Here is a 115,343-nt window from a genome sequence, read left to right as displayed (position 1 = left end):
AAAATAACATTGGGAATATAAAGTAATTTGAATATTGGTAACGATATGGCTTCTATTATCTTTATATTAGAGTATAGGAAACCTCCTAACGCGATCAGAATTAAACCGACACCATTACTTTTTAGAAATTCACTTTTATAAACCGTCCAAAACGTTTTAAATACATCAATATCCTGCTTCATTACCCACTTTCGGACAACGGCGAACATCGCTGCTGTTGCAGGAAAAAAACCTAGAACAATTAGACCAAGAAACGTGAAGACAATCCAAAGCACGTTTACATACATTAATCTCATACCCCACTCGGAAACACGATGAATGCCCTTCATAAAACCTTCCATTAAGGATAACTCCTTCCTTTATCGCTGCAATGACTCAATCATATTAAGGAAAATAGCCCTAAGATAGGGCTACTCTTAGACAAATATCTCATCCTTTTACAGAACCTAATGCAATTCCTTTTACAAGGTATTTTTGGAAAAATGGATACGCAATTAAAATCGGTAATACCCCTACAACAGCAATCGCCATCCGTACACCTGTTGAAGGAATTTCCGAAGCTGCCTGACTGGCGTTTGAACCCAAATCACTGGTCGCTAAAAACTGAATATCCGCAAGCATCCTGTTTAAAATGTTTTGGATACTGAATAGTTGTGGGTCGGTAATATAAATGAGACCGTTAAACCAGTCATTCCAATAATGAATGGTTTGAAGTAATCCAATCGTTGCCAAAATAGGCAGTGATAAAGGCAGGACTATGGAGAAAAAGGTCCTGAATTCACCTGCACCATCCATCCGTGCTGATTCAATCACAGGCTCTGGAATGGAAGTTATAAAAAATGTTCTCATTAATAATACGTTAAAACCATTCATAAGCAGACCAGGTACAATTAATGCCCAAATCGTATTTTTCAAATCAAAGATTTGTGTATAAACCAGATAGGTTGGTACAAGTCCACCGTTGAATAATAAGGTAAAGAATACAAAGAAAGCAAAAACATTTCTGTAAGGTAAATCTCGGCGTGAAAGTGCATATGCCAAAAACGCAGTTATACCCAAACTAACAACCGTTCCAAATACAGTTACGAAAATTGTAATACCGTAGGCCCTTAAAATACTTGAAGAATTATTTAACAAATACTCATAAGCTGCAAAGCTAAATTCCCTAGGGAAAAAGGAATAACCATCCTTCAAAATGACCTTTTCACCTGTTAGAGAAGAAGATAAAAGAATGATAAAGGGAATAATGCTGCCTGCTGCAAGTACGATTAAAAAGATATGGGAAACCCATTGTGTTATTCGATCAGATTTATACATTCTTCCTTACCTCCTGCTTAAAATAATGCATTGTCTTTACTTTTTCTGCGGACGAGATAATTGGATATCAGGACCAGTACAAATCCAACGATGGATTGATATAGGCCGGCTGCAGCGGACATCCCGATATCCCCAAGCTGCATTAAACCTCGGTAAACATAAGTGTCAATAACATTCGTGGTATCGTAGATTGCCCCTGAGTTCATTGGTACTTGATAAAACAAACCAAAATCAGAGTAGAAAATTCGTCCTATTGACAGTAATGTCATCATGATAATGACTGGCATAATCGATGGAATGGTAATATGAATAATTTGATGCCATTTATTCGCCCCATCTAAAGTGGCTGCTTCATAGTACTCCTGGTCGATCCCGATTATAGCCGCCAAATAAATGACACATAGGAATCCGACACCCTTCCATAAATTGATGAAGGTTAATATATAGGGCCAATATTTTGCTTCGTTATACCATGAAACTCCATCCAGCCCAAGTAAAGGCAGAATCGTTTTATTCAGATAACCCACATCTTCACTTAAAAAGGCAAATCCCAGATAACTGACAATAACCATCGAGATCAAGAATGGCAATAGAATAACACTTTGATAAAAGCTTTTCGCGAGCTTATTTTTAATTTCATTGAGCATTATGGCTATTCCAATCGCCAGTATCGTATTTAAGATAATAAATCCTCCATTATAGAGAATGGTATTTCGGGTAATAACAAAGGCATCTCTTGAACTAAATAGGTACTCAAAGTTTTTAAAGCCTATCCAATCACTTGCGAAGATTCCTTTCGCATAGTTAACATCCTTAAAAGCAATGACCAATCCGAACATCGGTAAATAATTGTTTATCAGCAAATAAATTAACCCAGGTACCATCATGATAAAAAGAGGTAAAAATCTTTTAAACTTGATCATCCTGTTATTTACCTTTTTAGCTGGTATCGCCTGGATGCTTGCTTTCATTTTCTTTACTGTCACTTCTGACATCCTTTTTCCCCCTTGCTGATTAAAGTGTTTCCGCTTACAAACAACTTTCATTTCTTGCTATAATATTATTTTATTAAACTAGGTCTATTGAAACTATCCATAATACGACTTCTTATTTTCGTTTATCCGACTATTTGGAACGTGAAATCCATCTCAAGACAGACAAACCAGTGAAAAAAAGAGAGCTAGCACCACTAGCTCTCTTTTCTCATCTTACTTCTCTTTCCACTTGTCAAATTGTTTTTGTTTTTCCGCAATAATTTTCCCCAGACCTGATGCTTTAAGCTTACTATTAAATTCCGGCAAACTTTTCTCCGGATTTAGAGTACCTGATTCAAGCCCTAGCTTGTACTGATTTAATACGTTTGTCGATGCAGCAATTTCAGTTTTTACTGGATCTGGATTGAACGTAAAGCCAAATGCTGGAGAAAAAATAGCTGAATCGTTATGTTCTTTCATTAAATCCCAGTAATTTGCAGGGTTTCCTTCCCAAGGAAGGGTCAAGAAGTTATTTCCAATTTCCCACTGGTTAAATGCATATTTTGATTCCTTAACGCCGTCAGGCAATTTAATGGTTCCATCCGAATTTTTCACATAATGTTTACCTTCCACGCCAAGATCTAGTAAATTCATAATGTCTTTATCAGTATATAGTAAATTGATAAATTCCATCGCTTTTTCAGGATTTTGACTGTTTCTCGCAATAGACATGTTGAAGCCCGTGGCTGCATCTGTGTACGAATAAACATCCGTTAATTTTACCGAAACCATTTCATAGCCAGTTATTCCCTTCTCCTGGACATCAAAACCTGGCTTCATTTTAGCGAAATAGCCAAATCCTTTATTTGCTTTTACAAGATTGGCGGCAGATTCTTTTGATGTGGCTGAATCCTTAATGATGTAACCCGCTTGGAACCACTTTCGTGCTAATTTAACAGCTTCTACATATTGCGGGTCTTTAAACATATTTACAATTTTCTTATTTTTAAATGACACCACTCCAAGGTTGTCCCCTAGCACATCAAATTTTCCAGCAGTAACTGCGGTGGCAACCGATGTTCCCATTGAAGTGTTGACTACTGGTGTTAATGTTGGTTCTTTTTCTTTGACCATTTTAAAGACATCTTCCAAGTCCGTAAATGTTTTGATTTGAGAAAGATCAATCTTATATTTGTCGACTAAATCCTTTCTCATAGCAAAGCCATAATAAGAACCCCAGTCTCTTATACTTGGAATACCGTATATTTCCCCGTTAACTTTATTACCTTCTATAAGATGTTTAGGAACCACTTTAAAAATTCCTTGACCATGTGATTGGAGCAAATCATCTAATGGAAGGTATTGACCTTTTGCTGCTTGTGTATTGTAGCCATAGAATGATGAAGACATGATTAAATCCAACTTTTCGTTGCTTGTTAACATTAAATTTTGTTGCTGTTGCCATGCAGCTCCACTTATTGGGACTAATTTTACCGTAGCATTAATCTTCTTTTTAGTAATTTTATTAATTTCTTCTTGAACCAATGGAAGTTCATCTATTTTGGTATTTAATGTTAAATAAGCCATTGTAATTTCATATGGCTTATTTTTGGAGCTAGTTCCGTCCTTTTTACTTGTACTACTTTCCTTGGAACTGCACCCAGCCAAAACCAAAAGCACAGACATAATAATCATTAAAAACTTTGTAAATGATTTAATACTCTTCAACTTTCTTTCCCCCTTATTCTTTTTGATCTGTTGAAAACTCTTATTGAAAGCGTTATCAACTATCTAGTTTTAGTATAGAGGATGGGTAGAAATACACTTACTAAAAAAACGACATTTTATTTTTGTTATTACGACTTATCTATGGAGAGTTCCATTTTTCGATATTCCATTGGATTTAATTCAGTTGCCTTTTTGAAAATAGTAGAGAAATAGGAAAAATTCGAATATCCAGCAGATAAAGCCACTTCACTTACAGGTAAATTTGTTCCAGCCAATAGTTTTTTTGCATATTCAATACGCTGCAGTTGCAAGAATTCGGATATAGATACTCCTGTTTGTTTTTTAAAAAGTCTTGTTAAGTAGTCAGGATTGAGATAAACATAATTTGCAATTTCTTCTCGTGTTAACCTCTGTTCACCAAGATGGTTTTGAATATATTGTTTAACAATGTTAACTACAGAACCTTTTTCTTGAGGAACATGAAGCTGATTCATGGCTACATCCGCAATATAAATAACCCAATCTTGTAGAAAATCTAACGATTTCAACACTTTAACAGGCTTTTCAGTCAGCAAGTTTTGTGAAAAAACCTGATTTGCCTGAATCCCTTTTACTTGGAGCACATAAAAAACCAATTGCAAAAAATCCTGATAAAATAAATGAAGTGATTGTGCGGTTATATCATCATCTGATTTTTTCCAATCCTTAAAATATTGATTAATTGCATCCAACAATTTTTCCTTTGGACCACTTTTCATTAAACTCGACCAATAAACAGGTAGCAACGGAATCGAGCATGAATCCTTTTTTTTATTATTATACACAATGGTCTGGTTACTCTTGGTTACATTGTTACGATCAAGATCCTGCAACAAGTGAACCATGCTTACTACCTCCTCGATAGGAACCTGATTGCCAATATAACAGCAAAGTTCGCATGAGAAATATAGAGCAAATCGAGAAATAAAATCATTAAAATTACATGTTTGCTCCTCGATGTTTGTTGCTTTTACTAGGGGCAAAATGACCAAAATATAACCAGTTCCCAAATTTACCACATGGGCATCCATATTGGATTTGGCAATTTCTTCATTTACTGCATTCTGAAGGCCATTCTCCCTTAATTTTTCTTCATGGACCGACAGTTCCTTTTTCCAACGTTGAACATGAAATAAAATGGGCAAAAAAGTTGTGTACTCCGTATACGATAAATGATGGTACTTCTTATGCTCATTAATCTTGTCAATGGTAGAAGGGACAACTTGGTGAATGAGATCTAACCAGAATCGTTCCTTCATGACAGATTGGTGCGATTTCTTCAATTGATGGTAAGACTCCTCCACCAGTTTTGTATCCTGATCCTTTTTAATTTTTTCCAAGGCATTGTGAATAACACCTTCCAGCTCTTGATAATCGACTGGTTTGAGTAAATAGTTGAGACTTTTCAACTGCAATGCTTGCTTTGCATATCCGAAATCTGAATGACAGGTTAAAAAAATCGCTTCCGTACTTGGGTAATGTTCCCTGACCCATTTTAAAAGGTCAATTCCCGATCCTTTAGGCATTTCAATATCACAAAGCAAAAGATCCACCCTATTATTTAAAAACACCTCTTGTGCCTGCCTCATGTTATTGGCTGTATAAACAGTTGAGATATGGTGCTTTTTCCAATCAACACCCGCCTGAACGCCTCTAATTGAATGAATTTCATCGTCAACGATAAGTACATGAAATTGATTCATCATCATACCCCTTTCCTTTATTGGAATTTTTATATCGGTACCTTCATGCGGACTGTTGCACCTTTTCCTTGTTCGTTTGAAAAGTGTATATGAGCATACCCTTCATATAACAAATTCAACCGTCGCTTAACATTCCAAAGTCCAATTCGTTCCCCATTCTGGTTTGTAAGTGATTCGTCATTTTCTAAACTCCATAAAACCTCTTCAGGGAATCCTTCACCAGTATCCTGGATTTTAATTTCCATAAAACCGGGGTCTTCATTGTCTTTTTTAACAGTTATTTTAATTTCAATCGGTTCATCCATATTAAAAGCATGTTTAATAGAATTTTCAACAATCGTTTGAATGACCAAAGGCGGTATATTGCATTTCATCAATTCTGAAGATGCTTCCACATCATAATTGATAGCTTCTGGAAATCTAAGTTGTTGAATCTTTATATAATTCTCCGTATGATTTAATTCTTCTTCTAAGCTAACGAAATACGAATTACTACGAAACATAAACCGAAAGTAATTGGCTAGGCATTTGGACATTTCTTGAATGATGGCAAAATCTTTAACTGTTGCAAGATTATAAATAATATTTAATGAGTTAAGGAAAAAGTGCGGGTTAATTTGTAATTGTAAATGCTTTAGTTCCGCCCTTTGTAAATTTAACTTTTCTTCGTAAACATTGATTTTTAAGTCTTTTATCTCCGATATCATATGGTTGAAGGACCCATTCATCACTTCAAACTCCGTAGAATTATGGTTCAGAGGAAGCCGTACTTCCATATCACCCTCGCGAAGCTTTTTCATGGCTGAAACAATACGATTTATTGGTTGAAGAAAAACCTTTCTCATGATAAAGATAAATAGAAATAAGAACAAAACAGCTCCAAAAGAAATAACCGATGAAATTCTTTGTAAAAAAGGAAGTTTCTCTAAAATTTCACTTTCTGGTATCAATGCTAAAAGATAAAAATCACCACTTGATGATTTTTCCTTCATGACCATAAAGCGGTCATTTTCCCCAGACACTGCAAACTTATTTCCCTTCAATGTTAAGTCTATTTTTTCATCTTCTATAAATTTTTTATTGGTGATCGGCTGCAATTCGGAAGTTGCAAGCAGGGCTCTACCTGTTTCTCCAAAATCAATATACTTAAAAGGCTTAATCAAATTGTTCACATTTACCCAAGCCCCTACGTAGACTCCATCTATATTTAAATAGTATAGTAAATAATAATTTTTCTTTCCCTTCCATAAGTTCCATTTGCCTTCAAGAAGATTTTCGGGTTTTTTCTCAAGCAATTCATGAATTTCATCCGTCGCATTCATGTGGTCTGTAAAATCTTCATCATTTTTCTGAGTATATAGGAAATCTTTATAGGATGATGAATAAAGAAAAATAGAGTCAATTGCTGTATAAAAATAAGATTGATTATTGATAGAATTAAACAATCTTATTTTTGCCTCTTCGTAGTCGTTAAGATCAAAGTTTTCATGATATTGAAGGAAATATAAATCGGTATTCGCGGAAAGTTGAAATATATAATTTCCAACACCTTCCAAACTCTTATCGATTTGATCCATATAAATATTCAGCATATTTTTGTTAGATTGAGCCACTTGGCTTCGAATTACTTCATTAGCATAATAATTATTAATAATATGAAAGATAATTAATGGACCGATTATGAGGAAAATAGTCAAAAAGAGCTTAAACATTAATGAATTAAAAATTGGTTTAAGCGGTTTCATATGTGTTCCTCCTGATTTACAACTTTATTAATATAATTTTCTATTATACATTATCGTTGTAAAAAGATTGCGAAAATATAAAAATAATGAATCAACAATAATTGGAAGGTATTTTTTAAAAAAGAGATTCATGAAAGTATTAGTGAAGATTAAAAATAATAACCCTTCCTATCTTAGTAAGGGAATTAATCAGAAGGGTTAAAAATATAAATTTCTCGTTCTAACTTTTTCTTTACTTTTTCCTCCCTTTTAAAGTTATCTAAACACCTGTTTAATTACTATAAAATAACTGAAAGCCCTTTCCTACTGTAAAAACGACTTCTTTTATCAAATTTCCGACTTTTTTAGCTGAATAGGGTAATCCCTTCCATGTTCTCGAATACCTTTTCTCAAACAAAAAACCTCCAAATTTATAATTTGAAGGCTCTTAACGCACACAATATCATATTTTCTGTTTCACACAGATTCGTTCAAAATGAGCAAAAGACTGTGGTGATGAGAATTAATTGTTGGCGGGACTGCGTGGGAATCGAACCCACCAGACCTGGCACGCAGGTCTCAAGCAGTTTTGAAGACTGTGGAGGACACCAGTACCCCATTCAGCCCCATGGATGGAAAATATCAAGATGTTTGGACTACAGTAACACAGTCATTTGGCGAAAGAAACAAATTACTTCGCTTCCCTATCTATTGTTATTATATTACTATGGAATATGGTGATAATCAATAGAATCAGCGTACTTGTCATTTTTTCGACAAGCTTTTCATCAGGAAACTACAGAACCATTACCTGTTTCGCGCATTCACTATGATTAGATTCTTGATTAAAATCTTAAGTATAATTTCATTCAATTTTGTCCAATACTTGTCTTAATTCATAAAAACAGACTATAATAATAAGAAAAATAGTTATCTTGTAGGTGAATAGATATGCTTCATGGTTGGTTTCTATGGTTTATCCTGTTCTGGGTATTTTTCCTAGTTGGATCATTTGCCATTGGTGGATTTTTTATGTTCCGAAAGTTTTTGAAGAAGATGCCGAAAGAAGATGGCAAATCAGTTATGGATTGGGAAGAACATTATGTAAATGAATCGCGGCACTTGTGGGGGCCCGAGGAGAAAGAACTCCTAGAGGATTTAGTAAGCCCTGTTCCCGAATTATTCCGTGATGTTGCCAGACATAAGATTGCCGGAAAAATTGGCGAAATCGCCCTTCGAGAAAAGGCATCAAAAATTACTCAAGACCTCGTCATTCGTGGCTATATTCAAGCCACACCAAAAAGGGATCATAAATTTTTACGAAAAAAGCTTTTTGAAAATAGAATTGATGTTGCTCCTTTTGAGCATCTATTTTAACCGTCTAGCTAATAGATGGTTTTTTATTTTGTCATCAACGGATTCCATTGGATACATTTTTCATAGTTTTTTCCTAACTTTTGTCGTCAACAGCCCTTATTGGCGACTCTTTCCACATCTTTTTTCTGATTTCTGTCGCCAATAACTTTTATTGGAGACACATCTCATTGTTTTTCCTTAAATTTTGTCGCCAATAGGCCTTATTGGCGACACTTTTCACTGTTTTTTCCTGCCTTTTGTCGTCAATAGCCCTTATTGAAGACACTTTTCATTAATTTCCCCTGAATTCTATAGCCAATACCCCGGTCCCTATCAAACTATTCCCTCCACAATTCAATAACATTATCCAACAAATCCTAAAAAGAAAAACTGATCCCAATAAAGGACCAGTCTCTCACTTAATTATAATTGCTTATCACCATGAAGTCGTCTAAACAACTTTTTGTAGTCCATATACATCGCAATCCGCCATGGGACAATCATACAATAGGCAAGGAAGAAGAACATGCCGCTTAATTCTCCAAAATCAATGGTTGCACTTAGAACGGACTTCATAACAAGGCGAACAACTAATAGACCAATCAAAATAAAGAAAAATGCCTTAGATCGCTTTAGATAAATATCGTTATCGCGGATTTCAAACTTAGAAGTTTTAATGAGTAAGATAGAGAATAGCATCCCCACAATCGCTGCCTCGATCATTTCTGCTCCAGTTAGTCTAAATTGCGGATCCATATACATTAAAGCCCCACTCGACATGAAAAATGGAGGTAGAATTATTTTACGAGCATTCGTGGGTTTCTTTGCGGCTTTCATCCGGACTACCAAGGCCAGGGTGCCCATAAATACCGCTCCAATTGAAGAAGCAAGAACTATGTTCATTAGATTCATTCCTTATCTAATTTATTTACTAACCCATTATATCGCAAATAAATTCATTTGAAAAAAATTAACTCATGATAAAATGTTCCCAATTCTAACACACAGGTGATCGATACAAAAAAAGGAAAAAACCTCCTAAGGAAGTTCCCTTTCAAAAAATATAATATTTTTATATATTTATCATTTCCGTGTTTACATTAGAACCCCGTAAAGCCACCAAACATTCCTGAAAAAATAGTAATGATTTTAGTCATCCAGTCAAAGAATAGGACAACCCCCATTACAATCATTATGTAACCGCCAATTTTTACAATTTTACCGCTGTTCTTCTTAATCCAAGTCATGCGCCCAAGGAAGAACGAAAGAATAAAGAATGGTATGGCAAAGCCTAGACAATAGGCAATCATATACATCATACCTGAACCTGGATTTGTGGCTGCTAGGGAAATAACAAACGAAAGAATCGGACCTGTACAAGGCGTCCAACCCGCGGCAAATGCCATCCCAATTAAAACAGAACCAAAATAACCTGAAGGACGATTTTTAAATTCAATTCGGCGATCCTTCATCATAAACTTCGGATTTAAAATCCCAACGATCACTAAACCAAAGAAAACAATAAAAATTCCGCCTAGTTGACGAATAAGGTCTTTATACTGTAAGAAAAAGCTTCCTAGAAACGAAGTTCCAAATCCAATCGCAATAAAAATAATCGAAAAGCCTAAAAGGAAAAATAATGTGTGGAGTAGACTCCGCTTTTGAAGCATGGCGTTTTCACTTTTTAGCTCCCCAACAGACATACCTGTGATGTACGAGAGAAATGCAGGATAAAGTGGTAAACAACAAGGAGAAATAAAGCTTAAAAATCCTGCCCCTAAGGCTAAAAATATATTTACATCTGACATAATAACACTCCCACTATAGTCGATACGTTTATATTCTAACAAATGTTTGATATAAATGATAATGGTTAACTTGAATATTTTGTGTCGCCGCCTTTTTTTGTTCCACTGAAATGCCTCTTCCATAAAATATATGCATAAATTCGTTGGATATTTATTTACAAATGTCTTTGAAAAAATTTACATCATAGGTTATACTAGAAAAATCAATGTCATTTTGATATATTAGTAGTCTATTTGCACCATAATTTAGGAGTTACTCCGGAAAGGACATCGGCCGTGACAAAAAATGATTTAGTTACATTAATTGAAAAAAAACGAGCTGAATTAATTCAAGTCGCCATCACCAACGGCTTGACATCCTCCGTTGCAATTCGCTACAGCCAGGAACTTGATCATCTCTTAAATGAATATCATAGAGTATATATAAACAAGATGCCTTCATCAGCTAGTTAAAAGAAAGTCGTTGTATGTCGTCATCATTAGAAATAGACAATAGACCTATATAATGAAAAAAGCCTGGCAAATCGCCAGGCTTTTTTCCATTAATTCACAACATCCTCAAGACGTTCTACCGCTCCGTTTTGCAAAAGGAACATTTTATGGTACAAGCCACCCTGGGCAAGCAGTTGTTGATGGGTTCCCCTTTCAACAATTTCCCCCTGATGCATAACTAGAATTAAATCAGCATCCTGAATGGTTGACAGGCGATGCGCAATGGCTATAGTCGTTCGCCCTTTTCGCATTTTGGCAAGTGCGGTTTGAATGGCTTCTTCTGTTTCTGTATCAATGTTGGCGGTCGCTTCGTCGAGAACCAATATTTTGGGATTAGCGGCGATCGTTCGGGCAAAAGCGAGTAGTTGCCTTTGACCGCTTGAAAATGTGGTACCACGCTCGACAACCTTATGTTCAAAGCCATCCTCCAACTTTTCAATAAAGGTGTGGGCTTGGACAAACTTTGCTGCTTCCTCAACTTGTTCATCCGTCATGTCATTCGAATGAAGGCGAATATTATCCTTCACCGTTCCGTAGAACAAGAATGGATCTTGTAATACTAAGCCCATTTTCTCCCTGAGTTCTGTCTTTGTGAAGTTCCGAATCGATTGACCATCAATCAAAATGTCCCCCCGTTCATACTCATAAAAACGCAATAACATATTGATAATCGAGCTTTTTCCACTTCCGGTATGGCCAACCAGTGCGACTGTTTCACCAGGATTTACCATGAAAGAAATAGATTTTAGCACATCCCGTCTTCCATCGTAGGAAAAACTTAAATTCTTAAACTCAATCATTCCTTTTTCAATGGAATTGGTCCGCTCTTCTTTTTGTATTGGTGCTAATTCTTCCTCATCCAACAGTTTAAAAACACGCGAGCCAGCGACAATCGCTTGTTGGTACAAGGAAAGCCTCATCATCATCTGATTAACCGGTTCGAAAAAACGATCCAAATAATTTATGAAGGCATATAACACGCCGATTTCCACCACATGGTTAAAAGACGTTATTCCAAAATAACTTAATACAATGATTAAGCCCAAAATATAGATTAAATCAATCGCTGGTCTTAACAGGAGGCCATCTATTTTGATATTTTTCATTCCTGCCTGATAGTGTTGTTCATTAATAGCTCCGAATTCTTCTCGTAGTCTTTTTTCCTGCCGAAACACTTGAATTATTCCCATTCCAGATAATGATTCACTGAGCTTGGCATTCAATTGGCTCAGCCGTTCGCGCATATCAAGGTAAAATCGTGAACTTAATTTTCTGTATAGGTTCATGACAAACAATAATAACGGAAGAATCACGACACATAATAAGCCAAGTCTGATGTCCAGAATAAACATCGCAATAAAAATACCTAGTAATAAAAATCCACCTTGGATAAACGTTGCAATAACGGTAACAAACATGTCTTTAATGGCTTCCGTATCATTGGTCACCCTTGAAACGATACTTCCTGCTGGGGTCTTATCAAAATACTTTAGCCCGAGCGACTGTACTTTAGAAAAAACATCAATGCGCAGCTGTTGGATAATCCTCAAAGCCAGTTCCTGGAATTTAACCAATTGAAAAAACATGACAATCGCTTTAATGATTTGGATTGACATGTATGTGGAACCTAGGATCAGAAGTGGCTGAAACTCTAGCTTACCAGGAGTTAAATAATCATCGATAAATATTTTTACGATAATCGGTAAAACAATATCGCCGATGGTTGTTAATAGTAAGAAGATAAATGCTATGACAATCGTTTTTTTATGTGGCTTCGTATAGGAAAGCAAACGGAATAAAATATTTCTTTGTTCACGTTCTGTAAGCTGAATTTTTTCGTCCATCTTAACGCCCTCCATGCTCAACCAACTCTTCTAGCTGCTGGCGTAAATACATTTCCTTATACCATCCACCCGATTCCATCAATACTTCATGTCTACCTCTTTCCACAATCTTTCCATCCTCAAGAACCAGAATGAGATTTGCATGTTGAATGGCACTTAATCGGTGTGAAGTGATGATGGTTGTTTTTCCTTCCCTATTCTGTTTTAATGCTGAAAGAATGGCTTCTTCTGTTTTTGCATCTACTGCAGATAAGGAATCATCGAGTACTAACACTTCTGGCTTCATCAAAATAGCCCGGGCAATCGAAATCCTTTGCTTCTGCCCGCCCGATAAGGATACCCCACGCTCTCCAACAACCGTTTGATACCCTTCAGTAAATTGAAGGATATCAGTATGGATATTGGCAAGCTTAGCGGCATTCTCGACTTCCTCTATTGATGCCCCGTGGTTTGTAAAGGCGATATTTTCACTAACAGAGGCTGAAAACAAGAAATGATCTTGCGGTACATAACCAATGGCCTCGCGTAATTTTTCAAGCTTGTATTCCTGCAGAGATTTACCTCCAAATCTAATCTCACCTTGGTAACTATCAAACTCACGAATGAGCAGTTTTAAAAGAGTGGTTTTACCAGCACCGGTTTTACCAACGATGCCTACCGTCTCGCCGGTATATATCGAAAAATATATATCTTTTAAAACCGTTGTGGATTCCCCAGGATAGGTAAAGCTAGAAAGTTTGTATTCAATATCACCTGCGGGCACCACGTTTATGGCCCCTTCCTTATCGGTAATATCTTCTTTTTCTTGAAGGAGCATGGAAACTCGGTCATAGGAAGCACTGCCTCGCTCAACAATGTTAAACAACCAGCCAAATGCAAGCATCGGCCAGATAAGTAAACCTAAATATGTAGTAAACGAGAGTAATTGCCCGATTGTTAGTTCCCCATTAAGCACGTATTTTGCACCAAACACAATCGATAAGAAGAAGGAAATACCTACGATGATCGAAATCGTCGGATCGAAGAGAGAATCAATTTTTGCGACGGTGATATTTTTTTGGACGACATCTTCTGATTGCTTCCGAAAATCCTCGATATCTTCCTTTTCCTGGCCAAACGTCTTAATCACTTTAATCCCAGTAATACTTTCCTGAGTTTTATCATTTAATGACGAAAATGCTTCCTGTGCCTGATAAAAGGTTCGATGGAGCATTGTCCCAAACCAGCTTGTAAGGATTACCATAAAGGGCATCGGAATTAAACAGATTAATGTTAATTTCCAGCTAATCGTAAATGCCATTGCACAGATAACAAACCCGCCAGTTGAAAGAGAATCAACGAAGGTTAGCACGCCTACGCCCGCTGTTTGTTGAATGGCTGACAGATCGTTGGTGGCATGTGCCATTAAATCCCCTATTCGACGTTTTTGGTAAAATGATGGCGACATATTTGTAAAATGATGATACAGCCGATTTCGAAGCAACTTACTTAACTTAACTGATGATCCAAAAATCATAATTCTCCAGTAGTACCTAAGGAAATACATTGCAAGGGCAACAATAACTAATACGGCCATCCACTGTAAGAGAATTCCCGTTGTCATCGTCCCATTCTTAACTTGGTCAGCTATGATTCCTATGATCTTAGGCGGCACCAGTTGCAATATTGCTACAAGCATTAGGAGGAAAATCCCGGATATATATGCTTTTTTCTCCTGTTTAAAATACCAGCCTAATTCTAAAAATACTTTCATTAAACCGCCCCCAAATCACGAGTAATCGATCTGCCAAAAATTGAATACGTTTGATAAGTTATTCGGGAAAATAATCCAACGGACTGAGGTTTAATTTTACCAAATTTTTATAAAATAATAAAGATTTAGAATATTTTTATCCGCACGAAAAAAGCACCCATCTATATGAGTGCTAGTCCGTTTTATTTTGATTGTTGTTTGTTCATGGCAGCCATCATTTGGTTGATCTTCTTTTGTGATGGTTTTTGTCCCATTTGCATCATCATCATTTTTAACATTTGTTCATTGATTGGCGGATTTTTCTTTAAGTAGCTCATCATATATTTACGAGCAATGAAAAATCCTAGTGCTACACCAGCTGCTAATGCTAGTATACCAACTAGAATGTAATAAACCATATTCAACTTCCTCCTTCATGTTGTCTACCATACAGTGTACTAAATAAAACACGATTAGACAATATCTGCTATTAGATAAATTTTCTTTCCTTTATCGGCTTTAACCAACCATATCGCTGATGTTCAAGGTCAAGTGCCAAAAAGGAAGTCTCACATTTTCTTAGAACTTCAAAAAAAGCCGTCTCAGCTTCATAGCTGCCTTGTGCCTCGATTGTAATTAAGTCTTGAAAAACCTCTAACTTTGCCGTACTTAGTTTTCCGCTTAATTCAATTGAATATGCACCATGCTCAGCTTTAAATCCCTTGATTTTTCCAAGCTGCTTTTGGATAAGTTGATGGATCTTTAGAACCTCAACCTTTTTTGTTATATAGGAAATTTGTTTTTGTGTAATAAATTTAAGTTCGCCGTTTGCTTTTCGATGTTCCTGAAAAAGCCGAAAAAACAATCGTTCTCTTCCGAAGTAATGGGTCGCAAATTCATCTTCTATTAAATATAGCTGATATTTTCTCACCACTGTTCTCTCCTTCGTTGATTACCCTTTTTACTATTATAAAAAAAGATTAAAGAAACATATGTCTTACGGCGGCAAAAACTTTCACTATTTTTGTCGATTAGCAGGAATCTAAACTATTCTTCTATAAATTCGGTAGATTTGTTGAATTTTCCTTCAAAAATTAACTTTGTTCATAATATTGTTGAAATTTGACCCTTTATACCATCAAAAAAGGAGAACGGATGATTTCCGCTCTCCCTAAAATCTCATTATTTTATTTTTGCAGAAGTGCTTTTACACGTGCAACTACGTTGTTTACAGTGAACCCGAATTCTTCCATAATCTTTTCTCCTGGTGCTGAAGCTCCGAAATGATCAATAGCAAGAACATCGCCTTCGTCACCAGTGTATTTGTGCCAGCCAAATGATGCTCCCACTTCAATTCCAAGACGCTTTTTCACACTTCTTGGCAGAACAGACTCTTTGTACTCTTGAGATTGCTGCTCGAATCGATCCCATGAAGGCATACTTATAACCGAAACATGAACACCTTCTCCAGCAAGCGCTTTTTGAGCTTCCACTGCAAGGCTTACTTCTGATCCAGTTGCTAATAACAACGCATCTGGAGTTTCTCTTTCTGAAGGAGACACCACATATGCCCCTTTAGAAACTCCCTCGTACGCATTGATATCCGTTCCTTTTAATGTAGGTAAATCTTGACGAGTTAAAACAAGTGCAGTTGGTTTGTTGGTAGACTCAACTGCAAGTTTCCAAGCCGCTGCCGTTTCATTACCGTCTGCAGGACGAATGATTGATAATCCTGACATGGCACGTAATGCTGCAAGCTGTTCAACTGGCTCATGTGTTGGTCCATCTTCCCCAACAGCAATACTGTCATGGGTAAAGACATAAGTGACAGGTAATCCCATTAACGCTGCTAGACGAATAGCAGGACGCAAGTAGTCAGAGAAGACAAAGAATGTTCCTCCAAATACTTTTACGCCGCCATGAAGAGCAATACCGTTCATTGCAGCACCCATCGCAAATTCACGAACACCAAACCAGATATTACGGCCTTCATAGGAACCAGGCATAAAATCTTTCGTACCTTTAATCATCGTTTTATTCGAACCAGCAAGGTCTGCTGATCCACCGATAAAAATAGGTAGATTCTTAGCAATACCATTTAATACTTCACCTGAAGAGGCACGGCTTGCAAGGCTTTTTCCTTCTGGATATACAGGGATTTCTTTATCCCAACCTGCAGGAAGTTCATTATTTAATGCTTGTTCAAGCTGAGTAGCTAGTTCAGGGTACTCTTTTTTATATTGAGCGAAAAGATCATTCCACTCTTTTTCCTTTTTCTCGCCATTTTCAACGATCAGCTTCTGGAAGTTGTCATAGACTTCCTGTGGTACATGGAAATCTTCTTCAAAAGTCCATTTATAGGCTTCTTTAGTAAGTTTTAATTCATTTGCTCCAAGGGGTGAGCCATGAACACCTGAAGTTCCCGCACGGTTTGGTGAACCGTATCCAATTACTGTTCTTACTTCAATCATCGTTGGTCTGTCTAGATCGTTTTTAGCTTCTTCAAGAGCTTTTGCAATTTCTTCTAAATTATTGCCGTCTTCGACACGAACATATTGCCATCCGTATGATAGGAAGCGATCTTTGACACTTTCTGAGAACGACTTATCTAGGTCTCCATCAAGTGAGATATCGTTTGAATCATAAAGGACTACCAATCGCCCTAATTTCAAGTGTCCTGCTAGCGACGCTGCCTCAGCAGATACACCCTCCATCAAATCTCCATCTCCACAGATACTGTATGTAAAATGGTTCACAAGTTCATATTTATCTTTATTATAAACACTTGCAACATGGCGTTCTGCCATTGCCATTCCTACTGCCATTGCAATCCCCTGTCCAAGTGGACCAGTAGTTGCTTCTACACCCTCAGTGTGACCATACTCTGGGTGTCCAGGCGTTTTAGAGCCCCATTGGCGGAATTGCTTTAAGTCATCCATTGTTAAGTTGAAACCAGACAAGTGAAGCATGCTGTATAACAATGCTGAACCATGACCTGCTGACAAGACAAAACGATCACGGTTAAACCACTGTGGATTCTTTGGATTTTGGTTCAAGAAACGCGTCCATAAAGTATAGGTCATTGGCGCTGCACCCATCGGCATTCCTGGATGTCCTGAGTTTGCTTTTTCGATCGCATCAATAGAAAGCGTTCGAATGGAGGTTACCGATAAATCATCAATAGTATTAAACATGAATTACATCCTTTCCTAATCACAAGGTTACTAAATACATTTTCAATTTTATATCGCTACCGTTTTTTATTCAACAAATAGCATAATAATAAGAAACAAAATTCACTATTTTTTTATTTTTACACAAAAATAGTCAGTATATGTAAATAGGAATACAAAAAATGTATTCCTGAACTTTTAGTGAAGTGTATTTTTTTTCCTAGCCTTGATTTTTTCCGGTGTAACGTCATTTCCTTCCGGATCAATAAACTTGGTGTTGGTAAGGGTATCAAGCATATTCGAACGAAAAGTAGCCAAATATTCACTTCTTAATTTAGTTTGCTCTTTCGCTTCTGTTTCAGTCAATCCCGTTGCTTTTGCTTTTCGTGCCAGCTCATTAATTCTAGCCATCTTTTCTTTTGAAAGCATTCCAAGACCTTCCTTTCAAACTATTTACATGACACCTGATTTTACTAAAAAAAAAACCTAATGACAAGGCAAAAGGTCTACTCTTCTTGTGATTCAATATATTCCTGGAATCTTCTATGAACCGTGGCTTTAGAAATGTTATACCCAAAACCTCTAAGTGTAGCAGCTATTTCTGAAAAAATTAATCCATTTTTTCTTAACCGGACAATTTCTTCAATCGGAACTTCAATTTTCTCACGACCGGAGGCTTCTCCAAGATTTTTTAAGTTTTTTTCAGGTTTATAACCATTCTGAACTGCTCGCTTCATTCCACGTTTGATTTTTGCATTATGTAGTTTACGTTGGTACTCTTCAACCATACTTACGATGTTCAAAACCATGGAATCCGATTCTGAAAGCTGTAATTCTCCACTATGGGAGATACTATAAAGTTTAATATTTTCTTTTAATATGCAATGCAAGAGTGCAATTTTGGCATTCCCCCTACCGAGTCGTGTTTCATCCTGAATTAAGAGGGCTTGTACCTGCTTATCTCTAATTCGTTCTAATAATTGAAATATCCCCTCACGATTGAAATCATAACCACTAGCCTTTTCTTTAATTACCCTATCAATCTCAAAGTGATAGGTGCTAGCTAGTTGCGTTAATTCCTCTTCCTGGCGCTTTAAAGAAGATTCTTGTGTTTCCTTATTTGTGCTGACACGGCAGTATATAATTGCTTTCATAAAAGTTCCTTTCTATTCACCAACGGCGCTAGCAAATTCATTTGTAGATGAGACTTCTTTACTCACCGGAATGATAATTTCTTCACCTGGAAAAATTTGATCATCATCTAATTCATTATGCTTTTTTATCCAAGCAACAAATTCCTTGTTTGATAATGAATGTTGATTGGAAAATTGATTAGAGATTTCCCATAGTGAATCTCCTTCAGTGATTGTAACCTTTAAATAATCATCTTGCGCGTTCGAATGATGTTGGAATGATAATATGATTGAAAGTGAACAACTTAAAATAATAAGAGTAATAGCATAGGAGTATTTGTTCCATAATTTTTTCATAAATAACACCTCTTTAAGAATGTATGTTCGTTTTACTATTTTTATTATAAATCGAACGTTTGTTTGTTGTCAACTGTATTTTCGAACTTATGTTTGTATAAAAAATACGAACATGTTATAATAAAGACAACATTAACCAGGCGAGGTGGATTTTATCATGGCTAAAATATCAAAGAGGCAGCAAGATATCTTAGACTTCATTAAAAGTGAGGTTAAGAGTAAAGGATATCCCCCTTCAGTAAGGGAAATTGGAGAAGCGGTTGGACTCGCATCCAGTTCTACTGTTCACGGACATCTAGCAAGATTGGAAAGCAAAGGACTTATTAGACGGGATCCCACAAAACCAAGAGCAATTGAAATATTAGAAGCAGATGTTGCTGCACATATACCAAGAAATACAGTTGTCAATGTTCCAGTGGTTGGGAAAGTAACGGCAGGACTCCCAATTACAGCGATTGAAAATGTGGAAGAGTATTTTCCGCTTCCAGAAAGTCTTGCACCTGCAGATGAACAAGTTTTCATGTTAGAAATCATGGGTGAGAGTATGATAGAAGCTGGGATCCTAGACGGGGATTATGTAATTGTAAAACAGCAGCCAACCGCTAATAACGGGGATATTGTTGTAGCAATGACCGAGGAAGATGAAGCCACCTGTAAAAGATTTTTCAAGGAAAAAGATTACATACGCCTGCAGCCGGAAAATTCTACAATGGACCCTATTATCTTAAGGAATGTTTCGATTTTAGGTAAAGTCATTGGGGTTTACCGACATATTCATTAAGTTTAAGAGAGTTGGCATATACGTGCCGACTCTTTTTTTGTTGTGGCTAATCAACCTCAAGCTGAAGGAATTACAGAATCCGGGATAGAGTGAGTCTACGTGACCGTTGTAGAAGAATTCCTACGAGGTGGGGCACGTAGAGGCGGACTACGTGACCTTTCTAGATGAATTCCTACGAGGTGGGGCACATAGAGACGGACTACGTGACCTTTCCGCAAGAATTCCTACGAGGTGGAGCACGTAGAGGCGGACTACGTGACCTTTCCGGAAGAACTTCTACGAGGTGGAGCACGTAGAGGCGATCTACGTGACCTTTCTAGATGAATTCCTACGAGGTGGGGCACGTAGAGACAGCCTACGTGACCTTTCCGGAAGAACTTCTACGAGGTGGGGCACGTAGAGACAGCCTACGTGACCTTTCCGGAAGAATTCCTACGAGGTGGGGCACGTAGAGACAGCCTACGTGACCTTTCCGGAAGAATTCCTACGAGGTGGGGCACGTAGAGACGGACTACTCTACCTTTCCGGAAGAATTCCTACGTGACGTTCCAAAAGAATAATAGTGAGGTCTGTCTCGTAGTGTTGTCTCTATGACAGAAGAACTGCTTTAATACTCAAAATAAAAAGAAGCAGCCATAAGCCACTCCTTTAATTCCTATTTCGCTATTCTTGCTTGTATTTCAGATAGTTTCACCTTAAAAAGCACTTTATATACTTTCGTGTCCCCTTCATTAAAACTGGAATGTGTAACATACGTTCCTTTCAAGGTCTTGAGCTGTTCATCAAATAGGAAACATTCCTGACCTTTTGTTCCTGATTCTATCAAACTTAAAATAAGGTCAGGCTTTTTATACGTCTTTTCTCGTAGTATTTCTTGGGTTAGAGCATTACAAATTTGCAGTTTATACAATTTAAAGCACCTCCCAAATGTTTACAACTTAAGCATATATTATTTAGGATTAAGTAAACCGTAAAAATTGTGAATTTTTAAAGAACATCAAGCACCTCTTTTTCTATTCTATTCCTATTAATTTTATTTAGAATGATCTAGGATGCCTAATTGGAAAAAGAGCCATTGAAGTTATTGACGTTCGAAGTCGTTGAGAAGGAGCAATTTGGGTCGACAATCAGGCTTATTAGCTACCGTAATTGTTTAATGGAAAAACCGGGTAGCCAATGGGATGGCATTTTTCACTGAGAGAATCTAAGAAAAGAAGCGCGACATAGAAAAACCCTGACGCCAGGCGCCAGGGCTTAGATAATATTAATACATGCTCATATATTGATCGCGTTCCCATTGGTGAACGACTGTGCGGAACATATCCCACTCGATTTCTTTAGCTTCAAGGAAGTGTTCCATAATGTGCTCGCCAAGACCAGACACAATCACTTCATCAGCTTTCAGTTGATCTAATGCTTGAGCTAATGTTGCTGGAAGATCGATGATTCCTTCTTCGATTCTTTCTTCTTTGCTCATTACATAGATGTTTCTGTCAACTGGTGCCGGCGGAGTTAATTTATTTTTAATTCCGTCTAAGCCAGCTTTAAGAAGTACAGCCATTGCAAGGTATGGATTAGCAGATGGGTCTACACTTCTTACTTCAACACGTGTACTTAATCCACGAGAAGCAGGAATACGAATTAATGGTGAACGGTTTCTAGCTGACCAAGCAACGTAGCAAGGTGCTTCATAACCCGGAACAAGACGCTTATAAGAGTTTACAGTTGGGTTTGTTACCGCTGTAAAGGCAGGAGCGTGCTTAAGGATACCTGCAATAAATTGACGAGCTGTATCGCTCATTTCTAAGTCGCCGCTTGGCTGATAGAATGCATTTTCTCCATTTGTAAATAATGAAAGGTTCATGTGCATTCCAGATCCATTGACTCCGTATAACGGTTTTGGCATGAATGTTGCGTGCAAACCGTGTTTACGAGCAATTGTTTTAACAACTAGCTTGAACGTTTGGATTTGGTCACATGCTGTTAATGCATCTGCATATTTAAAGTCAATTTCATGCTGACCTGGTGCTACCTCATGGTGAGAAGCTTCAATTTCAAAGCCCATTTCTTCTAACTCAAGAACGATATCACGACGACAGTTTTCACCTAAATCTGTTGGTGCTAAGTCAAAATATCCGCCTTGGTCATTTAACTCTAAACTCGGTTCGCCTTTTTCATCTAATTTAAATAAGAAGAATTCCGGCTCAGGTCCAAGGTTAAAGTTAGTGAAACCTAACTCTTCCATTTCTTTTAATACTCTTCTTAAGTTATTACGAGGATCCCCTTCAAATGGTTTTCCTTCTGGAGTATAAATATCACAAATTAAGCGGGCAACTTTCCCTTTTTCTGCTGTCCATGGGAATACAACCCATGTGTTAAGGTCAGGATATAGTAACATATCAGATTCTTCAATACGTACAAAACCTTCAATTGAAGAACCGTCAAACATCATTTTGTTATCAAGTGCTTTTTCTAATTGGCTAATTGGAATCTCCACGTTTTTGATAGTTCCAAGGATGTCTGTGAATTGCAAACGAATAAATTTCACGTTTTCTTCGACCGCTAATCTTTTAATATCTTCTCTTGAATACTTTGCCATTTCCTTACCTCCTATTTTTTAAAAAGAAAACTTCCACATTAATGAAAGAATCTTGACATATCTCCTTGACGTAAAGAGGATCGATTGTTTCGACCTAAATGCATCATTTCGTTGCGTAGCAGCTTTCTAAGCTGTTCATCTGTTAATTCGCGCTTGGTCTTTTCTGTTTGTTGCTCAAGAATGTTTGATTGTTGCGCTTTTACTAGGAACAATTGTTTAATGCCAGCCATATTGACACCTTGATCAATTAAATCCTTAATTTCTAGAAGCCTATCAATATCATTTAAACAATATAAACGTCTATTCCCCTCGGTTCTTGCTGGAGAAATCAATTGGTGTTCTTCGTAGTAACGAATTTGCCTGGCTGTGAGTTCCGTTAGTTGCATGACTGTTCCAATTGGAAACAGTGGCATGGAACGGCGAATTTCCTTTCCACTCATCTAATTCCTCCTCCCCTCGGGTTGATTATAATACTATTATATTTTGTGTTAGAAAAGTTGTCAATGATATGTTAGGTTTTCTTACATTAAAATTTTTAAAATAATTGGACACTTTGCTGTTCTCCTAAAACAATTCGATTAATCCTTTATCCGTTAAGTGGTCTATGGCCAGACAAACAGCCATCTTTACGTGTGCATAGGTTAAACCACCTTGTACATAGGCAACATATGGTGGTCTAATCGGTCCATCTGCTGTGAGTTCAATGCTCGCCCCCTGAATAAAAGTACCTGCTGCCATAATTACATCGTCCTCATACCCTGGCATATAACTGGCATGGGGTGTGACATAAGAATTAATCGGTGATGCGAATTGAATGGCCTGACAAAAAGCAATCATTTTATCTCGGTCATCAAACTGGACAGACTGAATTAAGTCCGTCCTTTTAGCATTCCATTTCGGAGAAGAATTCATGCCTAATTTCTCCAACATTGCTGCTGTGAAAACGGCCCCTTTTAATGCCTGGCCAACCACATGGGGGGCAAGAAAAAAACCTTGATACATTTCTTGAAGACTATAGAGGGACGCTCCTGCTTCGGCTCCTATCCCTGGTGAAGTCATTCGATACGAACATGCCTCCACCCACTGTTTTTTACCAACAATATAGCCGCCAGTCTTCACAATCCCTCCGCCTGGATTTTTGATTAGTGACCCTGCGATTAAGTCCGCACCGACATGACAAGGCTCGGTCTCCTCAACAAATTCCCCATAGCAATTATCTACAAATACGACCACATCCTGTTTAATTTCTTTGACAAACGTGATCATTTCTGCAATTTCTGCAATCGTAAAAGATGGTCTTGTGGCATAGCCCTTGGAACGCTGAATGCCAATCATTTTTGTATTCGGTTTTATTTTCTTTGAGACAGCCTCCCAATCAATTCCACCTTGATTCGTCAGAGCTACACTATCATAGGAAATTCCAAATTCCTTTAATGAGCCAACCCCGTTCCCACGAAGTCCAACAATTTCTTCAAGCGTATCATAGGGTTTGCCCGTTATATATAGAAGTTCATCCCCAGGTCGAAGAACGCCAAATAAGGCAATGGAAATGGCATGTGTGCCAGAGATTATTTGCGGACGAACAAGTCCTGCTTCTCCCCCAAAAACGTCTGCATAGACCATTTCTAGTGTATCCCTGCCATGATCGTCATAGCCATACCCTGTCGACGGATTAAAATGTGAATCACTCACTCTTTTGTTTTGAAAGCTTTTTAATACCCGAAATTGATTTGATTCGATTTTATTGTCTATTTCTTTATGTACTTTAGCGATTTGTTGTTCAACTTCCTCTACCAACGGCTGAAGCTTTTCCCCATTTTTTAACTGTTGAAACATGTTGTGACCCCTATCTATATTGTGAATTTCTGTAATTGTCCTGTTATTTGATGATCCTGAAGTGTATATCCTTTGCATCGATAGAATTGATCTTCTTCATCAAACACAAGCTCTCTTAATATTGTCTCATTTTTTAATAAAGAAAGCAGCTTTCCTTCTGTGGACGGAATCTGAACTTCGTAAGAATCCATCATTTCCATAACTACCTTCTCCATTTGCTGCTTCAAGGCTTGACGGTCCTCTTTATCAAATGCACTAATAAATGCGGTCGGTGTATCTGCGGTTGGGACAAAATCTGAATGCTGAATATCTTTCTTATTATATACTGTTATTTGCGGGATATCTTTAACTTCCAAGTCTTCAAGCAGCTTTTTAACAGTTTTTTCGTGATGGAAATAATCTGGGTTGGACATATCGACCACATGAAGAAGCAAATCAGCTTCCTTGACTTCCTCAAGCGTCGATCGAAATGCAGCAATTAGTGTTGTCGGTAAATCTTGTATAAACCCAACCGTATCGGTAATCAAGGCTAGGAAACCACTTGGTAAAATCAATTTTCGTGTCATTGGATCTAGGGTTGCAAACAATTGATTTTCCTCGTACGATTCTGCTTCAGATAAACGATTGAAAAGACTGGATTTACCGGCATTGGTATAACCGACAATCGCGACCTGAAAGGTTTTATTTTTCTTTCTTCTTTCTCTGTATCGATCCCTGTGCTGAACGATAACGGAAAGTTGGGTTTTAATTTCATCGATTCTGCGGCGGATATGCCGGCGGTCTGATTCTAACTTTGTTTCACCAGGACCCCTTGTTCCTATCCCAGCCCCCAAACGGGATAATGCAGTCCCCTGACCCGCAAGACGAGGAAGCATGTATTGCAATTGGGCAAGTTCAACCTGTAATTTCCCTTCTTTGGAGCGAGCCCTTTGTGCAAAAATGTCTAAGATGAGCTGGGTTCTGTCGATGATACGGGCATTTATTTCCGTAGAGAGATTTCTTTTTTGACTGGGTGATAGCTCGTCATTAAAAATAACTATATCTGCCTCCAGTTCATCCACCAGGACATTAAGTTCCTCCACTTTCCCTTTACCTATATAGGTAGCTGGGTGGCGCCGGTCCCTTTTTTGAACGACCGACATCAATACTTCACCCTGAGCGGTTTCTGTTAGTGCTCCTAACTCTTCCATTGAATAATGAAAGCGCAAATCCGTATCCCCATTGGTTTGACAGCCAACGAGGATCGCCTTCTCTTTCGTGTCTTTTTGTTCCATAAGGCATCGTTCCTTCCGTAATCTTCTATCTCCATCATAACAAAAAAAGGTTGTATACTCTAATTTGCCCAACATTAGAAAAAACTTATTGTAATTTCCCCATATCTTGATATAATCTTACTGTTTTCTAATATCATTATTACTATTTTCATATAGTTAAATAAAATAAAGATTTCAAGGAGAATTCGGATAGATGACATGGGAAGTTTTAAGTATGATTGGAACAATCGCCTTCGCCGTTAGTGGGGCCATTGTTGCGATGGAAGAGGAATATGATATTTTTGGCGTATACATTTTAGGTATTGTCACCGCTTTTGGCGGCGGGGCGATTCGAAACCTATTAATCGGTGTACCTGTATCAGCACTTTGGGAACAAGGGTTATTTTTTCAAATTGCCTTATTATCCATAACTGCTGTGTTTTTATTTCCAAGCAACCTTTTAAAACATTGGCAAAAATGGGGAAACTTATTTGATGCGATTGGCCTTTCAGCCTTTGCCATCCAAGGTGCTCTTTACGCCGTTAAAATGAATCACCCGCTTAGTGCAGTTATTGTTGCAGCGGTGCTAACCGGAATCGGCGGCGGGATTATTCGTGATTTATTGGCAGGAAGAAAACCAATCGTCTTACGATCGGAAATCTATGCAATATGGGCGATATTGACAGGCTTATTTATCGGACTTAAGATCGTGACGCATTCTTGGGAATTGTATTCTCTCTTTTTCCTTGTGACAGTTTTACGCGTCCTCTCCTATACCTTTGATTGGAAGCTGCCGATACGTAAATTTGAGGCCAATTAATAACTAATCCAAATAGAAACGGCAGATTGCTTAGAATCTGCCGTTTTTTTGTCTCTAATCTTCTTCAAACACAAGATCATTACTTCTAATTGTCATTAATTCATGCCTGTCATAACTATTTAACATGAGCAGCCTCATGGCCTGGGCGCGGATCGATTTTTCAATGATATTTCGTACATACCTTCCATTTGAAAAACTATTTGGACTTAATACCGCTTTAACCCATATTAAATGTTCTTTTAACTTTTTTTCCGCCTCATGGCTAAACGTGTATTCTCTTTCGATTAACATTCTCGCCGAAATTTCCATTAGTTGATTTATATTGTAGTCAGGAAAATCAATAACTAATGGAAAGCGTGAATGGAGCCCAGGATTAAGGGTCAAGAAATACTCCATTTCACGGGAGTATCCAGCAAGGATAAGAATAAACTCATGCTGCTTATCTTCCATATGCTTAACCAATGTATCGATTGCTTCTTTGCCGAAATCCTTCTCACCGCCGCGCCCCAATGAGTAAGCCTCATCGATGAACAAAATCCCCCCTTGGGCCTTCTTGATTAAATCCCTTGTCTTCTGTGCTGTATGACCAATATACTCCCCCACGAGGTCCGCACGTTCCGCCTCAATTAAGTGTCCTTTTGTTAAAACGCTCATTTTTTGAAATAACTTACCTATTAATCTAGCGACTGTCGTTTTACCTGTTCCAGGATTTCCTTTAAACATCATATGGAGGGCTTGTTTTCTTGCTTTTAAACCCATTTCCTCACGTTTTTTATTCACGTAAATCCATGCATAAATTTCCTTTATCATCTTTTTCATTTCTTCCATACCAACAAGAGCCCCTAACTCCTCTTCAATTTCCTTTAGAGCCGAATGCTCAGGTGGAATGTCCTTTGGAACCACCTGAAAGTCAGGTAACTCTTTTGTCATCGTTTTCCCTATTTGTGAATTGAGAACTACTCTTATTTGGCCGTTACTTTTCATTCTGATGGGTTGGTCCAAAGCTTTCACCTCTCATTTTTACCAACAGTTTATATGATGAGTTTTTATGGCCACTCAGAATTTACATTCTGAACTGATTATTTGCACAAAGGAAAGCATAATCCTTCATTTTATATGTATTCAAACTCCCTGAATTTCATTAAAAAAGTTTTTTATAATAAATAAAAAAGCCCAATAAATGGGCTCCTAACTATGACTTATTGGTTATCCAGTTCAAGCTGCACGTTTCTTTGCGGTGCAAAAGTTGAAATAGCATGCTTATATACTAATTGTTGCTTTCCTTCTGATTCAAAAAGAACTGTAAAATTATCAAAGCCCTTAATTTGACCTCTTAATTGAAAACCGTTAAGTAAAAAGACGGTAACATGTATGTTATCTTTGCGGCACTGGTTTAAAAATTGGTCCTGAATATTGATTGTTGTTTTCATTTGTATTTCCTCCTCTTTTATCTCTACTAATATGTATTCGATTTTACTTTAAGCTTTCCTTCAACACAACGTGAAATTTCCGTTATTTTTTTTGAGGTGTCCTCCACACTGGTCATGTCAAACCATGATACCTCCATTTTGTTCCGAAACCAAGTTAATTGCCTTTTTGCGTATCTTCTTGAATTTTGTTTTAAATTCTCTATAGCCTCTTCTAAAGGTACTCTACCTTCTAAATAGGCATACATTTCTTTGTAGCCAATTGCTTGGATCGATTGACAATCGCGCAAACCCCTTTGATACAAACCTTTTACTTCCTCGATAAGCCCTTCCTCCATCATTAAATCCACTCGATAATTAATGCGCTCATAAAGTTTCTCGCGTTCCATCGATAAACCAACTATTGCTGTATTGTACAAAAGATCTGGTTGTTGTGTGCTTTGGAATTCTTGCATCGTCTTACCTGTAAGATGGAAGATTTCAAGTGCGCGAATGACTCTTCTTACATTATTTGGATGGATTTGTGAAGCACTACCTGGATCCACCTCCAACAATTCTTTATAAAGTGCCTCATTCCCTATTTTCTTGACTCTTTCCTCTAGCTTAAGACGATAGGACTCATCGCCTGGTACATCAGAAAATTGATAATCATAAATGACGGACTGTATATACAACCCTGTTCCACCGACAATAATGGGCAGCTTTCCCTTTTTAGCAATCTCACCTATTTTAGCCCGAACAAGGAGTTGAAATTCAGCAACGGAAAAATTTTCAAATGGCTCTTTAATATCTATCAGATAGTGAGGAATACCTTCCATTTCATCCTTTTTGATTTTTGCCGTCCCAATATCCATGCCACGATAGATTTGCATAGAATCTCCGCTGATAATTTCACCATTATAGCGTTTAGCCATTTCGATACTTAACTTTGTTTTTCCGACGGCGGTTGGTCCGATGATCACTAATAATTTTTGTTTTGAATCCAATATTTTCACACTGCCTTATCCCATTTTCAGTGAAAGCAGGTTTATGATTCCACTTTCACCCCTTTATCGTAACATAATTTTTAAAAGCAGTAGAACATCAAACTAGTATATACATAAAAGTTCATTTCTATGCCGTTAATTGGACATGAAATTTATTTCATCCACTTTTATTCCTAAATAGGGATAATTTTCTTGTAAATTTACAAAAGGATAACGGTTCATTTACAAAAGGCTTTCCACCCCCAAATTTATGGTAGACTAACTCGTAGCTTATTTTGAATGAAAAATAGGGAAATTAGGTGAAGGAATATGTTATCTACTTTTGATATAGGTATTGATTTAGGAACTGCAAATATACTAGTTTATAGTAAAAATAAAGGAATCGTTATTAATGAACCTTCTGTTGTGGCGATTGATACAGTGACAAAAAATGTTGTAGCTGTTGGTACAGAAGCAAAGGAAATGATAGGAAAGACACCTGAAAAAATCGTCGCCATTCGCCCCATGAAGGATGGCGTAATCGCAGATTATGATGTAACCACTGAATTGCTAAAACACATTATGCGCGATGCATCCAAAAAGATTGGTTTTGCTGTGCGTAAACCAAATGTCGTTGTTAGTATTCCATCTGGTTCCACAAGTGTGGAAAGAAGAGCGATCCAAGATGCAGTAAGACAGGCTGGGGCAAAAAAAATCAGCTTAATTGAGGAACCAGTTGCAGCAGCAATTGGTGCTGGATTACCTGTCGATGAACCAGTTGCCAATGTGGTAGTGGATATTGGCGGCGGCAATACTGAGGTAGCAATTATTTCCTTTGGCGGGGTAGTTGCATGCCATTCCATTAAAATTGGCGGTGACCGCCTCGATGAAGATATTATTCAACATGTTCGGAAAGAATATAATATCCTAATTGGTGAAAGAACTGCAGAAAACATCAAAATGGAAATTGGTTTTGCTCTCATTGACCATGAAGAACGTTTCATGGATGTCCGGGGTCGCGACCTATTAACTGGACTGCCAAAAACGATTAAACTATCATCCTATGAAATTCGTGTGGCGATCAAGGAAGCACTATTGCATATTTTAGAAGCCATTCGTGCAACCCTAGAGGATTGCCCAGCAGAGCTCAGTGGAGACATCGTCGACAGGGGCGTAATTCTGACCGGCGGTGGAGCATTATTGAATGGGATGGAGGCATGGCTAAGTGAAGAGATAGTTGTTCCTGTCCAGCTTGCCCCAAACCCTCTAGAATCGGTAGCGATAGGAACTGGAAAGGCCCTAATGTATATGAGCAAGCTCCCCGTAGCTGTGAAATAAGCAACTTGGGCGGCAAGATCATTTCCAGAGATTGCACTCATATTAATAGTAATCAAATTAATAGTAATATCAAAGTTGCAGAAAAATCCTTTTCTGCAGCTTTTTTTCTTTTGGGTCGTCATGAATAGCATGTCTACGTTACCCGATTCATTATTTCCCCTCGGTTTCGGGCACGTAGGACCTCTCTACGTGACCATATTCAATGTTTCCCCTCGGTTTCGGGCACGTAGGACCTCTCTACGTGACCATATTCAATGTTTACCCTCGGTTTCGGGCACGTAGAGCCATCCATCTTTTCAATAAAATCACTTAACCAACACTCAAAAAAAAAGAACGCACCCTAATAAAATAGGAACGTTCTTCTTAGTTACATCACCCGTTTAAACATTTTCTCCATCTCATAAACCGAATAATGAACAATAATCGGTCTGCCGTGCGGACAAGTAAATGGATCAGATGCTTTCCTCAAATCATCAAGGAGTGCTTGAATCTCATCATTTCGCAAATGCCGATTGGCTTTTATGGATGCCTTGCAGCTCATCATAATCGCTGCTTCTTCACGTAGTTTCTTAATATCCACCTTTTTCATCAATAAAAGCTGTTCAATCATGTCTTCTATGATTTGTTTTTCTTCCCCTTTTGGGAACCACTGCGGATGGGATCGGACAATAAAACTATTTAGTCCAAATTCCTCAAGAAAAACCCCGACCTTTTCAAGCTCAATTTGGTATTCATTTATTTTCAAAAATTCATCCGTCGAGTATTCAAAGGTTAATGGCACAAGCATTTCCTGCAGTTCTGATTGGACTTGCCCAACTTTCTCCCGGAAATACTCATACTTCAACCGTTCCTGTGCCGCATGCTGATCAATAATATAAAGGCCATTTTCATTTTGAGCAAAAATGTAAGTTCCGTGCATTTGTCCAATCGGATATAACCGTGGAACTCTGCTCTCGACCGAAACATTTCCTGTCTCAACAGTATCCACATTAGGTTCAATCGTATGATTACTATCATCAGGTTTGTCATCTGAGTCACTAAATGGATTAATAGATTGCCAACTGTCTCTTCCACCCGTCGCTTCATCACGCTGGAAACTCGGTAATTTATTAACAGGTGTCTCAGCAGGCACTTCCAGCAATGGACGGGTCTCCTGAATAGTTGCAGCTGCAACTGGTTGTTTCCATTCAAACTCTTTCTCATCATTTGCCTGTCTTGTACCTTCATCCAGAACCAAAGAAGTTTGTTCTTCCTTCGGTACATCCTTTTTCACCGCTGTATATGCTGTCGGGATAAGGATCTTTGATTTAAACGCTTCTTTTATAATCGAAGTGACAAGCTCATTCAGTTCCGCTTCTTTACTAATGCGGACCTCCATTTTCGAGGGGTGAACATTGACATCAACGAGTAAAGGGTCCATTTCAATATTAAGGAGCACAATCGGGAACCTGCCGATCGGAAGCAAGGTATGATAGCCTTCCTGAATTGCCTTGGCCAATGGATAGTTTTTAATGAATCGGCCATTAATCATCGTCGAAATATAGTTTCTTGAGGCTCTTGTTACCTCAGGCATCGAAGCAAATCCACTAATTTTGTAATCAAGCGAATGGCCGGTGATTGGAACTAATTGCTTGGCGATCCCAATACCGTAGATCGATGCCAGCACCTGACGAACATCCCCATTACCATTCGTTTGCAGCAGTTTGCGATCATTATGAATGAGGCGGAAGGCCACCTCTGGATGAGAAAGGGCCAGTCGATTCACGACATCCGTAATATTTCCAAGCTCAGTATGAATCGTCTTCATATACTTCAAGCGGGCAGGTGTGTTGTAAAATAAATCGGTGATCGAGATATCAGTCCCGCGCCTGCTTGAAGCTTTTTCAAACGTTTCGACTTTGCCGCCTTCAATCACCAATCGATTTCCAGCACCTTCTCCTGTAGAAGTCTTCATCTCGAGCCGTGAAACCGAGGCAACACTTGGCAGGGCTTCTCCACGGAACCCGAGAGTCCGAATTCGGAACAAATCATTTTCATTTTTGATTTTGGATGTGGCATGACGTTGAAAGGCGAGTAAAACATCCTCTTCCTCGATGCCATTTCCATTATCGGTAATGCGTATTTTGGCGAGGCCCGCTTCTTCTACCTCAATTTCAATCACGGTGCTGCCGGCATCAATCGAATTTTCAACCAACTCTTTTACAACAGATGCAGGCCGTTCGACTACTTCCCCTGCCGCGATTTTATTGGATAAGGCATCATCCAATTGAATAATTTTACCCATTCGGATTCACCCCCTACTTTAACTTTTTCTGAAGCTCGTACAACAGGTTGATCGCCTGAAGTGGTGTTAAATCCAATATATCTAATTCTTTCATTTTCTCGATTACACGTTTCTCTTTCGAGGAGAGTTCCTGCTTTTTCACATCTTTTGGTTCATCAAAGAAAGATAGTTGGGCAGGTTGTTCTTGTACCTCCACTACTTCCGCTACTTTTACCACATCTTTTTTTGGCGTGTCTAGTTGGTTATCAGACTGCTCGAGTGCGGTTAATATTTCATTAGCGCGGCTGATTAATTCTGACGGCAGTCCTGCAAGCTGGGCAACATGAATCCCGTAGCTCTTATCAGCCGGTCCTTCTTTAATTTTATGAAGGAAAACAACTTTTCCATTATGTTCAATCGCACTGACGTGAATGTTTTTTAACTTATCCAGTTCTTCCTCTAAAACCGTTAATTCATGATAATGGGTGGAGAAAAGAGTCTTTGCCCCAATCTGGGTATGAATATATTCAATGATAGCTTGAGCAAGTGCCATTCCATCATAAGTAGATGTACCTCGCCCGATTTCGTCAAACAAAATTAAGCTGTTTTGTGTCGCATTTGAAATCGCATTTTTGGCTTCCAACATTTCAACCATAAAGGTACTTTGTCCTGAGATCAAATCATCCGCAGCACCGATACGGGTAAATATTTGGTCAAAAATCGGCAGTATGGCTTCTGTGGCCGGAACATTACAACCAATTTGGGCTAATATCGAGATTAACGCGATTTGGCGCATGTACGTACTTTTCCCTGACATGTTCGGACCCGTGATCAACATGACTTCGCGCTCGCTGTCCATGAAGCAATCATTCGGAACATATTCCTGGGCGTTTAATACCTTTTCAACGACTGGATGGCGGCCTTCCTTTACAACGACCCGGCCTTCCATAGAAAACTGCGGTTTTATATAGTGCCGGTCTTCACTTACTTGAGCAAAACACTGCAAGACATCAAGCTCACTAATCGCTTTTGCCAAGGCCTGTAGGCGCGGGATTTGTTCCTTCACAATTTCGCGAATTTCGGTAAACAACTCATATTCAAGCTCACCGCATTTTTCTTCAGCCTGTAAAATTAATGCTTCTTTTTCTTTTAAATCTGTAGTAATAAACCGTTCTGCGTTCGATAAGGTTTGCTTCCGTTCATACTGACCTTCTGTTAAAAGATGCAGATTCGCCCGGGTAATCTCAATATAGTAACCAAATACACGATTATAGCCAACCTTCAACGATTTAATACCGGTTTTCTCACGCTCTTCACGTTCAAGTTGGGCAATCCACGTTTTCCCGTTCCGGCTGGCATCACGATATTGATCGAGCTGAGCATTGTATCCATCACGAATCATATTGCCTTCTTTTAAGGAAAGCGGTGGATTTTCAACAATCGACTGCTCCAATAGATCTGTGATCTTTTCACACGGGTCAAGAAGATCGGCAATTTGGCTCACTTTTTCATTCTGCATGCCTGCAAGGATTTGTTTCAAGTAAGGGACCTGCATTAAAGAACGTTTTAATTGAACCAAATCACGGGCATTAATATTGCCAAAGGCTACTCTTCCCGCTAATCGTTCTAAATCGTAAACTTCCTTCAGCTTTTCACGAAGTTCCTGACGCTCAAAATAATAAGACATCAGGACTTCAACGATGGTTTGACGTGATTCAATTTCATTCTGATTGATTAACGGTCGGTCGATCCAGTGTTTTAACATTCTTCCGCCCATTGCGGTCATCGTCTCATCAAGGAGCCATAATAATGAACCTTTCTTTCCTTTGGAACGAATCGTTTCCGTAAGTTCAAGATTGCGCTTTGAATAGTAATCAATTTTCATATATTGATGGATTTGATAGGTAGTGACTGGCTGAAGATGGTCCAAACTTCTTTTTTGTGACCGGTATAAATAGTTAAAAAGTCTTGCGATGGATTGCTTTAATTTTTCTTGATTCAAATCTTGAAGTAAATGCGAATAATTGATATCTATTGAACTATTATCTTCAAACGAAATCGCTAGTACATCGCGTTCACGAAGTTTTTTTTGTAATTCTCCGTCAAAACTGCTAGAGACAACGACTTCCTTTGCACTTAATACGGCTAACTCATTTAAAACTTCGTCAAAATTATTCGATAATAACGTAACCCGGCTTTCACCAGTTGAGATATCATTGTAGGAAAAACCATAGGTTTGGTCATCAAAGCTTGTGATCGAGGCAATATAGTTATTCTCTTTATCATTTAACCCCTTGCCCTCCATCACTGTTCCCGGTGTGATCAATTGGACAACTTCCCTTTTTACCATCCCTTTGGTCAGTTTCGGGTCTTCCACTTGCTCACAAATGGCCACTTTGTAGCCTTTTGAAATGAGTTGTTCAATATAGTTAGGTGCCGCATGGTAGGGAACGCCGCACATCGGAATCCGGTCATCCGTGCCACCTTGTCTGCTCGTTAAAGTTATTTCTAATTCTTGCGAAGCTTTAATCGCATCGTCAAAAAACATTTCATAAAAATCGCCTAAACGAAAAAATAAAAAGGCATCTTGATAATCTGCCTTAACTGTTAAGTATTGCTGTATCATCGGCGTATATGCAGCCATAATGACCTCCACTATATAAAGACTTTCGATTTTCTTCGACAAATTATTATACCATAATTCGAGAAAACTTTATTAGGAAGAAAAAACCTAATCGTAGTCAAAATAGAAATAATTAAAATTTCTTAAGAGGAGTAAAAGCATATCCCATAGAATATAATTATTAAGGTAAAACTAGCATTAATTTACAATTGATAATTGTTTTGATTATTGTCTACAGGGGTGGTGGTAATATGGAGGGAGTGTTTGGCCGCAGTAACAACAACTTTGATTTTGAGATGTTTTCTGCAAGTCACTTTGTTATTATCTCTATCTTACTCTTAGTTTCAGTCTGCCTATTCCTGTTTAGAGATAAATTGAAGGCTAATGAATGGCGACGAACTGAAATCGGGGTCGCTATTTCACTAATCATCATGGAAACGACTTATCATACCTGGATGCTTTTAAATGGAAGTTGGGATGTGAGCCACGCCATCCCATTAGAATTGTGCAGCATCAGTCTGATATTAACCGTCATTTTATTGCTAACTAAGAAAAAAATAATCTATGAGATTTTATTATTCACTGCATTATTAGGCGCATCACAGGCGTTATTAACACCATCATTAAATTATGATTTCCCGCATTTTCGGTTTTTCCATTTCTTTTATACACATTTGATGGAGATCTGGGTGCCGCTTTATTTTACTTGGGCAAAGGGATACCGACCGACAATTTGGTCTGTATTAAAATTATGTATCTTTTTGAATGTACTCATGCCGATTATAATGTTGATCAATAAGCTGGTAGACGGAAATTATATGTTCTTAAGTCATAAACCTGACAGTGCAAGTTTATTAGATGTATTAGGACCCTATCCTTGGTACATTTTATCGCTGGAAGGTTTATTAATTGGGCTTAGTTTAATCGTTTGGTTGATATTCCGTGAAAAGGGTGCGAAAAAAAGCGAAGTTGCCAGAGACCTGCCAATTCAATAATCTCAACTTTTTATTGACCTTTTAGAATTAACAAATTATAATAAATAACGTTCCTATTTTATTTGTCTCAGTAGCTCAGTAGGATAGAGCAACAGTTTCCTAAACTGTAGGTCGGAGGTTCGAATCCTCTCTGGGACATCTTCATTATGTAAAGCGCTATGATATGCGGTTTGTCATCCGTTAAGCAATACGGTGACAATGCGTTGACATGGCGCTTTTTTACGTTATCTGTAGGACGTGGTTTTTGACGCTATAGGACATCGAATGGTGAACGTAGGACACTTGCGGCTGAATTACAGAAGGAGTTAAAACCGTATGAAACGTAAGTTTATTGACGAAAGAGGAGCAACAGCATCGCCTCAAGTCCGAAAGCCTCGGGAGGTCCTATATACCATCGAGGAAGCTATCGAAATCTTTATTCGCGCTAAAACAGCGGAAGGTGTTCGTCCGGGAACACTTACTGGATACCACGATATTTTCCGTTATTTTCGACAATGGTTAGACGAAGACATTACGAATATTAATGAAATTACCGCAGACTGTATTCGTGATTATATTAATTATCTTCGCACTGAACGAACACCATATGCCGAAGACCCCCAACGGAAGCGTAGTGGAAAGGGTTTGTCGGTGCATACTATTAATATACGAATTCGAGGTCTCAGCACGATGTTTCGCTTTCTATTTAACGAGGGAATGATTCCGAGCAATCCAATGCAGAATATCTCACAAGTCCGCGATGATGCCCGCGAAGAGGTGCCAGGTATTCCGGACGAGCAAATCGATGCCATTCTCGCCTCTTATGACGATCGGCAATTCGCACAATGGCGCGATAAGACTCTTATTCTATTGTTATCGGATACCGGCCTACGAATCGGTGAAGCACTGTCATTAACCGCAGCTCAAATTGATTTCAAAGATTTAACGGTCACTGTGCCGTCTAAAATCGCAAAGAATCGGAGGTCTCGAGAGATACCTATAAGCCGAGAGGTCGCTAAGAGAATGCGGCAGCTTTTAGATGAAACGCAACTGTATTTCGGTGAGGACGCTCAGTTGTTCATGAACGCTTATGGTGAGGATTTTACCGACGATGCATTCCGTCGTAGGTTAAATCGATTAAAGCGTAAATTAAATATAACGAAACTCCATCCGCATATGTTCCGCCATACATTTGCACGGAATTATGTATTAAATGGCGGAGATATATTCACCCTTCAAAAGATACTCGATCATGCGGACATACAAACCACGCGAAAATATGTCCAAATGGACAGCGAGCATATTCGCGAGCAACATAATAAGTTCTCGCCAGTACGTAATATTATGAAGCGCAATGGCATTCGAACGTAATAAAAAAGCCGTCCTTATTGGGCGGCCTTATTCATAAAACGCGGAAACCTAAATATCCCCGTCTTACTTTCCCTACTATACCAGTTGACCTTCGTACTCTTCTAATTCCGCATGATGATTCCATTTTTTTTACTTTAGAGACTTAAATAACTATATTTTACATATAATGCTATAACTTCGATTTAACCAATAGGATTGGGTGGAGATTCGTATGAGAAACGCATTATGTTTGGCAGGCTATTTCGCCATAGCAACCGGTATTATCATTGCTGTTTATATTATTACGTCACTAAAGATTGTCGACATTAGCGCTATTGATTTCGTCGCGGAGGAATCACCGCACCCATATCGCTGGCTTTACGCATCCTTTGTTCTCGCAGTCACGGTGCCAATCGGACTGATGGTGGTCACCGTCTCGCATTTCCTCGAAAGAAAATCGAGTGACTATACATACAACGCGAAAGAAAGACCTAATGAATCTTATCATAACCGCCCATTTTATTAAGCCTTGGCGTACCTGCTGGGGCTTTTTTAGCTAAAGTAATTACTCTGTGCTTTCTTGGTTTGATATATCCTCTTTCGTTTCACCCCATTAAAAAGCACCCGATTATTCGGACGCATACTTAATTATTCCATGTAAATAAACCGAGTATTCTCGCTGTACACATTCTCTTAACTTGATTTTCCCTTCACTTTCTAATTCTCCAACCCATTCTTCAATCTTTTTTTCATCTTCTTTTGTAGCTTTAGGAATCTCTATTGAAAAAAAATTACCTCGACTCGCATTACGTAGATTTTTTAATAAACCAACTTTATTCATTGGGTCATCCCCTTTATCTATTATTATCGACATAAAGGAGGTTTTCTCCTTTGATACCAATAATTTTCTCGAGATTTCTTATTCAGCTAAAGGGGTGCTTTTGTTAAATAAGAAGTCTTCAAAAAAGTCCTTTTTCATTTGGTAAATTATCAAGGTTATTGTATAACAGATCTTTAAAAAAGAGTGGGTCGTTAAACCCACTCTACAAAGCTAGGAATACGTAATAAGCCCGACTTTGTTAAATTACGGTACTTAACTCGAACGCCAATCGGAGCTATATTCGCAAAATCATCGGTTTCTTTTACGATAGGAGCTCGGTAAACTTTCGCCTTTTCACTCACAGGCACTCCGAGTTCCATCACGCCCATGTACCTACCATCAGCGTCCGTCAATAGCCAGCCGAAACCCTTCGGTTGCTTGCGGTAGCCAACCACGAAAACATTGGCGTATTGGTAATTTATGACCTTCAGCCATGAGTGTGATCTCTTGCCGACTTCTTAACGCGAATCTTTGCGTTTTAAAACAATTCCTGCGAGTCCTTGTGCCTTGATTGTGTCAAAATATGCCTCACCGTGTCCTTCGATAAATTGCGATTTGGCAATCAGCGTGGAATCATTCGGCACAAGTTCCGCAAGTATTTCCTTACGCTCGAGTAACGGGAGTTTTGATACACGCTCACCTTCATGCTGGATTACGTCAAAAGAAACGAAGCTGACCGGAGATTTATCCTTCGAACTCATGAACCGGCTCATCATGGCTTCGAAATCCGGTTTTCCGGCGTTGTCACTAATTATCAGCTCGCCGTCAAGCGTGGTACCAGGCGGGATATTAAGGTCGTGCAGTTGGGGGAATTTCGATGTGACTTCGTTATTGTGGTGTGAAAATAAGCGGACCTTGCCCACTGAATCAACCGAGTATATTAAACGGATGCCGTCGAGTTTGAGCTCCGTAATGAAATCGGAGTCATCGAAAGGCTGGTCCGATTTTTGTAATAGCATTGGTTTGATAAACGTCATATAAAACACCTCAGATTAATTTTACCACGATTAGTAGAACGGAAGATTTGTAGACTTTTGGAAGTAGGTATGAAGGAAAGAGACGCCCCGACTAATAAGTAGATAATGCCGATATACATATCCGCATACATCCGCATACCTACACCATTCATAGCGCCAGCAGCTCCGAGTATTTCCCGGAATTTATGCATAATGAATACCCGTTCAATATGCGGATAGCTGCCGGTTTATGTGGTGGATCACGGCATCATTTGACATAATAGCGCAGTACCCCTGAGATTTCGGAAGGGCGTCCGCTCCAGGCGCCTCGTGCTAGTGATATCGCAAATATGTAATCTTTTGTACTGCCCGATGCCTTACGATATGCCACCGTATCCCTACTGTATCACTTTACATTACCTGCCATATTGCAAGATGATTATTCTGATTGTAACATATGGACATTTCGGACATTCTAGAATTAGGAGGTGCTAGCATGTCGTGGATATACACTCATTTTATAAACACGCTTTGGTTTGTATTCATTTTGATCTCGATTCCTGGCAATTTTCTAATTTATTTAGTTTATTCAAATATAAAACAAAATAGGGAAGATAATGACGATAGTCAAAATTAATAGCGCCTACCGTTATTGTCTTCCACATTACGTCACCTTACGTTGTAAATCGGAATAATTCCGTGTTCCTTCTATAATATATCCGAGTAATCTACTAGGTAATGTCGGTATTAATCCCCGACCAATTTATTTATAAAAATTCCGTGTTTGTCCATTACCATCTTATACAACCCTTCATAATATACAGTACCCTAATAATTTAACCTCCTTACCGAAGCGTCTATATGGCGCTTTTTCTTATTTCAGTCTAATCCACGACAGTCACCTCGGTAACTTCTTCGAAGGCCACCCACTCGAACTCGCCAGGCTTTACCTCAATACGGAGCTGATGCGTAATAGGATCAACGCGATGAATGCGGCCAGTAATCTCCGTAGTGAAGCCGTCTTGCCATATCGTTATCTTTACCGCATAGTTACTTTCCATCGCATAAGCTATCCGCTGGTCGAACTCCTCCGCTTCATGCTCGTCAATAATCGGCTTTGCAATGCGTTCAGTATCTCGCCATAACCCACGATAAGACTTCACCAGTTCCGGAAGTTGAAACGCAGCTTGCCACTTAACAATTCCGCGGTCGCATATCGCCATATATAATCACCTCGTTTTTATTATATACAAACAAGCGTTCTATATGTAGATAAAAATAAAAACTTCCGCTAGCGGACATTTGTACAGGACAGAATTCGTCCAATTCATACTCTAAATTAAGGAGGTGAATTCCCATGAGTTGTGACTGTTCTAAAACATGTGATGCTTTTAATATTACTACTACACCTATTACCTTTCAGCTTGATGCACGATGTCAAGGGGAAACTTTTCGTGTCTATAAAGCTTTCACAAAATGCCTTCCAACTATAACTATTCAAGCTTTTGGTGGTGGGTTCGAATCCTCCCTGGGACATCTAAAAACCCTTGCCATTGCAAGGGTTTTTTTCTGATTTAACTGTTAATTACTTGGTATAGTTCCTAAATAATTAAATAACACCTGTGAAACAAGATTTCGGGGTGTGCCAGGTACCGGAACTATTCCTGATCTAGTACTCCAGTTGTCTCTTGTGAAGACATTTGTTTTTGCGCTTTGGCCACTTGATTGCTTTCATGGTTGAATTCATTGACTTCACTGTATTTTTTAATGTTATCTTGTTTCTGTTCCTTTTTAGTAACAGCTTCCGACTTATTCATATTTATCCCTCCCTATCCTAACAATAACTTTTTGAATTTGACTTGAAAAAAATCTAGTAATACTCTGATTATTAGAGCAACTTTGTCCTAGTGTTAAAAAATGGAATCAATTGTGTATTATCTTAGCTTCATCATAAAACCAAGCGAGCTCTTATTTACTTCGCATTGGTGTTGTTTGGAAACGAATGGTTTCAAGTACACGAAAGATTGCAACTACTGTATCAAGAGAGGTTAAACATGGAATACCATTTTCAACTGCTTCACGGCGAATTTTAAATCCGTCGCGTGCAGGCTGTTTACCCTTTGTTAGTGTATTGACCACAAGCTGTGCTTTACCATTACGAATTACCTCTAACAAGTTTTCCTCTTCGGATTCGATTTTATTCACAACATTTACAGGAATCCCATCTTGCTTAAATGCAGCAGCAGTCCCTGCTGTTGCCAGGATTCGATACCCAATGTTGTAGAAACGTTTAGCCAGTTCAGCAGCTTCGGCCTTATCTTTGTCCGCAACTGTGAACAATACATACCCGTGGGGCTTGATTGAAGTACCGGCAGCAATAAATCCTTTATACAGTGCTTTTTCCAATGTTGTATCTTGTCCCATAACTTCCCCGGTTGATTTCATTTCGGGTCCAAGTGTTATATCTACTTTTCTTAGCTTTGCAAATGAGAATACAGGGACTTTCACATAAACATTGTTCTCTTCAGGATGAATACCTGATTGAAGCCCGAGCTCCGGTAACGTTTTTCCTAACATTATTTTGGTAGCAAGATTCGCCATAGGAACAAGTGTAATTTTGCTTAGGAATGGCACTGTACGGCTCGCGCGCGGATTAACTTCCAATACATACACTTTACCTTTTGATAAGACGAACTGAATATTAAGTAAACCTACTATTTGAAAACCTTTTGCAATTCTTGTTGTATAGTCAATAATTGTCGCCTTTGTTTCTTCTGATAGGCTTTGTGGTGGATACACACCGATCGAGTCACCTGAATGGACACCTGCACGCTCAATATGTTCCATAATACCTGGAATGAATACATTCTCCCCATCAGAGATAGCATCTACTTCCATTTCCTGGCCTGTTAAATAACGGTCAATCAATACCGGCTGATCCTCATGTACTTGGACCGCATTTTTCATGTAATGAAGTAATTCCTCTGTTTGATATACAATTTCCATTGCCCTTCCGCCTAGTACATAAGAAGGCCGAATAAGTACAGGGAAGCCAATTGTCTCTGCAATTTTAACCGCTTCTTCTACTGACTTTGCTGTTTTACCTAAAGGCTGCGGAATATCCAGAGATGCCAATGTTTTTTCGAACTTTTCACGGTCTTCTGCTGCCTCAAGACACTCAAGCGATGTTCCTAAAATTTTCACACCACGGCTTGCCAATTCTCCAGCCAAGTTAATCCCTGTTTGTCCACCAAATTGTACAACAACACCAAGTGGTTTTTCTAAATCAATAATATGCATAACATCTTCGATCGTTAATGGCTCAAAATACAGTTTGTCTGAAATACTAAAATCGGTTGAAACAGTTTCGGGGTTACTATTAATAATAATTGCCTCGTAACCGGCTTCGCGAATAGCCCAGACAGAGTGAACCGTTGCATAGTCGAACTCCACTCCTTGTCCGATACGAATTGGTCCGGATCCAAGCACGATCACACTCTTCTTTTCAGTCACAGCTGATTCGTTTTCATCTTCATACGTACCGTAAAAATAAGGCGTTTCAGATTCAAATTCAGCTGCACATGTATCCACCATTTTATAGACAGGGATAATTCCATTCTCTTTCCGATATTCATAAACTTCAAGTTCTGTCATACCCCATAGTTTTGCTATAGTTTTATCTGAGAAACCGATTTTCTTTGCTTCAAGCAGAACCTCTCTATCGCCTTTGTTTTCTTCCATAACCTTCTCAAACTTGACTATATTGTCAAACTTCGCAAGAAAGAAAATATCAATTTGGCTCCACTCATGAATTTGTTCAATCGTTATACCTCTTCTGAGTGCTTCACCTATGTAGAATAAGCGCTCGTCACCCGCAACACGAATACGTTTTTCAATCAATTCGTCATTGATTTGATCGGCATCTTTTAAATTTAGATGATATACTTTTAATTCAAGTGAACGAACTGCTTTTAATAATGACTCTTCGAGAGTACGTCCGATTGCCATTACTTCACCTGTCGCTTTCATTTGTGTACCAAGCTTACGATTAGCCGATTCGAATTTATCAAATGGAAAGCGAGGAATTTTTGTTACTACATAATCTAGGGCAGGTTCAAACGATGCATATGTTCTTTCTGTTACAGGATTCATCATTTCATCTAACGTAAAACCTACTGCAATTTTCGCCGAAAGTTTCGCAATTGGGTACCCTGTTGCTTTTGATGCTAGCGCAGATGAGCGGCTGACACGCGGGTTTACCTCAATGACATAGTATTGGAAGCTCAAGGGATCTAAAGCAAGCTGAACATTGCATCCACCCTCAATCTTCAGTGCACGAATAATCTTTAAAGAGGCATTACGCAATAATTGATACTCACGGTCGCTTAAGGTTTGACTCGGTGCTACAACAATTGAATCACCCGTATGGACACCAACAGGATCGATGTTTTCCATGTTGCACACAACAATAGCATTGTCGTTGCTGTCACGCATTACTTCGTACTCTATTTCTTTAAACCCGGCAATACTTTTCTCGAGCAGGCATTGGGTAACAGGACTGTATTTTAAGCCGCTCGTTACAGTTTCAATTAATTCCTCTTTATTGTGGCAAATACCGCCGCCCGTTCCTCCAAGTGTATAGGCCGGACGAACAATAACAGGATAGCCGACTTGTTCCACGAATGCATATCCCTCTTCAACCGTATGAATAATTTCACTATCCGGAACTGGTTCATTCAATTCGTTCATTAATGAACGGAACAAATCTCGGTCTTCTGCTTGTTCAATCGCGCTTAATTTTGTTCCTAAAATTTCAACGCCCAGCTCTTCTAAAATACCTGATTTGGCAAGTTCTACGGTAAGATTTAACCCTGTTTGTCCACCTAGTGTCGGTAAAATGGCATCCGGACGTTCTTTATATATGATGGAGCTTACGAACTCAACAGTTAACGGCTCAATGTATACTTTATCTGCCATTTCCGTATCGGTCATAATTGTCGCTGGGTTTGAGTTAACAAGAATGACTTTGTACCCTTCTTCTTTTAATGCGATACATGCCTGCGTGCCCGCATAATCAAACTCAGCCGCTTGTCCAATAACAATTGGTCCTGATCCAATTACTAAAATTGTTTCAATGTCTAAGCGTTTTGTCATCGTTCGTCCCTTCCTTCTTCCTTGCTTCCATTAATTCAATGAAACGGTCAAATAAATAGTTTGCGTCTTCTGGTCCCGGGGATGCCTCAGGGTGGTATTGGATAGTAAAAGCTGGATACTTGTCATGCTTTAACCCCTCAACTGTCCCGTCATTTAATGCAATATGTGTTACTGATAAATCAGTTCCTTCTAAAGAATCCATACAAACTGTATACCCATGGTTTTGCGAGGTAATTTCAACGCGATTTGTTTCTAAATTTTTAACAGGATGGTTTGACCCGCGGTGACCAAACTTCAATCTTTCTGTATCTGCTCCGCATGCAAGGGCGACCAATTGATGACCTAAGCAAATGCCGAACAATGGTATTTTCCCAAGCACACCTTTAATCATTTCAATTCCTTCTGTTATTTCTTTCGGATCCCCAGGCCCATTACTTAACATGATGCCATCCGGATTTAGATTAAATATTTTTTCTGCCGTTGTATCATACGGAACGACTATAACATCACAGTTGCGCAGCGTTAACTCCCGTAAAATACCGTGCTTCATTCCGTAGTCGACTAGCACGACTTTAAAACCTCTTCCAGGACTCGGATAGGAACGTTTTGTTGATACTTGTTTCACCTGATCTCTCGTCCATTCTGCTTTCTTTAAATCTGCCACTACTTCTTCAACAATTACATCCATGCTGCAGATTCTTCCTTTTAGAATCCCATGCTCGCGGATTTTTCTTGTAAGCTTCCTTGTATCAATTCCCGCTAAACCTGGAATATCTTTGTCTTTTAAATATTTATTAAGTGGAAATTGACTACGGAAATTTGACGGTATTTCGCAAAATTCTTTTACAATCAAACCATTAATTGTTGGTTCAATCGATTCAAAATCATCACGATTAATTCCATAGTTACCAATAAGCGGGTAAGTCAATGTAACAATTTGACTGCAATAAGAAGGATCCGACAAAATTTCCTGATAGCCGGTCATCCCTGTGTTAAATACAACTTCACCTATCAATTCCTTTTCACTGCCAAATCCTTTTCCAACAAAAACAGTACCATCTTCTAAAATGAGTTGACGTTTCATACCATTACACTCCTTTCTTCCATACGCATTATCCCTCTACCCCGCAATCGTTTGATTAACGCCTGTTGATTTTCTCTTCCTCGTAAAAGGAGGATTCATTTTATAGTATCTGGAGGGCCATCACGAACAATTCCAATTATTTACAAATTGAAGGATTTCCGATAAAAATTCTAATATTGCATAAAGTTAGAACTACTTCTTTCCTAATTTGTATTTTTACAGGTCATTCCCTATAATCTCCTTATTTGCCACTATAATGTATTATATAAATAAGAAAAATTGTCCACTATTATTGGGTTCATCTATTATATAATCCTTTCATTCCTTTTCATTTAAAAAACAAACTTGGTTATTTATTGCTGATCGAACTCCTCCGTATAGAATTCTCCCACAACATAATATTGAGTTTGAAAATTGTACCTTTTCTTTTGTTTAAATAGAATTTTATTTACAGTTGTTTTTGCTAAAATGAATAATTGTTATTTTCACAAATTCATTCCTTTCAAATAAAAATCTACTAGTAAATGCAAAAGGCGTTCATTTTGATAGGGACAAGTTGAGGTTAATACGTACATTTTTTTGATATAAAAAAAACGCCACCGTTAAGGTGGCGCAATGGTATCGGTTTTTCGACAGCCTGACAGACCTCAAAGGTCTGTTTTTGTTTGGTCTTTTAGAATTAAACAAGCAAATCAATAAGATTTATCCTTCTAATAATAAAGAGTGAGGATCCTCCAACAATTCTTTCACTGCAACTAAGAAGCTAACAGCTTCTTTTCCGTCGACAATTCGATGGTCGTAAGAAAGGGCAATATACATCATCGGACGGTTTTCCATTCGTTCACGATCAATCGCTACTGGCCTTATTTGGATCTTATGCATACCGAGAATCCCCACTTGCGGGCTATTCAAGATTGGCGTTGACATTAATGAACCGAAAACTCCGCCATTTGTAATCGTAAATGTTCCACCTTGCAAATCATTTAAAGTAAGGGCATTATCACGAGCTTTTTTACCGAGATTACTGATTTCTTGTTCGATTTCGGCAAAGTTTTTCTGGTTCGCATTGCGTACAACCGGTACGACCAACCCCTCTGGTGCTGCCACGGCAATTCCGATATCATAAAACTTCTTCAAAATCAATTCATCGCCTTGAATTTCAGCATTTAAAAGCGGGAATTGCTTCAAAGCCGAAACCACGGCTTTTGTAAAGAACGACATGAACCCAAGACGAACCCCATGTTTTTCAAAAAAGGCATCTTTCCGCTTAGTGCGTAAATCCATGACAGCAGACATATCCACTTCGTTAAATGTAGTTAACATTGCCGCTGTATGCTGGACTTCTACTAAGCGTTTAGCGATGGTTTGACGCCGGCGGGACATTTTCACACGTTCTACTGGTTTGTCAAACTCTTCATCTATTTGTTGTACGACAGGTTTAGGGCTGGTCTTTTCCAACTTTGGTTCTTCTTTAACCGCAGGTGTATGTGTATATGCTTTTACATCCTCTGTTCTAATTCTGCCAAGTGGATCACGGCTGCTTACTTGATGTAAATCGATTCCCCGTTCTCTTGCCAATTTTCTTGCTGCTGGTGAAGCAATTGGACGTATTGCTTTCGAAAGTTCTGGCTCAGGTTGGTTGCTTTGTTGATTAAAAGTTTCTTCTGCCGGTCTTTCCGGAGCTGCAACTGGAACAGTTGGAGTGCCTGGAGTGGCTCCTGCAGCCGTATTCTCTTCGATAATCGCAATTACATCGCCTACTTCGACGATATCGCCCGTCTCTTTTAATAATTTTGAAACTATACCTGAGTATTCGGTATTTAATTCGATATTCACTTTGTCTGTTTCCAGTTCAACAACACTATCTCCTTTGGTCACTTTATCACCAATGTTAATGAGCCATTGTGAAATGGTTCCTTCTGTAATGGATTCTGCCAGTTCTGGTACTTTTATTTCTATCATGTGGTGTATCCTCCTAGGTATGATGGTAAGTCTCCTATTATGCTTGTATTTCAACTATCGTAATTTGTGAGTGATGATGGTTAGTTAGAACTAAAATCTCTTTCTTGTTTCTGAGTATCTACTAGACTCTATATAGTTCAAAGCCTGTTGGATAATGCGCTCTTGTTCCTTTTTATGAACGATTGGATCGCCGCCTGCCGTACTTGAACGCTCCTGACGTCCAATGTAACCAACTGTCAGGCTCCCGGAAGCAAGATCAAAGAGAATTGGGGCGATATAATGCCACGCACCCATATTTTTCGGTTCTTCCTGTACCCAAATGATTTCCTTCAAGTTTGGGTAACGCTTCAAGATTGCTTCTACTTTTTCCTGAGGAAATGGATACAATTGTTCGATTCGAACGATGTGTAACTCTTCTAAGTTTCGATCTTCTTTCTTTGCATCGACTTCTACAGCCAAATCGATGGCCATCTTACCAGTTGTTAATACTAAACGCTTTACCTTGTCTATCTCTTTTCCGAGCTGAGGCTGTTCCACTACTGTTTGGAAATGGCCTTCGCTTAGCGCAGTACCTGGAGAAGCGACCAATGGGTGCCGAAGCAGACTCTTTGGCGTCATAATCACCAATGGCCGAACAAACTCTGTTCCTAAGATGGATGCTTGACGGCGTAAAATATGAAAATATTGGGCCGCACTTGTCAAGTTGGCGACTGTCCAGTTGTTTTCAGCTGCTAATTGTAAAAAGCGTTCCGGACGGGCACTGGAATGCTCCGGACCTTGGCCTTCATACCCGTGAGGCAACAGGAGGATAAGCCCTGATTTTTGCCCCCATTTTGCTCTTGCGGATGAAACAAATTGATCATAGAGGGGTTGTGCTGTGTTGGCAAAGTCGCCATATTGTGCTTCCCACATGACAAGTGTTTCAGGAGCAAATACATTATATCCATATTCAAAACCTACAACCGCTGCTTCCGACAGCGGGCTATTATGAACCGCAAACGAAGCTCGTGTTTGCGGAAGCTGGTGCAGTGGTGAATAGGTATCGTTTGTTTCCGTGTCGTGGAGCACAATGTGCCGCTGCGCAAACGTTCCACGCTCAGAATCTTGGCCGGTTAGACGAATCGGCGTCCCATCTTTTAACATCGATGCAAATGCCAGCACTTCTGCTACCGCCCATTCTACTTTCCCGTTCTCTTCTAGTGCCGAATTGCGGCGCTCCAGAATCCGCTTTAATTTTGGATAAACATTAAAATCATCCGGCCATTTCAGCAAATCTTGGTTTAATTCACGAAGGGTATCAAGGGGCACGCTTGTTTCCACCGGTGGAATTCCTTTGGCGATCACCCTCGGAACCTCTACTTCTGCAACGGGTTCACTCTGCTTCTTCTCGGACGCTTTTTCAAACTCAGCCTGCAACATTTCTTGCACGCTGCGGTTAATGTGCTCAACTTCTTCTTGTTTGAGAATGCCACTATTTTGCAACTGTTTGGAATAAACCGCTCTTACCGTTGGATGGTTCGCGATTTTTTTGTAAACCTGTGGCTGGGTGACCGCTGCATCGTCCATTTCATTATGACCAAATCGCCGGTACCCAACTAAATCAATCAAAAAGTCCTTTTGGAACCGAGTTCGGTATTGATAGGCCAGACGAACTGCAGCCAGACATGCTTCTGGATCGTCCGCATTTACATGTACAATCGGAATCTCAAATCCTTTTGCTAAGTCACTCGAATATCTCGTTGAACGAGAATCGTGGCTATCTGTCGTAAAGCCGACCATGTTGTTGGCAATGATGTGGATGGTTCCACCTATTCGATATCCTTTTAACCCGCTTAAATTCAAGGTCTCCGCTACAATCCCCTGGCCTGGAAAGGCTGCATCCCCATGGACCAAAATCGCAAACGCCCTCTTAACATCCTGCTTAGGGTAACCGGCAGACTTTCGTTCTTCTTGGGCAGCTCTTGCAAAACCTTCGACTACCGGATCGACAAATTCAAGATGACTCGGATTATTGGCTAAAGTAATACGTGCGCGAACGTTTCCAGGGCCTTCCATGAATCGATTTCGGCCTAAATGGTATTTCACATCTCCAGTCCAGCCCTCACTAATGTCGACCAAATCTTCTGACGGACCCTGTTGTTTGGCAGACGAGTGCTGAAATTCAGAGAACATTTTTCTGTATGGTTTGTTTAACACATGCGCAAGGACACTTAGGCGGCCGCGATGCGCCATTCCAATCACGACATTATGCGCTCCCTCCCCGACACCTTCGTGCACAGCTTCATTCAGCATGGGGACAAGCATGTCAACGCCTTCAATGGAAAATCTCTTTTGACCGACAAAGGTTTTATGCAAAAATTGTTCAAATCCTTCAACCTCTGTCAAACTCTGTAACAAGTTCGTTTGTTCTTCTTTAGATAAGGAGCGATGCAAGGAACCTGTCTCCACCATTTGAGTTAACCATGCTCGTTCATCCATATGTTGCACATGGTTAAATTCATAGGCTAGTGTGGAGGTATAAATACGCTTTAAATGGTTGATAGCATCCCATGCGGTTTGAATACCTGCTGGTGCCTCCTCCCAAACAAGTTTGGATGGAATCGCTTTCAGGTCTTGCTCACTTACCCCATGTTTTTCTGGATTAAACAACTCTTGATTTTGTGGATTCCCCTCTAATGGGTTCATGTTTGCCGCTAAATGACCGTTTGAACGAATATCTTCAAGCAGTTTTACCACTTTAAGTACTTTCTGTATATTTATGGAATCATCAAGATTGACAGATTTATTATTGAGGGTTTCTTCGGTATGACTTGACTCAAAAGACAAAGGGGAGCCCCATTTAATAAAAAGCTCTTTTAATTTTGGATCAATGGTATCTTCCCCGTTCGTGTACCGCTCATATTGTTCGATTACATAACCCAGGTTTGGACCATTAAATTTCCTCCATGGATTATGTTCGTTTTTTTGTAATCCCATTCCCAATTCCCCCATTGTTGTGTTACTTTATATGTTTTGTTTCGGACTATTTAGTGAAGTAATTATCAATTGCTTTAGGTTAAGGATAATGTAATAATTGAAATAAATAAAATGCTAAAAAATTATATTAATCTATAAAAAATATTTATATCAGATAGATGGGTGGAAAAATGGATTATCGTGACTGGGAAATACTAAAGGTGCTTTATCATCAAAAGAATCTAACAAAAACTGCTCGCCTCTTATTTCTTACTCAACCCGCGTTAACGACTCGATTAAAGCATATGCAGGAAGAACTAGGCGTTAAAATCGTAACTCGTGAAAGCAGAGGAGTGCATTTTACCCCACAAGGAGAATATCTTGTTCATTGTGCTGAGGAGGCCCTTGCTCATTATGAAAAGATTAAAGAAAATGTCCAAAATATGAGTAATAACGAAAGTGACGAAGTGGTAGGTACGTTGAAATTGGGGGTATCCAATTTTTTCGCGAATTATGAACTTCCCTATGTTTTGAAATTATTTAAAAAGCAATATCCACATGTGGAATTCAAAGTGGTTACAGGGTGGAGTAGAGACGTAACACAACTTATACACAATAAGGATGTTCATATTAGCTTTGTTCGAGGGGACTATGGTTGGCGGGGATTATCAAAACATCAATTATTTGAGGAAGACATATGCATTGCGTCAATGGATGAGATTGATATAATGGATCTCCCTCGTCTTCCTAGAATCGAATATAGAGGAGATTATTTATTAAAATCAGTAATTGATCATTGGTGGGGTGAAAATTATTCGCAAGCGCCCTTTATTAGTATAGAAGTTGACCAAGTTGATACGTGTAAGGAAATGGTTATAAATGGTTTAGGCTATGGCATCCTGTCTAGCAGGGTTCTTACCGGTATAGAAGATTTACATAAAATCCACCTACTTGATCAAGAAGGAAATCCTATATTGCGAAGAACGTGGATGTATTATCATAAGGAATCTTTGGAATGAAATGTTGTTAAGGCATTTGTACGCTTTATTGAAAACTTTGATTGGAAGGACAATTGAATTTAACAAACCGGACAAAGGTTAGCTTAATCATAATAGACCACTCCTTAAAATAGCTGCTCCATTAAGAAAATCCTTCTAAAATGTATCATATTTTTTTACCCCCTCCTCTAGTTGTGAGAAGGGGGTAAAAGTATTAATTTACCTACTTTTTTATAAGATTGGGTTCATTATTAGTGGAAAATCGATTTAACTGATCCATCAGATTTGTTAGCATTTCTTCTGTAAACGCACCCATGCTGAAGTTGACTAATGCACGGAGAGGCATATATTTCATCATGGCTTCCATCATTTCGGCAGCATCCCCTTCATTCGCACCTAAATCTGGGAATGGATTGTGTTTATTTATTAGTTCCGTTGCCAACGTCCCTAAAAGCGGGTCAGCAAGCAAATCACCAACTAGGGTATTGCGATGAACCTGCTTTCTAATGGAAACTGTTGATTGAACAACGATGCTTTCTTTAAGGACAATCTCTTGCGACGATTCTCCTACTAAAATTTCAAACTCTCCTGTTTCCACATGCCAGTCTTTCATTTCCACATTATAGTAAGCAAATGCCCGCTTATTTAATAAGAACGTAACCGTTTTTTCCTCACCTGGCTGCAAGTCTACTTTTTCAAAGCCTTTCAGCTCTTTTTCAGGTCTGTTGACACTGCTCTTTACATCTTTTACATAAAGCTGCACAATCTCTTTTCCAGCTCGATCACCTGTATTTTTAACGATTACACTGACTGCCACAGTTTCGGTATCTTGAATCTCTTTTTGACTGATTGAAAGATTGCTATATTCAAAGGTAGTGTAGCTTAATCCAAATCCGAACGGGAATAGAGGTTCAACTTTTTTCGTATCATAGTATCGATAACCGACAAAAATACCTTCCTTGTATTCCACTTTGTCGCCTTCTCCCGGGAAGTTCAAGAAAGAAGGGTTATCGCTTAATTGTTTAGGGAACGATTCTGCCAATTTTCCGCTCGGATTTGCATCGCCAAATAATAAATCTGCGATGGCACCTCCAAGTGCTTGTCCGCCTAAATAAGATTCAAGTATACCTCTTACATTTCCAATCCATGGCATTTCAATCGGTGAGCCGTTGCTTAACACGACAATGATATTGCGGTTCACTTCCGCTACTGCTTCGACTAATACACGGTGGTTTTCCGGCATGCGCAAATGTTCGCGGTCATAGCCTTCCGATTCATAACGATCAGGAAGTCCGGCAAAAAGGATCACCGTATCTGCTTGAGCCGCCACTTCTTTTGCTTCTGCAATTAGCGCTCCATCGATTTCGTCAGAGTCGAGACTGTATCCTTGTGCATATAACACATTCGTGTGCTTACCAGCAGTTTTTTCGATTTCTTCCACAATGTTTTCAAGCTTTGTCGGTTTTACATGAGAACTTCCCCCACCTTGATATCTTGGCTTTTTAGCAAATTCTCCAATAACGGCAATGGTTCCTTCTTTTTTCAGCGGAAGAATAGCTTCTTCATTTTTTAATAACACCATGCTTTCCCTTGCCATTTCTCTAGCAAGCTGGTGATGGGCATCCTTGTCATAGACAGCATTTTCTTTTTTATGATCAACGGCCATAAAAATAATCCGCAATAATCGTTCAACTGCTTTATTGAGTTTTTCTTCAGACAATTTACCGCTCTTCACAGCGTCGACAATCTTTTGGTCACCGATGCCATTACTAGATGGCATTTCAAGTTCCAATCCGGCTGCCAATCCTTCTGCACGTTCATTCACCGCACCCCAGTCGGAAACAACAAAGCCTTCAAAGCCCCATTCATCTTTCAGAATCCCATTTAACAAATATTCATTTTCAGATGCGTATTCACCGTTTACTTTGTTGTAGGAGCACATAACTGTCCATGGCTGGGACTGTTTGACCACGCCTTCAAAGCTGGCCAAATAAATTTCGCGCAATGTTCTTTCATCAACAACAGCATCCGTTGACATCCTGCGGTGCTCCTGGTTATTAGCTGCAAAGTGTTTCAAAGATGTTCCGACTCCCTGGCTTTGAACCCCTTTTACATGGCCCGCCGCCATTTCTGAAGCTAAATAAGGATCTTCAGAGAAATACTCAAAGTTTCTTCCACAAAGCGGTGAACGCTTAATATTCACTCCAGGTCCAAGCAAAACTGCTACATCCTCTGCCTGGCATTCTTCTCCTAGAGCTATCCCTACTTTTTCAATGAGTTCGCGATTCCAAGAGCTGGCCATTCCGGCCGCTGACGGAAAACAAGTGGCAGGAACACTGTTATAAATCCCCAAATGGTCTGAACCCTCTGCCTGCTTACGCAAACCGTGGGGTCCGTCTGTCACCATAAGAGATGGAATCCCTAGTCGTTCAATCCCTTTTAAATGCCAGAAATCTAATCCAGAGCATAGGCTCGCTTTTTCTTCTAATGTCATTTGTGAAATTAATTGTTTGATATCTCGCATTGTGAACCTCCTAATATGGTTAATAGAAAACGCTTTCTATTTTTATATTGTATTAATTTATCTCTGTTAGTTATGGTAATATTTATCGAAAAATAGTATTATCTTATTAACAAAATGAAATAATATTGAATTCGTTTACTTTAAAAGGGGAACTAACTAAGCATGCCATATCTTAATAGAGACCACTTAGAGTATATTTGCAGGCATATGAATGAGACTTTCAAAATTCCTTTTTTCCTACTTGATTCAAAAGGTGAATTACTTTTTGAGTCATCATCAGGTTATAGACAAAACCCACTATACCATGCAAAAATAGACTATTTAAGTCAGCTAATGAAGAATGATGATTCATCAGAATACCCGATAATCAAATCGACTAAATTACTTGAAAATTACTTGATTGTTAATTTACAGGGTGGCGATACATTCCAAGGGAGTATTATTGGAGGTCCATCCGTTTTTACTAATTACTCTGAAGACATGATAAGAAGGATGAATCATGACCTTGGATTTTTTATCGATCAAGAATTCATTATTCTTTACTATCAATCACTTCCAGTTATGAAGCTACATGACTTGACACGTACCGGTATCCTTGTCCACTATATGATCTATCATCAATTACTTGATACAGACTATGTTATCAAACAAAATCAAATAATGGGTGATCAGGAGGTTCTTACTGTAAGTCCCGATTTGGAAATATCTTTAAGACGTCAAAATACTAAATTCCATCATGATTATTTAATTGAAAAGAAACTTTTTGGAGCAATAACAAAAGGAAAAAAAGAGGAACTGTTAAACTATTTGAACATCGCTAATGAGGAATTTGAATATGGAGTCCTATCAAAGAATAGTCAATTAAGAAGTGAAAAGAATTTAACCATTTCAGGCATTACCTTAGCCACTAGAGCTGCAATGGAAGGCGGTTTATATCCAGAAATCGCCTATTCCTTAAGTGATATATATATTCAAAGACTCGAAGAATTACAGGATATTCATGAGGTAAAGAAATTAATGGAAAAAGCATTTGCTGACTTTGCTGAAAGAGTTCACACCAGCCAAATTGAACAGTATTCTAAACCAATCTCACTCTGTCAGAATTTTATTTTTAACCATGTATATGAAAACATTACATTGTCTCAATTATCAGAACTGGTACAATTGACTCCAAATTATTTATCCTCGCTTTTTAAAAAAGAAACAGGAGTTTCATTGAGCGAATATATTCAAAAAGTGAAAATAGATGAAGCAAAAAATTTATTAACATTAACTTCCTGTTCTCTATCCGAAATTTGTACGCTATTAAACTTTACGGATCAAAGCTATTTTATAAAAGTGTTTAAGAAATTTGCAGGAGTTACCCCCAAGCATTTTAAAGATAATCCTATAAATTAAAGAGACCGTGTATGTCTGCCGCGGTCTCTTCAAAAATTATAAATGAATCTGTGGTGTTTTCATCTCATATTCCCTTTCCATTTCTCAGGATGTATTGATATTTTTTGTGAAAGATCGATCTTTTAGACCAATCAGTTGGAGGACTCTTTACATTACCGCTTTATTTGACCCAGTAGAAACCATGGTTTTAGCCGATGGCATATTTGCAATAAATACGCCTAGTAATACTAAAATACCGCCAATGATTTGATTCAGCAAGATATGATTCCCTAAAATAAAATGAGAGGCTAGGATGGCGACAAACGGCTGGATATTCATGAACATTGAAGCTGTACCTGCACCAACTTTAGCTACGCCTTTATTCCACCAAAACCCGGCAATACCTTGCGCCATGATCCCAGCAAAAATTAACAAAATCCACATAAAAAGAGAATGGCTGATGACAGAGCCGCTCACAAAGTTTTCTACTCCGGCAGCAGGAATCATTAGTACACTTCCTAGTACGGTTGAGTATATCGTAATAATAAATGTGTTCATAGTTTTTGATAAACCTCGGATAAATAATATACTAATCGAGAGGCAAAGCATGGCGATTAGTATGTTAAAATCTCCCCATGAGATTCCCAAACCGCCATTTGCAACACCAATAATTGAAAAAACACCAATTAAACTGATAATGGCTCCTGCCGATTTTTTAATGGTAAACTTGACCTTAAAGATGATTCGTTCCAATAGAATTGTCGCTATCGGTGCCAAGGAAATTATTAATGAGGCGTTAGCTGGTGTTGTATGATGGAGACCCGTAAAGTAGAAGGTTTGATTTAACAGGGTTCCAAAGATTCCAACACCAATGAGGTATTTCCACTCTGAAATGGTGGGACGCTTCATTCCTTTATGAATCATGGCAACGATTATCAAAAAAAGTGAGGTAAAGCAAATTCGAACGGTTGATAAAAAAACTGGTGAAAATCCTTGCAGTAAATAGGAACTGACCGGATAATTACACCCCCATAAAACAGAAACCAAAAAGAGACTAATAAAAGCTTTTATCATACTACTCGACATTTACCATAGACAACCCTTCTCAAAATGTTTTTGTTGGTGACTTTTATTAGTATAGCATGGTATTTCGCTTATCGAAATACTTATAAATGGAAATTTTCATTCATCTTTCCTAACACTTCGTTTTATAGAGATTGATGGCGTAAAGGATCACGATTGTGAACTTGTTATTGCTTGAAAAAAAACAATATAAATCCAACTATTCTCAGCACTTTATAGATGTTATGATAAAAAGTTGACCCCTTTTATGGAGTCAACTTTTTTGTTAATTAATCTTAAATTGCTTTCTATCTAACTCATAAACTATTAAATCAATAAAGTCTTGTTGTAAATTTAACTCAATGGCTTTATTTAATGTTTCCAGCAATTGTGCAATGCTTAGTTTCTTCATTCAGAAACACCATTTAAAGATAGCGGTCTACTCTTATTTAATAAGGTATATTATGATGATTTGTTTTTATTATAAATATCAAAAGCTACTGCAGCTAATAATACAAGCCCTTTAATACCTTGCTGCCAATCTATTCCTAAACCTAGGATGGACATTCCGTTATTCATGACACCCATAACAAGTCCACCAATAATAGCCCCTGGAACCGTACCTACTCCACCATATGCTGATGCCCCGCCAATAAAACATGCTGCAATCGCATCAAGTTCAAAAAGATTTCCAGCTCTAGGGGTTGCAGCATTTAATCGAGCTGCAAATAGAAGCCCAGATAGAGCCGATAACACTCCCATGTTTACAAAGACCCAGAATGTAACCCGCTTTGTTTTGACCCCTGATAAACTGGCTGCTTTTTCATTTCCACCTATCGCGTAAATGTGACGTCCTGCAATTGTTTTTGTTGTAATAAATTGATAAGCCAATATTAATAAAGCCAAGATAACTAAAATATTAGGAATTCCTTCGTAAGTAGCAAGAACATACACAAATACATTAATTAAGGCAACTATTGCAATAATCTTCAAAATGAAAATTCCTATAGGTGAAACATCTAAATTGTATTTTATTTCAGCTTTTCTAATTTTCAATTCATTGAAGATTAGAATGACAGATAGCAGAGCTCCAATGACAAGAGTTAAAATATGAAGGTTCGCTCCACCAAACACATCTGGAATGAAACCTGAGCTAATTTTTTGAAATGTTTCAGGAAATGGGGCGATTGATTTGCCCTCCAACACAACCATGGTCAATCCTCTAAACAAAAGCATTCCTGCTAGAGTAACAATAAACGCAGGAATTTTGACATATGCCACCCAAAACCCTTGCCAAGCGCCAATAAGTGCACCAATTAATAATGAGATTATTATTGCGGCAGAGATTGGAACTTCATAATTAACCATTAAAATAGCAGATATAGCTCCGACAAAGGCTGCTATTGAACCAACCGATAGATCAATATGTCCGGTAATAATAACTAAAATCATACCTATTGCCAATACTAAAATATAGCTATTTTGCAAGATTAAGTTTGTAATATTTAATGGTCTTAATAAAATACCATCTGTTAGAACTTGAAAAAGAATCATAATTGAAACTAGTGCCAAAATCATACTGTATTGTCTCAAATTATTTTTGAAAAGTTGTAAAATGTGATTTACCTTTGGTTCACGAACTGCAACTTTCTCGTTTTCAGCCGTTTTATGCGTTAACGATTGCATGTTTTGCTACCCCCTAAACCATACTTTTGGTCATATATTTCATAATTCGTTCTTGAGTTGCTTCTTCTTTTAAAACTTCTCCTGTTATTCTGCCTTCATTCATTACATACACTCGATCACAAATCCCAAGAATTTCTGGCAGCTCTGAAGAAATGACTAAAATCCCTTTTCCACCGGTAGCCAACTGATTAATGATTGTGTAAATTTCATACTTTGCACCTACATCAATACCTCGAGTAGGTTCATCTAAAATCAGGATGTCAGGCTCTGAAAAGATCCATTTACTCAATACAACTTTTTGTTGATTTCCACCACTCAGATTTCCAGTTTTCTGATGAATACTAGGAGTTTTAATTTTTAATTTTTCACGGAATTTTTCCGATTCAATAATTTCTTGGTTCTTATTAATAACAAATTTGTTGGTTATCTTTTTAAGGCTGGCTAATGTAATGTTTTGTTTAATATCATCCATTAAGATTAACCCGTTAACCTTTCGATCTTCAGAAACATAAGAGATTCCATGTTCGATTGCCTGACTAACATTATTCAAATGGATTTCTTTACTATCTTTATATATTTGTCCCGTTATTTTCTTTCCATACGATTTCCCAAAGATACTCATTGCCAACTCTGTTCTTCCTGCCCCCATCAAGCCGGCAATACCAACAATCTCGCCTTTACGAATATGAATATTCACATTATCAATTAATTTTTGATTTGTATGCATTTCGTGAAAGACATTCCAATTTTTCACTTCAAAAATAGTATTTCCAATTTTCGCATCCCTTTTTGGATAGCGATTCGTTAATTCTCTTCCTACCATACCCTTGATAATTCTGTCTTCTGAAATTTTGTCTATTTTCATATCTAGAGTTTCTACGGTTTGGCCGTCTCGCAAAATTGTAATGGAATCCGCCACTTTGGAAATTTCATTTAATTTATGCGATATAATAATGGCTGATATGCCCTGTTTTTTAAACTCTAATAAAAGATTTAATAGGTTTTCACTATCGTGTTCATTTAATGCAGCAGTAGGTTCATCCAATATTAATAATTTTACATTTTTAGATAGTGCCTTCGCTATTTCCGTTAATTGTTGTTTCCCTACACCCAAGTCTGCGATTTTTGTATTTGGTGATTCGTTTAAACCTACCTTTGTCAGCAGTTCTCTCGTCCTTAACACTGTTTCATTCCAATTGATAATTCCATTTTTCGCTTGTTCGTTACCAAGGAAAATATTTTCAGCAATCGATAGGTATGGAATCAATGCCAGCTCTTGATGAATAATAACAATCCCTAATTCTTCACTTTGTTTGATGTCCTTAAATTTACAAACTTTTCCACCAAACAGAATATCCCCAGTATATGAACTATGTGGATAGACACCACTCAATACTTTCATTAAAGTGGATTTCCCAGCCCCATTTTCTCCACATAAAGCGTGAATTTCGCCCTCTTTTATCTTTAAATTTACATTTTGAAGTGCTTTGACGCCTGGAAACTCTTTTGTAATATTCCTCATTTCTAAAATTATCTTTGACATGTTTCACCACAACCTCGCAATTTTATAAAATAATTTAGTGACGGTTCTTTAACTGTCACTAAATCATTTTAATCACTAATTATTTACTTAGTTCTTCCTTTTTGTAATATCCAGAGTCAACTAAGACAGATTCATAGTTTGCTTTATCAACTGAAACCGGTTCTAGCAGATATGAAGGAACGACTTTTTTTCCATTGTCGTACGTTTTGGTATCATTTACTTCAGCTTTTTTGCCCTTTAAAACGGCATCAGCCATAGAAACAGCTTTTTTAGCCAATTCTCTTGTGTCTTTAAACACTGTTTGTGTCTGTTCACCTTTTATTATTGATTTAATAGAAGCTAGTTCAGCATCTTGTCCAGTAATAATAGGAAGTGGTTTAGTAGCTGATCCATAACCAACACCTTTTAAAGATGATATGATCCCGATACTGATTCCATCATAAGGTGATAAAACGGCATCTACCTTGTCAGTGGTATAGTGGGCACTTAATAGATTATCCATCCTAGCTTGTGCAACTGCACCGTCCCATCTTAATGTGGCACCTTGTTCAAATGACTTTTGACCGCTTTTTACGACTAATTTCCCCGATTCAATATAAGGCTTTAATACGGACATTGCCCCATCAAAAAAGAAATAGGCATTATTATCATCTGGTGATCCTGCAAACAACTCGATATTAAATGGGCCCTTTCCTGCCTTTAAACCTAATTTTTCTTCAATATAAGAGCCTTGTTGAACACCGACTTTAAAGTTGTCAAATGTTGCATAATAGCTGACATATTTACTATTTTTAATTAAACGATCATATGCAATGACTTTAATCCCTTGCTTGTTTGCTTTGTCTAAAACATCTGTTAAGGCTTCACCGTCAATTGATGCAATTACTAAAACGTTTACACCCTTCGTAATCATATTCTCAATTTGAGATACCTGATTCTCTACTACGTCTTCTGCATATTGCAAGTCCACTTTGTAGCCTAACTTTTCAAATTCTTTTTTCATATTTTGACCGTCACTTACCCATCTTTCCGATGACTTTGTAGGCATCGCAAGTCCTACAAATCCACTATCGCCACTTGTACTTTTACTTCCACATGCTGCCAACGAAAATAATAATGTAATTAACATAATTACTGACAACAACTTTTTCATCTGAATCGCCCCTTTTGTTTTTTCATAGTTAAAGTTTTATTACTTGCTATGAATATATCACCCTGTCATTTTTTCGTCTTTTCAATAAAACAACTATTTTTATAAAAATACAACTTAACTTGAAGCGCTTTCAAAAAATACTTCATTTAAAAAAAACAAAAATCACTCTCTAGGTTTGAAAGCACTTTTTGTTCGAAATTCCCCGTAAACAAAATAGAACAGTCCAAATTATTTATTTGGACTGTCCCATAGTACATTCATATTTGGCTAATTAAACTATATTACTCCTATTCTTTACTAGAAATCGAACTTGAAAAACCTGCACCTTTTCGATACTGGTTGGGAGATACACCCATTACTTTTTTAAATGCAGTACTAAAATAATGCTGTGTGTCATATCCAACTTTTCCGGCAATTTCAAGAATAGAAAGTTCTGTGGAGTTTAGCAGCATAATAGCCTTGCTGATTCGCATATTTGTAATCATACTAACAAAAGAAGTACCTAATTCCTTTTTCATAATTCTGCTTAGATAAACAGGGGATACTTGCAGATACTGTGCCAATGATTCCAATGTCAAATCTGTTTCTGAAAAATGTTCACTAAGATAGGATCTCGCACGCCGGACGATCGGTGAGATCTTTAAATTTTCAAACATCATTGTTTCGCAGTGTTTATAAATTTCAGAAATCGCAAATGTTTCTCCAGTAACTTGCTCAAAGTGCATATTCGGTGTCGTGTTCAAATAATTTTTTAATTTTTTTGACAACAATAATTCGAGATTTTCTTGTACATTTCCCCAAATACAAACTGATATAAACCCTGAAGGGTCTCGAAAAACAACTTTTTGGAAGGGTTCAAGTGCTTCAGCAACGATATCTTCAGTAAAATTAAATAATTGTTTATTATTTTCATTCAATAAAGGTTTATTGATATAAATTTCATGACATTGGATGATACCAAACTGGTTCGGGCATTCTAGAGGCAAATGTAAGAATTTTAGTTGTTTAATAATTTCAGATTCTGTCATATTCCCTTTTATCCATTCCTGACAAAAATTTTGCTGTAAGAGAGGGATATTTTTTATGATTTGGTCTTTCGCTAATGCTAAGTACTCACTTTGCTGTTCTCTTTCTTCCAATTGTTTTCTTATACTCTGTAGGACGTTTTGTAATTGATCAGGATTTGCGGGTTTGAGAATATAATCATTAACATTTAAGCGTAATGCTTCTTGGGCATATGTAAATTCGTCATGACCTGAAATAATTATTATTTTACAGTTTGGCAAACTCTCTCGTACATGTTTAATTAAAGTCAAACCATCCATAATTGGCATATTCAAATCTACCAGCAATATGTCTACTGAATATTCGATGGCAAGGTCGAATGCTTCTTCTCCATCTTCCGCTTCCGCTACAACCTTCATATGAAGCTCTTGCCAATCTACTGATTCACGAATTCCTTCACGTATTATCGGCTCATCATCTGCAATCAATACATTCCAATGATTTAGCACACAATTTGCTCCCCTTTCGAACTCTTTCATCGCTTCATTTTTCTCTGATGGCAGGAAGGACAACCTTCACTGTTGTACCCATACCTAATTCACTATCAATTGATATACCATAGGCATCACCAAAAGTCAGTTTAATTCTGGCTTGGACATTAAGCATCCCATACCCGAAATTCTCACTTCCTTTATATTGCTGAGATTGAGAAAATAACGTTCCCAATTTACTTCTTAGAGCTTCAAGCTTTTCAGAAGGAATTCCCTTCCCATCATCCATTACATGGAAAACTATATTTCCTTCATGTTCTTCTGCTTTTACGATAATATGACCAGGCCCTCTCCTTTCTTTTATTCCATGATATATGGCGTTTTCGACGATTGGCTGTAATACAAGCTTTAATACATTGATCTTTTCAACATTGGAAGCAATATTTAAGGTGTAATTTAATTTATCTTGATATCTGGCTTTTTGGATTTTCAAATAACTGTTAATATGTTCCATTTCTTCTTTTAGAGGAATTATATCGTTACCTTTACTTAACCCAATGCGGAAAAGTCTTGATAATGACTCTACCACCTCAGCAACATCTACAGCACCTTTTTTTCGGGCCAGCCAATGAATTGTGTCTAGCGTATTGTATAGGAAATGAGGTTTAATATGAGCCTGTAGACTTCGTAGTTCAGCATCACGTTTTTGACGCTCTTGCAGCTCATTTAGTGTTATAAGTTTATTTATTTGTATAAGCATCGTATTAAAGCTGCGGCCAAGTAACCCGATTTCATCCATTCGTTCTCCTTTGTAACGGACAGACAAATCTCCAGATTCCACTTTACGCATAAACGACATGAGTTGCCTGATTGGTCTTGATATAGAATAGGATAAATAATAGGAGGCTCCAAGGCCAAACAAACAAACGAAGAAGACAAAACTAATCACATAAAAATGAATTTCCCTTACCTCTAATACCGATTCTTTTGTAGAAAATACACCCACAGTTGTCCAACCAGTAAAAGGAGATTTTCTATATATGAATTGAAGCTTATTGCCTTTGACTTGTTTAGAGAAATTCCCGGATTCATTCGAATGGAGCCACTCAATAGGAATCTCGTTAAGAAAGGGCTCGGATGGTGAATAGATATTTTCGCCTTTATCGTCAATCACCATTAAATAACCTGTTTTACCTAAGCGAACATCCTTTGTCGCTTCCGATATCACTCTGAGCTTCATATCAATTAATATTACACCCTTCACTTGCTGGGTTTCAGGGTCTAAAATTGCTCGTACAACTGATACAACTTCGTCATCCTTGTAATGTATATGGCTAGTTATGTTTCTGCTGAATGGGTGCCCTAAGATTTTGAAAATCCCTTCACTTTTCACAGCAGCTTGATACCACGACTCTTCAGTGAGGCTTTTCATCGAGCGGGTATACATGTCGTTACTGATGTACTGACCATTGCTGTTTACCACAAGAATACCTGCTACTTCTGGATACAAGGTTGTAAGCCCTTGCAGAAATGTTCGTATCTCATAATCATCATTTACCCCTTGGCTTTGCTGGCTTTTTTTATCGTACAAAAATTGTTTAATTCCCGGGTTAAAAGATATCAAATAACTCATATTTTGCATGTTACCGGCATAGAAATCCAGTGTTTTATTGACTTGACCAATTAACTGCAGTGTATTTTGGTTCACTTGTCTCTCTATAATGCGGTCTACTGTCCATCCTGTCAGAAACCCTAGACCAATAGATGGCAGAATACTGATTAACATTAAAAGAACAATTAACTTAAATCGGATTGGAAGGTTGCTTATTTTTAAAAAATTTTTTTTGTCCAATTTCTTCGAATCTCTCATTTCTTGGCGGCTCACTTTGCATAGTAATTTTCTAAATTTTCTTTAGTAACAATAGAAATCCCTGTATCAACATATGAAGTCATTGGAGGTTTATCGGAAAATTCACTTTTTTTAATTGGAGAATTTTTATGTTGCAGATCAAATAAAAACAGTAATGACCAAAAACCCATCCTCCAGGTACCTTGAGCCAAGGTTGCAGATATGGTACCATCTTTAATCAGATCCAGAGTTTGTTTATCTGTATCAAAACTTACAATTTTCACTTTTTGATTCTTCTTGAGGAGACTGACGGCTTTACCGACCCCAACCCCTCCATTGGCTTCAGTAGCAAAAATACCCTTCAAATCTGGATACTTCTTTAAGAGGTTCAATGCGACCTTGCTTGAAACAAGCTGATCCCCCTTTCCATCTTTTACTGCTATCACCTCTACCCCAGTGGTTTCTTTCTTAATTGTGTCTAAAAATCCTTTTGTTCTTTCCTGATGATTTAATTGATTGGGAGATGTAATGACAGCCACTTTTCCTTTTCTACCAATTAATTCAACTAACTTATGAGCAGCCGTTATACCAGCTTTATAATTATCGGTCCCCAAAAAAGAAGACACCTTGTCCGATGCAGCACCTGAATCGAATAAAACTACAGGAATACCCATCTCCCGTGCTTTTTCAAAAGTTTTAGCTAATGCGTCAGGGTCGATAGCGGATATCGCAATTCCCGCAGGCTTTTTGGCAATCACCTGTTCCATCACAGTAATTTGTTCATGTATATCATGCTGCGTTGCACCCCGGTATTCAACTGATACATTCAATTTCTGAGCTGCATCCTCAAACCCTTTTAAAGAGCTCTTCCAATAATCAATTCCTGACTGGAATGTAACCATTACGTACTTCTCACTAAATTCCTCCTGTCCTTCTCCTTGTGTTAGTTGGGATATATGCGACTCATTAATATGATAGTTATATAAGTAAAGAAAGTAGACGAAAAATAAGAAGGCATAGATTTGTAATAGCTTTTTCAATTATGAATCCCCTTTCAAAAAACTATCAACTTATGTATTCTGTTTACTAAAATCACTAGTGTTATTTTTTATAAAAGCCCTTACATTTCAATGATTGGAAGATTCATTGAGCATGAGTTTCAAATATTGCATCATTACTAATTCTTAGCTAATAGCTGCTTTTTTTTACTAACTTTGGATCAGAAAGTTCTTTATCTTTGCCATATCATACATTTTCCTGCGATAACTCTCAATACTTTTTTCTTAAAAAAATGCTTTTCTCAAAAATCTTTAACCCTATTATCCTTGTATACATTTTGGCCTTATTAAAAGATTTCAAATCCTGCTGTAAGTTGCTAAAATTGCCCAATAATATCGGACAAGCATTCGGATCCACGCAATTCACATAAGTAAAGGTCATTACGACGGTGTACTACAATCTTCATAAAAACTGTGAAGTTTTATACAGTTTCACTCAAAATGAAAAGGTAGTTACCTCCGCTTTTCGAATTACTCAAAGTTGGCGCATGAATGATTCATGCGCCTTTTTCAATCATCAATAGGCCTTGAGTTTATCTTTCTCATCAACCTGTAGTCTAGAAAGCATCGGTCTGTTGTTCTTCCACTCCACCTGAACAGGAAGATTGAAAAACGCCGTTAGTTTTTGACTAGATATCAATTCACTTGTCTTTCCATCTGCAAAAACTTGTCCCTCTTTTAGTAATAAGGTTTTAGTGAAAACTGGTAAAATCTCTTCGATATGATGTGTTACATAAATCAATGTCGGAGCACCGGGATTTTTTGCAATTTTTTCAATCGATTCTAACAGTTGTTCACGCGCGATAAAATCCAATCCATTCGTAGGTTCATCGAGAATGAGCAAAGAAGGTTCAGCCATCAACGCACGAGCAATTAAGACACGCTGCTTTTCTCCTTGTGATAATTTTTCGTAATTTCGGTTCGCATACCTTATACAACCAAGTGTCTTCAATAGTTCAACAGCCTTTTTTCTCATTTCATCTGTCGGTGTTTCGTAAAGACCGATAGAAGCAAAGGCACCGCTTAAGACAACCTCAAACGCATTATCCCCTGGATGAAATTTTTCCTGAAGGGATGAAGAGACAAATCCGATCTGTTTACGCAGTTTCTCACTTAGATAGGTTTTCCCAAATTCCATCCCAAGTACAGTTACTTTTCCTTTTGTCGGGAAATAATAGGCATTTATTAAATTTAATATGGCTGTCTTACCCGAGCCATTTAATCCAAATAAAACCCAGTTTTCTCCTCTATTAATCTTCCAATTTATATCTTGTATAATCCAATTTCCTTCTCGTAATAAAGAGACATTTTCAAGCTTTAAAACCATTATTAATACTCCTTTCTATCCAATCGTAGGTTGCATATAAAATTTTGGTAACCCTATTGTACCAAATTTTCAGAAAACAAAAAATAAGTCCCACCAAAATGAGGACTTAAAATAGGACTATGAATCTTTTAGATGTGTAATCCTTAAACAAGGACCTTTTTCAGTTTTTCCGTAAGTGCTGGTATCACTGTTTTGTAGTCAGCGATTACACCGAAATTGGCCCGTTTAAAAATGGGTGCTTCTGAATCTGTGTTGATCGCAACAACGGTCTTCGCACTGGTAATGCCTGCTAGATGCTGGCTGGCACCGGATATTCCGACCGCAATATAAAGGTCTGGAGCAACAACAGCCCCCGTTTGTCCTACCTGCAGGTTAGAAGGAACCCATCCAGCGTCACATGCTGCCCTTGAAGCACCGACTGTCCCGCCCAGTAGTTCTGCAAGGGACTGCAAATCTTGAAAGCCTTCAGGTCCGCCAAGACCTCGACCGCCGGAGACAATAATTGCAGCATCCTCAAGACGGATATCTGACAAGGCCGACTGAATCTTCACCACCAATTTGGTTAAAACAACTTCCTCTGGAACGGAGTAATCAACAGAAATGATTTCACCTAGGCGCGTTAAATCAGGTACAGCTATTTCCTGACTCTTTTGGCGAATACCAACAACCACCTTAAGTCGTGTAGTTGAATACTCCCCATATGCTTTATCACCATAAATTGGGCGCACCCATGTCAGCTTTCCGCCTTCAGTTCTAAAATCAGTCACCTCTGTTATGGCAGATGCGCCAATGCGTGTGGCCAGTCGACCTGCTAGATCCTTTCCCATCCTATCAAAGGAAAGGAGTAATACATCAGCACCAGACTGTTGGAACACTGTAAAGAGGCTATCTACGTACAGTTCAACTTGATATTCAGAAAGTAGAGGATTATTAATGGTATATACTTTGCTTGCTCCAAAGGCAATTGCTTCCTTTGTACCAGCCGCAGTCGCGGGTCCAACCAAGACGGCTTCCACACTTCCGGCGGTAGCACTTGCCAAACGACTGCCGAATGCCAGTGCTTCCTTGGCACCCGAGCTTAGTGATTCTTCTTGCTGATTTGTAAAGATAAGGATATTGGTCATATGTTTGCTACCTCCTATAAAATCTTCAGTGCCAAGAGCTGGTCAGTCAATTCAGCTGCGAGCTCTGAGCCATCGCTGCCAGAAAGGATTTCACAATTGACATCTCTGTTTAGGACGTAGGCCCGCTCCAATTTAACGCCCGGCTGACACCGCACATGATCTAAATCAATTTCATCTGATTCAAATCGAGTAATTGGCTTGCTCCTCGCAAGTCGGATATTTTTAACCTTAGGGAGGCGAGGGACATTTGCCTCAGAACTGATAATTGTAAAAACAGCTGGAAACGGAACACTCGCCACAGTATAACCGCCTTCTGCTTCGCAAGTAGACTTCACACTATCTTCATCCAGTTCAAGTTCGGAGACAAGCGTCACACAAGGAATCCCAAGTTCTTCTGCCATGACTGGTCCCACAAGACCTTCCTCAATGTCACTTGCTTGATATCCGGTCAGTACAAGCTCCGCACCCCCAAGGGTTTTGATAGTTTGCGCAAGGATATGTCCAACGGCCTGACCGTCGAGATTTTCCCACTCCGAATCCCAAATTCGTACAGCAGCATTAGCCGTGAATGCAAAGGCTCTGCGCAGTACCTCCTCCGATGATTCGTCACCCAGGCAGATGGCAGTCACCGTAGCACCCGGTGTTTTATCTCGAAGTTGAATAGCCAGTTCAAGCGCGTTCTCGGCAAAAGAGTCCAAAACCATGTCGGAATCTCCATTCACCGGACGATTGGTCTCTGGGTCAATTTGAAAATAACGTGGAGTAATTTCCGGATCAAGAACATGCTTTAGGCATACGACGATATGCATCTCTAGTTCACCTCTTGTCTTTTTATTTGGTTAACCTTTTACTTCTACTCCTGCCCTTACTGCTAACCCTCGCTGGTTATTAGGATTTGGGTATGGGTCTAATCCGTACATTTCTCGTAATCTTGCAACCGCTTCTCCTGGTGGTTTTGAATTGAAGTAGCCGCGCCGGGTCATATAAACTCCTGATACTCTTTTTAGGTCCGCTAGTGATTCGCACATCTTGATTCCGGCACCAAATGAGTCAACGACAGGAACGTCACCAATCCTTGAAATCCCGAAGGTTGCAAGGAAAACGTTCATCGGCCCCTCTCCTGGGACAATCACATCGGCTCCTTGAGAGATGGCAGTCTCGGCTGCTCTTCGAAATGCCGCAATAACTGGCTCAGGATTATTGAAGCCTGCGAGCACATCATCAAAACCTGACTCCAGCGGAACAATAGGTCCGAGCTTTTCGCCGAGGCCGTACCGGGCGGCGTTTTGTCTAAGTTCGTCTGCCAATGGGGTTAAAAAATTGACTACTCCGATACGGTCTCCAAGCATGGATGCCATATGGAAGGAGGCTTGCCCATAACCAACCACAGGGATATCAACGAGCGTGCGTGCCTCCAAAAGGCCTACGTCAGGAATGGTCCCAATAAACATCGCATCGTATCCTGCGGCTTCAGCCATTAATGCAGCACGAACGAACTGCTCCCGGTGCAAATTCTGCAGGTAGGAATGAGTAATAAAATGCCCGGGGTAATGTGTGGGATATGTCTCTTCAGACATGCCATGTAGAACGACCTCCACGTCTGGTCGTGCAATCTTCCGCACATGGTTCATGATTGCATCTCGGTATTGAGGAACCCGGTCAATCGTGGTTAGGCTCTGATGCCAGATTTTCATAAAATTTACCTCCTTTTTGTGCTTTTATTGAAAATATATATAAAAAGTTCGTTTTTGTTATTAAATTTGTTTCAAAAAAGTGTATCCATGTTTATTTTTGAGTAAGTTCATCGTTTGTTAGTGAAATTTAATAGCCTATGAGCGAATTCTCAAGCTGAATCAGCGAATTCTCCGGTCCTATCAGCGAATTTCACAGTTCTATCAGCGAATCCAATTTTATGAGCGAATTTAACCATTTTATGGGCGAATTCACCAATCTTATGAGCGAATTTTTTAGATTTATGGGCGAATTCATCCATTCCATGAGCGAATCCTAATCTGAGCCTTTCCACGCCCATGCAATTCAATTATTTTACTGTTACCTCTTTCAATGCCTCTTGGACTGCTATCAGTCCAAACACCGCACATTTCCCTAAAGAACTACCAGTCATGTAACCTGCCCCGTGGAATCCACCAGTCACCTCTCCGGCTGCAAACAATCCTGAAATGGGCTCATCGTATGGATTCACCACTTGTGCCGCTGTGTTCACAGACAGCCCTGCATAAGTTGCCAGCATCGCGACTGTCGACTCAAATGCATAGAATGGTGCCTTCTCAATTGGTGTTGGTTTTCCATAGTTATGTGTTAATGACTTCCTGCCGAATGCAGGATCTTCTCCTTCCTCAATTCCTTGATTGTATCTGGAGATCGTTTCTTCCAAAACTTCAAGTGGTACATCAATACAGTCAGCCAAATCCTCCAATGTGTCCGCTTGATATAGAAGCCTGCGCCGCTTCAGTAATTCCAAATCATAGAGAGGGTCATCGTGAACACTCTTGTCCATAACAGTTTGGTCCCAAACCTGGAAACTAACTTGATCAGGCTGCTCGAAAGCGGCCTTTCCTAATAGTTTATAAGAAATAGACTCGTTAACGAACCGTTTACCAAATTGGTTGACCATGATTGCACCCTTGTAGAAGGCTAACCCTTGAGACTTTACTGGTCCTGCAGCTGTAGGATGAAATCCATAGGTCCCATTCAGGTATGGTAAATCCTTTAACCAGGCCCCATGCTCACATGCCATCCGTATTCCATCCCCATGATTTCCACGGCCGCCAATCCTTAGTGCTCCCTTTAATTGGGGGGCAAACTGCCTTAAAAGATCCTCGCTTTTTGCAAACCCTCCTGATGCAATGATTACCCCTTTGGAGGCATGCACAAATTGCTCTACCTCTTCGGCCACATATAAAACACGATCAATCCGACCATCGTCATTTTTCAATAGTCTTCGTGCCGGAGCATTAAATCGAATGGTCACGTTTGACATCTGCTTAACCCTTCGGTTAAGTGTTTGAATCGCTTGGTGTGGGTCAATAATATGTCCGCGGGGAACACTGTGACCGCTAACAGCTTCGAGTGAGCGGAACTCAACACCGTGTTCAATAAGCCAATTATATGTCTCTAATTGGTGCTGGCCATAGGCTTCAACGAGTGCCTGTTCATTCACCCCACCGCCAACCTCAATCATGTCCGCCAATAAGGACTCGGTTGAATCGATGATTCCTGCGTTTTCTTGCATATCTGTTCCCGCAAAGGCCATATACCCTGAGCTAAGAACCGTACTTCCGCCCAGTTCATCCTGTTTCTCAAGGAGCAGGACGTGTGCACCCGCTTCACCTGCATCAACAGCAGCACACATCCCCGCTAGTCCGCCGCCTAAAATAATCAAATCATAGGTTTCCATCCATCAACACCCTCTTACTCTAGGTTATTTAGCACTTCTAAAGCTGCCTGGCAAACCTGCATATCGTGAGTATAATGTCCGCCACTAACCCCAACACCGCCAATCAGTTCGTTATTGATTTTGATTGGATAACCGCCGCCAAAAATAATCAGTCTTGGAGTGTGAACAATCCCATGCAGCAATGGTGGATCATCCTTCAGTCTGTCGTACCATTCGTGTGTAGCTCTATTATAGGTGGCAGCAGAAAATGCTTTATTTTGTGCAATCTCCAAACTTAATACTGGCGCACCGTCCATGGCAGCAAACGCTTTTAGGTTCCCCACGCGATCAACGATTGAGATGCTAAACGGTATACCTAGTTCTTTTCCCTTAACAAGTGCCGCCTCTAACATTTTATTCGCAAGTGCTAGACTGATATTTTTTGATTCAATAGCTGGAATTAATTTTTCCATTATGATTTCCCCTTTCAACTTTTAGAAATATTTATAAATTTACAGGTCGTCCGTAACCAAATGCTTCAATAGCGGTTGCAGTGACAGCGACACTTTTTGGTAAACATAAATCGACGATGACATTAGCAAGGTCACGTGGATGCAGCCAATTGTCTTTATTCACATCAAAATCATCCATCATCTTTGTATTTACTGGACCTGGACAGACCGCATTCACTCTAATTTTGTATGGCTTTAATTCTTCACCCAGTGCTTTGGAAAATCCGAGACATGCGTATTTGGAAGCAATGTAGGCACTTCTGTCGGGACCGCCTTTTGTTCCCCAAATCGACGATAGATTGATGATCACACCGTGTCTTTTCTCCATCATTTGCGGCACGACTGCCCGAGTACATAAATAGACTCCACGAATATTAACATCTTGTACAAAGTCCCATTCTTTAACCGTCATTTCATGGAACGGCTTAAGGAGCATGACACCCGCATTATTAATTAATATATCAATCGAACCGAAACTTTCATGTGTTGTCTGGACTGCTTGATTTATATCCTCTTCTGAACGAACATCCCCGGTAAGGGCGATTGCTTCACTCCCAACCACCTCAGAAATATAGGCAGCAGTTTCTTTGCTTTCAGATTCATTGTCGGAAAAAACAGCAACTTTAGCGCCTTGTTTCGCTAGGAGAATACAGGTCTCTCTACCGATTCCTCTGCCTCCCCCTGTTACTAATGCCACCTTGTCTTTTAATTCCAAAAAACCTCACCCTTTCTCAAGAAAACCATTCTACTTAAACCTCTAGTTTCTTTGAATCAGTTACGTAAGCAACAGCATGACCACCGGCACGGCGGCCAAACACAAGACCCCTTAGCACAGATGTCCCGCCTGGATATTTCCCGTAATAAAGACCAGCCGTTTCACCGACTGCATATAAACCTGGAATCGGATCATGATCTTGAGACAGAACACGCCCATTCGTATCGGTAGCTAATCCACCGTTGGTGAAAACATTGGAGCAGATAATTGGATAGGCGATAAACGGAGCCTTATTAATCGGAATCGCCCAATTGGACTTTGGCGGCGTAATTCCAATCGCCTGTTTTCCATCTTTTTTATCCCAATGAAATTCACCCGGTTGAACAGCAGCGTTATAGGATTCAACCGTAGCCGTTAATTGGCCGACAGGCACGCCAATCTTCTCCGCCAGTTCTTCGATCGTATCAGCAACAATGGCCGGTTTATCGGTTTCCACAGCTCGTTCATAGTTTGGAATTTCATACATCTTTTGATCGCCGATCATATAGGCAATATGACCAGGAAGATCGTGGAATATTGTCCGTGCAACCTCTTCATATTGCTCATCGACTGTTGTTTTCCCCTCATCAACGAAACGATTTCCATTCTGATCGACTAGAATAAAGTAAGGGTATGTCATTACAGCAGCCTCTTCCCGTTTACTTCTTGGGTCGACCGGTTCAGCATGGAAAGAATCAAATTGACCAGCCGTTTTTGCCCCTAGCTCCATTGCCATCCGGATTCCTTCACCTTTGTTAAACAATCCACCCTCGGCTACTGTCCGAACTTTATGAGCATCTCTGCCAACATATTGTGCCATCATCTCCTGATTTCCCTGAAATCCACCTGACGCTAACACAACAGCTCCCACTTTTAATTGAAGTGAGGTTCCACCTTTGACACGCACCATAAGTCCATTCACTACGCCCTCGTCATCAAGTTGTAGTTTCCAAGCAGTTGCCTCGTAAATAATCTCTACGCCAAGTCCACCTGCACGGCGGGATAGTGTGTCAACGATGGCACGACCGCCGCCTACTGGAAGCAACCGTGGCCTTGATGCGGTCAAAAACATTGTTGGCAGGTAGTCAAACTCAACCCCTTTTTCCTGGACCCAGCGAAGTGTGCTGCCAGCATCTTTGGCGAGAGTTTCTATGTACTCCCGATCGGAATAGTTGTCTGAAAAAGCCAGCATGTCTTCTACGAAGTTATCAGCAACTTCATCGAGATTTTTCATCCGCATATAGGAAGCAGTCCAACGAGAATTTCCACCCCTATGGTCATAATCAGCTCGTTCTAGAATTGCTATTTTTAAGTTCTTATTTTCCTTTTTAGCCGTTTCAGCGGCAGATAATGCGGCTGAGGTCCCGGCAACTCCACATCCAATGACTACGATGTCGTAATCTACTTCTCTCTCCACAACTAAGTCCTCCTTTAAAGTTCTTAATTTATTAAAATAGTAAAATCACTTTTTAATTAATGTCTGATTTTCTCCATACTTGTTTTCCCACTCTTTAATCTGATTGAGTTTAAAGAGTGATTGTCGCTCTTCCCACGTGCAAATTAACTCGTGAACATTTTCATGTGAACCTTCGGCTTTTAATATTCTTAACGACTCTGTGATTCCTTTGATGGCAGAGCGGAAGACAGTATTTGCACAAAGCATGATTTTAAAACCAATCCCTTCGGCCTCTTTCAAAGAAATAAGCGGGGTTTTACCGCCTTCTACCAGATTTATTACCTGTGGTATCCCTTTTAATGAGCCGGTAATTTGCTTTAATTGTTCCATGGTTGTCGGCGCTTCAACAAAAATAATGTCGGCTCCAGCTTCCGCATAGGCATTTGCCCTGTCCAATGCATCTTCCATGCCATTTACTGCTAATGCATCCGTACGGGCGATGATTGCTAGATTTTCATCTCTCCTAGTGTCAACAGCAGCTTTGATTTTCCCGACCATTTCTTCTTTTGAAATAACATCTTTCCCATTGAAGTGGCCGCATTTCTTAGGTGAAACCTGGTCTTCCATTTGAATTGCTGCTACACCTGCTCTCTCAAACTCTCTTACAGTACGGATAACATTAATCGCATTACCAAAGCCTGTATCGGCATCGACGACAATCGGAATCGTCGTCACATCCGTCATCCTTGCTACAATGTCAACCACTTCTTTTAAGGAAGTCAGGCCTACATCCGCCCACCCTAATTGAGCATTGGATATTCCAGCACCAGTGGCGTATATCGCTTGAAAGCCGATTTCTTCTATTAATCTAGCAGACATTGCATCATAAGCACCTGGTAAGATAAATGAACCAGGTTGGTGTAATAGTTTTTGGAACTCTTTCGTTTTATTCACTTTTTATAGCCCCCCTTTTTTAAAATTATCTTTTATTAAAACTTCTGGTTATCCGATTTGAACAACTCCTTGAATCCACCCATGCTCTTGATAAGAATTTTTCACTTTTCCGAGGATTTGTTCGTGCCAAATGATAGAAAGAACACCATTATTATTGGCGGCTAACTCTGAAAAAGATTTTAGCGGAATCAATTCTTTTTCTTTTGTAACAATCATTTCTAGCACTTGTGATTGATTTGCTACTCTTACTGTTACTACATACTTTCCCGGAGCAGGCAATGTATAATGAGGCCTTACACTTAGTGAAGTACCGTCCCATTCACATGCCACTTCATAGAGACGTCCTAAAAATGCTGATAGATCCTCAATATTTCCACTTGCCAATTTTTCACGAATGCAGGTTGAACTAATTTTCTCCCCCTGGTATTCCACTTTATCTACCTTCGTCACTTCGAGGATCCCGCCTGAATCACTTATCAAGCGGTCCATATTTCCAACTCCACGAAAACCATAGGTATAATCAAAGCCGGCAACTGCATGGACGACACCAAGATCAACTAAATACTTAGCTGCAAACTTTTCCGGGGAAAGCGACGCAAATTCTCTATCGAATTCAACGATATAAAATATGTCGACCCCCAGTTCACAGAATATTTTTTCCTTATCAGAAAGCGGCATCAGATAATCAACATGTGTCTTTCCATTGGATAAAACTGTTTTCGGATGTGGAAAGAAACTCATCACAGATAGTGAAAGATTCCTTTCTTTTGCTTTCTGAAAAGCTGTTTTAATCACTTCACGGTGTCCATTATGAATACCATCAAAAAATCCTAGGGCCATGACGCTGAGGCTTGCTTTTTGCTGATAGTCCGCTAGATTTTCCGGGTTCAAATAAATCGTTTCCATGCAGTTCCCTCCTAATCATTTAACCTAAGCCTCAATCATTATTAAATATTTTTCGTATTGCTTGAATGACCACATAATTCTCGGCCAAAGTTTTCTTTGGATGTAATTGGCGAAACTGTTCTGTGGGTGTATAAGGCAGCAAAGTCACGTCCGATTCTTTGCATCGGGTTCCCATTGCCCACATAGGCCGACCCCGTTGCAAGGATTAAGATATCGATGGCTTCCTTACAAGACTGCACCGCATAGCCGATATTGGCCAATGCTTTGACTCTTTCAAATTTACTCATGTACTCCCCACTTACAGCGCAAGCATCAAGGCGGTCAGCGACTTGATAAAAGTGCATGGCAGCGGTTTCAATTTTTAGCGATGCTTCTGCAGCTTGATGATGAGTGATAACAGCATCACTTAGGTATTCAACCCCCAAATTCGCCGCTCTTCGATTTGGCAATTTTTCCATAAATAATTCTAAAGCAGCCTTCGCCATTCCTAAGCCCGGAACACCGATTGACATCGCCAGCGCAGGGAATAGTGCTGTATTATAGAGTGGAATATCTCGAAAATGATCAGATTGAAACTTTCCAGCAATGGCATCTGTAAAGGATACAACCCGGTGATCTGGAACAAAAACATCTTTCATATTTATACTGTTACTTCCTGTGCCGCAAAGTCCCATTACATGCCAATCGTCCGTAATTTCCACTTGACTCATTGGTAAAGTAATCAAGCCTTGATCAACGACGTTTCCATCCTCATCAACAATTGGCATTCCGAAGTATCCCCATGTCGCATGAAGGGAACCAGAGCAAAACGGCCAATAACCTTCTTCAATGATGTAACCGCCTTCAACTTTTTTCACCTGAATCTTTCTTGGTTCAAATACACCTGAAAAAACAATATCATCACCAGATCCGTAAATTTCCTGATGCGTCATTTCAGAAAAGGATTCCGATATCATCAATTCCCGAATACAACATAGGGCAACAATCCAGCCAGTTGAACCGCAGCCACGGGAGATTTCCGTCACAATATCCGTATACGTTCTCATGTTTGTTTGGTAGCCGCCAAATTGTTTTGAACGAAGGATATAGAAAAGGCCGGACTCTTTTAAATCGTTAATTGTGGCATCTGGAATTCTCCGAATTTCCTCTGTCTCTTTTGCCCGTTCACGTAATCTTGGTACAAACGATCGTGCCTTATCAATCAGTTCAGTCTGTACATCCAAAATAGTACTCGACATCATTGCATCTCTTCCTTTCCAATTTAATTTGGTCATCTATTTTAGTTATTTTTTAAGTGTAGTTTGTTTCATAAGGTAATTTTAGAAAATTCAGCAACTTCAATCTAGAGTAAAAATCGTTTGAGTTAACGTAGTTTTTAGATAATTATTATTGGTTTTTATCTAAAGAGGTATTTAATTTACACATTTAATAACTTTTTTACATTTTAAATCCATAAAAAAGCACCTAAAAAGAGTTTTAGGTGCTTTTTTATGATGTTGTTACCTTATTACCCATTAATCGAAGCTTCAAAGCCAAATTGTGTCTTTCCAAACGCTTCAACCGAGTCTTCATAAAGATTGGATCGATGGGTGCATACTGCCAAAAGATCGCGTACGAATATTTCAATTGGATCTCCTTTAAACATGGAAAATCCGCCAAGTGTCAATAAAACCTTTACCGCAATATCCGTTACGTTCTTTGTGATTTTTGCCCTTATCGCAGCGAATTCACCACGCTTATCTTCTTTTCCCATTTCATAGTTTTCCAATAAAGAAATATATTTGTCTAGTAGACCTTCTGATTCATAATATTTTATTGTTAATTCAGCCAATACTCCCTGATGACGGGAATCTTTAGCGGAGTTTCCTCCCATTCGTACCCGCTTTTCCGTACGGTTCTTATATTCCTGCAGTAGGCGCTCAGCACCACCCAATGCAACCATTGGGAATCCGACACAAAAGGATGAGTAAAATGGAACATCATAAAGAGGATAGTCTTTATCATAACCCTGTGGCGGTCTGCCAGTACGATCGGCAACCGTAAGCCGTATTAGATGATGCTTTGGAACATAGACATTATCGACAATGACCTGGTTGCTTCCCGTACCTCTTAGTCCTAACGTATCCCAATTTTCTACTATTTCCACATCAGATATCGGTATATTTAGCATGCATAGTTCAGTCTCTTCACTGTCACCCAGTTTCATTTTCACTGCAAGAGCCACCCAGTCACTATATAAGATTCCGCTTACAAAACTATACTTACCTGTAATCCGAAAACCGTCCCCATCCTTTTCCACTTTCCCTATAGGAGCAAAAATATCGGCAATTAATCCTCCTTGATTTATCACTTCTTCTGCTCCCTCTTTCGTCATAAATGCTACTAAACTATTATGAATGGAATATAGAAAGGTTAACCAAGCAGCAGAAGTATTATATTTTCCAACTGTTCGAATAATCTGGGAATATTCTCTTAAATCTACTTGTGGCTCACCATATTTTTTTGGCAGTAACAACTTAGATAATCTTGCCTCTTTTATCGCATCAATGACATTTTTTGAAACCGTTTTGTTTTGGTCTGCTTCTAGTGCTTCCGATTCGGCAATTTTCCCAACCTTTTCTGCCCCTTTTAATAACAGGTTCAAATCAGCCTTGTTTTCATCCAATACTTTGCTTACCATATTTTGCACCCCTTTTTCATTTTATCAACACGTTTATTTTAATGAATATAAATTGATCTACCTAAATAGTAAAAAATCCTAGTTTTTCAATTTTTTATATATTTTTATATCTCCCCTATTTATACCTTCAAAACATCTCCTCTTTTTCTTTCACTTGGGAAATAAAGCGTGAGGCATTTTCACCGGCAATTTTGCCAAAAACCGACCCTGCCATTAATCCAGCACCACCAGGGTAGTTAAAGTAGAATAGGCCGCCTACCAGTTCCCCAGCAGCATATAACCCTGGAATCGATTGTGATAATACGTCTTGCACTTCCGTATTGGTGTTTATTTTCAAGCCGCCAAAAGTAAAGGTAATCCCGCACGTAACGGCATATGCTTCAAATGGACCTTGATCCAGGGTATTTGCCCAATTGGATTTTCTTACCGCTATCCCATCTGTACAACGGCCATCCTTAATATTGGGGTTGAATGGTATATCTTTACGGACAGCCTCATTGTATTCCTCTATCGTCTTTAAAAAACCTTCCTGATCCACACCGTCAAGCTTATCAGCCAATTCTTCTAAGGTATTCGCTTTCACCTTTGTTACCTTTCTTCCCCGATATTCGTCGCGTAGAAGCCCGGCTACTTTAGCATCGAATATCTGCCATGCAAATTGTCCTGGCTGCTTGAGGATCAATTTCCCATATCTCGCATAGGTATAATTGCGAAAGTCAGCCCCTTCGTCGACAAACCGTTTTCCTTCGGCGTTTACTAGAACTCCAAACGGATAGCTGAGTTTTTGGAACCCTTCTGTAAATTCAGGTAAATAACGATCTCCGCCAACTGAATGACAGCCTGACCAGTTTCCAGCTGCAAGAGCTCCAATATTTAGCGCCATTTGAATGCCCTCGCCGGTATTAAAGCGGCTCCCTCTTGCTTTAGCTAAATCCCAATTGGGACCTAAGTATCGAGTTCTCATTTCCGGGTTGGCATGAAAACCCCCAGATGCTAAGATAACCGCTTTCGCATGGACTTCTGTTGTTTGTCCATTATGCTTAAAAACGACCCCATGTACTCCATCATCATCGTGAATGAGTTCGGTCGCCATCGCATTAAATAATACTTGAACACCTAAATGTTCAGCTTCCTCGTGGAGTGCACCGACTAACCCTGGACCTCCACCAACAGATTCAACAATCATTCCGCCCCAAAATTTAAAGATGCCATCCACTTTAAAGGCTTGGCGACCGTAAATCGGCACCCACCTGACTTTATGGGACTGCATCCATTTCATCGTTTCAAAGCTTTTACTTGTTAAGAGGGAAGCAAGCTCTGGGTCGGTACGATATTCCGTTATACGGCACATATCATCAAAAAATTCTTCCTCCGTATAGGAACCAAAATCTGTCATGTCTATATCTTCCTGTGTAAGGTCAGGCATAATTTGCTTTAACTCATTGACATCCTTGTATGCAAAACGAATAGAGCCATGGGTAAAGGTGCTATTGCCCCCTTTTTCAACCTCTGGAGCTTTTTCAAGCACAATGACATTGACACCATTTTCCCGTGCAGCTATTGCAGCACACATTGCTGCATTCCCTGCCCCTACTACAACAATATCAGTTTCATAGATTTTGTTTTCCTTCATAAGACTGTCCCTCGCTTTCAAAAAAGCTGACTCAAGCTATTTCCTGAGTCAGCTTATACATCACGCTTCGATCGTTGGTTTATTCAGTTCCTTATCGCTTACGGTTTCTCCCCAATAGGTGTTAGCAATCGAGTGCTCTTCCTCCGTCCACTCGACCGGTTCCCAGTCTGGTTCAAAAATTAAATAGGATCCGCTAAATAATTCCACACGGCAGCCGCTGCCAGGGTCACATACATAGAGATAAAACGCTTGAGATACCCCATGTTTACCAGGACCAATGAATTTAATGCCTTCTTCTGCAAGAATATCAGCAGCCCTTAGAATATCTTGGGCATTATCGTGCCAATAGGAAATGTGATGAAGCTGGTTCGGTGTTTCTGCTTGCGGTCTTGAAATAACTGCAATATCGTGCACTAAAGGAGTAACGCTCATCCAGCCTGCGACAGTCGTTGTTTTATGGTATTTCACATATTCACGTAGCTTAAACCCTAATTGGCTGCCTAAGTAATCGAGTATTTCACCGACATCCATGGAAGTAGCAATATTTACATGGTCAAATCGCCTTGGAGAGCAGCCGCGCGCCCATGCTTTGTACGTTTGATTTTTTAAGACAGAACGTCTTTTTTCATCTGCTTTAGGTTTTTCTACATCATAGTAAATTTCAAAAGAATGCTGGCTTGGCAGTTTAAAGCGGATCGCCCTTCCTTGTCCGGCTTCTTCGCCCGCTTCAATCCAGTTAACCTCTGTTCCGGCTTTTTCAAGCAGCTGGGCAAATCCTTCCACATCTTCCGGTCGTTTCGTTCTCCATCCAATATGATCAACGTACCCTTTCTCTCCTGCAGTTAATGAGAGGGAATGATGTTCAAAGTCGCCCCATGCACATAAGTAATAGGTTCCGTTTTTTTCTTCTGTTACTTCTAATCCAATGACATCCCTGAAAAACCATAATGATTTTTCCAAATCCGGTGTGACGAGTGCTACATGTCCTAACTTTGCAATCTCTGGTAAAGTCATCTTTATACCTCCGCTCCTAATGTTTTTTAGATTGTGCTAGAGAAATAGTTTTGAATTAAATTATTAAAACTTTCTTGGTTCTCAATTTGCGTCCAGTGGCCGCATTGACCGTATACATGCAATTGAACATTCTGGAGATGTGAGAGTAGGTAATAGCTAGATTCAACTGAGCAAACCATGTCATCACGTCCATGAACAAGTAAGATTGGGTTTTGGATCCGTTTAAGTGCTGTTACTGGCACAGGGACAGCTGCTGTTGCAAAGATGGATTCGTTGGAAAGATGTATTTCCGGACGCATCGCTGTCTCATATCGAGTAGCAGCAAGTGAGTCAATTTCTGAGGCAAGTTTTTCCACATCATACACGAACCAGCCCATAATTTGACGCATTTTCTTTTCGGATGGATTGTCGTAGAAGCCCTTTGCCCGAGCTAGTTCAGGACTAAGCTTTGTATTCGGTGTCCCTCCAGGTCCCATTAAGACAACCCGGCCAAAACGTTCAGGATATTCTAGTAATAGTTCCAATGCAATGGAACAGCCTAACGAATTTCCAACCACGTGAGCCTTTTGTATACCGTAGCGATCCAGCAGTTCAATCAGCTGATTTACCCAAAGGTCCATCCATCCCTGTCTGTTCTTTGGAGTTGACTCAGGATGTCCACTCTGTCCGAAGCCAAGCAGGTCTGGAGCAATACAGTCATATGTTTCACCGCATGCATTTAATGCGTATCGCCAGTTAGCCCATGCGAAAACACCTGGGCCTGAGCCATGTAAGAATAATATCGTTTCAGAATTCCCCTCACCCGAGCGATTAACAAATGTTTCAAAGTTATCCGTTTTAACTAATTGTTGAGTAATGTTTGCCATTTTGAATTTCTCCTCCTTCTGTAAAAAAACAATCATGGGAACATCCAATAGAATGTAACCCTTTTCATCTTTTAATATTTTAACCCTATCTAAATTTTAGAAAATTCAATAATTTTAATCTAGAGAAAAAATCATTTGACTTCCTACTATTTTTAGATAGTTTTTATTGGTTTTTAATTATATTTCTACGACTATTTTGTCTTCCATTTCATTCTGATCTTTCTTCGCTAATTTAAGTGTTGTGAGTGTGATTAAACTGATAAGCAGGAATCCAGCTATGATAAACATCGCTTGATTAAAATTGAAAACACCCATTATATATGGACCAACGAAACCGCCTAATGAGGAAAGAGTGCTTACTAAAGCAATGCCAACAGGTGCAGTAGATTCAGAGAAGAAGAATGTGATATATGCATAAAAAGTACCTGATATACCATATAAACCAGCGGAAGTAATGGAGAGCATTAAGACCATAAGTGGAACGCTTGATACAAATGCACAGCCAATGAATCCAACCATGGCAATAAACACACTTGCTCCTAAATGCAATTTGTGTGAGTTCGTTCGATCTGCATTCCATCCCGTAAAAAGAATCGACGGAATCGCAACAATCGATGGAATCATCGCTAACCAGCCAATTTGTAAGTTCGTCGTTGAAGATGAAGACAAAGATTTAATAATGGTTGGCATCCAATAGGAAAGTGCATTTACTGCGATAAAACCAGCGATATTAAATATAGCTAATTTCCACAATTTTGACTCTTTCAACATGCCGAGATGGGAGGTTTTATTTAACTTGGCACTTAATTTTCGTTCCTTGGCTAATTCTCCCTCAAGCCAGGTTTTTTCTTCTGCCGTTAACCATTTTGCGTTAGCAGGTTTATTGGTCAAATAAAACATAACGACAATACCTAAAAGAACAGCTGGTATGCCTTCTAAGATAAACATCCATCTCCAACCCGCTAAACCACTCCATGTGATTGTATCCATAATCCATGTAGACAACGGAGCACCGATCAACGCACTTAATGGCAAGGCAACAAAAAAGAGCGCTGTTGCTTTCCCGCGTTCACGTACCCTGAACCAATAAGTTAAATATAGTATGATCCCTGGGACAAATCCCGCTTCAGCTGCACCCAGTAAAAAGCGTAATATATATAAGTGGGTTGCTGATTGGATAAAGCCTTGTAACACAACGACAATTCCCCAAGTAATCATAATACGGGCAATCCACAACCGTGCCCCCACCTTATTCAAAATCATATTACTAGGAACTTCAAAGAGGAAATAACTGATAAAAAATAAACCAGACAACAAGCCAAATACCTCAGCTGTTAATGACAAATCCGCATTCATCTGTAAGGCTGCATAACCCATATTGACTCGGTCTAAAAAGGCAACCACATACAAAAGCAAAATAAATGGTAAAATTCTCTTCATTGTTTTCTTCACCGTGCTTTTTTCAATCAGATTAATAGATTGTCCTTGATTCAAATTAATTCCTCCCTATAAATAGCTTGCATTTGAAAGTGCCTACATTTTTACATTTTAGAAAATTCTGTATATTGTATCTAGAGTAAAAACTGTTGGAATTTACGCTATTTTCAAGTTGTTTTTGTTGGTTTTTATCCAATGATGAACTCCATAAATAAGAGCAATCCGATTAGGACTGCCCTTAGTTGTTTATATTTTTAACTCTCCCAATGCCATCAGTGAGTCAAGAATTAGCAAGAGCTGATAGCTTTGGGAAGAATCCCGCAAATCTTTATTGATGAGCGTTTCAATCTTATTGATTCGATACATTAGACCACTCATAGATAAGGAAAGATCATCCATCGTCTGCTGAAGTTTTCCACCATTGGATAAAAAGACATAGAGTGTTTTCAGTAACTCTTTTTGTTTCACATCATTTAATTTATATAGTGGTCCTAATTCTTGTTTTGCAATTTTCCTAATCCCGTTTACATTTTTTGAATTTATTAGGACACCAACTATCCCAAGATCTTTAAAACCATTAATTTTTTTATCTGTGGACATCCGTAAGGCAATTAATGCCTCTTCGAAATAATCCAATATACTCTCAATATCCTCGGATTTATCGCTTATCCCGACTTTATATTGATAAGATGAATACGTTGTTTCAATATGTTTCAGGATTTTTTCCATTATAGCGATAATATTTGCTGTTTTGGGTATGAGCATTATAATCTGACCCTCATACTGACCAATTAACGCTTTATATCCTTGGATATCGAGATACTTGGCAATGGTCTCTAATATTCGGTCATAGTGATCAAAGCTATTCTGGGTTGTCTTTCCCTTTTCATTATAATCAATTGCGGCAATATAAAAAGGGTTCTCAAGGTTAAGGCCCATATGCCGGCCACGCTTGATAATTTCCTCCTTGGAGGAAAATTGCCCCTTAAGGATTTGTTCTAAAAAATACCCCTTCATTTTTTCAACTGCTTCAAAACTTGTTTTTTCGTTTAAAAGGTACAATGAGGCGGCATTGGCAACCCTCTCAATAAACATAACATCCGTTTCCGCGCTTTTCCCTAGTTCATTTATATAAAAAAAGGTACAATATCCGATTACTTTTTTTTGGACAATAATAGGGGTAATCAAACGTTCCTGATTTTCTGTCTTTATTCTAGTCGTTTCATTAAATAATGGCAGCAGGTTGTGATTATTTCTATTTTTTCGAATTAAATTCTCTTTTAGGTTGTTATTAAGACTAATATATTGCTCTTCTTCCAGCCCTGAGTAAACAATTTTTTGGAAGCTTAAATCTTCAATAGAAATTGGGATTCTCAATAATTTAAACGTGCTATCAGCAATATCCTGAAGATTGCTTCCATTCGAAACACTTTCCGTTAATTTTTTATGAAATTTAGATACGGTTTCGATAAAATTCCTCTGCTCTAACAATTGCTCATAAGTATACTCCAGTTCATCAATGATATTACTTTCATGATAGAATTTAAGTTCCTCTTGAATTTCATTTCCCCAATCCTCTTGCAGTCTTGCTTCGAAGCAGCATTCAGCATCTCCCATAGCAATACAGCTAATTTCCTTAACAATGACACTCTTCCTGCAGACAGTTGACATATAACCGCTTGCATATCCTGTCAAGGTATGACATACCGGTGCTTCTGATTGGCCATGGTGCTTGATATGCTCCATTGCTTCAAATGAGTCAATCCATTTTCCTTTGCCAAGGATCGATTTAATGGTTTCTGAATCACTCATTTCGATTATTCTTTCGGACTTCATGTCTCTAAAATGTCCCGTGTTTAAATGAAGAATCGATGCTTGATTAAGAAGGTCATTGATCGATGAACTTGTTTTCATTGCTTCTTCTGCATCACTAACACCTAAATTCCAACCATAACGAAGTAGAAACCCTTTTGCTCTTTTAGTCCCTAGATTCTCTATTAATCCTTTCCTTAGGAGTCCAAAAGCAGCAGAAGTTGAAAGGATTTTTTTATTTCTATCTTCTGTGGAGTTAGGTTTATATGATTGGGCTAAGTTACTCAATATTAATTCCCCCTCTCAATTTAAGGGTTAAAAGGAGTTTACATGGCTTTTCTTTATACTTGGAACGACTTTATTTATTTGTTCGCCAAGATCGATTAATCCATTTGAACTACGAATTTGGCAGCGAATGACATCGCCGTCCTTCAGGTATTTGCCGCTGATTAATTGTCCTTCTTCAAGTAAATCCAACTTTTGTTGATAAGGAATAGCCATGTTTGATAAAAGTTCCAATACTTGCGGAGTTAGATTTAGAGCAACCCCGCCTGCAGTTCCAGTAACAATCAGATCCCCTGGGGATAAATCCATAATTTCCGAGAGCTCTGTAAGGGTTTCTGCCGGTTTGTAAAGCAGTTGATTTGAATTGGCAGATTGCCTTAATTCATCATTCACCCAGAGATTTAACTCAAGATCATGAAGCAATGGCAGCTCTTCCTTGTCAAGCAAATAAAGATAAGGACCTGTTGGACAAAAAGTTCGGTAGCTCTTACCTTTCAACCATTGCCCCTCTGAAAGCTGAACATCCCGCGCAGAAACATCATTAACAATCACGAGCCCGGCGATATACTGATGAAGGTTTTCGTCAGTTATATCTGACGCCTCTGTGATTTCTGTTCCAATTACGAGACCAAGCTCCAATTCATAATCTAGTAGTTTAACATCACGCGGCCTTATAATTTCGCTAGTGGCGCCGCAAAGGGAACTGTCAGCTTTGCTAAAAATCATATTAAATGGTGCTCGTGCAGCTTCCATTCCCGTTTCAGCACGATGCTCTGAGTAATTGACTCCCTGACAAACGATTCGTGCTGGCTTTGTCACTGGACTCAAAATGGTCACTTCATTTAATGAAACAGATTCTGTATGATCTTGTGCCTTGATAGTACGTGCTTCTTCTTTCCCATGCGCCAAAAAATCAGCTAAACTTTGGTATGTACCTGATAAAAGGCGGATTTGATCTCCTGATATAACTCCCCATTGCTCTTTTTGTTTATGTTCAAATCTAACAACTTTAATACCCATTTTATCTCCCCCTCATTTTATGAAAATTTATTTTCTTACAATAAAGACTCCTCACATAGCGATATACAAGGAGTCTTTAAACATAATTTGTACTAGTGTTTTTTTATTTTCAACGGTTTTTTTTAAAACTCGCTGATACTGAACCCATATGTTCAAATTCTGCTGTGAATGTATCCCCATCCTCTATGACTATCGCCTTTGAAAGAGCTCCAGCAAGAATAACTTCACCAGCATATAGAGAGATACCGTAATTACCTAGGGCATTAGCAAGCCAGGCAACGGCTTGAGCAGGATTCCCCATTACAGCTGCACTTACAGCAGAGTCCAAAAATTCATTATTCCTAAACACATTCATGCCAATTTTGGTGAGGTCAAGTCTATCTATCTTAGCAGTTGTTTTGCCGATAACCGCCCCTGCTGAAGAGCCATTGTCTGCTACCGTATCTTCGAACTTGATTTGCCAGTCTCTAATCCGACTGTCAATAATTTCGAGTGCCGGTACAATGTAATCGGTCGCTTCGATGACGTCATTCATTGTTACTCCAGGACCCCTTAAATCTTTTTTTAAGACAAAGGCGATTTCGAATTCAATCTTTGGCTGGATGAACTGATTTAGTCCAATCGTCTCTCCATCCTCATAGATCATGTCATTAAGAAGGTGCCCATAATCAGGCTCGTTCACATTAAACATATCCTGCATCGCTTTACTTGTGAGACCGATTTTTTTCCCAACAATTACTGCACCTTTATCCACTTTATGATGAATTTGATGCAGCTGAATTTGGTAGGCTTCATCCACAGAAATTTCTTCTGTGGATGAAGTAAAGGGAGCAATCGGCTGTTTCTCACTTTCCGCTTCCATTAGTGCTGTAGCAGCTTTTTGAATATCCATTACCATTGCTCCTTTATGTCGATGCTATTAAAGCATGGTTGTGACTTTTTTAATTTGATGTAACAGTTGATTCCTCTAATAAGGTACGATAGCGTCCGCTATAAAAAAGAAGTGGTTCAGCATCTTCAAGCTTAATATCAGTCACCTTGCCGATAAAAAGGGTATGATCTCCTTCTACGTGCTCAGCAGATACTTCACAGGCAATTTGGGCGACGGCACCAGCTAATACTGGTTTCCCATCAAGACGATCAAAAATGACTTCCCGTGGCTCTTTTATTTGTCCAGCAAAAATCATTGAAAGTTCCTGTTGATCTGCAGCTAAAATATTGACTGAAAATGTTTGACTTTGTTTTATTTTCTCAAGGATTTTAGCTTTTTCCCCAATCGAGATTACAACTAGCTTTGGACTTAGTGACACGGACATGAAGGCATTTGCAGTCATTCCATGCACATCACCCTCGACATCTGTTGCAATAACGGTTACACCTGTTGCAAATTTCCCCATTGCGGTTCTAAATAATCGATCATCCATTCTTATGACCCCTTTCTGCTTTTCCGAATATGTTATCTTAAGTTATCTATTAATCTCTTATGCTTCGATCGTCGGATTGTTTTCTGGTAGTGTGTCCGTTTGGTCACCCCAGAAGGTAAAACCAACATCCATTTCATCCAAAGTCCACACGATAGGCTCCCAGTCTGGTTCAAAGATTAAATACCCATTAGTGAACAATTCCAAGCGGACTCCGCTGCCTGGATCGACAACGTAAATGTACATAGCTTGCGAAATACCGTGCTTACCAGGACCTTTAAACTTTATCCCATTTTCAGCTAAGATATCTGCCGCCCGAAGAAGATCTTGGGCATTATCAAGCCAGTAAGACAAATGGTGTATTTGATGTGTCGATGGTGAAAATGGATCATGGCTTACTGCGATATCATGCACCAATGGTGTGACACTTAACCAGGCACCAATTAAAGATTCATCTGGAGCTTGAACACATTCCCTCATTTTAAAACCTAGCTTTTCTATTAAATAATCAGAAATGACATTTGCCTTTAATGATGATAGGAGATTGACATGGTCTATTCTTCGTGGTGATACGCCTCGTGCCCATGATTTATAAGTCTGATTCTTTAATACCGACCGTTTGGACGGCTCTGCTAATGTTTTTTCCATGTCATAATAAATTTCAAAGCGATGCTCACTTGGTAATTGAAAGCGAATCGCTCTGCCTTGGCCCGCTTCTACACCAGCTTCAACCCAATTTACTTCTGTCCCTGCTTCCTTTAGCAACTGGGCAAATCCTTCAACATCTTCAGGTCGTTTTGACCGCCAGGCAATGTGGTCTACATACGACTTCTCACCTGCAGTAATTGAAAGCGTATGATGTTCAAAATCACCCCATGCACGTAGATAATGTGTTCCGTTAACTACCTCTGTTTCTTCAAGACCAATTAGTTCTTTAAAGAACCATAGTGATTTTTCAAGATCTGTTGATACTAAAGCAACGTGCCCTAATTTTGCGATTTCTGGTAAACTCATAGCTTATACCTCCCTATTTTCCTTAAATTTAATAATCCACACGTAACCGCTTACATTCATTTCGATTTGTTACACAAAATAAGTGTTCGGTTCTTGACCGCACAATACTCTTCCATACGTTTCAATTAAACTAGTTGGTGTGATAAACCCATGTAAATGCATGGTTAGGAAATCACGATAGACTCTTTGAATCGGATTTGTTTCGTAAGTAAACATAGATCCCACTCCAGCAACAAGCAGATCAATCGCTTCTTTACATAATTGGTTCAAATAACCAAAGTCTGCTTTTATTTTGACAATTTCATTTTTATCCAATACCTGTCCACGCTCGGCATAGGAATCAATTTTATCTACAGCTCGATAAAGATGCATCTCAGCTGAATCAATTTTCAGCTGCGCTTGGGCCACCTGGTGATGGGTTATAGGTGCTTCAGCTTGTTTGTTATAGAAGGTATTTCCTATCCCTGCCTTTGGAAGCCTTTCCATAAATAAATCCATTGCGGCCTTTGCGAGTCCCAACGCAGGTGCTACAATCGACAAGGTTAGCGAAGGTACAAAGGAAGACCTGTATAAGGCCACTTCTTTTAGCGGCTCAATGAGGTACTCGCCTTTACTTGCGAGACGATCTAATGAAACACGGTGATCTGGTACAAACACATTTTTAATATGACAGCTATTACTGCCCGATCCCTTTAAGCCCATTACATACCAGTCGTCAAGGACCTCTAATTCGTTGCGAGGAATAACCATAATGGCCATTTCTACGCCGCCGTTTTCATCGAAGATTGGAAACCCAAAGTAACACCAGTCAGCATGTGGACTTCCTGATACAAACGGCCACTGCGCTTCCTCGATAAAATAGCCGCCATCTACCTTTTTAATGTCACATTTAATTGGTTTAAAGTTCCCAGCTAATACGACATCTTCCCCTTTTTTGTAAATTTCGCTTAATGCTTTTTCTCCAAACGTATATGAAATCATATAATCCCTAATATTACTAAGTGCGACAAACCAGCCTGCCGACCCGTTTCCACGAGATATTTCAGTAACAACCTCTGTATAGGTACGCATATCCGTTTGATAACCGCCAAATAGATGTGGACGTAATACTTTTAACGTCCCTTCATTTTGCAAATCATCAATAATCGCTTTAGGTAAGGAATTAGTCTTTTCTATTTCTTCCCCATATTCACGTAATTTTGGAATCAGAGATCGGGCCTTTTCTACCAATTCTTTCTTTGTGTCCAACACGCTTTGTTCCATTCGAGTACCCCCCGCAATAATAGTGGTAGTTCCTTCTTTCATTATCCGTGGAAATTTTTAGTTAAACACACGTTTGTTTAAATCAATGTCCTGATATTTTTCTCCTACTAACTTAGCTACTCGCCGCATATGTTTTTCCATCAATCTTTTGGCCATTTTACTGTCCTTTTCTCGTAGACAATAAAAAATGATCCAATGCTCCGTTTGAGACTGTTTCCGACGTTCATCCGTGAATAATTCTTCCGGGTTTCCTACAAAATTAAGGTAGTCCCAAAGTGTCTTCGCGAGATTAAAGGTATAAGTTAACTTTGAGGCTTCATAAATGGTGCGATGAAAATCGATATTTAAGCTAGAGTATTCATCAGCAGATAACCCAGTATTATCCATTTTTATTAAGATTTCTTCCAAAAAACAAAATTCTTCTTCGTTTAGATTTAATGCAGCCTGCTCTGTCATTAATGCATCTAAATTGGCACAAACCAATAATCGTTCTAAAACATCTTCTGGGTCAGGTCTTTTTACGAAGACACCAACCTGGGGAATAATTGTGAGAAATCCTTCCTGCTCAAGTTTAGATAATGCCTTGTGGACGGGTGTCCGGCTCATATTTAGTTTTTCGGTAATCTCATTCACATTTATCGAGGTTTCTGGTTCCCAGATTCCTTCAATGATTAATCTTTTAATGTAGCGATAAGCCTTATCAATTTTCATATCATACACCTGCTATTTTCTAGGATTAGTTACCCCTATAATATTTCAATTCGCTAGCGAGTGTCTATTGTCACTTTAGGATATACTAGATTTTATCCTAATCTACTATAATGAAGATCAAGGGTGTATTAGTTTTAGTTTATAGGTCACCATTGAAAAAATCCGATGTTAATTTGATAAATCTTTCTTTTTGTTCGACTTGCGCCCAATGTCCACAGCGCTTAAAGACATGCAGCTGTGCATTGGGCAAATAGTCCATTACATATAGGCTGCTTTGGAGTGGTACAAAACGGTCCCCATGTCCGTGAATTAGTAAAATAGAATGGTCCATCTGTTTCAGTGCTGAAGGAGGGATAAGCATATCCGACAAATGTGATTTCGAGAAATTCTCCTCATATGATCTGCGAACTTCGGGCTTTAAAAATAGCTCTAATCGCTCAGACACAATGTTCTCCAATTCATCTTCAAGGATGCTTTTATCAAATAAGAACCAGCTTAATAAATTTTTGAATGCAACTGGATCTGGGTCTTTATGGAAGTTTGCTAGTTTTGCAAGTTCTGGAGTTGGTTCTGTTAAACCGCCGCCAGCCCCCATCAATACTACTTTATCAAATCGATCCGGTGCATACATGAGAAGATGAAGGGCAATGACACCACCGAGGGAATTCCCAACTAAGTTGGCCTTTTCAACCCCTAAATTATCCATTAATGTTAACACTTGCTTGAGTCTCTCGTTCATCCATTCCACACCATTTTTCGGATAGATCTCAGGATGATCGGTATTGCCAAAACCGAAAATATCAAGTGCCACTACGTGAAATTTCTCCTTAAAATGTGGTAATATATGCTGCCAGTTTGATTTAGCACTTACCCCTGGTCCGCTTCCATGAAGAAAGATGATTGTTTCAGAGGAGTTGTCACCACCTTCATGGATAAAGGTTTGATAATTTCCTGTTTGAACCTTCTTTGTTTCAACTGCTGTCATATTCGTTACCCTCACTTTGTAAAAATAATTTTAAAGTTTCATTGATTCTCTTCACTGAAATTCTAGTACGGGGTATCCACTACATTTATAGTGGTTAAATTGGTAATAAAAGCGCTTTCTTTAACTAACTATAATTTTACCTTTGTTCATTTGACTTTGTCAATAAATTCTGAATACTTTTTTAAAATCTAAATAGTTTTATAATCACCGAGGGAATTATTTAAATATCACCCTTTTATGATTAGAGGTCTTTTAATAACTTCCATTATTTCAGACGCTGGTAAGCCGTTTTCAATCAGTTGAACCATTACTTTCATATATCGATGAATATGGTTAAAATATTTTTTATATCCAGCACACAAATAGTTTAATCCTTGCTCACCATCAAGAGTTTGAAGAAAGCGGTGTTTTGGACACTCTCCGTTACACGCAAAACGTACTTCACATGTTTTGCAGTAATTCGGAAGAGAGGATTTTTTATTTTCCCCAAATGCTCTTTGTTTGTTAGATTCAATCATTTCAACAAATGTATTGTCGAAAATATTCCCCAGTTGGTATTCAGGATACATAAAATGATCACACGAATACACATCTCCATTGTGTTCAACCATCGCAGCCCTTCCACAAGTTTCTGCAAATATACAAGTTGTTGATGGGAGTCCAAGCCAAGAGGTAAGAGCTTGTTCAAAATTCATAACAAGAATTTTTCCTACATCCTTTCTTACCCACTCTTCAAAAATAGTGATAAGAAAGTCACCATACTTCTCTGCTTCTACCGTCCAAGTGGAAACAGCTTGCTGTGCTTCTTCCTGATTTACGGAAGGTGGTGTGGCATGTCGAAGCCCAATTTTTTTGGCTTCCATATCTGGCATTCGTTCAACAATAGGAATGAATTGAATGAACTCTACTCCTTCCTCTTTAAAGAAATGATAGATTTCAAGAGGATACTTAGAAGAATACTTTGTCACACAGACTAACACATTAAAATTCACCTTATATTTTTTTAATAGACGCAAAGCTTTCTGAACCTTATGGAATGTTGGTTTCCCTCCACGGTCAACTCTATATTCATTATGAATGTATTCCGGACCATCAAGACTAAGGCCTACAAGGAATTTATGTTTTGCCAGAAATTGACACCATTCTTCATTTAAAAGTGTACCATTCGTTTGCAGAGAGTTGGTGATTCTTTTCCCGCTGCCGTACTTCTTTTGCAATTCAATCACTTTCTTATAAAAATCAAGACCCATTAAGGTGGGTTCCCCCCCCTGCCAAACGAACGGAATTTCATTAACATCTTGCGATTTTATGTATTGCTGAATAAACTCCTCTAACGTTTCATCTGACATCCGAAAACGACTTTTTTCGGAAAAGAAAGCTTCTTTCTCTGTATAAAAACAATAATGGCAATCAAGATTACAAATTGGACCTGATGGTTTGGCTAGAATATGAAATCCTTTTGTTTGTTCATAGGTTTTCTCCATTTTTATTCTCCTTCGTTTCTTAGAATATAAGCCAGTAACCCCTTGGCACTGGCTTATATTTCTTTCTTTATTTACTTAATCTCATTTCATTTTTCTACTTCAATTCATAGACGACTTTTTCAATCTCTCCTGAAAATTCGAACGTTCCTTCATTTTGGTAGGCTGGGCTTACAGAATAGAGTGTATCCTTACCGATATCCAATCCTTCGAAGGAAATTTTATATTGATGTGTTTTGTCAATACTACCTTCTCCGACTTTCTGTCCATTAATATATAGACTTCCAATACCTTTGTTGGCTTCAGTTTTACTAAACTCAAACCGGATTGCTGATTTTCCTACAGGCACATCTTCTTTCGATTCAATTCGATAAACAGCATTTCCCATGTTGTATTCATAAACTAGCTTGTTATTTTTTATATATAATGTATAACCACTCTCATAACCTCCTAAAGCAACGAGGACGCCATCATCGGTTGCGCTGTCACGTTCAATTGGGACCGTGATGGAATAGGTACGGTTAATAATGAATGGTGAAGCTGACTCTGATAAACGGGACATTCCTGGGTAAAATGTAAAGGTATTTCTTGCACGGATGGAATCCGCAGGGATAGTTAAAAAACCTTCTCCAGCGATATCTGTCATTGGATATACTCCATATTTCCTTGCCTCCTTCTCCCATAACTTCTTCAGTTCATTTACCTTTTCTGGGAATTTTGCCGAAAGGTCATTTGTTTCAGAAAAGTCTTCTGCTACATGGTAAAGCTGCCAGATATCCTTTTCATAAGGGTCTCCTTTCTTATGGAGTGTTAACGCTTTCCAACCGTCATGATATATGGCCCGCTGCCCGTTATTTTCAAAATACTGTGTTTTCTTTCCTAATGATTTGGAACTTTTAAATGAATCGGCAAAACTCTTGCCTTGAAGGCCCATTTGCTTTACTCCCTTTATCTCCTTAGGTATATCAATTCCTAATACATCATAAACAGTGGGAGTGATATCACTTACATGTACATACTGATTGCGAATCGCTCCTTTATCTTTAATCACCTTTGGATAATAAACAATCAGCGGTGTATGAATTCCTGCTTCAAAGGTTGTAGCTTTATAGAATTTAAAAGGGGTATTACTTACTTGAGCCCAGCCAGTAGGAGATTCTGCTCCTGCTCGTTCACTTCCTATATCGTCGATATGCTTAACAACATCTTCTATTTTTTCAGGTACATCGTTATATGGGAGTGTATGATTAATCGATCCTGTATTTTTCCCCATGGAGCTGGTACCGTTGTCTGATAAGAAGACAATCATTGTATTTTCCAATTCCCCGACGGCGCGTAATTTCTCAATAAAGCGGCCAATTTGCTCATCGGTATGCGTCAAAAAGCCTGCGTATGTTTCTTGGAAACGGATAAACGCCTTTTTCTCATCATTAGTAAGTTGCTCCCACGGCTTAACTCCTGGGTTAAGTCCAGGTAATTTAGTGTCTTTTGGAATAATCCCTAATTGTTTCTGCTTATTAAACCTTTCTTCCCGAATTTTATCCCAGCCTTTGTCATATACCCCTTTATACATATCGATATATTTCTTTGGAACTTGAACTGGTTGGTGCTGTGCACCAAAAGATAAGTATAGGAAAAATGGTTTTTCTGGATTCACTGAAGATTGGTCGGTTACATATTGATTGGCTCGATCCACTATATCCTCAGAGAAATGATAGTTTTCCTTCTTAGGTACATCAACCGGACTGTTATCCTGTATTAATTCTGGTCTATATTGATCACCAGAGTCCTCAAGAAAACCGTAGAAGCGGTCAAAGCCTTTGCCTAACGGCCAATTTTCATAAGGGCCAGCAGGAGTTACTTGGTGGGAAGGGGATAAGTGCCATTTCCCTAATGCGTAATTATTGTAGCTATTTTCACTAAGAACTTCAGCAATTGTTCCCGCTTCCGGATAGATTCTGCCACGTTTGTTTTCAAATTCAGGGCCCATATCAAAATTGGCTACTGTTGACATTCCTATATCATGTGGATTCCGTCCTGTAAGTAAAGCTGCACGGGTTGGTGAACACACCGGCGTTACATGCGAATTGTTATAACGAAGTCCGTTTTCCGCTAACCAATCTAAGTTAGGCGTTTTGACTTCGGATCCATAGCTTCCAATATCAGAAAAACCAGAATCGTCTAAGACAATATACACAATATTTGGTTTAGGTGATTCCTCACCTTCTTTTTGCTGGCTTTTTTGTTTTTGTTCATTTGTTTTCTGCTTTAAAACCTCTGCTTTTACTTCCTGACCAGTAATATTTTTATAGGAACACCCTGAAAGTAGTGCTAATGCAGAAGCTACCGTTGTCAGCTTTTGAAATGGTAACTTATTAAATACTTTTAAACCTTTATCCAATGTATCTCCTCCTCCTCAAATCTTTCATAGTCACAAATATAGAGATGCTTTTCAACTAATAACCAAATCTATCATTTATTAACCTGTTTATTTTCATCGGATGACAGGAAGGTAGAATTATGGGATATGATGTTACCCATGCCGCCACCAACATAGATTTTCTGTCCTGTCACAAAGTCCGATAATCCTGAGCCTAAAAATAAGCATACACCAGCAATATCCTCAGCTGTCCCCATTCTTTGCATCGGAACTTCTTTTTTGGCAAGTGCTGTTGTAAATTGATCTCGTTCAGGACCAGGCGGCATTAATTCGTCCCAAAATGGAGTCATTATTGGTCCTGGTGAAATGACGTTAACATGTATTCCAAGCGGAGCAAGTTCAAAGGCAAGATTATGAGTAAGACTCTCTACTGCACCCTTGGCAGCATGATAATGCAGGACAACCGTATAAGCATTAAATGCTCCCATGGAGGAGAAATTAACGATTTTTCCGTATTTTTGTTTTTTCATGTACGGTAAAATTTCCATGATTGGATTAAGGGTACCATTAAGATTTAACTTCATAGTTCTGTCCCAATCATTCATATTTATATTTTCACTGCTTCCGTTGGCACCAAAGGTACCTCCTGCACAATTTACTAAAATATCAATTCTGCCAAATTCCTTCATCGCCTGATCCACTGTTGCTTTAATCGTCAATTGATTAGTGACATCGACCTGATTATAGGCACGCGCTTGTCCGCCGCCTGTTTGGATGTTATTCGCAACAATACAGGCAGCATCAAAATCCAAATCGGCAATGACTACAGTCGCGCCTTGCTCGGCGAATTTTTTTGATGTTGCTTCTCCCATACCTTTAGCTCCACCAGTTATGACGGCTATTTTATCTTTTAACAGCATTTTAAATCCCCCTTTGCTTTATAGATTGAGCTCTATATTCCCCTTACACCGCCATCAGATACAATGGAGGTACCTGTCATATAGGACGATTCATCAGAAACCATGAACAAAATTGTTTTTGCTTGTTCTTCTGGTGTGGACATTCTACCCATTGGGATGATTTTTTCCATATGTGGTGTATTTGGGTTATCGGCAATCATTTCCGTATAGACCACACCCGGCAATAAGCAATTCACCCTAATCCCTTTTCCGGCATATTCAGCAGCTACTACCTTTGACATATGGGTAATTCCTGCTTTAACAAAACTATACAGGGCATGAGTAGGCAGTACACTGACGGCAGCTAAAGAGGTCACATTGACAATGTTTCCAGAAGACTGTTTTTCCATATGTGGGAGGACCAACTGCATGGCACGAAAATAAGAAAACGCATCAAGTGCAACGAATTCATACCAATCACTGTTTGTTAATTCAATGAATGGCTTTTCAATTATTCACCCTGCATTATTGATAAGAATATCAATTTGACCAAATTCCTTTAATGTACTTTCTACTAAATTTATAATTTGTTCTTCGTTCGTCATATCTTTCTGTACGAAAATCGCCTCTCCTCCCTGGCTATTGATAGAATCAACGATTCTTTCTCCGTTTTCCCTTCTTCTTCCAACCACTACAACTTTTGCACCCTCAGCAGCAAATAATTTAGCGGTTGCTTCGCCAATTCCGGAGGTACTACCAGTTACAATCGCAACTTTATTTTGTAGTCTTAGTAATGAATTCCTCATCATACGTCCCCTCTCAAAAAGTAATTTTTATCATATAAAAAGCTAAAATGATGAATTCTGCACTCACCATTTTAGCTTTTTGATTGTTATTGACTTAAAGTAGCCTCAATATCCCTTTTCGGTTTCATTACCGAAATGGCCCAAATGAGAGCTAACAGAACTAATCCAATCGCACTAACTGCTAATGGGAATCTACCTATATCTTGATTAAATATATTTTGAATCACTTGAAATCCAAAAGGCCCTAAAATCCCTCCAATACCTTGCCCTGCAACAACTAAACCTACACTAGAAGGAGCACCGACTGGAGTTAACTCAGAAACCCTAGTAAATACTCCTGGAATGCCAATTCCCATTGCAAAACCACCGAATACACTTCCAATTAAGATCATTGTTAGAGTTGGAGAGTAGTAACAGATGGCCATTCCAACACCGGTCATTAAAACAGCAAGCGGTAAATACATGGTTGGAAGTTTGTGTTTTATCTTCCCAAAAAGGAAACCAGCTATTAAAGTACCAAAGGTAAAGATGGATATAGCCAAACCAGCTTCTGTGGCATTACCTAATTTATTCGCTTGGATGACAACTGAAATATTTACTACATAGCCAAAAATAAGCGCTGAATAAAAGACCTGTCCGAGACTTACCCAATAGATTGCTTTTGGCAATTTAATCTTTACGACTGCCTGATTACTATCGACTTTAGATACCTGTTTCTTCTCAGGCTCGGGTAGGTAAAGGATTGTAATCGCAAGAATCCAAATAGGGAACAAGTAGGTTAGGAAACCATAATGCCAACCATAAGCATCCGCTAAGATCCCTCCAACTAATTGGAAGAAAATAGCTCCGATACACGCAATTGTTGAGGTACCAAATCCAATCAAGAAATCTCTTTCTCTGCCTTCAAAGAAATCTGTAATTACATCTACTGACAACGGCATGGTAATCCCGACACCTAAACCTAAAATCCCCCTCATTGCAATAATCACCCAGAGGTTATCAATAAAGGTTGGAAGGATACCCCCGATGATGAAAAGGCTTAAGCCGACAAACAAAAGTGTTCTCTTCTTGAACATTTTGGAAAGTTTACCATAAAAGAGAGCAGGAACAATTTGTATTAATCCTGGAAAAGTAGCAACTAACATAACAATTGTGGGGTCATATTGTGGAAATGCCTTAATGATGTCAGCCATTATTGACCCTGCTACCCCTGCAGCAACATCTTGGAAAGCAAGAATAACAACCAAAAACTTAAGAAAATTTCTGCTGATGGTCTTTACTGCCATTGTTAAACCTCCCATAACATTTCATAAATGTTTTGAAACAGATAATGAATCCGCTTTCAAAATAAAACAAAAATTTCGAGCAGTTTGTTTTGTTGGCCATCAAAACAACAGAACTAAAATTTTAATTTTACGTTTATTACTTTTTAAATTGTATAAAACGGTAAAAAAAGCGCTTTCTTTTACTAACTGTAATTCTACATACCCAATAAATACTTGTCAATATATTCTAAATATTATTTATTTTTAGAATTAGAGTCGTTATTTCGCGAAAACACTAAAAAATGCCCTGAAAATTTCAGGGCATTTTTTACATATCGTTATCAAGTAAAATTTTACTGATAATCTTTGCTTATCGAGTCTATTTTATATAATCTTTTCAAAAATTAGTAAAAAACTAACCAATCTGCTTAACCCACCAATTACTCCTCTGCTAACAATCGATATTTTCCACTAAAATAGATTAATGGATCAGAATCTTCAACTTTAAGATTGGTTACTCTGCCAATAAAAAGTGTGTGATCACCTTCATCATGCTCCGCTGATACTTCGCAAACAATTTGAGCAGTTGCTCTTGGTAAAACAGGTATACCCTCGAGGCGGTCAAACACAATTTCTTGTTGATTTTTCAACTGTCCCGCGAAAATCATTGATAATTCTTGTTGATCTGCCGCAAGTATATTGACTGAAAAGCTTTTACTTTGTTTTATTTTTTCAAGCATTTGTGCTTTTTCAGCAATTGAGATTACGACAAGTTTAGGATTTAGAGAAACAGACATGAATGCATTCGCAGTCATTCCATGGACATTTCCAGCCACTTCCGTTGCGACCACCGTTACCCCTGTTGCAAACTTTCCCATTGCGTTTCGAAATTGACGATCATCCATAATTTCACCTCGCTAATTTTTATTTTTCTTTATTGCTTTTTTTCAAACGACGATACATCCGATATCCTTTTCGCACCGCATCGACGATAAAAAATGGGATTGGCGGATGATATTTATATATATATGGTAAATAAATCTTGTAATAAGCTTTTTTTAAATCTTTCCATTTTTTGCAGTACCCTTGTTTATAAAAATCAGAAATATCAACAATATAACCTCTCCCCTCAAACATGACGACATTCTTGCCATGAACATCATAGGGATTTAATCCAACTGACCTCGCATAATCCAAACCTGAATCAATATCGTTTATGACAGCTTCAGGGATTGGAACTCCCTTTACCACAGCATCAAACAAGGTCATACCGTTAAGCTTTTTTAGGATTAAATAATTTTCACCATAATCATAAAGTGAAGAATAACTTTTATGGTTTCCTAACCTCTTGTAAACATCAATTTCTTTTTTAAGCTCCTCGGGACTTCTACCATAAACTTTTACCACCCACTCTGGATGAGCATCAAGTGTAAAGACCCCAGCATAATTGCCGCGCCCGATCGTTTTCCATAACGGTGACATATTTTTTACAATGATAGGGTCAAACGGACTGTCAGACGTTAATTGTATTCTTGGTAATAATTCTGTTTCTATTAAATTTATATACTCTGCTTTTTGCATTTGCACACCTTCTAATCTATTAGGCATTCATTTTTTGAATAGGGTCAATCTAAGAAATGATTTTCTCCACACATCTTACCATTATGTAAGATAAAATGTTCAAAAAATTTATTCAAAATTTAATGGAAATTTCTTATAAGCCATTATACACTATTAGTTAACAGTAAAATTTAGTATTCATTTGGAAATCCCCTTTTACCACTCTTGTTGAGTATACGGGTAAAGGGATAAATAGAGAGGGTTGCCATGACTTTTCCCATTTTAAATACGAAAAGACTTAAATTAATTGAATTAACACATCAGCATGTTGATTATCTATACGAGATTTTATCATTAGAAGAAGTGACCCGTTTTTATGGAACAAATCGTTTTACTTTACCTGTCGAAGCTTCAAGATTAATTGATATGTTTCATAAAAACCTGGTTGATAAACGTGGGATCCGCTGGGGTATCAAATTAAAGGAAAATCAAAGGATCATCGGCACTGTTGGTCTTAATGGTTTACATCTAAAAAATAAGCGTGCAGAAATTGGTTATGAGCTTCATCCCGACTATTGGAGGATGGGCTATGGTTCAGAGGCGATTAAAGAAGTGATCCGCTTTAGTTTTAATCAATTGGATTTATTTCGAATCGGAGCTATAGTTTACCCTGAAAATGTGTCATCCATAAATTTACTAATTAAGCTAGGTTTCTCGAAGGAAGGATTACTACGAGGGTATATCAATCAAAATGAGCAATTTCATGATACGTTTGTATTATCATTATTAAAACCAGAATGGAAGAAAAGCCAGGTTTAATATCCTGGCTTTTCTTATTCCTGAAAGTATTCCTTCATTGCTTTAGCGTTTTTTACTTCCGTATTATGATAATACGGATTATTTTCTGAAGCATCTTTTGGGTCAAGATTTGTTTTAATAACTAACATTGGCGAAGGAGAGCTTTCAGCGATAATTCTGTCATTTAATTGTTCAAAATCAGGCATATTTTTATTTCCAGGCTGTCTCGGTTCCATAGTAACACCTCCTTAAAATAGCTTGCTGATTTTCGCATCTAATCATTCTAAAATCAGAACTTTTCCATCCTTTTTACGTAAAAAGAAAAAAACTAGGAAGTAAAAACCTCCTAGTTAGTTTTATTCTTCTTCTGAGCCGACTAAGAAATCAGGATTTAACTCCTCGAATTCTTCATCGTCTACGTCCATTCCCCACTCATCGTCATTGTCCTTGCAGCCTTCAGAACTGACGCGAACACAAACCTTAGTCTCGCCAATCACCTCTACAAGGAATTCCCTTTCGACATGGACGATGATTCTGTTACCATTAGGGGAAATGACCGCTTCACAGCAATTAGGCTGCTGCAGCACTCGAGCACTTATTTCATTGTCATCGAGGCAGTCATGGTCACGATACTTTAACTTAATGACATCTGTATATTGGACACGTTCTGTAACAACTTCTGTTTTGGTATTATCATTAAATGAATACCAAACATTGATGTCGTAAGAGCCATGTATCTCTACAGTCTTGCCAACCTTTTTCGCATTGTATTTATGGTTGATGATCCAACAGCCAAGTATACTTGTTGGACTATGCGCCGGGCTAATCGTATGATTGGACTGGGTGAATTTACGTCCTTTCGCTACTACGGCCTTGGTAATTATCTCTCTATAGTCTCCCATTTCGCGCGAACCCTCCTCATTCATTTTCATTTCATCGTATGCATGATATAAGACTAGTGTGATTTTTATTTTGATGAGTACTGGATAAAAGTTTAGTCATAGTTCATTTTATGCGGGATTTAAAGGTGTGTGCCTTCCTGGCCTGTACTTAAAACGAAGGTTAATAAAATGACAGGAATCAGGGGAATATAAAAGTGGATTAGATTTATTAAAAATAGGCTGTATTAAAGGTTATTATTGATTTTATAACCAAGTTGATTGGAGCGGAAATCAACAGCCAAGTTTATCAGAGCAAAAAAAATAAAGCCAGGCTTTGTTAAAAGCCTGGCTAGAGTATTAATGATCGTGATCGCAATCGTCGTGACCTTCACAAGCCCCGCCGCCATTTTGCATGCTAGATCCAGTTTCTCCTAACAATACATCGCCGCCCGTTGAAATGATAATTTCATCGGTTACAGTATTCGAAATGGTTGAGGCAATGATTTGTAGCAATTCATTCACTTCTAATTGTGATTGTTTGAAATCCTGGACCACAGGTATTTCATCCAACTCTTGCTCAATTGAAGCAATTTTATCTTCTACCTTTTTTAGTGCTTCTGGTTTTCCATAATGCTGAAGGTTTACAGCCTGCTTTTGCAATCCCTTAATGTCCGCTATTAAGGTATGAACTTTCTTATTTTCATTTAATTGAGCCTCTGCTCGTTTAAAAAAGTCAACTTCTTCTGTTTCTGCAATCATCCGTGCTAAATCAGTTGCACGTGCAACGATATCGTCTTTTGTATATTTCGCCACTTTACTTCACCTCTGCTGGTTCTAGTTCTTCCACCATTTCTCCGTTTAATGACCATGTTTTTGCTTGTGTAATTTTTACTTTTACAATCTTGCCAATCGCTGATTTTGGTGCAGCAAAGTTTACAAGCTTACTCCTAGAGGTATAGCCTGCAAGAACATCAGGATTGTTCTTACTTTCTCCTTCAACAAGAACTTCAAGGATTTGGCCTTCATGTTTTTTCATAGCTTCTAATGAAAGCTCATTCACAAGAGCATTTAAGCGTTGTAAGCGTGCTTTCTTTACTTCCATCGGAACGTTATCCTCCATTTTTGCAGCTGGAGTACCTTCACGCGGAGAATAAATAAATGTATATGCTAATTCATAACCAACTTCACGATAGAGGGACATTGTTTCTTCAAACTGTTCGTCTGTTTCGTTCGGATAACCAACGATAATATCCGTTGTTAAAGCAACATTCGGAATGGCCGCTTTGATTTTTTTAACAAGCTCTAAATATTGTTCTCTTGTATATTTACGAGCCATGATTTTTAACACATCGGTTGAACCTGACTGCACTGGTAAATGGATATGATCCATTAAATTGCCGCCTTTGGCAAGGACCTCAATTAGGCGATCATCAAAGTCACGCGGGTGGCTTGTTGTAAAACGAATCCTTGGAATATCAATTTTTCGCAATTCATCCATCAGTTCACCAAGTCCATAAGTTCCGTCCTCTAAATCTTTCCCATAGGCATTTACGTTTTGACCAAGCAAAGTAACTTCTTGGTACCCTTGTGCAGCTAGATGACGTACTTCTTGGATAATTTCTTCTGGACGACGGCTTCGTTCCTTTCCACGGGTGAAAGGGACGATGCAATAAGTACAGAATTTATCGCAGCCGTACATGATGTTAACCCATGCTTTAATATTTCCACGGCGTACTTTTGGAAGGTTTTCAATCACGTCGCCTTCTTTTGACCATACTTCAACAACCATTTCTTTTGACATATATGCTTCATGCAATATATTTGGTAAACGATGAATATTATGGGTACCAAAAATCATATCGACCTGATGGTAGGTTTTGAGAATCTTATTAACTACTGATTCCTCCTGAGACATACACCCACAAACACCGATAAGTAAATCAGGCTTTTCCAATTTCAAGGACTTTAAATGGCCCAGTTCACCGAACACTTTATTTTCTGCGTTCTCTCTGATAGCACATGTATTTAAAAGAATGACATTTGCATCCTCCGTGTTGTCGGTTGGTTCATAGCCTAATGCTAAGAAAATCCCAGCCATAACTTCAGTATCATGTTCGTTCATTTGGCAGCCATAAGTACGGATATAAAATTTCCGCCCCTCGCCCATTCCACGAAATTCTTCAGAGATAGAAAAATCATTATGGTACTTTACTTCTTCTTTTCCGCGTTTCTTCGCTTCTGTTAAAGAAGGTGCAGTAATTACTTGTTCAAAGTACTTGCTGTAATCCTTGGCGGATTTTTTGTCCGAAGAATTAACAGACTCGACTTTCTGACCTTCTAAACGTTGTTTTTCATTCATTTGTTCAAATGCCCCTTTCTTTTCATATTACGTAATTCATCTATTAAATTTTTAAGATTTTAATCTGTGCAAAAGATGAATGAAGACTCCAGACTTTCTCCGCACATTATTATAGTATAAAGGTTAACTTGATTGAAAACAATAGAAAATCCCGTGACGTCAAGTCACGGGATTTTGTTACTATCATTAGATAAATTCAGAAACTAATTTATCAAAATAATTTTGGTCGAGATTAAGGTCAGCTTTTGCTAACGGTGCTTCAGAGTAGCCAGTGATCAGTTCTTGATAAGACTTACGCTCAGTATTTTGATAAATAAGTCCTGTAACAAGACCATTATGCTTCATTAATGTCTGCATTGCATCTTCGCGATTTGAAGGGTCATAACCCTCTATATCACTAAGTTTTGTTAGATTTTCTTTAAACCAATCATAGGTGTTCACCTTATTATAGGTAACACAAGGGCTGAAAACATTGATTAAAGAAAATCCTTTGTGTTTTAAACCGGCTTCAATTAAGGCAGTTAAATCTTTTAGATCTGTAGAGAAACTTTGTGCAACAAATGTTGCTCCTACAGTCAACGCCATTTCCATAGGAGAAATTGATTGCTCAATCGACCCCATCGGTGTTGACTTTGTTTTAAAGCCAGTAGCTGAACGTGGAGAAGTTTGACCTTTAGTCAAACCATATATTTGGTTATCCATAACGATATAAGTTATATCAAGATTACGACGAATGGCATGAATCGTATGCCCCATCCCGATCGCATAACCGTCACCGTCACCACCAGAGGCGATAACAGTTAAATCACGATTAGCCATTTTAACACCTTGTGCGATTGGAAGTGAACGACCATGAATCCCATGGAAGCCATATGAATTAATATAACCGGAAATACGTCCTGAACAGCCGATGCCAGAAATTACAGCTAAGTTTTCTGGCTCTAAGCCTACATTTGCTGCCGCACGTTGCATAGCCGCTTGTACGGAGAAGTCGCCACAGCCAGGGCACCAGTTCGGTTTTACATTGTTACGAAAGTCTTTAAAAGTGGCCATTTAGAACAACTCCTTACATTTTGTATATACTTCGTGTGGTAGGAACGGATTACCATCATATTTAAGATGCTTAGTAATTTTTTCAGCATGTCCAACATTCATTTTCATAATATTGGCTAATTGTCCAGTTGCATTGTTTTCCACTACAACAACTTTCTTCGCAGAACGAACAAGTGGAAGAACTTCGTCAGTTGGGAACGGATGGATCAAACGAATATGGGCATGATTTACTTTTAAGCCGTCTTTCTCTAAACGAGTCATTGCTTCTTCAATAACACCACGAGTCGAGTTAAAGCCTACAAATAGTACATCAGCATCTTCGTGCTTAACATTTTTATATACTGGTGTATTAAAGCGGATATTTTCGACCTTACGGAAACGCTTATCCATTTGCGCAATTCGATTTGGAGCAGATTCCGATGGTTTACCAGTCTCATCATGCTCGACACCTGTTACGTGATGAATACCATTTTTCATACCAGGGATTACACGTGGGGAAATCCCGTCCTCTGTTACTTCATAGCGTTTAAAATATGCATTGTTTTCGTTAGCAGGTATGTCTTCTGTTACCAATTTTCCACGTCTGATTTCAACCTTGTCATAATTTAATGGTTCAACCGTTTGTTTACCCAAGGATAATTGTAGGTCAGATAAAATAATGACTGGACATTGATATTCTTCTGCTAAATTGAATGCTTCAGCTGTATCATAGAATGCTTCTTCAACAGTGCTTGGAGCCATTACAATTTTCGGGATTTCACCATGTGTTCCATAAATCATCGCCATAAGGTCTGATTGTTCTTGTTTAGTTGGTAATCCTGTTGATGGACCGCCTCGTTGAGTGTCAACAATTACTAGTGGTGTTTCAGTAATACCTGAAAGGCCAATTGCTTCCATTTTTAAAGATAATCCTGGACCTGCTGAAGCAGTTATTGTACGAACACCACCGTAGTTTGCTCCAATTGCCATTGTACATGCAGCAATTTCATCTTCGGTTTGAATAACTGTACCACCTAGTGCAGGTAGCTTTTTAATCAAATATTCCATTATTTCAGAAGCTGGTGTAATTGGGTAGGCTGCCATAAAACGGCATCCGCCTGCAATAGCTCCAAGAGCAATAGCGTCATTTCCAATCATGAACATCCGTTTTTTGCCATCAGCCTTTTCAAGCTCCATTGTTTGGATGCCAGCAGCAAGATTTTCCTTCATTTTATCAAAGCCAGCTTTGATCGCATCCATATTTTTTGCAACTACTTGGTCGCCTTTTTTACCAAAAATCTCGCGAACTACTACTTCAAACACATGAATATCTAAGTCTAATACAGCAGAAGTTGCACCAATTGCAACCATGTTTTTCATTAGAGAAGTTCCGAGCTCTGTCGCAATTTCAGTAAATGGAACCGCATACAATGCAGCTTCAGTATCTTCCGGCTTCTTTGGATTGAATTTTGCATCAGCAAGGATTACTCCATTACTGTGTAATTCTTTGTAGTTTACATCAATAGTTTCCTGGTCAAATGCTACAAGGATATCTAAGTCATCAGAAATAGAACGAACTTCTGTAGTACTAACTCTGATTTTATTGTTGGTATGACCACCTTTAATACGTGAAGAAAAGTGACGATAACCATACAAGTAATATCCCAGGCGATTCAGTGCAATAGCAAAGATTTCCCCAGTACTTTCAATACCTTCCCCTTGTTGTCCTCCAACTTTCCATGAAAGTTGATTGATCATGACTTACACCCCTTTGGATATGTAAAAATAAGTAGTTTTGATGATCCATTTATTAGTTTAGCACTATTCCGAGTAAATCACTAGAAATTAGCCCATTTTATATAAAAAGACTAATAAAAAGTAGAAAGGTTATGTACTAAACGCTTACAATTCTAGACCTATGAACTAAAAATTGCAACCCTTAAAAGCGAAATAATGTCTAAAATATGAATATTTTTTTATTATTTGAAATATACTTGCTTTCTACAAGATAACAAATAAAAAGACATGATTTATCCGCATTATACGGCGTTTTGCAATATTAATTCAAGCTATGCACATTCATGATTTGAATTTTAAAAATTATTAAAGGTTATGATAGAATAATACTTTAATAAGTCAATATCATTTAATACCAATTAGTGAGAAATAAAACCTAAAAAATACCTGCTTGTAAAACAAGCAGGTAAAGGTAAATGTCCTTTTGTTTGGTCTCCTATAAATAGTCTATCTCTTTCAACGTGGTTCTACAATTAGTTTGATAGCTGTGCGTTCTTCCCCGTCAATTAAAATATCGGTAAACGCAGGGATACAGATTAAATCAACTCCGCTAGGGGCTACAAATCCTCGAGCAATCGCTACTGCCTTTACGGCTTGATTCAATGCACCCGCCCCAATTGCCTGTATTTCCGCTGCACCTCTTTCACGCAGAACCCCGGCAAGCGCACCAGCTACAGAATTAGGATTAGATTTTGCTGAAACTTTTAATATATCCATTTCTAGCTCCTCCTTAGAAAATCCCGATCCCGCATGAGCAGTTTCATGAACAAATCAGGTTATAACATTCCACTGCTACTATATTCATTTGTCAAAAAACATATTCCGGCTTGGACAAAAAAATTAGAAAAGCGGAGGCGCCCGGTTAGCAGATATGGACTGGAGCGCTTTGACTGAGATAAAGGAAACACGGAGAGCGAAGCGACTCGATATTGACTTATCGTAGGGAAAAGAGCGAAGTCCACTAGCTGCTGGGCGCTTGAGCTAGACACTGTTCAAAGATATTTAGTAACAAAAAAATAAGAGCAAATGAAATTTGCTCTTAAGAGTAAAACGGATGGTCATCATTTATTAAAATGGGCTGTATCTTTTTTGTTAAGCCTGTTTTACGATCTAATTCAATCATAACTGCACTTAACTGATTTCTTCCTGCGGTTGCCACTTCAAACCGGACTGGCAGGCTGGTTAGGAACCTTTTAAGGACTGCTTCTCTCTCCACCCCTAAAATGCCATCATAGGGCCCTGTCATCCCTACATCAGATAAATATCCTGTGCCTCCCGGTAAAACCCGGTTATCGGCCGTTTGAACATGTGTATGTGTCCCCACAACGGCAGAGACCCTTCCATCTAAATACCAACCCATTGCCTGTTTCTCACTTGTTACTTCCGCATGAAAATCCACAAAAATATATGGGGTTCTCTCCCTGGCTATTTCAACTAATTCGTCAGCTTTCTTAAAAGGACAATCCAATGGAGCCATAAAGGTTCGACCCTGCAGATTAATAACGGCAACTTCTAAATCATTGACTTTAAAAAATGCCATACCTTTCCCTGGTGTTCCTTCTGGAAAATTTGCTGGTCTAACCATATTTTTTGCAGTACCGATAAATTCAAAAATTTCACGATTATCCCATGAGTGGTTACCTAGTGTTACTGCCTGTGCCCCATACCCTAAGAATTCACGATAGATTTTTTCAGTAATCCCCTTGCCTCCTGCTGCATTCTCCCCATTGATAATAGTAAAATGAGGACGATATTTTTCTTTTAATTTTGGCAAATATTCCTTTACCATATCCCGGCCTGGTGAACCGACGACATCACCGATAAAAAGTAGATTCATTTTTGTTCCTTTCGTTAAAAAAATTGTTATTGTATAAATTGTATCACATTCAGACTTTATTTAATCGGATAAGGTGCTGCAAAAAATAAAGCGGTGCATGCGCACCGCTTTATTTTGCGTATTCAACAGCCCGTGTCTCACGAATAACTGTCACTTTAATATGACCTGGATAATCAAGCTCTTCTTCAATGCGCTTACGAATATCGCGTGCTAATCGATGAGCAGCAAGATCATCAACTGAATCCGGTCTAACTATAATACGTACCTCTCGACCTGCTTGAATGGCAAAGGATTTCTCTACACCTTCATAGGATTCCGAAATCTCCTCTAACTTTTCAAGACGGCGAATATAGTTTTCAAGCGTCTCACTACGTGCACCTGGTCTTGCAGCTGATAAGGCATCTGCTGCTGCAACTAAAACGGATATGATAGATGTTGCCTCTGTATCCCCATGATGGGAAGCAATACTATTGATTACTACCGGATGTTCCTTGTATTTGGTTGCAAGTTCAACACCAATTTCAACATGACTGCCTTCTACTTCATGGTCGATGGCTTTCCCAATATCATGAAGCAAGCCCGCACGACGTGCCAAAGTTTCATCTTGGCCAAGTTCAGCGGCAAGTAAACCAGACAGTTGCGCAACTTCCATAGAATGCTTTAATACGTTTTGCCCGTAACTAGTACGGAATTTTAAGCGACCAAGAATTTTGATCAGATCTGGATGAAGTCCATGAACACCCACTTCAAAGGTGGTTTGCTCACCCACTTCACGGATATACTCATCTACTTCACGACGTGATTTTTCTACCATTTCCTCAATGCGTGCCGGATGGATACGCCCGTCTTGGACCAATTTCTCCAGTGCTAAGCGAGCCGTTTCGCGACGAATAGGATCAAAACCTGATAGAATGACAGCTTCAGGAGTATCATCAATGATTAAATCAATTCCTGTTAACGTTTCAAGCGTACGAATATTTCTTCCTTCACGGCCAATAATACGGCCCTTCATTTCGTCATTTGGCAGGTTGACGACAGAGACAGTCGTTTCCGCAACATGGTCAGCAGCGCAACGCTGGATTGCTAACGAAAGTATTTCCTTTGCTTTCTTGTCGGCTTCCTCTTTTGCACGATTTTCGCTCTCCTTGATCATTATCGCAGTGTCATGGGTAAGTTCCTGCTCCATTCGATCAATAATGATTGTTTTTGCTTCCTCGCGCGTTAAGCTCGATATTCGTTCGAGTTCAGTTTGTTGTTTTCGTACTAACTCGTCCACTTTGCTTTCCATCTCTTCAATATGCTGTTGTCTTTGGTTTAGAGAATCATCCTTCTTTTCTAAAAGATTTTCACGCTTGTTTAACGTTTCCTCTTTTCGATCTAAATTCTCTTCTCTTTGCAGTAAACGGTTTTCTTGTTTTTGCATTTCATTTCTTCGTTCACGAACCTCACGCTCTGCTTCAGTCCGAAGCTTGTGAATTTCATCCTTTGCTTCTAGCAAAGCTTCCTTTTTCAATGAATCAGCATCACGTTTAGCATCTTCAAGAATCTGCTCTGCAGCATTCTTTGCACCTGCTACTTTTGCATCAGCAATGGATTTATGAACAAAATAGCCAACAACGGCACCGACGATAAGGCCAAGCAAAATGGAGATGATTGTAATTGGTTCCATCGTTACACCTCCTCTTGCTATGAACTTTTGTTACATTTTTTAAGTGTCGGCATGTACATTGTTTAGACTCAACATACAGCAAGCACCAAGGCTTTTTTCGAATTGTAATAATACCAAAAATGTAAAATATACATGTTAATTGTAAAGGTGGGAATATTCATTGTCAAGGCTTAGTCCTATTGGCTTTTTGAAATATTTAGAATAGGACATCATTTATTCATCCTAAATGCTAAAATCCATTGGATTTTAACAAATAAAACTTGGTATAAAAATAACATTATGTAAAAAAAGAGCAAAACCATAAATAGCTTTGCTCATCTACATTAGTCTATTAATTCAAATTGTTCATCATCGTCTTTCTCAGTGACAAATTTTTCACCATCTAAACCATAATGTTCACGGATTTTCCCTTGAATTTCGAGGCGAACATCTGGATTTTCCTTCAAGTATAGCTTTGCATTTTCACGGCCTTGACCTAATCTTTCAGAATTATAGGAGTACCATGACCCGCTCTTTTCAACGATATCTAATTCTGCACCTAGATCAATGATTTCGCCTTCTTTAGAAATTCCTTCACCATACATGATATCTACTTCAGCCGTACGGAAAGGAGGAGCGACTTTATTCTTAACTATTTTTATCTTCGTCTTATTACCTACAATATCATTTCCCTGCTTTAACGCCTCTGCACGACGAACTTCAATACGGACGGTGGAATAGAATTTCAATGCACGTCCACCTGGTGTTGTCTCGGGGTTTCCAAACATAACGCCAATTTTTTCGCGCACTTGGTTAATAAAGATGGCGATGGTCTTCGATTTATTGATGGCTCCAGATAATTTACGTAGGGCTTGCGACATCAAACGAGCCTGTAAGCCCATGTGAGAATCTCCCATTTCGCCTTCAATTTCCGCTTTTGGAACTAATGCTGCTACAGAGTCGACTACAATAATATCAATTGCACCACTTCGTACTAATGCTTCTGCGATTTCAAGCGCTTGTTCACCCGTATCTGGCTGTGATAGCAATAACTCATCAATGTTAACACCTAATTTTTGGGCATACGCTGGGTCAAGGGCATGTTCAGCATCTATAAATGCTGCTTGTCCGCCATTTGCTTGGACTTCAGCAATCGCATGCAAAGCAACCGTAGTTTTACCTGAGCTCTCAGGACCATAAACTTCGATAATACGCCCTCTAGGATATCCACCCACTCCAAGTGCTGCATCAAGTGCTAACGAGCCACTCGGACTCGTTAAAATCCTCGTATCTGTTTTCTCTCCCATTTTCATGACAGAACCTTTACCAAATTGCTTTTCTATTTGCTTTAACGCCATTTCTAAGGCCGCTTTACGATCATTACTCACGAATCTTTTCCTCCCTTATATAAACACAAGCAAATTGCTATAATCTATTAAATTAATTCCTACTAATAATATAACCGCTTTTCGGATATTTGTCGAGTAAATAAACGAACATTCATTCGTTTATTTTCAAAACAAAATCGTTGTAAAAAAAGGAAAATCCCCCACCCTTTTGAATCATTTTGCATTTTTAGTAGTCCGAAAAGGATAATTTCGTCAATTTTCAGACCTTTTTCCCAATTCTTGTTTATCCAAAAAAGTCACAGAACGCTAATTAGCATTCTGTGACTCTTTTAAAATTCGAAGGAGAAAATAGCAGCCAAATTTCACTGCACGGCTCCGGTTCGCTTCCCTTGTTCCGCCAAGGGTAATCTTTTCTACAATTGTCGGCTTTCCCTTAATTGCAATGCCTATATAAATTGTACCAACTGGCTTGCCTTCAAGTTCTTCAGGACCAGCAACACCCGTAAAACTAATCCCAATATCGGTTTTAAATACCTTTGAAGCATTTTCGGCCAGCTCTCTAGCACATTGTTCACTTACCGCACCATGTGTTTTAAGCGTTTCTTCCTGTACATCTAATAGCTGTCGTTTCACTTCATTTGAATAACAAACTATACCACCGTAAAACACTGAACTTGCACCTGAAATTGATGTTAACTCTTGCTGGAATAGTCCTCCTGTTAAACTCTCAGCGGCAGTAATAGTTAAGTTTCTTTCTTTTAAAGATTTCATTACTTCTATCAAAAGCGACGTATTATCATAGCCATATAAAAATGCACCAAGACGCTGATTTATCGTCTTTTCTAGTTCATCCAGCATAGCCTGTGCTGCATTTTCGTCCACATGTTTGGCTGTCAGTCGTAAAGTAACCTCCCCATCTCCTGCCAGCGGGGCTATCGTTGGATTGCTTTGCGCATCAATTAAATCAATAATTTCTGTTTCCAGAGCTGCTTCTCCAATCCCAAAAAACCTTAACACCCTTGAGACAATTCTCTCGTTAGACTTGTTTCTTGTAGAAAGAGCCTGGGTTCCATACTGGAGAAACATCGGTTCCATTTCCTTTGGCGGGCCAGGCAGCAGCATATACGTATGACCGCCGGATTCTACTACCATGCCAGGCGCCATCCCATGATCATTTGGGAGAATGTGAGATCCTGCTAATACGAGTGCCTGCTTTCGGTTATTTTCTGTCATTACACGATTGGTCCGCTTAAAAAAAAGTTCAATCGATGCTAACGCCGTTTCATCGATAACGAGTTCTTTACCAAGCTGACGAGCAATCGTTTCCTTCGTCAAATCATCCTTTGTAGGCCCAAGCCCGCCAGAAAATATTATAATCTCTGCACGCTTTTGGGCTATTTCAATTGCAGACTTTAGCCTGTCAGGATTATCACCGACAACTGTATGAAAATAGACATTAATACCAAGCCCAGCTAATTGCTGAGACAAAAATCTCGCATTCGTATTAACAATTTGACCGAGCAATAACTCCGAACCAACTGCAATAATCTCAGCATTCATAGCAATTCATCTTCCTTTACAACATAATAGAATTAAGTTTACTTTGAATTTTTTAGGACATGACTATTTTTTGCAAAATAATCCCAGCCAGACCAGATAGTAAAAATTAAAGCCACCCATAATGACACTATATCAAAACGGAATGGTATCATTGCAAAAATTATATTATGTAATAAGAGCGATGATATCGCGACAATTTGCGCCCATGTTTTAATTTTGCCGAGCATATTAGCCGCAACAACTTCGCCTTCCCCTGCAAGCAAGAGGCGTAAACCTGTTACTGCAAACTCCCTGCTAATAATAATAATGACTAACCATGAAGGTGCATAAACATCATTCAGTTCAACTAAAACAATAAGTGCAGCCGATACGAGTAATTTGTCAGCTAATGGGTCAAGAAATTTCCCCATATTGGTGACAAGGTTATATTTACGGGCATAATGGCCGTCAACCCAGTCAGTTACAGAGGCTAAAATGAAGATCAATGCACCGACAAAATGGGTAACTGGAAGTACGGTCCCAAGAAGTTGCATGTCGCCCCATTTAAAAGGAGCAAGCATAATAATCAAAAATATTGGAATTAATAATATTCTTGATACCGTTATTCTATTCGGAATATTCATAGTTTTCCTCCGTTTATTTATTAAAAGTGAAAAATAGTCATCTACAGATGACTATTCGTCTTTCAGAACATATTGAATCGTTATGTTCTGAACATTCGCAGTCGCTGGGACTGCATACTCGAGCTTTTGGTCATTCACATAAATTTCAGTGTCAGCAGCATTTCCAACCCTGATCACAGCCATACTTTCTGCTGATAAATCTTCTGTCTGGCTCTCAGTTGTACCTGTTTTTAGAAGCCCTTGAAAAAAGGATTTCCCTTTTCCATTTTTAATACTAACCCAGGTTTGACCTTTAGAAACCAACTTCACAATAAATTTATCTGCATTTTTTAATTCATAGGTTGAATTCCTGCCGCTGCTTTGAACTGCTGTAATTTCTTGTTTAGGTGTTTCTTCTACCGTTGTTTGTTCCTCTTCCTGTACTGTATTATCCTTCTGTTCCTCATTTACTTTATGATTATCTTTATCATCAGCTTTTACTTTTTCAAGATTCTTCGATGTAACAATTTTAACGGGTTCATTCTGCTTACTAATTGATTCATTGGAATTTCCACCAGCATGATTTGATATAAAGTAATATAAAAGGCTTGCAGCACCAATTACAAAAACACCGATTAATACCTTTGGCAGAATATCAAATATTTTGGAATTACCTTCAGTAATTGTTTTGTGTGTTTTCACTCTAGACAATTGCTGGGGTAAATCATCATTATAGGTAGCAGGAATTTCGCCTTTATAGGTTTCAAAGATTTCATCAGGATTGAGGCTTAAAGCCTCAGCATACTGTTTAATAAATGCACGCACGTAGAAATTTCCAGGCATGCTCGCATAATTACCTTCTTCAATACCAATTAAATAACGCTTTTGAATTTTGGTCATGGATTGGACATCATCCAAGCTAAATCCTTTAGCTAATCGGGCTTCTTTTAGTCGATTCCCTAATTCAGTCAACTGTTAACACCTTCCAATTTATTAGAAATCAAAATCACCAAAATCTGATCCGGAGAACATGTTATGCTGGTCAACGACTTCATATGTAATCTCTTCTTCCGCGTCATTCCTAAGCTCGATAATATAATCAAAATCATCGAGTGTGTATTCTGAGTTTTGTACAAAGACATCAGGGTGCTCGATTACTTTTACTGATGGCAGACGCATTATTTCTCGGACAAGCTGCCAATGACGTTCATTTGCTCGTTTTGTTGATACTA

Annotated in this window: 100 protein-coding genes, 2 tRNA genes and 1 pseudogene (2 of these 103 running past the window's edge); 12 read left to right on the top strand and 91 right to left on the bottom strand. The window is 38.7% G+C overall.

The window, feature by feature from the left end:
• The 7 genes from J7E66_RS13045 to J7E66_RS13015 all read right to left on the bottom strand — a co-directional run.
• Positions 1-341: the 5' portion of a YesL family protein gene (locus J7E66_RS13045; RefSeq protein ID WP_215000570.1), read on the bottom strand. 271 nt of this gene lie to the left of the window's left edge; 341 of the gene's 612 nt are visible here — the first part of the coding sequence; it begins with the start codon at positions 339-341; its stop codon lies beyond the left edge, outside the window.
• Between the two features lie 88 nt (positions 342-429).
• The gene (locus J7E66_RS13040) at positions 430-1,317 is read right to left on the bottom strand and encodes a carbohydrate ABC transporter permease (RefSeq protein WP_215000568.1); all 888 of its coding nucleotides are present in this window, start codon (positions 1,315-1,317) and stop codon (positions 430-432) included.
• A gap of 17 nt (positions 1,318-1,334) precedes the next feature.
• On the bottom strand, positions 1,335-2,240 hold the full coding sequence (locus J7E66_RS13035; RefSeq protein ID WP_374103847.1) for an ABC transporter permease: 906 nt from the start codon (positions 2,238-2,240) through the stop codon (positions 1,335-1,337).
• Positions 2,241-2,525: 285 nt separating this feature from the next.
• Positions 2,526-4,019 (bottom strand): ABC transporter substrate-binding protein, encoded by a 1,494-nt coding sequence (locus J7E66_RS13030; protein WP_215000566.1) that lies wholly within the window; start codon positions 4,017-4,019, stop codon positions 2,526-2,528.
• A 128-nt stretch (positions 4,020-4,147) separates the two neighbouring features.
• Complete coding sequence (locus J7E66_RS13025; protein ID WP_215000564.1) at positions 4,148-5,761, bottom strand: response regulator transcription factor; 1,614 nt, start codon at positions 5,759-5,761, stop codon at positions 4,148-4,150.
• Between the two features lie 29 nt (positions 5,762-5,790).
• Positions 5,791-7,506, bottom strand: a complete 1,716-nt coding sequence (locus tag J7E66_RS13020; protein WP_215000562.1) for a sensor histidine kinase — start codon at positions 7,504-7,506, stop codon at positions 5,791-5,793.
• Positions 7,507-8,016: 510 nt separating this feature from the next.
• A tRNA-Sec gene (locus tag J7E66_RS13015) sits at positions 8,017-8,113 on the bottom strand.
• Positions 8,114-8,436: 323 nt separating this feature from the next.
• Between J7E66_RS13015 and J7E66_RS13010 the strand changes: the two genes are divergently transcribed.
• The gene (locus J7E66_RS13010) at positions 8,437-8,862 is read left to right on the top strand and encodes a DUF2621 domain-containing protein (RefSeq protein ID WP_098932902.1); all 426 of its coding nucleotides are present in this window, start codon (positions 8,437-8,439) and stop codon (positions 8,860-8,862) included.
• 402 nt (positions 8,863-9,264) lie between these two features.
• Here the strand turns inward: J7E66_RS13010 and J7E66_RS13005 are convergent, their stop codons facing one another.
• Together J7E66_RS13005 and J7E66_RS13000 are read right to left on the bottom strand one after the other, a co-directional pair.
• A complete protein-coding gene (locus J7E66_RS13005) occupies positions 9,265-9,744 on the bottom strand; it encodes a CcdC family protein (RefSeq protein ID WP_215000561.1) in 480 nt (159 codons plus the stop codon).
• 197 nt (positions 9,745-9,941) lie between these two features.
• Positions 9,942-10,649 carry a cytochrome c biogenesis CcdA family protein gene (locus J7E66_RS13000; RefSeq protein ID WP_168242909.1) on the bottom strand — a complete coding sequence of 236 codons (708 nt, stop codon included), beginning with the start codon at positions 10,647-10,649 and terminating at the stop codon, positions 9,942-9,944.
• Between the two features lie 276 nt (positions 10,650-10,925).
• On the opposite strand from J7E66_RS13000, the gene J7E66_RS12995 reads away from it, so the two are divergent.
• Entirely contained in the window at positions 10,926-11,102 is a 177-nt protein-coding gene (locus tag J7E66_RS12995; protein WP_098932905.1) for an aspartyl-phosphate phosphatase Spo0E family protein, read from the top strand.
• Between the two features lie 89 nt (positions 11,103-11,191).
• Here J7E66_RS12995 and J7E66_RS12990 read toward each other — a convergent pair whose 3' ends face one another.
• The 8 genes from J7E66_RS12990 to yneA all read right to left on the bottom strand — a co-directional run bounded on the left by J7E66_RS12990 (position 11,192) and on the right by yneA (position 19,380).
• Positions 11,192-12,985 (bottom strand): ABC transporter ATP-binding protein, encoded by a 1,794-nt coding sequence (locus J7E66_RS12990; protein ID WP_215000559.1) that lies wholly within the window; start codon positions 12,983-12,985, stop codon positions 11,192-11,194.
• 1 nt (position 12,986) lies between these two features.
• On the bottom strand, positions 12,987-14,738 hold the full coding sequence (locus J7E66_RS12985) for an ABC transporter transmembrane domain-containing protein (protein ID WP_215000557.1): 1,752 nt from the start codon (positions 14,736-14,738) through the stop codon (positions 12,987-12,989).
• Positions 14,739-14,920: 182 nt separating this feature from the next.
• Positions 14,921-15,136 carry a YneF family protein gene (locus tag J7E66_RS12980; RefSeq protein ID WP_215000555.1) on the bottom strand — a complete coding sequence of 72 codons (216 nt, stop codon included), beginning with the start codon at positions 15,134-15,136 and terminating at the stop codon, positions 14,921-14,923.
• Between the two features lie 71 nt (positions 15,137-15,207).
• Positions 15,208-15,648 (bottom strand): sporulation inhibitor of replication protein SirA, encoded by a 441-nt coding sequence (sirA, locus tag J7E66_RS12975; protein WP_215000553.1) that lies wholly within the window; start codon positions 15,646-15,648, stop codon positions 15,208-15,210.
• Between the two features lie 256 nt (positions 15,649-15,904).
• Positions 15,905-17,911: a transketolase gene (gene tkt / locus J7E66_RS12970; protein WP_215000551.1), complete on the bottom strand. Its 2,007-nt coding sequence runs from the start codon at positions 17,909-17,911 to the stop codon at positions 15,905-15,907.
• Between the two features lie 177 nt (positions 17,912-18,088).
• A complete protein-coding gene (locus tag J7E66_RS12965) occupies positions 18,089-18,319 on the bottom strand; it encodes a DUF896 domain-containing protein (RefSeq protein ID WP_088086536.1) in 231 nt (76 codons plus the stop codon).
• 77 nt (positions 18,320-18,396) lie between these two features.
• On the bottom strand, positions 18,397-19,044 hold the full coding sequence (locus tag J7E66_RS12960; RefSeq protein ID WP_215000549.1) for a YneB family resolvase-like protein: 648 nt from the start codon (positions 19,042-19,044) through the stop codon (positions 18,397-18,399).
• Between the two features lie 12 nt (positions 19,045-19,056).
• Positions 19,057-19,380 carry a cell division suppressor protein YneA gene (gene yneA / locus J7E66_RS12955; protein ID WP_215000547.1) on the bottom strand — a complete coding sequence of 108 codons (324 nt, stop codon included), beginning with the start codon at positions 19,378-19,380 and terminating at the stop codon, positions 19,057-19,059.
• Between the two features lie 157 nt (positions 19,381-19,537).
• Between yneA and lexA the strand changes: the two genes are divergently transcribed.
• Complete coding sequence (gene lexA, locus J7E66_RS12950) at positions 19,538-20,161, top strand: transcriptional repressor LexA (protein ID WP_168242900.1); 624 nt, start codon at positions 19,538-19,540, stop codon at positions 20,159-20,161.
• A 655-nt stretch (positions 20,162-20,816) separates the two neighbouring features.
• Here lexA and J7E66_RS12945 read toward each other — a convergent pair.
• From J7E66_RS12945 to hflX, 5 genes are all read right to left on the bottom strand, one after another.
• The gene (locus J7E66_RS12945) at positions 20,817-21,071 is read right to left on the bottom strand and encodes a hypothetical protein (RefSeq protein WP_215000545.1); all 255 of its coding nucleotides are present in this window, start codon (positions 21,069-21,071) and stop codon (positions 20,817-20,819) included.
• 354 nt (positions 21,072-21,425) lie between these two features.
• Positions 21,426-22,760: a type I glutamate--ammonia ligase gene (glnA, locus tag J7E66_RS12940; protein ID WP_215000543.1), complete on the bottom strand. Its 1,335-nt coding sequence runs from the start codon at positions 22,758-22,760 to the stop codon at positions 21,426-21,428.
• Positions 22,761-22,798: 38 nt separating this feature from the next.
• A complete protein-coding gene (locus J7E66_RS12935; protein ID WP_215000541.1) occupies positions 22,799-23,200 on the bottom strand; it encodes a MerR family transcriptional regulator in 402 nt (133 codons plus the stop codon).
• 124 nt (positions 23,201-23,324) lie between these two features.
• Positions 23,325-24,596 (bottom strand): methionine gamma-lyase family protein, encoded by a 1,272-nt coding sequence (locus J7E66_RS12930; protein WP_215000540.1) that lies wholly within the window; start codon positions 24,594-24,596, stop codon positions 23,325-23,327.
• Between the two features lie 14 nt (positions 24,597-24,610).
• Entirely contained in the window at positions 24,611-25,870 is a 1,260-nt protein-coding gene (gene hflX / locus J7E66_RS12925) for a GTPase HflX (RefSeq protein WP_215000537.1), read from the bottom strand.
• A 193-nt stretch (positions 25,871-26,063) separates the two neighbouring features.
• On the opposite strand from hflX, the gene J7E66_RS12920 reads away from it, so the two are divergent.
• On the top strand, positions 26,064-26,669 hold the full coding sequence (locus J7E66_RS12920) for a trimeric intracellular cation channel family protein (RefSeq protein WP_214716009.1): 606 nt from the start codon (positions 26,064-26,066) through the stop codon (positions 26,667-26,669).
• 54 nt (positions 26,670-26,723) lie between these two features.
• Here the strand turns inward: J7E66_RS12920 and spoVK are convergent, their stop codons facing one another.
• From spoVK to miaA, 3 genes are all read right to left on the bottom strand, one after another.
• Complete coding sequence (gene spoVK / locus J7E66_RS12915) at positions 26,724-27,671, bottom strand: stage V sporulation protein K (protein WP_088086526.1); 948 nt, start codon at positions 27,669-27,671, stop codon at positions 26,724-26,726.
• 197 nt (positions 27,672-27,868) lie between these two features.
• A complete protein-coding gene (hfq, locus tag J7E66_RS12910) occupies positions 27,869-28,099 on the bottom strand; it encodes an RNA chaperone Hfq (RefSeq protein ID WP_088086525.1) in 231 nt (76 codons plus the stop codon).
• A 26-nt stretch (positions 28,100-28,125) separates the two neighbouring features.
• A complete protein-coding gene (miaA, locus tag J7E66_RS12905) occupies positions 28,126-29,082 on the bottom strand; it encodes a tRNA (adenosine(37)-N6)-dimethylallyltransferase MiaA (protein ID WP_215000673.1) in 957 nt (318 codons plus the stop codon).
• A gap of 309 nt (positions 29,083-29,391) precedes the next feature.
• Here miaA and mreBH point away from each other — a divergent pair, with 309 nt between their 5' ends.
• Positions 29,392-30,399, top strand: coding sequence for a rod-share determining protein MreBH (gene mreBH / locus J7E66_RS12900; protein ID WP_215000535.1), 1,008 nt, complete (start codon positions 29,392-29,394; stop codon positions 30,397-30,399).
• Positions 30,400-30,766: 367 nt separating this feature from the next.
• On the opposite strand, the gene mutL is transcribed toward mreBH, so the two are convergent.
• Positions 30,767-32,683, bottom strand: a complete 1,917-nt coding sequence (gene mutL / locus J7E66_RS12895; RefSeq protein WP_215000533.1) for a DNA mismatch repair endonuclease MutL — start codon at positions 32,681-32,683, stop codon at positions 30,767-30,769.
• A 13-nt stretch (positions 32,684-32,696) separates the two neighbouring features.
• On the bottom strand, positions 32,697-35,306 hold the full coding sequence (mutS, locus tag J7E66_RS12890) for a DNA mismatch repair protein MutS (RefSeq protein ID WP_215000531.1): 2,610 nt from the start codon (positions 35,304-35,306) through the stop codon (positions 32,697-32,699).
• Positions 35,307-35,536: 230 nt separating this feature from the next.
• Between mutS and J7E66_RS12885 the strand changes: the two genes are divergently transcribed.
• The 4 genes from J7E66_RS12885 (at position 35,537) to J7E66_RS12870 (ending at position 38,135) form a co-directional block, all read left to right on the top strand.
• Positions 35,537-36,280, top strand: a complete 744-nt coding sequence (locus tag J7E66_RS12885; protein ID WP_215000529.1) for a YwaF family protein — start codon at positions 35,537-35,539, stop codon at positions 36,278-36,280.
• A 64-nt stretch (positions 36,281-36,344) separates the two neighbouring features.
• Positions 36,345-36,418: transfer RNA gene (locus J7E66_RS12880), tRNA-Arg, on the top strand.
• A gap of 177 nt (positions 36,419-36,595) precedes the next feature.
• Positions 36,596-37,630 carry a tyrosine-type recombinase/integrase gene (locus J7E66_RS12875; RefSeq protein WP_215000527.1) on the top strand — a complete coding sequence of 345 codons (1,035 nt, stop codon included), beginning with the start codon at positions 36,596-36,598 and terminating at the stop codon, positions 37,628-37,630.
• A gap of 211 nt (positions 37,631-37,841) precedes the next feature.
• Positions 37,842-38,135, top strand: a complete 294-nt coding sequence (locus J7E66_RS12870) for a hypothetical protein (protein ID WP_215000525.1) — start codon at positions 37,842-37,844, stop codon at positions 38,133-38,135.
• Between the two features lie 102 nt (positions 38,136-38,237).
• Here J7E66_RS12870 and J7E66_RS12865 read toward each other — a convergent pair whose 3' ends face one another.
• The 10 genes from J7E66_RS12865 to J7E66_RS12830 form a co-directional block, all read right to left on the bottom strand.
• Positions 38,238-38,450 (bottom strand): hypothetical protein, encoded by a 213-nt coding sequence (locus J7E66_RS12865; RefSeq protein WP_215000523.1) that lies wholly within the window; start codon positions 38,448-38,450, stop codon positions 38,238-38,240.
• A 191-nt stretch (positions 38,451-38,641) separates the two neighbouring features.
• Positions 38,642-38,842 carry a hypothetical protein gene (locus J7E66_RS31745; RefSeq protein ID WP_251032897.1) on the bottom strand — a complete coding sequence of 67 codons (201 nt, stop codon included), beginning with the start codon at positions 38,840-38,842 and terminating at the stop codon, positions 38,642-38,644.
• A gap of 105 nt (positions 38,843-38,947) precedes the next feature.
• Positions 38,948-39,466, bottom strand: coding sequence for an ATP-dependent DNA ligase (locus tag J7E66_RS31740; protein WP_251032896.1), 519 nt, complete (start codon positions 39,464-39,466; stop codon positions 38,948-38,950).
• A gap of 247 nt (positions 39,467-39,713) precedes the next feature.
• Positions 39,714-39,836: a hypothetical protein gene (locus J7E66_RS32295; protein ID WP_285289216.1), complete on the bottom strand. Its 123-nt coding sequence runs from the start codon at positions 39,834-39,836 to the stop codon at positions 39,714-39,716.
• A 493-nt stretch (positions 39,837-40,329) separates the two neighbouring features.
• Positions 40,330-40,668 (bottom strand): YolD-like family protein, encoded by a 339-nt coding sequence (locus J7E66_RS12855; protein WP_215000521.1) that lies wholly within the window; start codon positions 40,666-40,668, stop codon positions 40,330-40,332.
• 435 nt (positions 40,669-41,103) lie between these two features.
• Complete coding sequence (locus J7E66_RS12850) at positions 41,104-41,262, bottom strand: hypothetical protein (protein WP_214718423.1); 159 nt, start codon at positions 41,260-41,262, stop codon at positions 41,104-41,106.
• A gap of 151 nt (positions 41,263-41,413) precedes the next feature.
• The gene (carB, locus tag J7E66_RS12845; protein ID WP_215000519.1) at positions 41,414-44,599 is read right to left on the bottom strand and encodes a carbamoyl-phosphate synthase large subunit; all 3,186 of its coding nucleotides are present in this window, start codon (positions 44,597-44,599) and stop codon (positions 41,414-41,416) included.
• On the bottom strand, positions 44,577-45,683 hold the full coding sequence (locus tag J7E66_RS12840) for a carbamoyl phosphate synthase small subunit (protein ID WP_215000511.1): 1,107 nt from the start codon (positions 45,681-45,683) through the stop codon (positions 44,577-44,579). Before J7E66_RS12840 ends, carB begins: the two co-directional genes overlap by 23 nt.
• Positions 45,684-46,385: 702 nt before the next feature.
• Complete coding sequence (gene odhB / locus J7E66_RS12835; RefSeq protein ID WP_215000510.1) at positions 46,386-47,645, bottom strand: 2-oxoglutarate dehydrogenase complex dihydrolipoyllysine-residue succinyltransferase; 1,260 nt, start codon at positions 47,643-47,645, stop codon at positions 46,386-46,388.
• A 90-nt stretch (positions 47,646-47,735) separates the two neighbouring features.
• The gene (locus J7E66_RS12830) at positions 47,736-50,621 is read right to left on the bottom strand and encodes a 2-oxoglutarate dehydrogenase E1 component (protein WP_215000508.1); all 2,886 of its coding nucleotides are present in this window, start codon (positions 50,619-50,621) and stop codon (positions 47,736-47,738) included.
• Between the two features lie 170 nt (positions 50,622-50,791).
• Between J7E66_RS12830 and J7E66_RS12825 the strand changes: the two genes are divergently transcribed.
• Complete coding sequence (locus tag J7E66_RS12825; protein ID WP_215000506.1) at positions 50,792-51,619, top strand: LysR family transcriptional regulator; 828 nt, start codon at positions 50,792-50,794, stop codon at positions 51,617-51,619.
• Positions 51,620-51,821: 202 nt separating this feature from the next.
• Here J7E66_RS12825 and J7E66_RS12820 read toward each other — a convergent pair whose 3' ends face one another.
• Positions 51,822-54,122, bottom strand: coding sequence for a glycoside hydrolase family 3 C-terminal domain-containing protein (locus J7E66_RS12820; RefSeq protein WP_215000504.1), 2,301 nt, complete (start codon positions 54,120-54,122; stop codon positions 51,822-51,824).
• A gap of 162 nt (positions 54,123-54,284) precedes the next feature.
• On the opposite strand from J7E66_RS12820, the gene J7E66_RS12815 reads away from it, so the two are divergent.
• Positions 54,285-55,520, top strand: a complete 1,236-nt coding sequence (locus tag J7E66_RS12815) for a helix-turn-helix domain-containing protein (RefSeq protein ID WP_215000502.1) — start codon at positions 54,285-54,287, stop codon at positions 55,518-55,520.
• A gap of 147 nt (positions 55,521-55,667) precedes the next feature.
• Here J7E66_RS12815 and J7E66_RS12810 read toward each other — a convergent pair whose 3' ends face one another.
• The 39 genes and pseudogenes from J7E66_RS12810 to J7E66_RS12615 all read right to left on the bottom strand — a co-directional run bounded on the left by J7E66_RS12810 (position 55,668) and on the right by J7E66_RS12615 (position 100,269).
• Positions 55,668-56,585 carry a DMT family transporter gene (locus J7E66_RS12810; RefSeq protein ID WP_215000500.1) on the bottom strand — a complete coding sequence of 306 codons (918 nt, stop codon included), beginning with the start codon at positions 56,583-56,585 and terminating at the stop codon, positions 55,668-55,670.
• Positions 56,586-56,847: 262 nt separating this feature from the next.
• Positions 56,848-56,973, bottom strand: a complete 126-nt coding sequence (gene sda, locus J7E66_RS12805; RefSeq protein ID WP_142292227.1) for a sporulation histidine kinase inhibitor Sda — start codon at positions 56,971-56,973, stop codon at positions 56,848-56,850.
• Positions 56,974-57,023: 50 nt separating this feature from the next.
• Positions 57,024-58,139 (bottom strand): multiple monosaccharide ABC transporter permease, encoded by a 1,116-nt coding sequence (mmsB, locus tag J7E66_RS12800; RefSeq protein ID WP_251028053.1) that lies wholly within the window; start codon positions 58,137-58,139, stop codon positions 57,024-57,026.
• A gap of 121 nt (positions 58,140-58,260) precedes the next feature.
• Positions 58,261-59,790: a multiple monosaccharide ABC transporter ATP-binding protein gene (gene mmsA, locus J7E66_RS12795; protein WP_215000498.1), complete on the bottom strand. Its 1,530-nt coding sequence runs from the start codon at positions 59,788-59,790 to the stop codon at positions 58,261-58,263.
• A 79-nt stretch (positions 59,791-59,869) separates the two neighbouring features.
• A complete protein-coding gene (chvE, locus tag J7E66_RS12790; RefSeq protein ID WP_168242841.1) occupies positions 59,870-60,943 on the bottom strand; it encodes a multiple monosaccharide ABC transporter substrate-binding protein in 1,074 nt (357 codons plus the stop codon).
• A gap of 287 nt (positions 60,944-61,230) precedes the next feature.
• A complete protein-coding gene (locus tag J7E66_RS12785; protein WP_215000496.1) occupies positions 61,231-62,457 on the bottom strand; it encodes a response regulator transcription factor in 1,227 nt (408 codons plus the stop codon).
• Between the two features lie 34 nt (positions 62,458-62,491).
• On the bottom strand, positions 62,492-64,309 hold the full coding sequence (locus J7E66_RS12780; RefSeq protein WP_215000494.1) for a cache domain-containing sensor histidine kinase: 1,818 nt from the start codon (positions 64,307-64,309) through the stop codon (positions 62,492-62,494).
• An 11-nt stretch (positions 64,310-64,320) separates the two neighbouring features.
• Positions 64,321-65,328: a substrate-binding domain-containing protein gene (locus J7E66_RS12775; RefSeq protein WP_215000487.1), complete on the bottom strand. Its 1,008-nt coding sequence runs from the start codon at positions 65,326-65,328 to the stop codon at positions 64,321-64,323.
• Positions 65,329-65,863: 535 nt separating this feature from the next.
• Positions 65,864-66,673: an ABC transporter ATP-binding protein gene (locus tag J7E66_RS12770; protein WP_215000485.1), complete on the bottom strand. Its 810-nt coding sequence runs from the start codon at positions 66,671-66,673 to the stop codon at positions 65,864-65,866.
• 143 nt (positions 66,674-66,816) lie between these two features.
• Positions 66,817-67,797: an electron transfer flavoprotein subunit alpha/FixB family protein gene (locus J7E66_RS12765; protein ID WP_215000483.1), complete on the bottom strand. Its 981-nt coding sequence runs from the start codon at positions 67,795-67,797 to the stop codon at positions 66,817-66,819.
• A gap of 14 nt (positions 67,798-67,811) precedes the next feature.
• The gene (locus tag J7E66_RS12760) at positions 67,812-68,501 is read right to left on the bottom strand and encodes an electron transfer flavoprotein subunit beta/FixA family protein (RefSeq protein ID WP_251032910.1); all 690 of its coding nucleotides are present in this window, start codon (positions 68,499-68,501) and stop codon (positions 67,812-67,814) included.
• A 135-nt stretch (positions 68,502-68,636) separates the two neighbouring features.
• Entirely contained in the window at positions 68,637-69,491 is an 855-nt protein-coding gene (locus J7E66_RS12755; RefSeq protein ID WP_215000479.1) for an aspartate/glutamate racemase family protein, read from the bottom strand.
• Positions 69,492-69,838: 347 nt separating this feature from the next.
• Positions 69,839-71,215 (bottom strand): FAD-dependent oxidoreductase, encoded by a 1,377-nt coding sequence (locus J7E66_RS12750; protein WP_215000477.1) that lies wholly within the window; start codon positions 71,213-71,215, stop codon positions 69,839-69,841.
• 14 nt (positions 71,216-71,229) lie between these two features.
• Positions 71,230-71,667: a GlcG/HbpS family heme-binding protein gene (locus J7E66_RS12745; RefSeq protein ID WP_215000475.1), complete on the bottom strand. Its 438-nt coding sequence runs from the start codon at positions 71,665-71,667 to the stop codon at positions 71,230-71,232.
• Between the two features lie 31 nt (positions 71,668-71,698).
• Positions 71,699-72,421 carry an SDR family NAD(P)-dependent oxidoreductase gene (locus J7E66_RS12740; protein ID WP_215000473.1) on the bottom strand — a complete coding sequence of 241 codons (723 nt, stop codon included), beginning with the start codon at positions 72,419-72,421 and terminating at the stop codon, positions 71,699-71,701.
• Between the two features lie 34 nt (positions 72,422-72,455).
• Positions 72,456-73,877 carry an FAD-binding protein gene (locus tag J7E66_RS12735; RefSeq protein WP_215000471.1) on the bottom strand — a complete coding sequence of 474 codons (1,422 nt, stop codon included), beginning with the start codon at positions 73,875-73,877 and terminating at the stop codon, positions 72,456-72,458.
• 45 nt (positions 73,878-73,922) lie between these two features.
• Positions 73,923-74,810 carry an isocitrate lyase/PEP mutase family protein gene (locus J7E66_RS12730; RefSeq protein ID WP_215000469.1) on the bottom strand — a complete coding sequence of 296 codons (888 nt, stop codon included), beginning with the start codon at positions 74,808-74,810 and terminating at the stop codon, positions 73,923-73,925.
• Positions 74,811-74,858: 48 nt separating this feature from the next.
• Positions 74,859-75,716, bottom strand: a complete 858-nt coding sequence (locus J7E66_RS12725) for an FAD synthetase family protein (RefSeq protein WP_215000467.1) — start codon at positions 75,714-75,716, stop codon at positions 74,859-74,861.
• A 41-nt stretch (positions 75,717-75,757) separates the two neighbouring features.
• Positions 75,758-76,957, bottom strand: a complete 1,200-nt coding sequence (locus tag J7E66_RS12720; protein WP_251032894.1) for an acyl-CoA dehydrogenase family protein — start codon at positions 76,955-76,957, stop codon at positions 75,758-75,760.
• A 266-nt stretch (positions 76,958-77,223) separates the two neighbouring features.
• Positions 77,224-78,396 carry an acyl-CoA dehydrogenase family protein gene (locus tag J7E66_RS12715; protein WP_215000465.1) on the bottom strand — a complete coding sequence of 391 codons (1,173 nt, stop codon included), beginning with the start codon at positions 78,394-78,396 and terminating at the stop codon, positions 77,224-77,226.
• Between the two features lie 127 nt (positions 78,397-78,523).
• Positions 78,524-80,029, bottom strand: a complete 1,506-nt coding sequence (gene tcuA / locus J7E66_RS12710; RefSeq protein WP_215000463.1) for an FAD-dependent tricarballylate dehydrogenase TcuA — start codon at positions 80,027-80,029, stop codon at positions 78,524-78,526.
• Positions 80,030-80,089: 60 nt separating this feature from the next.
• On the bottom strand, positions 80,090-81,043 hold the full coding sequence (locus J7E66_RS12705) for a VOC family protein (RefSeq protein ID WP_215000461.1): 954 nt from the start codon (positions 81,041-81,043) through the stop codon (positions 80,090-80,092).
• Positions 81,044-81,069: 26 nt separating this feature from the next.
• The gene (locus J7E66_RS12700) at positions 81,070-81,909 is read right to left on the bottom strand and encodes an alpha/beta fold hydrolase (protein ID WP_215000459.1); all 840 of its coding nucleotides are present in this window, start codon (positions 81,907-81,909) and stop codon (positions 81,070-81,072) included.
• A 177-nt stretch (positions 81,910-82,086) separates the two neighbouring features.
• Positions 82,087-83,403: an MFS transporter gene (locus tag J7E66_RS12695; RefSeq protein ID WP_215000457.1), complete on the bottom strand. Its 1,317-nt coding sequence runs from the start codon at positions 83,401-83,403 to the stop codon at positions 82,087-82,089.
• Positions 83,404-83,592: 189 nt separating this feature from the next.
• Entirely contained in the window at positions 83,593-85,446 is a 1,854-nt protein-coding gene (locus tag J7E66_RS12690; protein ID WP_215000455.1) for a V4R domain-containing protein, read from the bottom strand.
• A gap of 27 nt (positions 85,447-85,473) precedes the next feature.
• Positions 85,474-86,463 (bottom strand): fumarylacetoacetate hydrolase family protein, encoded by a 990-nt coding sequence (locus tag J7E66_RS12685; protein WP_215000453.1) that lies wholly within the window; start codon positions 86,461-86,463, stop codon positions 85,474-85,476.
• 109 nt (positions 86,464-86,572) lie between these two features.
• A complete protein-coding gene (locus tag J7E66_RS12680; protein WP_215000452.1) occupies positions 86,573-87,355 on the bottom strand; it encodes a 2-keto-4-pentenoate hydratase in 783 nt (260 codons plus the stop codon).
• Between the two features lie 49 nt (positions 87,356-87,404).
• Positions 87,405-87,887 (bottom strand): flavin reductase family protein, encoded by a 483-nt coding sequence (locus tag J7E66_RS12675; protein WP_215000450.1) that lies wholly within the window; start codon positions 87,885-87,887, stop codon positions 87,405-87,407.
• Positions 87,888-87,944: 57 nt separating this feature from the next.
• Positions 87,945-88,898 carry a VOC family protein gene (locus tag J7E66_RS12670; RefSeq protein WP_215000448.1) on the bottom strand — a complete coding sequence of 318 codons (954 nt, stop codon included), beginning with the start codon at positions 88,896-88,898 and terminating at the stop codon, positions 87,945-87,947.
• A 69-nt stretch (positions 88,899-88,967) separates the two neighbouring features.
• Positions 88,968-90,161, bottom strand: a complete 1,194-nt coding sequence (locus tag J7E66_RS12665; protein ID WP_215000446.1) for an acyl-CoA dehydrogenase family protein — start codon at positions 90,159-90,161, stop codon at positions 88,968-88,970.
• A gap of 57 nt (positions 90,162-90,218) precedes the next feature.
• Positions 90,219-90,872 (bottom strand): GntR family transcriptional regulator, encoded by a 654-nt coding sequence (locus J7E66_RS12660; protein WP_215000444.1) that lies wholly within the window; start codon positions 90,870-90,872, stop codon positions 90,219-90,221.
• A gap of 139 nt (positions 90,873-91,011) precedes the next feature.
• Positions 91,012-91,857, bottom strand: a complete 846-nt coding sequence (locus J7E66_RS12655) for an alpha/beta fold hydrolase (RefSeq protein ID WP_215000442.1) — start codon at positions 91,855-91,857, stop codon at positions 91,012-91,014.
• Positions 91,858-92,084: 227 nt separating this feature from the next.
• A complete protein-coding gene (locus J7E66_RS12650; RefSeq protein WP_215000440.1) occupies positions 92,085-93,341 on the bottom strand; it encodes an anaerobic sulfatase maturase in 1,257 nt (418 codons plus the stop codon).
• A gap of 94 nt (positions 93,342-93,435) precedes the next feature.
• Positions 93,436-95,739 (bottom strand): arylsulfatase, encoded by a 2,304-nt coding sequence (locus J7E66_RS12645; RefSeq protein WP_215000438.1) that lies wholly within the window; start codon positions 95,737-95,739, stop codon positions 93,436-93,438.
• A 71-nt stretch (positions 95,740-95,810) separates the two neighbouring features.
• Positions 95,811-96,638: an SDR family NAD(P)-dependent oxidoreductase gene (locus tag J7E66_RS12640; RefSeq protein ID WP_215000436.1), complete on the bottom strand. Its 828-nt coding sequence runs from the start codon at positions 96,636-96,638 to the stop codon at positions 95,811-95,813.
• Between the two features lie 32 nt (positions 96,639-96,670).
• Positions 96,671-97,423 (bottom strand): annotated as a pseudogene (locus J7E66_RS31735) (SDR family NAD(P)-dependent oxidoreductase).
• 86 nt (positions 97,424-97,509) lie between these two features.
• A complete protein-coding gene (locus tag J7E66_RS12625; protein ID WP_215000432.1) occupies positions 97,510-98,709 on the bottom strand; it encodes an MFS transporter in 1,200 nt (399 codons plus the stop codon).
• Positions 98,710-99,128: 419 nt separating this feature from the next.
• Entirely contained in the window at positions 99,129-99,593 is a 465-nt protein-coding gene (locus J7E66_RS12620; protein ID WP_215000430.1) for a flavin reductase family protein, read from the bottom strand.
• A 19-nt stretch (positions 99,594-99,612) separates the two neighbouring features.
• The gene (locus J7E66_RS12615; protein ID WP_215000429.1) at positions 99,613-100,269 is read right to left on the bottom strand and encodes a protein kinase family protein; all 657 of its coding nucleotides are present in this window, start codon (positions 100,267-100,269) and stop codon (positions 99,613-99,615) included.
• Between the two features lie 246 nt (positions 100,270-100,515).
• On the opposite strand from J7E66_RS12615, the gene J7E66_RS12610 reads away from it, so the two are divergent.
• A complete protein-coding gene (locus tag J7E66_RS12610) occupies positions 100,516-101,067 on the top strand; it encodes a GNAT family N-acetyltransferase (RefSeq protein ID WP_215000427.1) in 552 nt (183 codons plus the stop codon).
• Between the two features lie 14 nt (positions 101,068-101,081).
• Here J7E66_RS12610 and J7E66_RS12605 read toward each other — a convergent pair whose 3' ends face one another.
• The 14 genes from J7E66_RS12605 to J7E66_RS12540 form a co-directional block, all read right to left on the bottom strand.
• On the bottom strand, positions 101,082-101,282 hold the full coding sequence (locus J7E66_RS12605) for a hypothetical protein (RefSeq protein WP_168242806.1): 201 nt from the start codon (positions 101,280-101,282) through the stop codon (positions 101,082-101,084).
• 120 nt (positions 101,283-101,402) lie between these two features.
• A complete protein-coding gene (locus tag J7E66_RS12600) occupies positions 101,403-101,948 on the bottom strand; it encodes an outer spore coat protein CotE (protein WP_088086429.1) in 546 nt (181 codons plus the stop codon).
• A 336-nt stretch (positions 101,949-102,284) separates the two neighbouring features.
• Positions 102,285-102,740: a YlbF/YmcA family competence regulator gene (locus tag J7E66_RS12595; protein ID WP_088086428.1), complete on the bottom strand. Its 456-nt coding sequence runs from the start codon at positions 102,738-102,740 to the stop codon at positions 102,285-102,287.
• A gap of 1 nt (position 102,741) precedes the next feature.
• Positions 102,742-104,286 carry a tRNA (N6-isopentenyl adenosine(37)-C2)-methylthiotransferase MiaB gene (gene miaB / locus J7E66_RS12590; RefSeq protein WP_215000425.1) on the bottom strand — a complete coding sequence of 515 codons (1,545 nt, stop codon included), beginning with the start codon at positions 104,284-104,286 and terminating at the stop codon, positions 102,742-102,744.
• 186 nt (positions 104,287-104,472) lie between these two features.
• Positions 104,473-105,339, bottom strand: a complete 867-nt coding sequence (locus tag J7E66_RS12585) for a 2-oxoacid:ferredoxin oxidoreductase subunit beta (protein ID WP_214714479.1) — start codon at positions 105,337-105,339, stop codon at positions 104,473-104,475.
• Positions 105,340-107,076: a 2-oxoacid:acceptor oxidoreductase subunit alpha gene (locus tag J7E66_RS12580; RefSeq protein WP_215000423.1), complete on the bottom strand. Its 1,737-nt coding sequence runs from the start codon at positions 107,074-107,076 to the stop codon at positions 105,340-105,342. It lies immediately after the preceding gene.
• Positions 107,077-107,571: 495 nt separating this feature from the next.
• A complete protein-coding gene (spoVS, locus tag J7E66_RS12575; RefSeq protein WP_026566505.1) occupies positions 107,572-107,832 on the bottom strand; it encodes a stage V sporulation protein SpoVS in 261 nt (86 codons plus the stop codon).
• 322 nt (positions 107,833-108,154) lie between these two features.
• Positions 108,155-108,952 carry a TIGR00282 family metallophosphoesterase gene (locus J7E66_RS12570; RefSeq protein ID WP_168242804.1) on the bottom strand — a complete coding sequence of 266 codons (798 nt, stop codon included), beginning with the start codon at positions 108,950-108,952 and terminating at the stop codon, positions 108,155-108,157.
• A 109-nt stretch (positions 108,953-109,061) separates the two neighbouring features.
• On the bottom strand, positions 109,062-110,621 hold the full coding sequence (gene rny / locus J7E66_RS12565) for a ribonuclease Y (RefSeq protein WP_215000421.1): 1,560 nt from the start codon (positions 110,619-110,621) through the stop codon (positions 109,062-109,064).
• Between the two features lie 323 nt (positions 110,622-110,944).
• On the bottom strand, positions 110,945-111,988 hold the full coding sequence (gene recA, locus J7E66_RS12560; RefSeq protein ID WP_088086422.1) for a recombinase RecA: 1,044 nt from the start codon (positions 111,986-111,988) through the stop codon (positions 110,945-110,947).
• Positions 111,989-112,255: 267 nt separating this feature from the next.
• On the bottom strand, positions 112,256-113,509 hold the full coding sequence (locus J7E66_RS12555; RefSeq protein ID WP_215000419.1) for a competence/damage-inducible protein A: 1,254 nt from the start codon (positions 113,507-113,509) through the stop codon (positions 112,256-112,258).
• A gap of 38 nt (positions 113,510-113,547) precedes the next feature.
• Positions 113,548-114,132: a CDP-diacylglycerol--glycerol-3-phosphate 3-phosphatidyltransferase gene (gene pgsA / locus J7E66_RS12550; RefSeq protein ID WP_215000417.1), complete on the bottom strand. Its 585-nt coding sequence runs from the start codon at positions 114,130-114,132 to the stop codon at positions 113,548-113,550.
• A gap of 51 nt (positions 114,133-114,183) precedes the next feature.
• Positions 114,184-115,083, bottom strand: coding sequence for a helix-turn-helix domain-containing protein (locus tag J7E66_RS12545; RefSeq protein ID WP_215000415.1), 900 nt, complete (start codon positions 115,081-115,083; stop codon positions 114,184-114,186).
• A 21-nt stretch (positions 115,084-115,104) separates the two neighbouring features.
• Positions 115,105-115,343, bottom strand: partial view of a DUF3388 domain-containing protein gene (locus J7E66_RS12540; protein ID WP_088086418.1) — the end only. Its footprint extends 553 nt past the window's final position; only the last 239 of its 792 coding nucleotides appear in the window; its start codon lies off the right edge, out of view; it ends in the stop codon at positions 115,105-115,107.

The organism is Bacillus sp. ISL-7, assembly GCF_018613065.1.
This window is presented reverse-complemented; position numbering and strand designations above follow the sequence as displayed.

Excerpts from the sequence above, each read along its gene's own strand:
- J7E66_RS13040 (WP_215000568.1), bottom strand. The coding sequence starts at position 1,317 with ATGTATAAATCTGATCGAATAACACAATGGGTTTCCCATATCTTTTTA.
- J7E66_RS13035 (WP_374103847.1), bottom strand. The coding sequence starts at position 2,240 with ATGATCAAGTTTAAAAGATTTTTACCTCTTTTTATCATGATGGTACCT.
- J7E66_RS13025 (WP_215000564.1), bottom strand. The coding sequence starts at position 5,761 with ATGAATCAATTTCATGTACTTATCGTTGACGATGAAATTCATTCAATT.
- J7E66_RS13020 (WP_215000562.1), bottom strand. The coding sequence starts at position 7,506 with ATGAAACCGCTTAAACCAATTTTTAATTCATTAATGTTTAAGCTCTTT.
- J7E66_RS13010 (WP_098932902.1), top strand. The coding sequence starts at position 8,437 with ATGCTTCATGGTTGGTTTCTATGGTTTATCCTGTTCTGGGTATTTTTC.
- J7E66_RS13005 (WP_215000561.1), bottom strand. The coding sequence starts at position 9,744 with ATGAACATAGTTCTTGCTTCTTCAATTGGAGCGGTATTTATGGGCACC.
- J7E66_RS13000 (WP_168242909.1), bottom strand. The coding sequence starts at position 10,649 with ATGTCAGATGTAAATATATTTTTAGCCTTAGGGGCAGGATTTTTAAGC.
- J7E66_RS12990 (WP_215000559.1), bottom strand. The coding sequence starts at position 12,985 with ATGGACGAAAAAATTCAGCTTACAGAACGTGAACAAAGAAATATTTTA.
- J7E66_RS12985 (WP_215000557.1), bottom strand. The coding sequence starts at position 14,738 with ATGAAAGTATTTTTAGAATTAGGCTGGTATTTTAAACAGGAGAAAAAA.
- J7E66_RS12980 (WP_215000555.1), bottom strand. The coding sequence starts at position 15,136 with ATGGTTTATTACATTCTAGTTGGTATACTAGCATTAGCAGCTGGTGTA.
- tkt (WP_215000551.1), bottom strand. The coding sequence starts at position 17,911 with ATGTTTAATACTATTGATGATTTATCGGTAACCTCCATTCGAACGCTT.
- J7E66_RS12965 (WP_088086536.1), bottom strand. The coding sequence starts at position 18,319 with ATGCTTTCAAAAGAAAAGATGGCTAGAATTAATGAGCTGGCACGAAAA.
- J7E66_RS12960 (WP_215000549.1), bottom strand. The coding sequence starts at position 19,044 with ATGAAAGCAATTATATACTGCCGTGTCAGCACAAATAAGGAAACACAA.
- yneA (WP_215000547.1), bottom strand. The coding sequence starts at position 19,380 with ATGAAAAAATTATGGAACAAATACTCCTATGCTATTACTCTTATTATT.
- lexA (WP_168242900.1), top strand. The coding sequence starts at position 19,538 with ATGGCTAAAATATCAAAGAGGCAGCAAGATATCTTAGACTTCATTAAA.
- glnA (WP_215000543.1), bottom strand. The coding sequence starts at position 22,760 with ATGGCAAAGTATTCAAGAGAAGATATTAAAAGATTAGCGGTCGAAGAA.
- J7E66_RS12935 (WP_215000541.1), bottom strand. The coding sequence starts at position 23,200 with ATGAGTGGAAAGGAAATTCGCCGTTCCATGCCACTGTTTCCAATTGGA.
- J7E66_RS12930 (WP_215000540.1), bottom strand. The coding sequence starts at position 24,596 with ATGTTTCAACAGTTAAAAAATGGGGAAAAGCTTCAGCCGTTGGTAGAG.
- hflX (WP_215000537.1), bottom strand. The coding sequence starts at position 25,870 with ATGGAACAAAAAGACACGAAAGAGAAGGCGATCCTCGTTGGCTGTCAA.
- J7E66_RS12920 (WP_214716009.1), top strand. The coding sequence starts at position 26,064 with ATGACATGGGAAGTTTTAAGTATGATTGGAACAATCGCCTTCGCCGTT.
- hfq (WP_088086525.1), bottom strand. The coding sequence starts at position 28,099 with ATGAAAACAACAATCAATATTCAGGACCAATTTTTAAACCAGTGCCGC.
- mreBH (WP_215000535.1), top strand. The coding sequence starts at position 29,392 with ATGTTATCTACTTTTGATATAGGTATTGATTTAGGAACTGCAAATATA.
- mutL (WP_215000533.1), bottom strand. The coding sequence starts at position 32,683 with ATGGGTAAAATTATTCAATTGGATGATGCCTTATCCAATAAAATCGCG.
- mutS (WP_215000531.1), bottom strand. The coding sequence starts at position 35,306 with ATGGCTGCATATACGCCGATGATACAGCAATACTTAACAGTTAAGGCA.
- J7E66_RS12885 (WP_215000529.1), top strand. The coding sequence starts at position 35,537 with ATGGAGGGAGTGTTTGGCCGCAGTAACAACAACTTTGATTTTGAGATG.
- J7E66_RS12875 (WP_215000527.1), top strand. The coding sequence starts at position 36,596 with ATGAAACGTAAGTTTATTGACGAAAGAGGAGCAACAGCATCGCCTCAA.
- J7E66_RS12870 (WP_215000525.1), top strand. The coding sequence starts at position 37,842 with ATGAGAAACGCATTATGTTTGGCAGGCTATTTCGCCATAGCAACCGGT.
- J7E66_RS12865 (WP_215000523.1), bottom strand. The coding sequence starts at position 38,450 with ATGAATAAAGTTGGTTTATTAAAAAATCTACGTAATGCGAGTCGAGGT.
- J7E66_RS31740 (WP_251032896.1), bottom strand. The coding sequence starts at position 39,466 with ATGACGTTTATCAAACCAATGCTATTACAAAAATCGGACCAGCCTTTC.
- J7E66_RS12855 (WP_215000521.1), bottom strand. The coding sequence starts at position 40,668 with ATGGCGATATGCGACCGCGGAATTGTTAAGTGGCAAGCTGCGTTTCAA.
- J7E66_RS12850 (WP_214718423.1), bottom strand. The coding sequence starts at position 41,262 with ATGAATAAGTCGGAAGCTGTTACTAAAAAGGAACAGAAACAAGATAAC.
- carB (WP_215000519.1), bottom strand. The coding sequence starts at position 44,599 with ATGACAAAACGCTTAGACATTGAAACAATTTTAGTAATTGGATCAGGA.
- J7E66_RS12840 (WP_215000511.1), bottom strand. The coding sequence starts at position 45,683 with ATGAAACGTCAACTCATTTTAGAAGATGGTACTGTTTTTGTTGGAAAA.
- odhB (WP_215000510.1), bottom strand. The coding sequence starts at position 47,645 with ATGATAGAAATAAAAGTACCAGAACTGGCAGAATCCATTACAGAAGGA.
- J7E66_RS12830 (WP_215000508.1), bottom strand. The coding sequence starts at position 50,621 with ATGGGATTACAAAAAAACGAACATAATCCATGGAGGAAATTTAATGGT.
- J7E66_RS12825 (WP_215000506.1), top strand. The coding sequence starts at position 50,792 with ATGGATTATCGTGACTGGGAAATACTAAAGGTGCTTTATCATCAAAAG.
- J7E66_RS12820 (WP_215000504.1), bottom strand. The coding sequence starts at position 54,122 with ATGCGAGATATCAAACAATTAATTTCACAAATGACATTAGAAGAAAAA.
- J7E66_RS12815 (WP_215000502.1), top strand. The coding sequence starts at position 54,285 with ATGCCATATCTTAATAGAGACCACTTAGAGTATATTTGCAGGCATATG.
- J7E66_RS12810 (WP_215000500.1), bottom strand. The coding sequence starts at position 56,585 with ATGTCGAGTAGTATGATAAAAGCTTTTATTAGTCTCTTTTTGGTTTCT.
- sda (WP_142292227.1), bottom strand. The coding sequence starts at position 56,973 with ATGAAGAAACTAAGCATTGCACAATTGCTGGAAACATTAAATAAAGCC.
- mmsB (WP_251028053.1), bottom strand. The coding sequence starts at position 58,139 with ATGATTTTGGCACTAGTTTCAATTATGATTCTTTTTCAAGTTCTAACA.
- mmsA (WP_215000498.1), bottom strand. The coding sequence starts at position 59,790 with ATGTCAAAGATAATTTTAGAAATGAGGAATATTACAAAAGAGTTTCCA.
- chvE (WP_168242841.1), bottom strand. The coding sequence starts at position 60,943 with ATGAAAAAGTTGTTGTCAGTAATTATGTTAATTACATTATTATTTTCG.
- J7E66_RS12780 (WP_215000494.1), bottom strand. The coding sequence starts at position 64,309 with ATGAGAGATTCGAAGAAATTGGACAAAAAAAATTTTTTAAAAATAAGC.
- J7E66_RS12770 (WP_215000485.1), bottom strand. The coding sequence starts at position 66,673 with ATGGTTTTAAAGCTTGAAAATGTCTCTTTATTACGAGAAGGAAATTGG.
- J7E66_RS12765 (WP_215000483.1), bottom strand. The coding sequence starts at position 67,797 with ATGACCAATATCCTTATCTTTACAAATCAGCAAGAAGAATCACTAAGC.
- J7E66_RS12760 (WP_251032910.1), bottom strand. The coding sequence starts at position 68,501 with ATGGTTTTGGACTCTTTTGCCGAGAACGCGCTTGAACTGGCTATTCAA.
- J7E66_RS12755 (WP_215000479.1), bottom strand. The coding sequence starts at position 69,491 with ATGAAAATCTGGCATCAGAGCCTAACCACGATTGACCGGGTTCCTCAA.
- J7E66_RS12750 (WP_215000477.1), bottom strand. The coding sequence starts at position 71,215 with ATGGAAACCTATGATTTGATTATTTTAGGCGGCGGACTAGCGGGGATG.
- J7E66_RS12745 (WP_215000475.1), bottom strand. The coding sequence starts at position 71,667 with ATGGAAAAATTAATTCCAGCTATTGAATCAAAAAATATCAGTCTAGCA.
- J7E66_RS12725 (WP_215000467.1), bottom strand. The coding sequence starts at position 75,716 with ATGGAAACGATTTATTTGAACCCGGAAAATCTAGCGGACTATCAGCAA.
- J7E66_RS12720 (WP_251032894.1), bottom strand. The coding sequence starts at position 76,957 with ATGATGTCGAGTACTATTTTGGATGTACAGACTGAACTGATTGATAAG.
- J7E66_RS12715 (WP_215000465.1), bottom strand. The coding sequence starts at position 78,396 with ATGGTAAGCAAAGTATTGGATGAAAACAAGGCTGATTTGAACCTGTTA.
- tcuA (WP_215000463.1), bottom strand. The coding sequence starts at position 80,029 with ATGAAGGAAAACAAAATCTATGAAACTGATATTGTTGTAGTAGGGGCA.
- J7E66_RS12705 (WP_215000461.1), bottom strand. The coding sequence starts at position 81,043 with ATGACTTTACCAGAGATTGCAAAGTTAGGACATGTAGCACTCGTCACA.
- J7E66_RS12700 (WP_215000459.1), bottom strand. The coding sequence starts at position 81,909 with ATGGCAAACATTACTCAACAATTAGTTAAAACGGATAACTTTGAAACA.
- J7E66_RS12685 (WP_215000453.1), bottom strand. The coding sequence starts at position 86,463 with ATGGGTATTAAAGTTGTTAGATTTGAACATAAACAAAAAGAGCAATGG.
- J7E66_RS12680 (WP_215000452.1), bottom strand. The coding sequence starts at position 87,355 with ATGGATATTCAAAAAGCTGCTACAGCACTAATGGAAGCGGAAAGTGAG.
- J7E66_RS12675 (WP_215000450.1), bottom strand. The coding sequence starts at position 87,887 with ATGGATGATCGATTATTTAGAACCGCAATGGGGAAATTTGCAACAGGT.
- J7E66_RS12670 (WP_215000448.1), bottom strand. The coding sequence starts at position 88,898 with ATGAGTTTACCAGAAATCGCAAAATTAGGGCACGTTGCTTTAGTATCA.
- J7E66_RS12665 (WP_215000446.1), bottom strand. The coding sequence starts at position 90,161 with ATGGAACAAAGCGTGTTGGACACAAAGAAAGAATTGGTAGAAAAGGCC.
- J7E66_RS12660 (WP_215000444.1), bottom strand. The coding sequence starts at position 90,872 with ATGAAAATTGATAAGGCTTATCGCTACATTAAAAGATTAATCATTGAA.
- J7E66_RS12655 (WP_215000442.1), bottom strand. The coding sequence starts at position 91,857 with ATGACAGCAGTTGAAACAAAGAAGGTTCAAACAGGAAATTATCAAACC.
- J7E66_RS12650 (WP_215000440.1), bottom strand. The coding sequence starts at position 93,341 with ATGGAGAAAACCTATGAACAAACAAAAGGATTTCATATTCTAGCCAAA.
- J7E66_RS12640 (WP_215000436.1), bottom strand. The coding sequence starts at position 96,638 with ATGCTGTTAAAAGATAAAATAGCCGTCATAACTGGTGGAGCTAAAGGT.
- J7E66_RS12625 (WP_215000432.1), bottom strand. The coding sequence starts at position 98,709 with ATGGCAGTAAAGACCATCAGCAGAAATTTTCTTAAGTTTTTGGTTGTT.
- J7E66_RS12620 (WP_215000430.1), bottom strand. The coding sequence starts at position 99,593 with ATGGATGATCGTCAATTTCGAAACGCAATGGGAAAGTTTGCAACAGGG.
- J7E66_RS12615 (WP_215000429.1), bottom strand. The coding sequence starts at position 100,269 with ATGCAAAAAGCAGAGTATATAAATTTAATAGAAACAGAATTATTACCA.
- J7E66_RS12610 (WP_215000427.1), top strand. The coding sequence starts at position 100,516 with ATGACTTTTCCCATTTTAAATACGAAAAGACTTAAATTAATTGAATTA.
- J7E66_RS12605 (WP_168242806.1), bottom strand. The coding sequence starts at position 101,282 with ATGGAACCGAGACAGCCTGGAAATAAAAATATGCCTGATTTTGAACAA.
- J7E66_RS12600 (WP_088086429.1), bottom strand. The coding sequence starts at position 101,948 with ATGGGAGACTATAGAGAGATAATTACCAAGGCCGTAGTAGCGAAAGGA.
- miaB (WP_215000425.1), bottom strand. The coding sequence starts at position 104,286 with ATGAATGAAAAACAACGTTTAGAAGGTCAGAAAGTCGAGTCTGTTAAT.
- J7E66_RS12585 (WP_214714479.1), bottom strand. The coding sequence starts at position 105,339 with ATGGCCACTTTTAAAGACTTTCGTAACAATGTAAAACCGAACTGGTGC.
- J7E66_RS12580 (WP_215000423.1), bottom strand. The coding sequence starts at position 107,076 with ATGATCAATCAACTTTCATGGAAAGTTGGAGGACAACAAGGGGAAGGT.
- spoVS (WP_026566505.1), bottom strand. The coding sequence starts at position 107,832 with ATGGATATATTAAAAGTTTCAGCAAAATCTAATCCTAATTCTGTAGCT.
- J7E66_RS12570 (WP_168242804.1), bottom strand. The coding sequence starts at position 108,952 with ATGAATCTACTTTTTATCGGTGATGTCGTCGGTTCACCAGGCCGGGAT.
- rny (WP_215000421.1), bottom strand. The coding sequence starts at position 110,621 with ATGGAACCAATTACAATCATCTCCATTTTGCTTGGCCTTATCGTCGGT.
- J7E66_RS12555 (WP_215000419.1), bottom strand. The coding sequence starts at position 113,509 with ATGAATGCTGAGATTATTGCAGTTGGTTCGGAGTTATTGCTCGGTCAA.
- pgsA (WP_215000417.1), bottom strand. The coding sequence starts at position 114,132 with ATGAATATTCCGAATAGAATAACGGTATCAAGAATATTATTAATTCCA.